Source organism: Rhizobium aouanii (assembly GCF_037002925.1).
GTDB classification, from domain to species: Bacteria; Pseudomonadota; Alphaproteobacteria; order Rhizobiales; family Rhizobiaceae; genus Rhizobium; species Rhizobium aouanii.
The window spans coordinates 1-113276 of sequence record NZ_JBAMYD010000007.1 but is presented as its reverse complement, the minus strand read 5'-3'; the positions used below and the strand labels follow the sequence as shown (position 1 = coordinate 113276).

Sequence of the window (113276 nt, the reverse complement as noted above, 5' to 3'; positions counted from 1 at the left end):
ACTGGTAATGCAGGATCGAAATGCTCTTCCAGTCCCAAAGCTCCGGCATGGTGAACCATACATATTGCAGCATGTTGAAATAAACCGGCAGGCCGTGCCAATCCGGGAAGAATGTCTCGAGAAAGGTCTGATCGGTGCGCCGCCAGAAGGCGTCCGGCCTGTCGAGCCTTTCGAGCATGTGCCGGAACATGTCATGCGAGGGCGTGGCGACGAAGACGCCGGAATTCATGCGGCGGAAATCGGCGAGGCTTTCATAGACATTGGGGGCGGCGGAAAATTCCGGATAGAGGAAGAGCCTGTCGACGTTCTTCAGCACAAGGGCATCGGCGTCGATGAAGACGCAGCGCTCGTATTCGACGAGCTGCCAGAGCCTGAGCTTGCAGAAATTGTCGAGCGGCGAATGGAAATCCGGCTTGTGGCCCTTTGTGAAAGGGGCGGCGGAATGGAGCTGACCGCGGGCGTGGCGCTCGTTGAAGGCCGCGGACAGCGGCAGGTGCTCGACCTCGACCAGGCGGCAGTCGAGCCCTTTCAGGGGCAGGAGGGCAGATGCATCGACGCCGCCGGTGTGGAGAATGACGATGTCGGCCCCAGTGCCGGTTCGGCGCAGGGAGCGGGCAAGCGCGGTCGCGCCCATGGCGTAATCGGCATTGGTGACGAGTGTGACATAAGCGAAGACGGACGAGCGGTTCATCGGGTTCGGTGGCCCCGATGCATCTTGTTCCGGCGAAGGAGAGACGGCAAGGCGTTGCTACACGTCTCTTCTCCCCAGCGGGGAGAAGGTGCCGGCAGGCGGTTGAGGGGGTGAGCGACGATGGGAGCGAATGCGCTGAGCGCAAGCGAAGGGCAATGAACGGCGTGCCGTGCGGCCCCCTCATCCGACCCTACGGGCCACCGACCGGGGTCGAGCCGCGGGTCTCGACCCGTCCTTCGGACCCCCTCTGGGGAGAAGAGGGAGCAAGCCGCGGCCTTCCTAGCCTTCGTCATCTCTCAGCGCTCACGACACCGACTTCAGCCGCTTGCCTTCCGGATCGTGATTGATCGTCGCGGCGATGTCCTTGGTCCAGGCGGAGACGGCCGGCACGCGCGAGCGGTCGACGCGATAGGCGAATTTCTTCGCGACGTCGACGATCTCGCCGAGCAGGCCCGCTTCCAGCGTGATCGGGTCGAGACCGAGATCGCGGAATTTTTCGTTCCGGACGATCAGCTCGTTCTCTGCGGCTTCCTTGCGCGGGTTGGGCAGCCAGGCAATCTTGGCGCCGCTCATCCTGGCGATCATCTCGGCGAGGTCGCGCACCCGGTGGGTTTCTGTCATCTGGTTGAAGATCTCGACGCGGGCGCCGCGGGCCGGCGGGTTTTTCAGCGCCAGCTCGATGCAGCGGACCGAATCCTGGATATGGATGAAGGCGCGGGTCTGGCCGCCGGTGCCGTGCACCGTCAGCGGATAGCCGATCGCCGCCTGGATGAGGAAGCGGTTCAGCACCGTGCCATAATCGCCGTCATAGTCGAAACGGTTGATCAGCTGCGTGTGGCGGCGTGTCTGCTCGGTATGCGTGCCCCAGACGATGCCCTGGTGCAGATCGGTGATCCTCAGGCCGTCGTTCCGCGCGTAGAACTGGAAGAGAAGCTGATCCAGGCACTTGGTCATGTGATAGATCGAGCCGGGATTGGAGGGATAGAGGATCTCCTGGCTGACCGTCTCGCCGCCGGCGGTTTCGATGCCGACGGGCAGGTAACCTTCGGGGATCGCCGCACCGACCGTCGAATAGCCGTAGACGCCCATGGTGCCGAGATGGATGAGATGGGTATCGAGATTGAGCTCCGTCAGCGCGTTCAGCAGGTTGTGCGTGGCGCTGACATTGTTGTTGACGGTGTAGTTCTTGTGGCGGTCGCTCTTCATCGAATAGGGCGCGGCCCGCTGCTCGGCGAAATGGATGACGGCATCCGGGCGATGTTCGGAAAGCCAGTTCTTCAGGAGTTCGTAATCCTTGGCGAGATCGATCAGATTGAAGTGGATGCGGCGTCCGGTTTCGGCATGCCAGATGCGGGTGCGCTCCTGGATCGAATCCATCGGGGTCAGCGACTGAACGCCAAGTTCGGTGTCGATCCAGCGGCGCGAGAGATTGTCGAGAATATGGATGTCGTGACCGGCATCGGAGAGATGCAGCGACGTTGGCCAACCAATAAAACCGTCTCCGCCCATAACCGCAATCTTCATCGCATCGTCTCCTGATTGGTCGCTCATTATCGGGAATAGTTAGGAATTGTGACAATCATTCAATGCTTGCCTGTCTGGAAGCGTTGCGCCAAACAGGGCACCTCAGTTTGGAGAAAATTATGACGGAACGCCCTTTTTCCATTTCGGGAGAGCTGACGGAGGCCGGACACCGGCTCGTGCAGCGGGTCTATTATGAAGATACGGACTTCTCCGGCCTGGTCTATCACGCCCGCTACCTGCATTTCCTGGAGCGTGGCCGCACCGATTATCTGCGCTGCCTCGGCGTCGAGCAGCGCGAACTCGTCAGCGCCGACGAGGAGGGGCTGGTTTTCGTCGTTCACCGCATGGAGATCGACTTCAGGAGCCCGGCGCGCATGGACGATGTGCTGACGATCCTGACGCATACGGAAAAAGCCGGCGGCGCCAAGATGGTGCTCAATCAGCAGATTCGCTCGGGCGAGACGCTGCTGATCGCCGCCAAGGTGATCATCGCCGTCATCAACGCCCGAGGGCGGCCGAGGCGGCTGCCGGAAACGCTGGCGGCGAAATTCCTGGAAGGCAGCACGCCGTTGTAGTCAGAATCGCTTTAAATTCAGGTCTTGTCAAAACTTGAACTTTATGTGAAGGAATTCCCGCGCCGCAGGATGAGCGCTCTTTCGGCAGCCGGACCTTGCTCCGGTCAAGTAATCCATGGAACGAAATCTTCCAAACACAGGCTTACTGTCACAGTCCGGCACTAACGATCTATTAACCATAATAGTGTCTTACTGGGAAAGTCGGAGTTTGTGCGGTGCACGCCTTCCTTTGACCAAATTTGACGGCAAGAAGGCGGAAGATGAGCTTGGAAGTTTGACCAGGGCTTTGGGCGGCGGCCGCCGGACACTTCTTGCGAGATCAGTTTGTGCCGCCCGGTCCAGCACCGGGCGTTTGGATTCGGGGATTTTGGACCAATGGAACAAGTAGGATTGGCAGCAGCAACGACGGACGTCAGCCTCTGGTCGCTTTTCATGCAGGCCGGCATCGTCGTCAAGCTCGTCATGCTCGGGCTCATCGCGGCCTCGGTGTGGACGTGGGCGATCGTCATCGACAAATACCTGGCCTATGGCCGCGCACGGCGCCAGTTCGACAAGTTCGAACAGGTGTTCTGGTCGGGCCAGTCGCTGGAAGAACTCTACCGCTCGCTGTCGGAGCGCAATAATACGGGGCTCGCGGCAATCTTCGTGGCCGCCATGCGCGAATGGAAGAAATCCTTCGAACGCGGCGCCCGCTCGCCGATCGGCCTGCAGATGCGTATCGACCGCGCGATGGACGTGACGCTCGCCCGTGAGACCGAATTTCTCGGCGCCCGCCTTGGATCGCTCGCGACCATCGGCTCGGCCGGTCCGTTCATCGGTCTCTTCGGTACGGTCGTCGGCATCATGACCTCGTTCCAGGCGATTGCCGGCTCGAAGTCGACCAACCTTGCGGTGGTTGCGCCCGGTATCGCCGAAGCGCTGCTTGCCACTGCGATCGGCCTCGTCGCCGCTATCCCGGCGGTCATCGCCTACAACAAGTTCTCTGCCGATGCCGGCAAGCTCTCGGGTCGCATGGAAGGTTTCGCGGATGAATTCTCCGCCATACTTTCGCGCCAGATCGACGAGAAACTGCAGCCGCGCGCTGCCGCTCAGTAACCAACGGAGTATTCTGACATGGGTATGGCTGTTGGAGGCAATGGCGGCGGAGGCGGCGGACGCCGCCGTCGCGGCGGTCGGAACAAGGCCGTGATTTCCGAAATCAACGTGACGCCGCTTGTCGACGTCATGCTGGTGCTTTTGATCATCTTCATGGTCGCGGCACCGATGATGACTGTCGGCGTGCCGATCGACCTGCCGGAAACGCAGGCCAAGGCGCTGAATTCCGAAACGCAGCCGATCACCATCTCCGTCAAGAACGACGGCGAGGTGTTTCTGCAGGAAACACCGATCCCGGCCGCGGAGATCGCCCCCAAGCTCGAGGCGATCGCGACCACCGGCTATAACGAACGTATCTTCGTGCGCGGCGACGCGACCGCGCCTTATGGCGTCATCGCCGATGTCATGGCCCGTATTCAGGGCGCAGGCTTCAAGAATATCGGCCTCGTGACGCAGCAGAAGAAGGACCAATAGCGCACAAAATGAAGGCCAGTGTCATCACATCTGCTGTTTTGCACGGCCTGGTGCTTACCTGGGCGATCGTGTCGCTCGGCGCCCCGGAATCCTTCAAGGTAGAGGATTTCGAGGCGATGCCGGTCGATCTGGTGCCGGTGGAATCCATTACCCAGATGCAGCAAGGCGACAAGAAGGCTCCGAAGAAGGAGACTTCCGCGCCCGTACCAACGACGCGGCCGCCGATCGCACAGCCCGCCGAGAATGCCGGCGACAACAATGTCGATCTGAAGACGCCGCCGGTTCCGAACGCCAAGCCCAGCAATAGCGAAGCGGCCGCAGCGAATTCGAGCGAAAAGCCGATGCCGAAGACCGATCCGAAGCCGAATGACGTCAAGGAGATCGTCAAGGAGGAAACGGAAGTCGAGCAGCCGAAAGAAGTGGCTTCCATTCCGCCGCCGAAGCCGATCGAGGTAACGCCGCCGAAGCCTGAGGAAAAACCGCTGGAAGAGCAGGCCAAGCCTGAGGAACCGCCGAAGCCGGATGCCGAGGCGCTGCCGGACAATGTGCCGACCCCTGTCGCCAAACCGCAGGTGAAGCCGCCGGAACCACAGAAACCCGCCGAAAAGCCGCCGGAAAAAACCCCGGACCAGCCGAAGACCGCCGAGAAGCCGACCGACAAGAAGAAGGCCGATCAGAAGCAGGAAATGGCGAAATCTGCCTCGTCGATGAAGAGCGATTTTAATGCCGACGAGGTCGCGGCGTTGCTGAACAAGACCGATCCTTCCGCCGGCGGTGCAAAGCGCTCGACGCAGGAGGCATCGCTGGGTGCGAAGAAAAGCAATAGCGGCTCGAAGCTCAGCCAAAGCGAAGAAGATGCGCTAAAGGGTTTGATCGAGGGCAACTGGCTTATCACTCCGGGAATGGAAGGCCTTTCCGGCATGGTCATTACCGTGCATTTCAAACTCGACAAAGATGGAAACATTATCGGCCAGCCTGAAATCGAGTCTTCCGGTGGAAGCAGCACCGATTCAACGCGTCGTGCGCTGGAAAGTGGCGCTTACCGTGCCGTGATGAAATCTGCTCCCTCGTTCCGCACGAATCTTCCGATGGACAAGTATGACGTGTGGAACGAGGTCGTTCTTAACTTTCATCCCAGCGATATGGGGATTTAAATGCAGAGGGATTCGGTCCATTTCGCGAAATCTTTCGGCATATGTGCGATGCTGGCAGGGTTGATCCTTGGCCTCGCATTTCCCCTCGATGCAAATGCGGAGACGGCTGATCGCCGAAACGGCGCAAACGCCCCGATCCTCAGCAAGGCTGAAATCACGGCGGTTGTGTACTCGATCGAACGTCAATTCATCGTCGACAGTCGCCTGAAAGACATCGGCAGCGTGCGTTTGACGATCCACATAAAGCTAGCCAGAGACGGGCAGATCGTAGGCAACCCTAATGTGCAGGTCATCGGTGGCAGTGAGCGTGCGCAGAAAAGTCTTGCCGATGCCGGCCTTCGCGCAGTTCGTCGCGCAGCTCCATTTACGATGCTTCCGAAAGATAAATACGATGTCTGGAAGGAAGTTGTTTTCAATTTCGACACCAGCGCTCTTACCCAATAAGATGCTGAAAGGCTTGTTTGATATGGTCAAGTGTTCCCTCATCCGCGCTCTGATGGTCATTGCAGGCCTGATTGGGGTCGCAGCCTTTACGACGCCGGCGAACGCGTTGGTCACCCTCGATCTCCGAAAAGGCAATGTCCAGCCGATGCCGATTGCGGTGACTGACTTCCAGGGCGACATGGGCGCGCAGGTCTCGCAAGTCATCGCCGCCGACTTGCAGCGGTCCGGTCTCTTCGCACCCATCAACAAAACCGCCTTCATCGAGAAGATTTCTAATCCCGACGCTTCGCCGCGCTTCGAGGACTGGAAGGTCATCAATGCACAGGCGCTGGTCACCGGCCGGGTTACCAAGGAAGCGGATGGCCGTCTTCGTGCCGAATTCCGCCTTTGGGACCCCTTTGCCGGCCAGCAGATGACCGGCCAGCAGTTTTACACGCAGCCGGAGAACTGGCGCCGTGTGGCGCACATCATCGCCGATGCGATCTACAAGCAGATCACCGGTGAGGAAGGTTATTTCGACACCCGTGTCGTCTTCGTCTCCGAATCCGGCACCAAGCAGCAGCGCAAGCGCCAGCTGGCGATCATGGATCAGGACGGCTTCAACGTGCGCATGCTGACGGATGGCAGCGATCTCGTGCTGACGCCGCGCTTCTCGCCGAGCCGGCAGGAAGTGACCTACATGTCCTTTGCCAACCAGCAGCCGCGGGTCTATCTGCTTCAGCTGGAAACCGGGCAGCGCGAGGTCGTCGGCAATTTCCCCGGCATGACATTCTCGCCGCGTTTTTCGCCGGATGGTCAGAAGGTGATCATGAGCCTGCAGCAGGATGCCAATTCCAACATCTATACGATGGACCTGCGCTCGCGCACGACCACGCGCCTGACCTCGACGGCGGCGATCGACACGTCGCCCTCCTATTCGCCTGACGGCGCACGCGTCAGTTTCGAAAGCGACCGCGGCGGAAAGCCGCAGATCTACGTGATGAACGCCGATGGCTCCGGCCAGACCCGTATTTCCTTCGGCGACGGCTCCTATTCGACGCCGGTCTGGTCGCCGCGCGGCGATCTCATCGCCTTCACCAAACAGGCCGGCGGCAAGTTCTCGATCGGCGTGATGAAGCCGGATGGTTCGGGCGAACGCATCCTGACGACCGGCTTCCACAATGAGGGCCCGACCTGGGCGCCGAACGGCCGCGTGCTGATGTTCTTCCGCCAGGCGGCGGGGTCGGGCGGTCCGCAGCTCTATTCGATCGATCTGACCGGTTACAACGAGCAGCTCGTGAAGACGCCGACCTACGGCTCCGACCCGGCCTGGTCGCCGCTGATGGAGTAGGCGATGCGCTGCTGCCTTCTTGTCGCCCCAAAGTCATGGAACCGAGCGACCAGGGGACAAATCAGTAAATCGTTAACCATAATCTTTGAGGGGCGGTTAACCGAGTGCGGTTACTGTCCGGAAACCCTGATGAAATCGCAAGGAGACCGGCCATGAGCCGAATTCATACCCCGGCAATGAGCCGCATGCAGAATTTCGCCCGCAACCCCGTCATGATCGCGCTTATCGCCGGCCTCGCGCTCGCAAGCTGCGCCAAGAAGCCGCCGAACAGCGCCGGCGACCTCGGCCTCGGTAGCGGTGCAGGTGCTGCGACGCCGGGCTCTGCCCAGGATTTCACGGTCAATGTCGGCGACCGCATCTTCTTCGACACCGACTCCTCGTCGATCCGCGCCGATGCCTCGCAGACGCTCGACCGTCAGGCCCAGTGGCTTGGCCGCTACCCGAACTACCAGATCACCGTCGAAGGCCATGCCGACGAACGCGGCACGCGCGAATACAACCTCGCGCTCGGCGCCCGCCGTGCGGCTGCCGCCAAGGACTATCTCGCTTCGCGCGGTGTCCCGGCGCAGCGCCTGAAGACGATTTCCTACGGCAAGGAACGTCCGGTCGCCGTCTGCGACGATATTTCCTGCTGGTCGCAGAACCGCCGCGCGGTTACCGTGCTTGGCGGCGCCGGCATGTAATTGCCGAGCAACAATTCGCTTTTCGAAAGGCGGTCCCCTCAGGGGCCGCCTTTTCTTTTTGACCACACTTTGGCCAGACTCCGTTGCTTTTTGAAAGCAATTGGAAAAATCTCCTGTTCGTGCCATCGAGGTGCGAAGAATCACTGGGACAGGACGATACATATGAAGAAATTTGTCGTGGCAGGCATGCTGTGCCTCGCGGCTGTGACCGGAAGCGAACGGGCGGCCTATTCGGCCTCGTTCTTCGGGCTACATATCGGCGGCCGATCCGCGGAAAACCAGGCGGCGCCACCCGTCGTCAAGGTGCAGAGCGGCGACGCAGAGGTCCGCGTGCAGCAGCTCGAAGAGCAGTTGCGGCAGCTGAACGGCCGCATCGAGGAGATGAGCTTTCAGCTCCTGCAGATGCAGGAGACGATCCGCAAGCAGCAGGAAGACAATGAGTTCCGCTTCCAGCAGCTCGAAAAGACCGGTGCCGGCGGTGGCGCCAAGGCTCCTGTCAAAAAGAGCGAGACGGATGCCGCTCCGGCAGCCTCCGGCGGCGACGACATTGCCAAGGTGATCCAAGCACCGGAGGGAGCCGAAACGGCTCCCTCCACCAGCGTGCCTGAGAATAGCGGCCTCGGCCAGCCGCCCAAGGAGCTCGGCTCGATCGATTTCGATCAAAACGGCAATCCGATCGGCGGAAGCGTCGACGAAAACGCCACCATCGGTTCCGGGCCGATTCCCGATGCCGGCCCCAAAACACCGCAGCAGACCGCCTCGCTCGGCAGCGAGGCCGACCAGTACAAGGCCGCCTATGGCCACGTGCTATCCGGGGATTACAATACGGCCGAACAGGAATTCACGCAGTATATCACCCGTTACCCGAGCAGCGCGCGGGCGGCGGACGCCAATTTCTGGCTCGGCGAAGCGCTCTATTCGCAGGGCAAGTACAATGAGGCGGCCAAAACCTTCCTCAATGCGCATCAGAAATACGGCACATCGGAAAAGGCGCCGGAAATGCTGCTCAAGCTCGGCATGTCGCTTGCGGCCCTCGACAATAACGAGACGGCCTGTGCGACGCTGCGCGAAGTGTCGAAGCGTTATCCGAAGGCTTCGCGTGCCGTCACAAGCAAGGTTGCGAGCGAACAGAAGCGCCTCTCCTGCTAAGGTCTTCCGGAATGTCTCCGGAAGCCGCATCGCCTCAACTGGCGATCCTCCAGTTTCTCACGTCGCTTCAAAGCCCCGCACGCATTCTCGTCGCGATATCAGGCGGCAGCGATTCCACCGGCTTGCTTCTTCTGCTCGATGAAGCCGTGAAGGCCGCGCCCCATCTCAAGATTTCCCTTTGCGCTGCGACCGTCGACCATGCGTTGCGCGCCGGCTCCGCAGACGAGGCGCGTGACGTCGGCGCCCTCTGCGCATCGCTCGGTATTTCCCACAGCATTATGACCTGGCAGGGCGACAAGCCGAAAACCGGCATCATGGCGGCTGCCCGCGAGGCACGCTACCGCTTGCTGGCCGAAGCGGCGGAAGCGCTTGACGCCAATCTCATCGTTACCGGGCATACGTTCGACGATCAGCGCGAAACGCTGCAGATGCGTGGTATGCGAACGGAGCAGGTTTCGACCGGTATTGCAGATGCGGTGCTCTTCGACCGGCGTTTCTGGATTTTACGGCCGCTTCTTTTTTCCACCCGGGCAGATATCCGCGCGTTCCTGAAGGAGCGGGGCGTGCCGTGGATCGACGATCCCAGCAACGAGGATACCAAGTACGAACGCGTGCGGATGCGCCGGCAGTTTTCTGCCGATGCAGGCATGGAGAAGGATATTGGCGCGGCCTGGGAGGAGCGGCTGGCCCTGTCGTCCAGAGGAGCCGAATGGCTGGATCGTCACTTCCAGCTTCACGGCAGCCTGCTCGGGCAGGTGATGCCTGATGGGTTGCGGCAGGATCGCGCAGTCCTCGACTATGTACTCGCCCGTCTGGCAGCTGTTTTCGGTGGACAGCCATTTGCGCCGGGGAGGGGGCAGATGGAGCGGGTTCTCACATTTGCCACCGGTAGCGGGCTTGGACGAATGACCGCTGGCAGGGTGGTGTTCGATCTCAGGCGCGACGGGCTTTATCTGGCGCGCGAGAGCCGGGGGATATTGCCCCTGGTTCTGCGGCCGAGAGAGGCTGGGGTTTGGGATGGCAGGTTTTATGCGCGCAATGGTTTGTCCACATCGATTGTGGTCGAGGCCGCCACTCCATACGCTTCCTCATTCCTGTGCTTGTCACAGGAATCCAGCGCGCCCAAGTCCTTGGGCGCGAAAGACACTTCACGCTTTATTGAGCCAATCACCGCGCAGACGCGCGGTGATTGGATTCCTGTGACAAGCACAGGAATGAGGGGGCATATGCATCACCTTCCCAAGGGGGCATGGAGGCGCGCCGTCGCCTCCGCGCCGGTTTTATCTGCCGAAGGAAACCTTTTATCTGAGGAATCCGCCCGCATGGTCGAACTGACACCCTATTTCGCACCCTTCGACCGCTTTTTGACACGATTTGACTTCATCTTTGCCGATAGGCTTTCGGCGGTTTTCGCGACGGCGCCCTATGCGAGGCTGCCTTTAAGAAGTATTGACGGAAAAACCATCTGACTTAGGGGATCGCCTTGGCAATCGCACGGCGCAACCCTATGTTAGAAACGAATAAGACGGTCGCCATGAGGCGGCTGTTCCATGCTGGGGAGTTCAATGAACCCTAACTTACGTAATTTCGCCTTGTGGGCGATCATAGCGCTTCTGCTGATCGCCCTTTTCAGTATGTTTCAGACGGCGCCGGCGCAAACGGGCTCCCGCGAAATCCCTTATTCGCAGTTTCTGCGTGAGGTCGATGCGGGCCGTGTGAAGGACGTCGTGGTCACGGGCAACCGTCTCTCCGGAAGCTATGTTGAAAATGGCACCACCTTCCAGACCTATTCGCCTGTGATCGACGACAGTCTGCTCGATCGCCTGCAGTCGAAGAATGTCCTGGTTTCCGCCCGTCCTGAAACGGACGGCTCTTCGGGTTTCCTCAGCTATCTCGGCACGCTTTTGCCGATGCTTCTCATTCTCGGCGTCTGGCTGTTCTTCATGCGGCAGATGCAGGGCGGCTCGCGCGGCGCGATGGGCTTCGGCAAGTCCAAGGCCAAGCTGCTCACCGAAGCGCATGGCCGAGTGACGTTCGAAGACGTCGCCGGTGTCGACGAGGCCAAGCAGGATCTCGAAGAAATCGTCGAATTCCTGCGTGATCCGCAGAAGTTCCAGCGTCTCGGCGGCAAGATCCCGCGCGGCGTGCTGCTCGTCGGCCCTCCGGGCACCGGCAAGACGCTGCTCGCCCGCTCGGTTGCCGGCGAAGCCAATGTGCCCTTCTTCACCATTTCGGGTTCCGACTTCGTCGAAATGTTCGTCGGCGTCGGTGCAAGCCGTGTGCGCGATATGTTCGAGCAGGCGAAGAAGAATGCGCCCTGCATCATCTTCATCGACGAAATCGATGCCGTCGGCCGTCATCGCGGCGCCGGTCTCGGCGGCGGTAATGACGAACGCGAGCAGACGCTGAACCAGCTGCTGGTCGAAATGGACGGCTTCGAGGCGAATGAAGGCGTGATCCTGATCGCCGCCACCAACCGTCCCGACGTTCTCGATCCGGCGCTGCTGCGTCCCGGCCGTTTCGACCGTCAGGTCGTGGTGCCCAACCCCGACATCGTCGGCCGCGAGCGCATTCTCAAGGTGCATGCCCGCAACGTTCCGCTGGCGCCGAATGTTGATCTCAAGATCCTCGCCCGCGGTACGCCCGGTTTCTCCGGCGCCGACCTGATGAACCTCGTCAACGAAGCCGCCCTGATGGCCGCCCGCCGCAACAAGCGCGTCGTCACCATGCAGGAATTCGAGGACGCCAAGGACAAGATCATGATGGGCGCCGAGCGCCGTTCCTCGGCCATGACCGAGGCGGAAAAGAAGCTCACCGCTTACCATGAGGCCGGACACGCCATCACCGCGCTCAATGTCGCCGTCGCCGATCCGCTGCACAAGGCGACGATCATTCCGCGCGGCCGTGCGCTCGGCATGGTCATGCAGCTTCCCGAGGGCGACCGCTACTCGATGAGCTACAAGTGGATGGTCTCGCGCCTCTGCATCATGATGGGCGGCCGCGTTGCCGAAGAGCTCACCTTCGGCAAGGAGAACATCACCTCGGGTGCCTCCTCCGACATCGAGCAGGCGACCAAACTTGCCCGCGCCATGGTCACGCAGTGGGGCTTTTCCGATCAGCTCGGTCAGGTCGCCTATGGCGAGAACCAGCAGGAAGTCTTCCTCGGCCACTCGGTTTCGCAGTCGAAGAATGTTTCGGAAGCAACCGCGCAGAAGATCGACAATGAAGTGCGTCGCCTGATCGACGAAGCCTATACGCAGGCCCGCACGATCCTGACGGAAAAGCACGACGAATTCGTCGCCCTTGCCGAAGGTCTGCTCGAATACGAGACCCTGACCGGCGAAGAGATCAAGGCACTGATCCGCGGCGAAAAGCCTTCCCGCGATCTCGGTGATGATTCGCCGCCAAGCCGCGGCTCAGCCGTTCCGAAGGCCGGCGCACGGCCTGCCACCAAGGGTGACGAGCCCGAAGGCGGCCTCGAACCGCAGCCGCATTGAACAGCGGCACTACCTTGAACAAGGCCGGATTTCCGAAGTGGGAGATCCGGCCTTTTCCATTGGTAACGGGATATAATCATTTTTCTTGCTAATTTACGTGCCGTTCGCCGCATTTTGTGGCATTCCGCTGAATTGAGGCAAGCATGAATCACGCTGCTGGATTGACGACAATCCACCGAAGCCGGATTCGCTTGGAACGGTGCGCTGCTTTGAATGGCGCGCGGAAAGCACAGGAGTGCAGATGAAAAGACGCTATTTCGGTACCGACGGCATTCGCGGCCAATCCAACGTCTTCCCGATGACGCCGGATCTCGCCATGCGGGTCGGCATTGCCGCCGGTACGATCTTTCGCCGCGGCAATCACCGCCACCGCGTCGTCATCGGCAAGGATACGCGCCTTTCCGGCTATATGCTGGAGAACGCCATGGTCGCGGGCTTCACGGCTGCGGGCCTCGACGCCTTTATTCTCGGCCCGATCCCGACGCCAGCTGTTGCCATGCTGACACGCTCGCTGCGTGCCGACCTCGGCGTGATGATCTCGGCTTCGCACAATCCTTACGAGGATAACGGCATCAAGCTCTTCGGCCCTGACGGCTACAAGCTGTCCGACGACATCGAGGCCGAGATCGAGGATCTGCTCGAAAAGGACCTGAATGCGCAACTTGCCAAATCCGACGATATTGGCCGCGCCAAGCGCGTCGACGGCGTGCATGACCGCTATATCGAACATGCCAAGCGCACGCTGCCGCGCGACGTAACACTGCAAGGCCTGAGGATCGCGATCGATTGCGCCAATGGCGCCGCCTACAAGGTGGCACCGGCCGTGCTCTGGGAACTCGGCGCCGAGGTCGTCACCATTGGTAACGAGCCGAACGGCACCAACATCAATCTGAATTGCGGCTCCACCAGCCCCGTCGCCCTACAGAAGAAGGTCGACGAGGTGCGCGCTGATATCGGTATCGCCCTCGATGGCGATGCGGACCGCGTCATCATCGTCGACGAGAACGGCTCGATCGTCGATGGCGACCAGCTGATGGCCGTCATCGCCGAGAGCTGGGCCGAGAGCCAGCAGCTGCGCGGCAATGGTATCGTTGCGACCGTCATGTCCAATCTCGGCCTCGAGCGTTTCCTCGATGACAAGGGTCTCGGCCTTGCCCGGACGAAGGTCGGCGACCGTTACGTCGTCGAGCATATGCGCCAGCATAATTACAATATCGGCGGCGAGCAGTCCGGCCACATCGTGCTTTCGGATTACGGCACGACCGGCGACGGTCTCGTCGCGGCGCTGCAGATCCTGGCCGCGGTCAAACGTACCGGAAGGACTGTCAGCGAGGTATGCCGCCGCTTCGAGCCGGTGCCGCAGCTCCTGCGCAATGTCCGCATCAGCGGCGGCAAGCCGCTGGAGGATATCCAGGTGCAGAAGGCGATCGCCGATGCCGAAGCCGAGCTTGCCAGGAACGGCCGCCTCGTCATCCGCCCTTCGGGCACCGAGCCGCTGATCCGCGTCATGGCCGAGGGTGACGACCGCGCCCAGATCGAACGCATCGTCAACGAGCTGATCGGTACGATCTCGAACGTCCGAACGGCCGCCTGATTTTTCGAGACGAAATGTCAACAGCCGGTACGCAAGTGCCGGCTTTTCGTTATTGGTGCCTTCGGTTCGAAGATCCACTCCGGATCGACTTCCCGGCGGAACCGTTTCCGCCCTTCCGAAGACAACATGTCAGTGACTTGCCAGCTTGGCTTCCGAGAGGGGCAAGCCTCGGCAGCCGCAGCATGTCGGGCAGCAGTGAGCGCTGAGACGGCATCCACGGAAATTTGCCGATGCCTTGGTGACAACGCTGTCAACCTCCACGCGCGGATGCTACACGGCGGCGTTTGCATTCAAAGGAAATATCATGAAAAAAGTGGTGCGCCTGCTGCTGACGATTACTGTCGCATTCGTCGTCTTTACCGGTTTCCGCTGGTACCGCTACATCACCAACACCGACAGCCCTTACGATGAAATCGGCATCACGCTCAACAATGCCATGCCGGGCCCGATCAATGCCTGGGGCTGTGCCAAGCTCAAAACGACCTTTGGCACCTCCTTGCCACCATACGGCTGCGCTGCCGAAAACGCGACCCAATGGAAGTAGCAGCAAGATTTGTCGATTGAGCAGCCGATGGATCTGACGGCGAAGGAACCGACCTGGCGATTTGACGGGGCGGGGTTCATGGCTTTGCAGTTGGCGGTCTTCGGTGAGTCCGGCAGCTGCCAGCCTGAACCTAACTCCCCGATATCGAGGAGCTTGCCGCCAATCTCTCTCTTAACGTTTCTTCCCATTTATAGTTAAGCAGCTTTTAACGTTTCCAATTCATTATCCATACGAAGCGTACCAGATTGGCGGCGATTGAGCCTGCCGACGCAACGAGATTTTGGAGTGGGATCCATGAAAAGAAGCTTGTCCGGCATCCTCGCCGCATTGTTGATCGCGACAAACGCCTATTCCGCGGACTTCGCCCCTGCCGAGCCTATCCCGGAGCAGCCGCCCGAGGTAACGGTCACCGAAGCGACCGGCTGGTACCTGCGCGGCGATGTCGGCTATGCCTTTACCGATCTGCGCGGCGCCCGCTATTTCCAGGGCAGCAACGCCACGGAAGTCGATTTCGACGACGCTGATCTCGATGACGCATGGACGATCGGCGGCGGTGTCGGTTATCAGATCAACAGCTATCTGCGCACCGATCTGACCTTCGACTATCTCACCCAGGCGGATTTCAAGGGCTCGACGGTTGGGCAGTGCGGCTTTCCGCTGGTGGATTGCACCTCAAGCGACCGCTCTTCGCTGACAGCCTATACGCTGCTCGCCAACGCCTATGTCGATCTCGGCACCTACGGCTACGTCACGCCTTATGTCGGCGCCGGTATCGGTGGTTCCTACGTGAAGTGGAAGAACCTGCGCAACGTTGCCTGTGCCGATGACGGCAGCTTCTGCGACGACCAGGTCACCCATGGCGGCAAGGGCAACTGGCGCTTCACTTACGCCCTCATGGCCGGCGCTTCGATCGACGTGACCTGCAATATCAAGGCCGATGTCGGCTACCGTTATCTGCATATCGATGGCGGCAACATGTTCGGCTATGCCGACAATGGCGGCCCGGGCCGCGACAAGGGTCTCACCGCTCACGAAGCCCGCGTCGGCGCTCGCTATCTCTTCGGCGGCTGCGCCCAGGCGAGCTACGAACCGCCGCCGGAAATCCCGCTGCAGCAGCCGATCTACAAGTAAGCCCGATCGCCTTACACCAGAAGCCGCCCCCAACCGGGCGGCTTTTCGTATTGCGGCCCTACCGCCCTGCGTCAAAATATGTTCCGCCCGCGACACTTCGATCTTGACTATGACGCGCCGGATCCATACACACGGCGGCGGGACACCCTTCCCCAACGAAGGGCTTTCTATCTGAGAGGATAGCATCATGGCGAAGACCGCAAAGCCGGACATCCGTCCGCACAATACCCATTTTTCTTCTGGCCCCTGCTCGAAGCGCCCCGGTTGGTCGCTCGAAGCCCTTTCCGACGCGGCCCTTGGCCGTTCGCACCGCGCGAAGGTCGGCAAGGCCAAGCTCAAGCAGGCCATCGACCTTACCCGTGAAATTCTCGAAGTGCCGGCGGATTACCGCATCGGCATCGTTCCGGCGTCCGATACCGGCGCCGTCGAAATGGCGCTTTGGTCGCTGCTCGGCGAACGCGGTGTCGATATGCTCGCCTGGGAAAGCTTCGGCGCCGGCTGGGTCACCGATGTCGTCAAGCAGCTGAAGCTCAAGGATGTGCGCAAGCTGGAAGCCGATTACGGCGAGCTTCCCGATCTCTCCGCCGTCGATTTCGACCGCGACGTCGTCTTCACCTGGAACGGCACCACCTCGGGCGTGCGCGTGCCGAACGCCGATTTCATCCCTGATAACCGCAAGGGCCTGACGATCTGCGACGCCACCTCGGCCGCTTTCGCGCAGACACTCGATTTCGCCAAGCTCGACGTCGTCACCTTCTCCTGGCAGAAGGTTCTGGGCGGCGAGGGCGCCCACGGTGTCATCATTCTTTCGCCGCGCGCCGTCGAGCGTCTGGTCACCTACACGCCGGCCTGGCCGCTGCCGAAGATCTTCCGCATGACCTCGGGCGGCAAGCTGACGGAGGGCATCTTTCAGGGCGAGACGATCAACACCCCGTCGATGCTCTGCGTCGAGGACTATATCGATGCGCTTGTCTGGGCCAAGGGCCTCGGCGGCCTCAAGGGGCTGATCGCGCGTGCCGACGCCAATGCCAAGGTCATCCACGATTTCGTCGCGGCAAACGATTGGATCGCCAATCTCGCCGTTAAGGCGGAAACGGCCTCTAACACTTCCGTCTGCCTGAAGATCGTCGACAAGGACATCGCAGCGCTTGATGACGACGGCCAGGCGAATTTCGCCAAGGGTCTGGTCGGCCTCCTGGAAAAGGAAGGTGTCGCCTATGACGTCGGCCACTACCGCGACGCGCCGTCGGGCCTGCGCATCTGGGCCGGCGCCACGATCGAGGCATCCGACATGCAGAAGCTGATGCCGTGGCTTTCCTGGGCCTTCGAAACACAGAAGGCGCAGTTCGCTCAGGCCGCCGCCTGAGGTGATCGCATCCGGCTCCGCCACAGGGCGGAGCCTATTCCTGATTCATTCACCGCTGAACACTTTTGAAGGAGGCCCTCATGGCACCTCGCGTTCTCGTATCCGACGAATTGTCGGAAACCGCCGTCCAGATTTTTCGCGACCGCGGCGTCGAAGTCGATTTCGAACCGCAACTCGGCAAGGACAAAGACCGTCTGCTCGAAGTCATCGGCAAGTATGATGGCCTGGCCATCCGCTCCGCCACCAAGGTGACGGAAAAGATCCTCGAGGGGGCGACGAACCTCAAGGTCGTCGGCCGTGCCGGCATCGGTGTCGACAATGTCGATATCCCGGCCGCTTCGCGCCGCGGCATCATCGTCATGAACACGCCCTTCGGCAACTCGATCACGACGGCCGAACACGCGATCGCACTGATGTTCGCCGTCGCCCGCCAGCTTCCGGCAGCCGATACCTCGACGCAGGCCGGCAAGTGGGAGAAGTCGAAGTTCATGGGCGTCGAGATCACCGGCAAGACGCTCGGCGTCATCGGTGCCGGCAATATCGGCTCGATCGTCTGCGCCCGGGCCATCGGCCTCAAAATGCACGTCGTCGCCTACGATCCGTTCCTTTCCAAGGAGCGTGCCGAAGAGATGGGCGTCACCAAGGTCGAGCTGGAAGAGCTTTTCGCCCGCGCCGACTTCATTACGCTGCATGTGCCGATGACCGACAAGACGCGCGGCATCCTCAACAAGGAAGCGCTGGCGAAGACCAAGCCCGGCGTGCGCATCATCAACTGCGCCCGCGGCGGCCTGGTCGATGAGGCCGCGCTTGCCGAGGCGATCAAGTCGGGCCATGTCGCCGGTGCCGCCTTCGACGTGTTCGAGGTCGAACCCGCCAAGGAAAGCCCGCTCTTCGGCCTGCCGAACGTCGTCTGCACGCCGCATCTCGGTGCCTCGACGACCGAGGCTCAGGAAAACGTCGCTTTGCAGGTCGCCGAACAGATGGCGGATTACCTTGTCAACGGTGCGGTCTCCAACGCCATCAACATGCCGTCGATCACGGCTGAGGAAGCGCCGATCCTGAAGCCCTTCATCCGTCTCGCCGACGTTCTCGGCGCCTTCGTCGGCCAGGTCACCGAAGAGCCGATCAAGGAAATTGAAATCCTCTATGACGGCATCACTGCCAACATGAATACGCGGGCGCTGACGAGTGCTGTGCTCGCCGGCCTCATCCGCCCGCAGGTCGCCGACGTCAACATGGTTTCGGCGCCGATCATGATCAAGGAAAAGGGCATCGTGCTCTCCGAGGTCAAGCGCGACAAAACCGGCGTCTTCGACGGCTATATCAAGCTGACGGTGACGACGGAAAGCATGACGCGCTCGGTCGCCGGCACGGTGTTTTCGGACGGTAAGCCGCGCTTCATCCAGATCAAGGGCATCAACCTCGATGCCGATGTCGGCTCGCACATGATCTACATCACCAATACCGACGTCCCTGGTATGATCGGCTTCATCGGCACGACGCTTGGTGCTGCCGGCGTCAACATCGCCAACTTCCAGCTCGGCCGTGACAAGCAGGGCGGCGACGCCATCGCACTGCTCTATGTCGACGGCAAGGTTGATGACGCCGTGCTTGCCGAGCTGACGGCCCACCAGGCGATCCGCCAGGCAAAGCCGCTGACCTTCAATATCGACTGAGTTTTTCTTCCCAAGGAAATGAAAAACCCGGCGCTGGAAACGGCGCCGGTTTTTTGCTGTTTCAGAAACAGATAAATTAATGGTGCCGGCGTTTCCGGCGGACGAGCCTGCCGAAACGGGCGACATCGTCTTCAGCCTTGGTGCGGTGAAGGAAGGCGAGCCTGCTGCCGTCGAGGCCCTGGAAGAATTCGTCCCAGGAAATCTCTTCCTGCGTTTCAGAGGAAAAATCGACGCGGACGGTTTCGCTATCGCTTGCGTCCTTGATGCGGGCGGGATGGCCGCCGCGCTCCTCGATCCAATGTCTGATCCTGCTGTAATCCGTCGTCGTGCCGAACCTGCCCATAAAACCCTCCTCAGCAACTGGCTTGCGACTTCGATGCCCAGGAATGCACGATCGAGAAAATTGTTCCATGGCGCCTCAATTATTTAATCGAGGCCCGAGATCGCGATGGCAGATCGCCGCTTTTGCACATTCTGAAGGCGGAAGCCTAAAGTTTAGCCCTGATTATGATTCTGATTTTATTTAACTTTTCCCGGTATAGAGCTGAGATCGGCATCAACCGCACGCGAATTTCCATGGCCCTCTTGCAGAAGACCGAGCAGACCGAAGCGTTAAACGACGACTTCCGGTCGTTGTTTACAACGCATCCATCGCCGATGTGGGTCTATGATCCTGTGTCGCTGCATTTTCTCATCGTCAACGAGGCGGCGACAGCACTTTACGGCTACGGCGCGGACGAGTATCGGCGCATGACGGTTCTGGATATCCGCCCCGAGCATGAACGGGAGCGGATGATCGACGCCGTCAGCGGCCGTACCGACATGGAGAAGGCGGAACGCTGGGTTCACCTCAAGGCGAACGGCGAGACCTTCGACGTGCTGACCTATGGTCGCGAAGTGCGTTTCGAGGGGCAGCCTGCGATCCTGGCGATTGTGCAGGATCGCAGCGAGATCAATGCCGCCAGACGCCAGGTCGGCGATACGCGCTCGCTGCTCGACAGCATCGTCGACAACCTGCCGGTCGGCGTCTTTGTCAAGGACATGGAAGCGGACGGGCTTTACGTCCTTTTCAACGAGGCCTGCGGCGACATCGTCGGCATGAAGGCGCAGGATGTGGTCGGCCGAACCGACCGGGCGCTGTTTCCCGCCAGCCAGACGGACGCCTTCCGCGAGCAGGATCGCCGTGCTTTCGAAGCCAATGCGACAATCAGCTTTGAGGAGACCATGCAGCGCGCCGATGGCGTGCCGCGCATCCTGCGCACCGTCAAGCGCGCTCTGCCGACGCCGGAGGGCCATGCGCCGCGCTATCTGCTCGGCATCTCGCAGGACGTGACGGAAGAGCGCGCCGTCGAGGCGAAGCTTGCCCATCTCGCCATGCATGATTCGCTCACCGGCCTGCCGAACCGGGCGGCATTTTCCAACCATATCAACCAGTGGGCGGTCGAAGCGACCGCCGACAGCCCGATCGCGCTGCTCTACATCGACGTCGATCATTTCAAGCATATCAACGACAGCAAGGGACATGCCGCCGGTGACGCGCTGCTTTGCCAGGTGTCGGAGCGGCTGCTTCAGCTGGCGGAAGAGGGCGATCTCGTTGCCCGTCTCGGCGGCGACGAATTCGCCGTCGTGCTGGAGCTCGACGAGCCGGAACGGGCCAGGCGTTTTGCGCAGCAACTGCTCAAGGCGCTGAGCCATGCCTTCGATCTCGACGGCGCCCGGGAGCATGTCACCTGCAGTATAGGCATCGCCTTGGCGCCCGATCATGCCGGCGACGCGGATGTGTTAATGCGGCATGCGGATCTGGCGCTCTATGCCGCCAAGGAGAGCGGACGCTCGACCTATCGTTTCTACGAGACGGAGATGCGGCTTGCCGCCCAACATCGGCACGTGATGACCGCAGAGCTGTGGGAAGCGCTTGAGAAGCGCCAGTTCGAGCTGCATTACCAGCCGATCGTGCAGCTCGACAATGACGGCATCGGCGGCTTCGAGGCGCTGATCCGCTGGCGCCACCCCAAGCGCGGGCTGGTGGCGCCGATGGAATTCATTCCGCTCGCCGAGGAAACCGGCCTCATCGTGCCGATCGGCGACTGGGTGATCCGGGAAGCTTGCCGCACGGCTGCCGGCTGGCCCGCCCATCTGAGGATCGCCGTCAATCTCTCCGTCAGCCAGTTTCGGCATGCGAGCCTGCTTTCGACCGTGGTCGCGGCGCTCGACGAGACGGGCCTTGATGCCGACCGGCTTGAAATCGAGATCACCGAGTCCGTATTCCTGACCGATGCCGATCAAAGCCTGCCGCGGCTGCGCGCATTGAAGGCGCTTGGCGTGCGTATCGCCATCGACGATTTCGGTACCGGCTATTCGTCGCTGAGCTATCTCAGGTCCTTCCCCTTCGACAAGATCAAGCTCGACCGCAGCTTCGTTTCGGGCATCGAGACGGATGCCGGTAATCTCGCTATCGTGCGCGCCGTCGTCGGCATCGGCTCCGGCTTCAACGCGACGACGCTGGCCGAAGGGATCGAGACGGAGGAGCAATTGCAGAGGCTGCGCGCCGAAGGCTTCAGTGAGGTGCAGGGCTATCTGCTCGGCCGGCCGATGCCGCAGCATGAGGCGGAGGCGTTGATCCACGGGCGCGCGCTGAAGGCCGCTTCGTCTCTGAGATAGGCGTGCTTGCGAGACAGCTGGGATTAGCCGCCCGGCGCATGCCCCCTGGCGCTATCAAGCATTCGTCATTTTGAGAAAGGTGGCAGACGCGGCATAATTGTCGTGGGCTGGAAAGGAGGATGTGTATGAAACGCTATTCATTCTCGATGATCGGACTGGCGCTCGTAACCGCCATCATCGCCAATCCGGGCATCGCATTCGCCTGTAATAAGCTGATCGGCACCTGAGCCGCACCCCTGCTTTTCATGAGGCGCAGCTTCGGCTGCGCCTTTCTTGTGTGAAGCCATTTTTTCGACTCGTCACTTTCCGATGTTGCATTGCACTCTAACTGCACCTGCATGACGGAATTTCTGGACGACATTCGCGCCGGGGGCATCTGGCTCCCCGACTGGCTTGCAAGCGCCGTCATCTTCGCGGCGGTCATCTCAGTGGGGCTCTTTGCGCATCGCATTCTCTTTCGCTTGCTGACGCGCTTCGTCGAGAGCAAGGATCTCTTCTGGCGCTCCCTCGTCTCCCGGTTAAAACGGGTGGTGAGACTTGCGATGCTGGCAGCCGCCCTTTCCTTCGGTGCGACGGTCTCGCCGCTGACGGAATATCAGTCGGCGACCGTGCGCCACTTCCTGCTGATCTTCTTCATCATCCTGGTCGCCTGGATGGCAAAGACCGCCAAGCATATCTGGATGACGGTCTATCTGCGCCAGTTCAAGCTCGACGCCGAGGACAACCTTCTGGCGCGCAAGCATGTGACGCAGACACGCATCATGGAGCGTGTCATCAACCTGCTGATCGTCGTCATCGCGATTTCAGCCTGCATGATGACCTTCGATGCGGTCCGGCAATATGGCGTCAGCCTGCTCGCATCTGCAGGCGTTGCCGGTATCGTCGTCGGCCTTGCGCTTCAGCCGGTGCTGAAGAACCTGTTTGCCGGCATCCAGCTTGCCATCACCCAGCCGATCCGGATCGACGATGCGTTGCTGGTGGAAGGCGAGTGGGGGCGAGTGGAGGAGATCACGTCGACCTATGTCGTCCTGCAATTGTGGGACTGGCGGCGTCTTATCTTGCCGCTGAGCTATTTCATCGAGAATCCGTTTCAAAACTGGACGCGCGAAAGTTCAGCGCTGATCGGCACGGTGATGATCTATCTGGACTACAGCGTGCCTGTCGATGTGGTGCGTGGAAAGGTCGAGGAGATCGCGAAGGCTTCGACGCTGTGGGACCGCCGCGTCGTGAATGTCGCCGTCACGGATTTTCGTGAGACGGTCATGGAGATCCGCGTCCTCGTATCGGCAGCGAATTCCAACCGCACCTTTGACCTTCGCTGCGAGGTACGGGAGAGACTGATCGATTTCATCCGCCGCGAATATCCCGAAGCACTTCCGCGCATGCGGGCAGTGATGAGCGAGCCGCCGGCGCGAGATCGCCGTCAAGCGGCGGAATAGGATCTATCTCGCAGGCGCCTTCGCATCACCTTCCATCGGCGTCATGGCCTATGACGCCGCCAAGTTCGGCCGAAAGCCGGCACTTGCGCGCGGGCGCAATAGTTTCTATATCCGTCGCCCATGAAAGCTGGCGGCCGATCCCGCCGGAAATGCAGGAAATCCGCCACATTCCGAAGTCAGAACGGCGGATCGAAACAACACAGAATTTGGCAGCACCGTTGAACACACTGGATTTTGACAAGAAGCCGGAAGAGACCCGTGTCGTCGTCGCCATGTCGGGCGGCGTCGATTCATCCGTCGTCGCCGGCCTTCTCAAACAGCAGGGTTACGATGTGCTCGGCATCACGCTGCAGCTTTACGATCATGGCGCCGCCGTTCACCGCGCCGGCTCCTGCTGCGCCGGCCAGGACATCGACGATGCGCGCCGCGTCTGCGAAACGCTCGGCATCCCGCATTACGTGCTCGATTACGAAAAGCGCTTTCGCGAGACGGTGATCAATCCTTTCGCCGAAAGCTATGTGGCGGGCGAAACGCCGATCCCTTGCGTTTCCTGCAACCAGACCGTCAAATTCGCCGATCTGCTGGCGACCGCCAAGGAGCTTGGCGCCGATGCGCTGGCGACAGGCCATTATATCCGCTCGGGACGGAATCCTTCGCCTGAGAATCCCGGCCGCCGCGCGCTTTTCCGCCCGGCCGATGCCGACCGCGACCAGAGCTATTTCCTCTTTGCCACGACGCAGGAACAGATCGACTATCTCCGCTTTCCCCTGGGCGGCCTGCCGAAGGCGGAGACCCGCAGGCTCGCCGAAGAAATGGGCCTCGTTGTCGCCAAGAAGGCCGACAGTCAGGACATCTGCTTCGTGCCGCAGGGCAAATATTCCGACGTCATCACCAAGCTGAAGCCGAATGCTGCGCTCGCCGGCGAGATCGTCCATCTCGACGGCCGCGTGCTCGGCACCCATGAAGGCATCCTGCACTTCACGATCGGCCAGCGCCGCGGCATCGGCATCGCCACCGGCGAGCCGCTCTACGTCGTCTTTCTCGACGCCCGTTCGCGCCGCGTCATCGTCGGGCCAAAAGAGGCGCTGGAAACGCACCGCGTCTACCTGCGTGACGTCAACTGGCTGGGCGACGAGACACTCCAGGAAGCCGCCTCCGGCAAAGGCTTCGCCTGTTACGCCAAGGTCCGCTCGACACGGGCGCCAGCGCCCGCCGAGCTGCATGTCGATGCAACCGGCATCTATGTCGACCTGACGGTCGGCGAGGCGGGCATCGCCCCCGGCCAGGCCTGCGCGCTTTATTCGGCGCCCGGCGACAACGCCCGCGTCTTCGGTGGCGGTTTCATCGAACGCTCCGAGCGCGAACCTGCGGCCGAAGCCTGCCTGAAGGCCCTTTTGGCCAGCCCCGTCGCCGCCTGAAACCCATAGGTAACGACGGCCGGCAAAGCCCACCGTTTTTCTCGATCATGCGCTTGACACAAAGCCGAAGCGCACCTTATAAGCCGCTCATCCCACGAACCGGCATCGCTTCGCGAGCGGGTATCGTTGACCAGTGGCGGAGTAGCTCAGTAGGTCAGAGCAGAGGAATCATAATCCTTGTGTCGGGGGTTCAAATCCCTCCTCCGCTACCACTACAACAGCCGACAATTCCGGTCCGGCTATTCCTGACAGCAAACCCTTGATTTCATATTCGTATGCTTCGCCAGGAGCGCGGGGATAAACGACAACCCCCGAAACGACCTCGCGGAAGGCTTTTGCCATCTCCGGCGTCGGCTCAGCCTGTCGATCCTTCAGGATCTCAGCCAGGCTTTCGATATCTTCCCTGAACTTGATGAATGCTTTCGGCTTGATCTCGATAACGTTCGTCGGCGGTTCATCGGCCGCCAGCTCCGCCTTCAGGCGTGCCCTTTCCGCTTTCAACCCGGGAAGGATCGCCAGGACATCATCGTCCTCAATCGTCCCTTTCGAGACCTGCTCGATTACCCTCGTGATCTGCCCCTGTACGTCCGCCAGTGCCGCTTCCTTCGCACCGCGGCTGCTGCGCCGCTCCATGGCGATGCGCTTGCTCTCGGTTCTGTATTCAGAGACGTAAGCATCGATGATCGATGTGTCGGCGAACATCGTCCGCAGCCGATCAATGACATCGCGCTCTATCTTTTCGACATAGTAGCGGGCGTTGTTCGAACAGCTTCCAGATTCCTTGTGGGTGCTGCAGACCACGCGCGGCCCGCTTCGATCGGCGCTGGAGATGACGAGACTGCCCCCGCATTCACTGCATTTTAAAATTCCGGATAGCAGGCGCGTGTTCTTCTGAACATGCTTGGCATGTGCGCCGCCTCGCGAATCCTTTCGATCCTTGACCGCCGCGAATAGCTCCTCGTCGATGATGCGGAGGTGTGGTGCATCGGTGGTCTCAACAGCGCCATCGGCGTTCACGCGTGAAATGCGGCGGCCGGTCGAGGGGTCTTTCACCATGTGGACGCGGTTCCAGACGATCTTGCCGGCATATAGCGGGTTCCGAAGAATGCCGTTCCCGCGCTGCCCGTTCCCGTTGATGGTCGATGCGTTCCATTGCTTTCCGCGCGGCGCCGGAATGCCGGCTGCGTTCAAAGTGGCGGCGATTGAGCGCGGGGAACTGCCGGAGGCATACATGTCGAAGATCCTGCGAATGGCTTCGGCCTCTTCCGCAACAATCTCCAACTCACCCTTCTGCCCGATAAGGGGCCGATATCCGTAAGCCTTGCCGCCCGGGTTGCGGCCGGAGCGCACCACGCCCGTCATCCCGCGCTTTACCTTCCTGGCGCCTTCCTCGCGCTGCATCTGCCCAACGATACCGTACATGCCGATCTGGACGGTATCCATGAGGCCGCCGTTGACGCATTGCATCTCGATGTTGCGGAACTTCAAAACCTTGTGGACGTGCGCCAGGTCGGCGATATCGCGCGACACACGGTCGGTGGATTCGGTGATGAGAGTATCGAATTCGCCGCGCTCTGCGGCAGTCATCAGATCTGCAAGTCCGGGCCGGCCGAACATCGACGCGCCTGATTTTGCCCGGTCTGAAAATTCCTTGCCGACGGTGGCGCCCAACCGCGCCGCGAAGTCGCGGCACAGGCTGAATTGATCCTCGACCGACTTGTCGTTTTGCAAGTCGGTCGAGTAGCGAGCGTAGATCACCGCGCGTTTCATTGCTTTGTGGCCTGCTTTTCCTCTGAGAGGTTCTCATTAGCGGGCTTTGGTGGGACTGCGTCAAGCCGCGCCCGCCTCCTGGCGAGCGCCTTGACCAGTTCGATGAGGGGGCTTTCTGCCGCCATCGGCTAGTTCCCCCCGCTATCCACAGGCTCCGGCTCTTCGCCGAGCAGCGACCGGAGGAAGACCCGCAAGGCGTGTTCGCTGCCGATCGTGCAGTTGGCGATGCTGTCGAAGACGTTTTCGTCGCGCAATGCGATCTCTGCTTTCGCTCGGATGTCGTCGAGTGAACGGCAAGGCTCTTTCAGCATTGCCGTCTCAGCGTCTTCCTTTGCTTGCCATAGTTCGTCGTGGTCGCTGCGAGCATTCTGCGTCAACTCGTTGCTAAACTTCGTGTCGGCATCGCGCCAAGCCTGGATGGCCTCTGTGATCGAAGGACTTGGCTGGACGCTTGAAGTCGTGCTGCCCGCGACTATGCGAGCAACGGTCATCGCATAGTCGTTGACCGCAGACATAAATCCGAGAACCAGACCCTTCGGTACCTGCTTCTGAATCATATCAACCGTGATGCAGCCAAGTAGGGTCGCATTCCCATTGGTGGGGTGCTTGCCTATGTATTTTAGAAATTCTTCAGCGACATGGCGGCCGGTTTCGTAGTCCTGCGTGTAATTGCCCGGTTCGGAATACGGGCCGGCTGCCGTCACGTTCCAATGATCTACGCCGCCCTCCGGTTTGGGTTTCAGCCGCATGAAAGAAAGGTCGATCGCATGGTGAGGAGACTTAAGCATCGGCCTGCTCCTTGCGGATGTCCGGGACGTAGGCACCGGGAATATCGAAATGACGGGTGGCACGCGCAATCCACGAAACGTGGGTGCGGGTGATGCGATGCAGGGCCGCAACGCGATCAAGCTCGACGTTCCGGCTGCCGTCGGCCTTGACGTACTCCATATTGCGGAGGACGTCGTAGATCGCATCCAGGATATGTTCGAGGTCGAGCAGTTCATAGACGAGTTCGTCCGGTTCGAGGGTTTCGGTCGGCTTCATCGAATCGTCTCCCCTTCACCGGCGGCGTAAAACGCATCTCGGATTCGTTGCGTCCGGAAGGAGACGTCATTCCAGGCAAAGCTCAGAGTTTCGAGCTGGTGTTTGGTCAGCATGATCATCAGCGCTTCGTTGCCCCTGGTTTCCATGGGGACCAGTTGATCGTCGAGAAGGTCGGCAAGGATGTCGGCCATATAGTTGACGCAGCAAATCTCGTGCTCGAGGTTTCTGAAGGCGCCGATGATCTCGGCGTCAGTCGGCGGTACTTTCGGCATAGCTTCGCCAGCGGCCGTTTTCGTGTTCGGCATGATGGTATCCCCAGTGATGTTTGGGAGATCGGCGCGAAATTGCGCCGGTCGCTGGTTAGTTGCAGTTCCGGAAGTTGCGGACGGCAGTCTTGAGGCGCCGGCGCGCGTTAGCCTCGTTCTTCTTGGCGTAGACGAGGTTCTGATAGGCGGCGTTTGTGTCGCTCATCATCGTTTTCCACTCGTCGCTATCACGCTCAACCCGGGCGAGCCCGTGCGTTGACTTCCAGTCGGCGTAAGCCTCGCGGAGCAGCTGCTTCTTCGTGCCGGCGTTCATCTCATAGGCGTCGAGTTCGATCGCGCTGTTCGCCACGGCCACCATCAGGTGGATTTTGCGGGCGGTAAGAGCGATTGAAGACGTCGCACTTTTTGTGCTATGACTTCCCATGTCCAAATCTCCTAAGGTGTGGACGTTGATTTCCGCTTGCAGGCGGCAGTCTTTTGGATTCGGCGATCAGCGAGGTTGCAGCCTCGTTAGGTCGCCGTTTCATTTTCCAGCCAGAAACCTGTTTCCTCGTCAGTCCTAACCATCCGCTCCCTGATGCAGCGCACAACTTCGCTGTTCATGGAACTGCCGTATTTTTCCGACTGACGTGCCAGAAACTCTTTTACGTCCTGCGGAAGCCGGCAGAGAAGTTTAGCTTCTTCTTTCACGTAACCCCTCCGTTAAGGTTAATATCGCTTCGATATCATTCGGTGTCAATTCCTTATATCGTTCCGATATCATTTATTTTATATCGCTTCGATATTAAAGGATTGAACATGGCGCAGACACCGAAAACCCCGAATGATGAGCTAGACAAGTTCCTGTTACGCATGCCTGACGGCTTGCGGAAGAGAATCAAGCGCGAGGCTGAGAAAAACAATCGATCAATGAACTCGGAGATTGTTGCCACGCTGGAAGAAGCGTATCCAGCCAGGGCTTTCGACCTTGCGCAGTTCATGGAGGAGTGGATGTTTCCAATCATCCAAGCACCGGTGTCAGATCGCTTGTCTCTGATAGAGAAAGCAAACGAGTATTTGCGGTCAGAGCGTAGCGAAATGACAGTGTCTACCGAGCAGAAGCCAAACGGGAAGATGGATGTCATCCTTACTATGGGTGGAGCGCGGCTACTCGTTGGTGAATCCGCCGCTGAGTTGATTGTTCTGTGATCGGAACTGACGCGCTCTATGTCACGGGGAGAGTGTCTATAACGCCGCTGCCCCGTCGGCTTGTGCTTTATGATTTCTACTTGGTCCATGACGGATTGCTCCGATCGATTAAGTCGGCCCAAGGTAATGGGCTATAGACCATAATGTCAATGGGCTATAGCCGCATTTCTGCAATTCGGCGCCTTACTTGCCGGAAGATTTTGGAATGGTTGCGAAAATTTCGCCTATCCATTCAAGACGGACACCCTCGATTGGTGCCGCATTCCAAGAAAACAGATTAACGGTGTCTGGGCCGCCTCTCATGATGGTCTTCAGAAACCTCCGGCCGTCTGAGGTCCGCACAGCCGCATCCTCCCCGTAGAAGCTCGCCAAGGGTTTGCGCTGGTGGCGATACACGATGATTGCCGTGCCATCTCGATAGACCGGAAGCATTGAACTTCCACGAACCTCAAGAGCGATCATCTCGTCTGGAAGCGCAAAGGGAACCTCGATCTGGTCGAGACCTTCCGGGGGCACCTGCTCAAAGTCCGGCATCACTTCGGCGCCGGCGCCGATCAGCCCCATGACCGGGATGATTGACTTCAGTTCGTCCGTCTCGCCTATCAGATAAGAGACCGGCTTGCCGACGACCTTTGCCAGGTTGATGAAATTCTCGATGGTCGGTTCCTTGTCGCGCTTCAGCAAATCGCGAACATAGGTGTCGCTTTTCCCCGCCATTCTCGACGCGGTCAGCATGTTGAGGCCCTTCTCTTCGAGGGCTTTAGCCAGTCGCTCTTTCCAAATCTGTGTCATTTGCGGTTTATAGCCCAAACAGAGCCTTGCCGTCATCTGGTTTATAGCCTAATGGTAAATGGGCTATAGACCAGAATGGAGCGGCATATGGGCAGAGATGAATTGCTGAAACTGATCAGCGAGTACCAAGCGCGCGTCCCGATCGCGGATACCACCATCGGCTTGCGAGCGCTGAACGACCCACACTTCGTACTCCGTCTGCGCGATGGCAGGCGATGCTGGCCTGAGACGGCCGCAAAGGTCCAGGCCTTCCTGGAGGAATACGAAGCCGAGGCGAATAGGCTGAATGTACTCTGTACCGAAGACGGCACGTGGATCGCACACGATCGGCGCAGCGGGCTCGCTCATAGTGGTCGAACTGCGAAGCTGGCAGAGGTGAGTCTTCGAAAGCTGCTGGACCAATCTCCAGAGCGGGCGCCAGCTTGATGGCGACGACCGAAGAGCAAATCGCTGCCTGGGAAGCTTACCGGCTGGCGAAGATCAGAGCCGATAGCTCCCATAGCTTCCAGGACGCGCGCGCCGCGGCTTTGGCTTGGCGCGCGTTCGTTGACGTTTTCACAAACGATCCGGCGCCCTCGCCAGTCGACCTTGATCGGAAGGTGGTGATCTTTCCAGCTCACAAGGCCCGCAGCTCAGGAGGATCACGCCACAATGAACGAAGATCTTGACGTGCAACGGCTGCCATATATGCCGCTGCAGATCGAGCGCCTTCGCAAGTCGAAGGCATGGCTGCGCTGCAAGCGAAATCCAGAAATCGCGTTTTACATGGTGAACCTCTGGATGCGCGCCTGGCACGAGATTCCGGCCGGCAGCATCGAGGACGACGACGACGTCTTGGCCGATGCCGCCATGTGCGCGCCGGACAGATGGGAAGAGCTGAAAGATGACATCCTCAAGGGCTGGGATCGACGCGACGGACGAGTTTGGCACAGCACTGTCATAGAGATTGCGACAGAAGCTGTCGGCAAACTTCGCATGAACAAATCGCGCACTGCGGCAGCTCGCGAGGCGCGCGAACTTCAACGTCAGTCTTCTGTGACAGACACTGTGACAGAGAATGTCACTGACTCTGTAACAGAGCACGAAGGGAAGGGAAGGGAAGAGAATGGAATAGAAGATAAAACAACATCTGACGATGTTGTTGCCGTCGCCCCTTCGATTTCTCAGGATTTTGCCTTCGAAGCTCAGTCGATCAGGTTGACTGCAGCAAATCTGGAGCAGTGGCGGAAGGCATTCCCGCATGTCGCGCTTGAGGCGGAGCTTTGGGCGCTGGACGAATGGGCTGGCACCAAGGGCAACAAGTGGTTCACTGCCGTCAGTGGGGCTTTGGCGAAAAAAGAACGAGCGGCAGTCGATCGCGTCAGTACTGCCGCAGCGGTTCGCGATCGAGGAGGCGGCCAACGGCGGGCTGATCCACGAATATGAAAACCGTAGATCAGATCCTTCGCGAAAACGGCATCCAGCTTAGGCGCATCTCTGCCGGCAACCAGAAAACAACCTGCCCGAAATGCTCGTCGAACCGGCGTAACAAGCGTGAGCCCTGTCTCTCCGTCCGGATCGATGCTGAAGGCGTCCAGTTCAACTGTCACCATTGCGGCTTCCATGGAGGCGATTTCTTTGACCAACATTCTCGGCCCGGCGGGCGCACTGGCATTCCAAAACCGGCAGATCGACCCTCAGGTCGCCGTTCTTTCCGGAGCCTATACGGGTAAGGCCATCATGGGCGCCGACGGTAGCACTACCGTCGAACCGGATGCTGCCGGCAACATCGTCGTCTTTCCGTTCATCGACGGCGGCCGGCCGGTCGGTGAGAAATACCGGGCGCCAGGGAAGAAGTTCTGGCAGCGTAAGGGCGGCCGGAAAACATTCTGGAACGCGGACTGCATGGATGATCCGGCGCTTGAGGAAGGGCACAAGGCGCTGATCATCACCGAGGGTGAGATCGACGGACTGACGGCGATCGACTGCGGATTCCACACGACGGTCAGCGTCCCGGACGGCGCGCCGCCGGTCAGAGACGGCGAAGATCCGGACCAGCTCGATGAAGCTGTTCCCGACGACGACAGCCGCGGGAAATTCGAGTTCGTCTACAACAACCGTCATCGGATCAAGCGCATCAAGCGGTTCATTCTGGCGGTCGACAACGATCCTCCTGGGCGCAGATTGGCCGCGGAGCTGGTGCGACGCCTCGGCGCGGCTCGATGCTCGTTCGTGACCTATCCCGAGGGCTGCAAAGACCTGAACGACGTGAAGATGATGCTTGGACCGGACGCGGTGGTCCGCGTCATCACGGAAGCCAAGCCATACCCCGTCAAGGGCATCTATCTGCTCTCGGATTACCCGGAGCTCGACGAGCCGGTGACCTATTCGACAGGATGGCCGGACCTTGACGATTACCTGCGCGTCTGGCTGGGCGAGCTGATGGTGGTCACCGGTATTCCGGGCCACGGCAAATCCACCTGGACCATGAACCTCTGCGTCAACCTAGCCCGCAAACACGGCTGGCGCGTCGGCGTTGCATCGTTCGAAATCCCGACAGTTCCGGCGCTGCGCTTCAAGCTCCGTCTGGCAGCGTCGGGGCTCGGCACCAAGCAATGGACCCGCGACGACGTGGCGGAGGCGGACGTGTTCATCCAGCAGCACTTCGTCTTCATCGATGCCGATCCGACTGGAGAGGCTGATGACGACATGACGCTGGAATGGCTGCTCGATCGCGCCGCGGACGCCGTCATGCGGCATTCGATCCGGGTGCTGGTCATCGATCCATGGAACGAGGTTGAGCATTACCGGCCGAAGGGTGAAAGCGAGACGCAATACATAAACCGGGCGCTGCGCCAGATCCGTAAGTTTGCGCTTAGGTACGGGGTGCTGGCGATCGTCGTCGCACATCCGACCAAGGAACTCGGCAAGGGCGGCGAATCCAGGACTCCGACCCTGTACGACATCGAGGGTTCGGCAGCCTGGTACAACAAACCCGACCACGGCGTCGTGATCGACGTTCCAGATCCCGATCAGCACGAGACTGTCGTATGGATCAAGAAGGCTCGCTTTTCATGGTCAGGCCGCAAGGGCGATGTGACCCTCGAGTACGTTCCCGAGATTGAGGGCTACCGATCCCTGAACGGTTTCGCACCGGTGTGGAAAGCCGGGGAGGCCGATCAGCGTCAGCAATATCGCCAGAGATCCACAGGTGACTTTTGACCAGCAGCGAGGCGCGCATGAACGTGAGAATTTCGAAATACCCCAACGCTGAAGCCGTTCCCGAAGCTGAGTTCCTGGAAGCAAGGAAAGGCGAGGGCAAGCGATATTCGCCGGTGGAGACATGGTTTGCCGTGAAGGCCGTCCCCGGCGCGCAACGGTGCCCATCGATGCGGGAAGGGCAGGACCGCACGGGCGACAGCGCCGTTGAACGCAACCTCCGCAACGAGGGCTTCGAAGCCTTCATGCCGAGCTATCGGATCGAGGTCCGCCATCATCGCCAGGGGCACTGGATCGAGCGGCGCTTCCCGACATTCACCGGATACCTGTTCGTCAACATAGGCCCGCACGACTACCGGGCCGTTGAAGCAGTCGACGGCGTGAGCAAGATCCTGCGCTTTACGAAGCGGTACGAACAACGACCAATGCCCTTTGAGTTCCCTCAGGAGACAATCGACCGGCTGCGCTACATCGCGTGGGAGCAGGAGCAAAACTTCCTGATTGCCCGAGCTCGCCGACGGCGAGAGGAAGAGATCGAGCAAGAGCAACGGAGCCGCGGGAAGCCGGCAAATGCCAGCAGCCGGAGGATTCGAAGGGCGCAGTTCACCGACCTGGGCGGCGGGCTGTCATCCAGTCTATCTTCGCCATCGTCGAGAGCGTTTATAACCGAAACGCTGCAAACGCTTGGAAATCTCGCCAATAAGCTTGATTAATCATAACTGTCTGGTAATGTTTGCGCACTGATTTGTGGATGTTCAGTGCGCAGAGCGCCGGTCCACGCGGATAAGCAGCAATCCGCACGATGGAAGAAATGCGCCCATATTGGAAGGTCCGCTCGGAAGCTCAGTGAGCGTGCCGAACGGTGAAGCCGCAATCGACCCTTTCGCCGCAATTTAGTGCCGGTTTCCGAAGTTGGACTCCGCGGCCGTCTCCCCGGCCGACATTGCTCTGGAAAACGGCACCAGTTGCCACAGGGCGGACAAGCCGACCAAGGCATAGACGATCCTTGAAAGAATCGCTCCTGGTCCGCCGAAGATGGCCGCCACGAGGTCGAATTGGAAAAGACCGACAAGAAGCCAGTTTAGTCCGCCGATGATGATCAGCAGGAGAGTTATTAAATTTAGCGCGCGCATGCCTGTACCTCCACGGTTCAGATGAGCAGCTAACCTCGGTTCAACCAGATTGTTCCTCGAATGCAATCAAAAGGCGCCCTTACCGGTCCTGTCGGACCGCGGGCAGCGATAACCTCCCCGATCTGACGCCAAACAATCAGGCCCGTTGCGCGTTTACCAGCTGATCGCTCACTCCCGGCATTCAAGGCGCCGGCATCGCAGTGGTCACCGGTAATGTGGTTAGGTCTGCTCGAATGGCTGGCACACACGACGATGGACGGCGCAAAGGTGAGGGGAAAGACGACTTTCGCCCAGGCCTCGGACATCTTCTGCAAAGCCCTCTGGCTCGCCTACCTCGTCTCGTTCGCAAAACTCTCGGATGGTGCGTCTATCTCGCTCTGGTGGCGCTGACGTTCGGTCTGGCATCTTTACCAGGATGGTGGCCGGTATGAGCGGGAAGATCGAGCGCGGCGCGCTGCTGGTCATGTGCATCTGCGTTGTAATCGCGTTGATCTGGACGTTCTGGCCATGACCAACCGCTCGTCGGCAACTCCTCAGAGCGGCGACCGCCCTGACCTGAGTCGTCGGCGGCGAGCATCTCCCTAATGTTCAGGGGTTCTTGGGCTTATCAAGCATCGGCCTCGACGAGCTGCTATGGCTCTTTCCATCTTTTCGGAGAGATCTGAGAAGGCTTCTTTGAACGGCCTTGCGGCTTCCATTTCCTCCCTGGACATGGGTGGGTTGTCGAAAACGCCATCCCAGTCGTCCTTGGAATATCCTCTACCCGGCTGATACTCGGGCATTTCCTGGACTTTGATAACCATCAGAGCATGCTCCTCTCGCAGAGTTAGAGCGGGTGTATGCGGGTTATGGGTCGTTTTGAGTGATCCTCAGCCATAATCAAAACTCCCGCATCAGCTTCGCTATATTATCACGGTCGAACGGTATGTCGCGACCGTGAGCGCGGATGTGGAGAACTATCCCACGCGGGGTAGGGTCGATTGCTTTCAGGTAATCGATTGCATCTTGCATTGCCGGGAACGTCTTTTCCTCGGTGACAAACTCATCCCGGACGAATGTGATCGTGGTTGCGCACTCGCCATAGATGGCAAAGGTCTCTCTGGCGCTGAAGTTCTCGCTCATCTCGCCTGCTCCAGTTGAAGGCAAAGCCATCTCGGCCGCGGTGCCAGAGCGATCTGCTGCAATTGTTGGCCGCTCCGTACGACCGGCGCACTTGGCCCGGCTCGGCCTAAGCCTGTCCCGGCGTGAAGAACGCCATATACGCCACCGCTATAATCATCGCGACAACGAAGATAGTCAGCACGAATTTGATCATGCCTTTCGTGGCTTTTTTCTCTGTGTTGCTCATGCGGGTAAAACATCGACGAGGTACAGAAGTTCCGGCCGCTCGGGCTCGAAGTCAGTAGCAGCCTAACGACTTCTTCAATCATCGTGTTCTTCCCATAATTCGTCTGGTGCTGGTCGCCTCGATCTCGTTGCCCTCCACGGCCTTGAAAAGGAGAACGTAAATGGACCCTTCGATTGCTCCGGCCTCGCGGGCCGCAGTGGTAACGCCGAATGATAGCGCCATAGTCGGTGCCCGTGCTCTGTATATCGGCACCGCTGGCGACGTTGCCATTGCGCCGCGTCGGGATATGGACCCTGTCATCTTCAAGAGCGTGCCGGCCGGGACGATCCTGCCGGTTCATGCCGCCATCGTGGCCCTTACAGGGACCACCGCCTCAAACATCATCGCATTGTTCTGATGGACAACGGCAAGAACGTCCCGCTGAACGAGATAGGGATACAGGGAAGCGCAGCCAAGGTTTCGCCGCCCATCTTCATCACCACCCATCCAGCCGATCAGAAGGCAGGGGATCATGACAGGCAGACCGACGAAGTACACCACCGCACTCGCTGACATCATCTGCGAGCGCATCGCTGATGGCGAAAGCCTTCGATCGATCTGCAGGGATGACGCCATGCCGGCGAAGACAACCGTCATGGAATGGCTGTGTGATGACGAGAAGGCCGCTTTCCGTACCAAGTACGCGCGCGCCCGCGAAATTCAGGCGGACGGCTATGTCGACGAGATGGCCGAAATCGCTGACGACGGCACGAATGATTGGATGGAGAAGAAGGGCGCCGACGGTGAAACGACCGGCTGGCAGGAGAATGGCGAGGCGATCCGGCGCTCTCAACTTCGCATCGCAACTCGTCAATGGATCGCTGAGAAGCTGAAGCCGAAGAAGTATGGCGCCAAGGTCGAGCTGGAACACGGCGTGACCGGCGAGGTGTCGCAGCTGCTGGAAGCTATCAATGGCAAGACCCGCGGACTTCCAAGCAGCAGTTGATCAGTTCTCGGACTGGCGCTGGCGTCTGAACAACCTCTACTGGATCACGGACAAGGAAGGCAAAAGGGTCAGGTTCGAAATGAACTGGGCTCAAATGACCTTCTTTGAGCAGATGCATTATCTGAACGTGCTGCTGAAGGCCCGTCAGCTTGGCCTCACGACGTTCATCCAGATCTTCATGCTCGATGCCTGCGTGTTCAATCGGGACATTCGTGCCGGCACCATCGCCCATACGCTCGGGGATGCGCAGACCATCTTTCGGGACAAGGTGAAATACCCTTACGACAACCTGCCCGAGGGGATCAGGGAAGCAGTGCCGATCGTCAGGGATAACCAGACGGAACTGCTGCTGGGGAATAACTCAAGCATCCGCGTCGGCACGTCGCTCCGATCGGGCACGCTCCAATACCTGCATATCTCCGAATATGGAAAGCTCTGCGCCAAGTATCCGGAGAAGGCGAGGGAAGTTCGAACCGGCGCCCTCAACACCGTCCAGGCTGGGCAGCTGGTGTTCATCGAAAGCACAGCCGAGGGGCAGGAGGGGCATTTCTACAATCTCTGCGAAGACGCCCAGGTAAAGCACCGCCAGGCATCCGCGCTGACGCCGCTCGATTTCAAGTTCCATTTCTTTCCGTGGTGGAAAGAGCCGCAATATTCGATCGATCCGGCCGGGGTGATTATCACGGACGCGTTCGCCAAGTACTTCCGCACCTTGGCCGATCAGGGCATCGAACTGACCGACGGTCAAAAGGCCTGGTACGTCAAAAAGGCGGAAACGCAGCTGGGCGACATGAAGCGGGAATATCCGTCGTCGCCGGCGGAAGCGTTCGAAGCCAGCGTAGAGGGCGCATACTATTCGGATCAGATGGCGGTTGCCGACGCCGAGGAGCGCATAGGCGTCTATCCGCATGTGCCGGGCTATCCGGTTCATACGATATCCGACATCGGCATGGACGACACGAACAGCGTCTGGCTCTTCCAGGTGCTCCCGAGCCGCGTTCGAATGATCGGCTACTTCGAACACACCGGCACCGGCATGGACGGCATGCTCGACGAACTGGAGCGGCGCGCCAACGAGTACGGCTATGTCTATGGCGTGCACAACATGCCTCACGACATCCGCGTCAGGGAATGGACGCGCGGCGGACTGACCCGCATCGAGGTGATGCTTGCGGAGGTCAAGGCGAGGAACCTGGGCACGGTCCGCAAGATCGAACGAGCTTATGTTCACGACCGCATCAACGGCACGCGGCGCATCCTGGCCAAGATCGAGTTCGACCAGGCCGGATGCACTCAGGGCATCAAGTGCCTGCGGAACTACCGAAAAGAATGGGATGAGGATCTGAGCGTTTTCCGCGACGTACCCCTGCACAACTGGGCATCCCACGGGGCCGACGCCTTTGGCGGGCTCGCGATCATCTTCACCGGATTGGCGGCCGAACCGCTCAAGCCTGAACCAAAGCCGCTGCCGACGTTCCAGACCATGACGTTCAACGATTTCGTCAATTCCACACCGACCCAGAGCGAGCACGTTTGATGGACGACGAAGCCACGACATTGCCGGGCGGTGAGAAGTACGACCTGGCAAAGGTTGGCGCGCACTGGCAGCAGGAGATCGAGCGCGCCCAGCGATACTTCAAATCCTGGGTCGATCGCTGCACCAAGATCGAGAAGATCTATCTGCAGCAGAACGATCAGCAGAGCGCCAAGCGACGGTTCCCGATGCTCTGGGCGAACATTTCGGTTCTGCAGCCGGCCGTATATGCCCGTGTCCCGCAGCCCGTCGTAGAGCGCCGGTTCAAGGACTCTCAGCCGGTAGCCCGCATGGCCTCGGAGTTGGTCGAGCGCAATCTTGCGTTCACGGCCGATGATGCCGATCTGGATTCGCTGATGCGCGCGGTGCGCGACGACTTCCTGCTCTGCGCCCGCGGCACGGTCTGGCTGCGGTATGAGGCGGATTTCGAGCCGCTCGACATAGGCGTTGAACCTTCGAATGCTCCGGCTCTGGACATGGAGGGGGACAACAGCGGCCCCACGCCTGAGCAGATCACCGATGAACGGGTCTGCATGGACTATGTCCACTGGTCGGACTTCCTGCACTCGCCGGCGCGCCGTTGGAAAGATGTAACGTGGGTGGCGCGCCGCGTCCCCATGACAGACGAGGAATTCGACAAGCGCTTTCCCGAGGGACGGGCAAGCCTGGCCGCAAATGGCGCCGGCTCCAATCATGGGACCAACCAGACCGAGCGCGCTCAGAACGAGGGAAAAACCAACGTCTGGGAAATCTGGTGCAAGACCGAGGACTACACAGTCTGGATTGCAGATGGCTGCCCGACCGCGCTTGAGGTATCCGAGCCACCGCTGAAGCTGAAAGGCTTCTGGCCTTGCCCGCGACCGGCGTTCGGCACCTTGTCTACGAGCTCGCTTATCCCGGTTCCGGACTACGTCTATTACCAGGGCCAATGCGATGAAATCGATTTGCTGACGAAGCGGATCAACAAGCTGACAGATCAGCTGCGGCTGAAAATCTTCTATCCATCGGGCGACGGCTCGGTATCGCCTGCGATCGAAAAGGCGATGCGGCCTGAGAACGACACGGTGATGGTGCCCATTCCAGAGTGGTCGGCCTTCACCGACAAGGGTGGATCGAACGCTATCGTGACGCTGCCGATCGACGATGTTCAAAAGGTTATCGTCGCCTGTATCGAGGCCCGCAAGCAGCTGATCGAGGATGTCTACCAGATCACCGGCATCTCCGACATCGTCCGCGGCGATACCCAGGCGTCGGAGACTGCGACGGCGCAGCGCATCAAGAGCCAGTGGGGCTCGATCCGGATCAGAGACCGCCAGTCGGAGTTGGCGCGGTTCGCGCGGGACACCGTCGCCCTGGCCGGCGAGATTATATGCGACCAATTCCAGCCGGAAACGCTGATGTTGGTGAGTGGCATTCAGCTTCCGACGATGCAGCAGAAGCAGATGGCCCAGATGCAGATGCAGCAGGCTCAGATGGGCGCGCAGCAAGCAGCGATGCGGGCGCAGCAGATGGGCCAACCAGCACCGCCGGCCCAGCATCCTCAGATGCCGCCCGAGGTCCAGAAGATGATGGAGCAGCCCACGATCGACGAGGTGACCCAGCTTCTCAGGAACGACAGCATTCGCGGCTTCCGCATCGACATTGAGACGGATTCGACGATCGAGCCCGACGAGGATGCCGAAAAGCAGCGCCGCATGGAATTCGTGCAAATGGTCGGCGGCTTCATGCAGCAGGCCGGCGCAATCGCGCAGCAGACGCCAATGCTTGTGCCTGTGATGGTCGAGACCCTGCTATTCGCCGCCCGCGGCTTCAGGGCCGGCCGTCAGCTGGAAAACACGCTTGAGCAGGTAGGCGCCCAGCTCGCCCAGACAGCAACGGCACCAAAGCCACCGCCTGAACCAACGCCGGAGCAGATGATTGACCTCAAGACGACGCAGGTGAAAGCGCAGGCGGAGGCGATGAAGGCACAGACAGGGCTGGCCCAGGCGCAGGTCGAGCAACGAACCACGATCGAGCAGGCGCGCAGCGATATGGCAGCGCGCGCCATGGAGCAGGCGAGGAACCAGCAGCAGCCAGGAGCAATGCAATGAGGGAACGCTTTTGCCGCGTCTGTGGTGGATGGCACCAGTTGGAGAAATGGCCGCACAACTGCATGCCGGTAAAGAGCCCGGCGCAGTCCGATCTGCCAGCGCCGCATTTCGTCAGCGACAGCATCGATATCCAGTCGATGCATGACGGCCAGCATTACACGTCGAAAGCAAAGCTGCGCTCCGCCTACCGATCTGCCGGGGTCGTCGAGATAGGTAATGAAAAGCCACAGCCGATCGAGACGCCGAAGACGGATCGAAATGAGATCCGCGACGAACTGCGGCGAGTTCACGCCGAATACAACGCCTGAACGGGCATCAATCCCCGAAATAGGAAACATCCGACATGGAAGACCTGATTAACGAGGCCGGCAACGGCAGCGAAGACCTCGGCACGTCCACCGAAAAGCCGATCAGCATCCGCGACAGCCTCAGGGCTGCGCTTGATAACTCTGACGGAAATGTCTCGGCATCGGGCAACGCCGATCGCCAGCGCGACGAGCACGGCCGATTTGCCCCGAAGGAGGCAGACAAGGGAACCCCGGCCGCAGCGGCTGTGCCGAAGCCTGTTGATGCACCAGCAGCAGCCAACGCCGCCGCAGCCGCCGCACAGACGCCAGCCGTGGCGCCCGAACAGCAGCCGGCCGCAACGACGCACCGTGTGCCCCCTGGCTGGTCGGCTGAGGCAAAGGCCCAGTTCGGTACTCTGCCGCCCGAGGTCCAGGCCGCCGTCGCCAAGCGAGAGCAGGAGGTCGACAACGGCTTCCGCGTTCTGCAGGACTACAAGGGCTTGGAAGAATTCACGCCTATTGTCAGGCAGGCCGGCACGACACACGCCGATGTCATGCGGAAGGCGATCGATTGGGAGCAGTCGCTTATTCGCGACCCGATCAACACAGTCATTCACGTCGCCAGGATGGCCGGCGTCAATCTTCAGGCCCTTGTCGCCGGGCAGCAGGATCAGATCCTGCAGCGCCGTCCGCAACAGGCTCAGCAACAGCCAGCGCCTCAGCCCGTCAACGTCGAGGCAACGGTTGAACAGGTACTTCGGAAACGAGACACTGAAACTCAGGTCAATGCCTTCATTTCCGACCCAGCAAATGTGCACGCCGAAGCAGTTCTCGATGACATGGTCGCCCTTATCAGCGCAGGGCGCGCATCGAACCTCAAGGAAGCTTACGACGCCGCCTGCTGGATGCGTCCCGATATTCGTCAGCAGCTGATCAGCCAGGCTGCGCCGGCGAACACAGTTCAAGACCAAACGTCCCAGAAGGCAGCAGCGGCAGATCAGGCTCGCCGCGCCTCGCGATCGATTTCCGGCTCTTCCGCGCCTGGACCAACCCAGGGCGCCGGCGCCGGCCAACCAACCTCAATCCGCGAATCCCTTCGCAGCGCATTGCATGCCGCGAACGGTCGCGTTTGATCTAAAAGGAAAGTGATCCATGCCCGTTTCCCCCAACCTTTCTGAAATCGTGACCACGACGCTGCGCAACCGCAGCGGCACGGTCGCCGACGACGTGACGAAGAACAACGGTCTTCTCACTCGTCTGAACAGCCGCGGCCGCAAGAAGCCAATCTCCGGCGGCCGCACCATCGTCCAGGAACTGCAATATGCCGAAAATTCGACCTTTCGCAGATATTCCGGATACGACATTTTGAATGTGCAGCCGTCCGATGTGATTACCGCTGCCGAATACGACCTCAAGCAGGCCGCGGTCGCCGTGTCCATGTCGGGCCTCGAACAGCTGCAGAATTCCGGCGAGGATGCGGTCCTCGATCTGCTTGAGCAGCGCATCGAAAACGCCGAAACGACGCTGAAGAACAATATCGCTCTCGACTGCTATTCCGATGGCACCGCCGATGGCGGCCGTCAGATCGGCGGGTTGCAGCTGTTGATCTCGACCTCGCCGACATCGGGCACCGTCGGCGGCATCTCGCGCGCCACCTGGGGCTTCTGGCGCAACCAGAAATTCTCGGCCTCGGCCGATGGTGGTGCCGCCGCCTCGAATGCCAACATCCAGAGCTACATGAACCGGCTCTACATGTCCTGCGTTCGCGGCTCCGACGCGCCTGACCTTGTCGTCGCCGACAACAACTTCTTCCGCCTCTACTGGGAATCGCTGCAGGCAATCCAGCGCATCACCTCGGCGGACAAGGGCATGGCCGGCTTCCAGTCGCTGCAATACATGGGCGCCGACGTGATCTTCGACGGCGGCTTCGGCGGCGGCGCGCCGCTCAATCAGATGTTCTTCCTGAACACCAAGTACCTGTTCTATCGCCCGCACCGCGACCGCGACATGGCCCCGATCGGCGACGAGCGCATGAACACCAACCAGGACGCCTTCGTGCAGCTCATGGGCTTCGCCGGCAACCTCACCATGAACAACGCCTTCCTGCAGGGCGTGCTGTTCGCCTGATCGAACGAAAGGATCAACTCCAATGACCATCGCAATTTCTCAGACCGATCGTCTTGGCGCGAACCCGTTCGTCGTCGAAGGCCCGATTGTTGCCGGCTCCGGTATTCCGGGTCCGAACTTCTCCCTCGGCACTGTCGCCGGCGGAGACCGCGAATCCGAATGGGTCTATTGCCAGCTGGTGCTGGCCTCGCAGACGACCCTTCAGCCCGGCCAATGGTTCCAGTGGACCCGGGATTATGTCGCCTCACTGCTGACCACGGCCGCCGCCGTCGTCGGCAATCGTTGCGGCGTCTTCGCTGGTGCAAGCCAGGCGCCGACCCAGTCTGGTGGACCTGCACAGGCCATCACGCTTGCACCAGGCACCTATTACATCTGGCTGCAGCGCAACGGGCAGGCTCCGGCACTGGTGACAACGGCTACGGCGGCTCTCGTCGTCGCCGAGACCACAGCGACCGCAGGCCTCGCCAATGCTCCGGCATCGGCCACGGCGACCACCAAAGCCATCGCGAATGTGAATTTCGCGGCGGCTAACCAGACCTTCACGGCAACCACGGTCAACGGCTCCAACCAGCTGACCGCACTCGGAAACGTCAGCCCCGCAGGAGGCCCGTTCATCGGCGCCGCCATCTCGGGCACCGGCATTCCGGGTGCCACCACCATCAGCGGGATCACCTACACCCCCTCGGGCACGATCCAGAGCATCACCATGTCCGCCAACGCCACGGCCAATGGCACCGCCATCACGGTCACAGCGACGGGCGTGCTCGAAGCTACGCTGATGCGCCCCTTCCTGTCGAAGGTGAACTAAGGAGGCTGAAATGTCCCTGATGAATGAACTTCACAAGAAAATCGCTGCCGACCGTGAGGCCGGCCGCGACATCTCACCGGTGATCGAGGAATTGCTTCTGATGATCGCCGAGAAGGTCGAGCAGCCGGCCGCCAGGAAGGCAGCCCCCGCAAAGTCGACCGACACCAGCAAGTGATCAACGGCGGGCGCTTCGGCGCCCGTTTCCTTTCCCCCGCCATCAACAGCGAGACAGCACCATGGCCGATAGCAACACCGGAATTTATGCCTCCTTCAGTCTCGAGCCGGTCGAACAGACCTTTCTGACGGAGAAGGAGGGCCGCCCGATCTTCGCCGACAAGGAATTCATCCGGATCTTCATCGCCGGCGACAAACACACCGAAGTCTATCGGGAGGTGACGGAGAACGACAAACAGCGCTTTTCCGACGCCTACAAGCGCTTCAAGGAAGGCGCCGAGGCCCGCGAGCAGCTTGTCGGCACGCCGCTGGCGCAGTGGCCTTATCTGAAGCCCAGCCAGATCAAGGAGCTGGAAGCGATCAACATCTATACCGTCGAGCAGCTCGCGGCACTCTCCGACACGGCCAAGCAGAAGATCGGCATGGGCGCGAACGAGCTCGTCGCTGCCGCGCAAGGCTATCTTGCGACCGCGCAGGACTCCCGGGCCGCTTCGGCCTTTGCCGCAGAGAACGAGCGTCTCAAGGACGAAGTCGGCCGCCTGCAGGAGCAGATGAAGGAAATGGCCTCGCGCTTCGAGGCAATGGAAAAAGAGCGCCAAGGTGGCCGCGGCCGCGCAGCAGCAGCAGCCTAAGCCGGAGATCCGCGCATGTCGATTTTGACGATAATCCAGAACGTATGCGCGGAAATCGATCTTGATCCGCCGACTGCCGTCGTGTCGTCGGCTGACCCGCAGATAAGGCAGTTGCAGATCTTGTCGTATCGTGCCGGCCGGGACCTGCTGAAGGACCATGATTGGTCGGTCTTGATGACGACGCGGAACTTCACGGCGACCGGGGTAATCCCGGAACCCGCTGAGCCACCATCGGACTTCGGTCGTTTCACCGCCAATTCTGTGATCTGGAACACGTCGCGCCTGTGGCAGCTTAACGGCCCCGTCGAGCCGCAGACATGGGAACGGAACACCATCCTTAACTCCAACCCGGTCCCGCAGATTTACCGCATGATGGGCGGCAAGCTGGCGTTCTTCCCGAACGATGTCGGCGAGACGCTTCGCTACGAGTACGTTTCGAAATATTGGATCGCGGTCATGGGCGGCCCGACCTATGCCGAAAATTGGGCGAACGACACCGACACGGCGCGTTTCCCGGAAGACCTTCTCGAGCTTTCGCTAATCTGGCGCTGGAAGCGGGCAAAGGGGCTGGACTACGGCGAAGAGCTCGAAAACTTCGAGCGGGCCAAGGAGGCTGCCGTCGGTGCTGACCGCGCCGCGCAGCCGATCAGTCTGTCGATGCCCAACCGCGGTGAAGTCCCCGAAAACTACTGGCCGGGCATTATCACAGTATGACCAGAAAACCCGTTCCCCCAAATGGGCGCACCGGCCGCGTGTCGCCGAGCAAAGACTGGATCGCGCCTATTGGTGGCTGGCGAACCGACGTCGAGATGGCGGACATGCCGAAGGACGCGGCGTTTCAACTCGACAACTTCTTTCCCGAGGCGAACCGCGTGCGGGCGCGCTATGGCAATGGCGCTTTCGCAACCGGTCTCGGGGCGCCTGTTCAGACGGTCATTCCCTACGTCGGCGTGAGCAACAGGCTTTTTGCCGCGGCAGGAGACAAGATTTTCGACGTGACCGCCGGCGGCGTAGTAGGGGCAGCAGCGGTATCGGGCTTGTCCAGCGCCCGCTGGTCGGTCCAGCAGTACACCAATCCGGCCGGCCAGGAATATCTGCGCCTCGTCAATGGCCTGGATCTGCCTCTGCTCTACAATGGAACGACCTGGACGAACAACATTCTGGTCGGCACCGCAACGCTCGCCACGCAGAACGTCGCCGTCAAGGCGGTCCAATATACCTTGAGCTTCTTCGGGACGGGCTCCGTGACCCTGTCTGGCGCGTTCGCAGGCGTCTTGAACGGAACCGGCGTCGGTAACCGCGTCACCCTGACATTCACGCCTGTCGCCGGCACGCTGACCCTGACGGTGGCCGGCTCTGTCACCAATGCCCAGTTGGAAACGGGCGCCGTCGCAACGCCTTATGTTTCGTCCACGATGATCACTGGAATTTCGGATTCATCGCTGCTGATCGCTGTGACAGCCTATCGCTCGAGGCTTTGGTTCATCGAGAAGAACTCGACCAACGTCTGGTATCTCGCGACCGACGCCGTCAGCGGCACGGCGACGGTTCTGCCGGTCGGCGGCAACATGAAATACGGCGGCACGCTTATCGCCATTGGTGTCTGGACGATCCCGGTTTCCACCGGGCTGCAGCAATGCCTGGTGCTCATGTCGTCTGAAGGCGAGGTGATCGTCTATCAGGGGTCCGATCCTTCCAGCGTGAGTAATTGGGGCCTGATCGGGACGTTCAAGCTCGGGCGACCGCTCGGAACCGAAAGATGCTTCCTTTCTGTCGGTGCGGATCTGGCGATCATGACGACGGACGGTATCGTGCCCATCACGAAAGCCGTGCAGCTCGATCGAGGGGCAACCAGCCTCGGCGCCATCACCGCCAAGATCGGCCCGACCTGGCGCGAGACTGTCGCGACCGCCGGCACGACCTCGGACGAATGGCAACTGGCGAGCTTTCCGGCACGGCAGATGGCAATCGTCAACCTGCCGTCATCGCTGGGGCCATATCAGTACGTGATGAACACCGAAACCGGCGCTTGGTGCCGCTTCGTCGGACTTGCTGCCTCCTGCTGGGGAAACTGGCAGGACAGGCTGTTTTTCGGCGCCGCGGACGGCACTGTCTACGAAGCGGAGATCGGGGCCAATGACAACGGCGCGGCGATCGATGCTCTCATGGTGGGAGCGTGGAACCGCTACGGCGAGGACATGGCATCCAAGTTCTCGAAGCTGATCGGTGTAACGGCGCAGATCGGTGTCTCGACGCTGATGTATGCCGGCATGTCGTTCGACTACCAGACCAAGATTCCGACAGCGCTCCTGTCGACAGTCGAGAACAATGCAGCGGCGACGTGGGGCTCGGCAATCTGGGGCGTCTCGAAATTCCCCGGTCTGTCGATCGTCCGAAAGTTTGCTTCAGCGGGCGGCTCCGGCTCAGCGCTGGCGCCGACGATCCGGGCGTTGATTTCCGGCGCGTCCGGTTCTGTGTCTGAAGCGGCTGTCATCGGCGGATCGGTTCTCTATGAAAAAGGTTCCCCGATTTGATCGTCTCCGAGCCTCGCGAGGATATCGCGGCATGGGTTGGGGGCAAGATCGGGGTTGCCTTCCATCCGCCGTTCACTGCCATGGCGCAGGTCCAGGGCGGCCGGATCATCGCCGCCTATGTCTTCAACGTCTGGACGGAACATGACGTCGAAGTCTCGCTTGCCGCTGATCGGCTTTCGGCAACCTTGATGCGGGCAGTCTTTCGATACGTCGTCGACCAGCTCGGCTGCCGCCGGGCGACATTCAGGACGCGCGCCGACAATATCGCTGCTCAGCAGGCGCTCGAAAGGCTCGGCGCGCGCCTGGAAGGCCGGCAGACGGCTTACTTCGGCGACTGTGACGCGCTGCTCTATGGAATCTTCAAAGAGGACTTCCCCTATGGTCTCCACGCCTAAGGCGCCGAAAGCGCCCGATCCGACACAGACCGCGGCGGCGCAGACAGCGACGAACGTGGACACCGCCATCGCCAACGCTGGGCTCAGCCATACGAACCAGTACACGCCCGACGGTTCGCTGGAATATAAGGTCACCGGCAATACGACGATGACCGACCAGAACGGTAAGACCTACCAGCTGCCGACCTATTCGGCCTATCAGACCTATTCGCCCGAGAACCAGGCGATCTACGATCAGACGCAGCAGACGCAGCTTGGTCTGGCGAAACTGGCCAATGACCAGACCGGCAAGATTTCGGGCGTTCTCGGCACCAATGTCGATCTCAGTGCCGGGAATGTTGACAAGTACGTCAACGACCATTGGCAGGGCGGGTTCAACAACCAGTGGGATCGCGATCAGAAGAGCCTTGACCAAAGCCTTGCCGACAAGGGCATCTCGATGGGTTCCGAGGCCTATAACAACGCGCTGCGTGATTTCACCACGCGCAAGCAGGCTGCATCCGACCAGTATCTCGGCGACATGTACTCGAATGCGCAGAACTCGATCCTCACAGAGCGAAACCAGCCGCTGAACGAGATTTCGGCGCTGATGTCCGGCTCTCAGGTCAATCAGCCCAACTACGTCAACTCACCGACGACACAGCTTCCCACGGTGGATCAGGCTGGCTTGATCAATGAGAACTATAATCAGCAGATGGGCGCCTACAATCAGCAAGTCGCGGCAAGCAATGCGGCTATGGGCGGCCTCTTTGGCCTTGGTTCCTCTCTGCTCGGCGGCTGGGCGATGAAATCCGATCGGCGGCTGAAGGAAGACATCAGACGCGTCGGCACATTGGACAACGGCCTGCCGGTCTACGCCTTCCGCTACAAGGAGGGCGGTCCCAGCCAGATCGGGCTGATGTCCGACGATGTGCGGGACGTCCATCCCGAAGCTGTAATCGAGGCCGCCGACGGCTTCGATCGTGTAGATTATGAAAAGGCGGTGGCATAATGTCGTTCATATTTGGCGGCGATACGGGCCGGAGCCAAGGTGATGTCACGGACGCCCGCAAGCGTCTCGCTGCGGCCATGCTTCAGCAGGGTACCGACACCAGCCCGATCAAATCTCCGTGGGAAGGCGCTGCGCGCATGGCGCAGGCGCTTATGGGCGGCCTTGCCATTCGCAATCAGGCGAACGAGCAGCGCGCGGCTGACGCTCAGGTTATCTCCGCCATCACTGGACAGCCTTACACACCTCCAGAGCAGCCCAAGGGCTTCCTGTCATCGCTGTTCGGTGGCGGCGACAAGCCTGCCAACCCCGGCGCTACCGGCTCCTCCATGCCGAAGGTGGACGCATCGGATAATATCGCCGCCACTCCAACCAATGGTGACCTCCCGTCGTCTTTCCTCGCCGCGGTGGACAGGACGGAAGGGGCGGGCGATTACGACACTCTTTTCGGACACGCTCAAAAGGATGGGCCATTTGCCGGCACGTCGGTTTCGAGCATGCCGATCAGAGACGTCTTGGCCTTCACCGATCCGAGCGGACCATATGCCCAGTATGTCAAAGGCAAGGTTGGCCGTGTCGCAACGCCCGTCGGGAAATATCAGACGGTTGGGACGACGCTGCGCAGCGCTGTGGGTGCGCTGGGTCTTGATCCGAACGCTCCCTATGATCGGGCCACCCAAGACCGCGTGGCGTCTTATCTCGCTCGCAATCGCATCGCCTCGGCAGACACGTTGCCAGGAAAGATCAGTGCGCTGCGGTCGGAATGGGAGGGGTTCAAGAACGTCCCGGATTCCGAAATGGCGCAGATCGTGGCCGATCTTCAATCAGGTGCTACGGCTGCCCCCGCTGGCGCTCAGGTGGCTAGCGCAGGGCCAGTCGTTGCGCCTCCAGCAGCGGCGATCCAGCCGCCCCCGGTCAATGCCCCGCCAGCGGCGCCGACGCCCGGCTATGTCGACCCTCGGGTAGCAAGCGCCGGCTCCGCCGCTGCCCCTCCCATGCCGCAAGCATCCGCCCCGGGTGAAGTTGCGAGCCTCGACCCTTCGATCGGCATTCCCATGCCTGGCGCTGCAGGGCAGATGCGAGCATCCGCACCGGCGCAGCCCATGCCGCCACAGGCAGGCCCACAGGCTGCGTTGCCGCCTCTGCCGCCTCTGCCGCCTTCCACGGTAGGCCCGACGCCGAATGTCGCCAGCGTGCCGTCTGTGGGGCAGGAGATCCCGCCAGAGTTCCAGAACAGCCCGCAGCTTGTGAATGCCGATCCGAACAAGGGCATTCTCCAAGCGATCCTTGGGGGCGGGTCTCCCGCATCTCCAGAGCAGGTTGCCCAGGCGCAGCAGTCAGGACAGGCACGTCTCGCCCAGGCGCTCGACAACGCGCCGCAGCAGGCACAGAACCCGATGGCGAACCCGCGCGTTCAGGCGCTGGTGCAGGCGATCACGAACCCGAACGCATCGCCGCAGGTGAAGGCGATGGCCGCGCAATCGCTGCAAACCCTGATGCGGCCACCGGAATACGGCTTTGAGACGGCGCCGGACGGTACCATACTGCGCACAGATCCGCGCACTGGCACCGTTCAGCCGATCTATCAGGCGCCTCCAAAACCGATCGAGGTCAACGGACGGCTGATCGATCCTTCAACCGGCCGCGTCATTGTCGATTTCGGAAACGGCGATTGGGAGAAGGGCGAAAACGGCGCACTCTTTAACAAAAAGACCGGTGATATACGTTCGCCCCAGGCGCAAGGTGGCGGCTTCCGGTTCAGTGGCACTTCGGTCGAGGCACAGGCTCTCAATGGCCTGATGGAAAGTGGGCAGATCACTCCAGAACAGGCGCAGCAGCTTGGCGCCGGCAAGACGATCAGCGGCCCGAATGGGGAGATCATCTTCCTGACGCCGCAAGGCATTTTCTCGAAGCCTGCCAACGCACCGGCGCAGCCAGTCGCACCGAATCCGCAAACGCCGTCGGCGCAACCCGGACCTGACCAGCCGGCAGAAGTGCCGCAGCCGGCGCCGGCGGACAACGGAAACATCCAGATCACGAAGCCAAAGGTGACACTCGACGAGAACAAGGCGGCAGGGTTCGCCGATCGTATGACTAACTCAGCTGCCTTGGTCGACAAATTCGGGGGTGCTGGGCTGAATAATTGGTCTCAAGGCGTCACCGACAACTCCTGGATTCCGGATATCATCGAAAACCAGATCGTTCCCGAGGACTTCCAGAAGTTTGCTCAGGCTCGTCGGGATTTCATCAATGCCCAACTCCGCCGAGAGTCGGGCGCGGTCATCTCGTCCGAGGAGTTCGCCAACGCAAATAAGCAGTATTTTCCCATGCCGGGCGACACCAAAGAAGTGCTTGAGCAGAAGAAGCAGAACCGCGAGACGGTCTTGAATGCGATGGTTCGCGAGGCTGGACCGACCTACAAGCGTCAGCAGATCGACGGCGACGAAGGTTGGACGGAAATCTCGCCAGGTGTCCGGATACGGAAGGTCAACTGATGCCGAAATATCAAATCCAGCTTAACGGTCAGTCCTTCGAGGTCGACGCGCCGGATGAGGAAGCCCTGAAGGGTGCGATCGGCAAGCTTCAGGTGCAGACCGCGCCGCCGCCCGAAAAGTCAACCTTCGACAAAGTGACCGGCAACATCAACTCGTTCGGTCAAGGCATCGTCGACATGGTCGGGATGGGCTATGCCGACGAGATCGGTGCCGGCATCGACTATGCCGGCTCCCATATCTTGCCGTGGCGCGATGCAAAGACCTACGATCAAGCTTTGGCGGATACTCGTGGGGAGCAGGAACAGGCCTACGAGGAGCATCCGGCAGCCAACATCGCAGGCAAGGCAACAGGCGCGCTATGGGGCGCCAGCCGCCTCGCCAAGGCTGGACTCTCTCCAACTGTCAACGCCATTAAGGCTGAGGCAGGTCTGGGGCGCGTAACTGGTGCTGCGATGAAGGAGGGGACGATCATGGGTGGCCTCTCCGGATTTGGATCCGGGGAAGGAGGGTTTCAAAATAGGCTGGAAAATGCCGGCTTAGGGGGGCTTTTGGGTCTCGGCATTGGAACAATAGCGCCTGCTGCTGTTGCCGGCGTCTCACAGGTCGTCAAATCCGCTGCTGCGCCGTTGATAGCGCCGTTTGCACCGAATGGATATGTGCGGGATGCGCTCGCTACGGCGCTGCGCCGCGCCGGGCAGACACCCGAGCAAATCGCCAATAACATGCGCGCTGCAGGCGCTGACGGTCAGGACATGTTCAATGTCGCCGACGCCATGGGCTATACAGGCGAACGGCTGATGTCGACGTCCGCTCGGGTTCCACATGATAACCGGCAGGCCCTTGCCGAGGCCATGATGGCGAGGCAGGCAGGACAGGGCGAGCGGCTGGCGAACAATCTCGCAGAAGGGTTTGACACCTTTGATACAGCCGGCCGTCGGGTCGCCGATCGTACGGCGCAGCGCACGGCTGAGGCAAACGAACTATATCCAGCCGCCCGTGCGAATGCCGGCCCGGTCAACGTCACGCCGGTCCTTGAAGAGATCGACAGAACAATTCGTCCGGGCGTCAACCAATTGGTCAACCCACGCGACCGGATTGCCAATGACTCGATCGAGGGCGCCTTAACGCGCGTTCGCTCCATGCTTTCGGACGGCAATTCCCAGGTAACCGACTTCGACACGCTGTTCAGGGCGAAGTTGGACTTGGACGACATGATCCAAAGAGCCGAGGCACAGGGAGCCGGCAATCGCGCGCACTACCTCTCACGTGTTCAGGGGCTGGTGGACCAGGCGCTTGCCGATGCCTCCGAGGGATATGTGGGCGCCCGGGATGCATTCGCCCGTGCGTCGCGCCGGATCGAGGCCGTTGAAGCGGGCAGTGCAGCAAGCCGTATCTCCCGCAGAGCTCAGGATACGATCCCCGAATTCGAGGCGATGCCAGCCGATCAACAGATGGACTTCCGCGCCGGTTACATCGATCCGATGATCGCTCGCTTGGAGGGGGCGTCTTCGTCGCCGACGACGAACAAGGCGCGGATGCTGCAGACGCCAAAGTACGATGCCGAACTTCCGGCGTTCGCCGCTCCGGAGCGCGGTGGACAGCTTGCAGACCGCATTGGCAGAGAACAGACTATGTTCCGGACAGCAAATGCGGCGCTCGGCGGATCTCGCTCGGCCGACAACCTCGCAGATGCCGCGGACCTGAACCAGTTCGACCCCTCGGTTATCGCACGTTTCGTGCGCGGCGACCGTATCGGAGCGATTACGACAGGTCTCTCGAAGGTCCTCGGTACTGTGACCGGGCAACCGCCGGCCGTGGTGGAGCAGCTTTCTCGCGTGCTAATGGAGACGAACCCAGACGTTGCGCTAGACGTATTGCAGGCAGGGACACAGCAGCTATCGCGGAACGATCAACTAAGGGCGCGGCTCGTGTCAGCGCTGGTGGAATCAGGAGCGGCCGGAGTTCCGAGACTTACTGCGCCATGAGTCGGGAATCTTGTTGCCAGTGATCTCGATTGCCCAGGCGACTATCCCGCCTCCAGTGCCAATGCCAAGAGCAATGGCAGGCCAGTCAAACGGCCTGAAATAGAGAAACCACGCCCACCCCAGAATGAGAATAACAAAGACCGACTTCCACGGCCCAGGTCCGCGGTCAACTTTCGGCTCTTCAGGGTCGTGATCGATCTGCATCGGCAACCAATACTACACCATTGATGGCCTCGCAATTCGCGGGGCCGCTTCTTTTTGGAGAAGGTGAATGCCCAGAAATCCATCAACTGGCGTCTATTCCAAGCCCGCCGGAACGACACCTTCCGTCGGCCAGGTCATCGACCCCGTGCCATGGAACGCGCTGACCACCGACCTCGGCAACGAAATCACCAACTCGCTGCCGCGTGACGGGTCGGCGCCGATGGTTGCGCCGCTGAAGGCCGCAAGCGGGACGGTGTCAGCGCCTGGGGTAGGGTTCGCCTCAGTTCCGCAGACCGGCCTTTATCTCAAGGGCGGTGGCCTTCTCGGGTTCACGCAGAATGGCGTCGACGTCGCATTCGATCACGCCATGGTCTATGCCGCCAAATCAGCGGATTACACCGCCGTTGCGTCGGACGATGCCGCTGTGCACCGCTTCACGGCAGTTGCAACCGTCACCCTGACCGCCGCCGCGACCTTGGGCGCGAACTGGCACTATACGGTGATCGCCGATGGCGCCGACGTAACTATCGATGCCAACGGGGCGGAGACAATCGACGGGGCCGCAACGCTGGTTGTCCCGAACGGCTATTCCGTCTTCATCATCTGCAGCGGGGCGGCGTTCTTCACGAACAAGGTTCTGACGCGGCTTTTGGCGAAAGCCGAAACCACGGCGGTCGGCAGCTTCATCGACGGCGTGCTCCTGTCCAACAACAGCGGCAGCCCAACAACCCATGTGGATTTCGCGGCCGGCTCGGTTCGCTCGGGCTCGAGCTTCGTTTCTAATGCTGCGTCGATCACCAAGCGGATCAACGGCACGTGGGCGGTAGGGACCGGCAATGGCGGGCTCGATACCGGCTCTGTCGGGGCAAGCGCGACTTACTTCGCCTATGCGCTGCGCAAGGACGACGATCTGAGCTTTGACGTGGTGTTCTCGACTTCGGCAACCATCGGCGGCGTCAACACGACGCTGCTCACGGGCTATACCATCGTCAAGCAGATCGGCGTCGTGCTGACGGATGCAACTTCGCTCATCCGGCTGTTCGTCATGTATCCGAGGGATGAATATACTTTCGTGACACCGGTCAAGGATGCGGTCGGCGTCAGTATATCGACAACATCGAACTTGACTACGCTTACCGTTCCGAACGGCGTTAAATCCAAGGCGAAACTTCGCTTCGAATTCACCTCGTCTGCGACTACCAACGCAGCTCTGCTATCCGACCCGGCGCAAGGCATCCTCGCGGCTGGCATTGGGGATGACGGCGGTAATATCGGCACTATTCAGGTGGCAAGTGGTTTCGCTATTGGCTCGCAAGAAATCTGGACCAATACAAGTCGGCAAATTCGCCGCGTCGCCGGCGCCTCCGGCAGCCTTTGGGTCTGGACCGACGGCTTCCATTTTCCATGCGGGAGGAACGCGTAATGCCTTTTGTTTCACGATCTGATGACGGCGCCATCGATGGCGTGTTCGAGCAGCTGCAGGAGGGCATGGCAGAGGAGTTCCTCTCTGACGACAATCCCGAACTCGTCGCGCGCCTGAACGCCCCGCCAAAAGTGTCATCGGTGTCCGCGCGGCAGTTCCGGCTGATGCTGCGGCGCTCTGGCCTGCTCGACCAGGTCAAGGCATGGGTGGCGCAGCAGGATGGCGAGATCCAGGACGCCTTCGAATATAGCGGCACCTTCGTCAAGGACAGCCCAACGATGATGGCAGGTTTCGCGGCGATGGGCTTCACGTCGCTGCAGATCGACGCGTTCTTTGAAGCGGCGGCGCAGCTATGATCAAGCCGATCCTGCGCTATCTCGCTTACTTCCCGGCCAATCTCGCCTTCGTGCTCCTGGCCTTTCTCCTGTCGCCGCTGCTGGCCGCTCTCTCGCTCCGGACCGGCCCAAGGCTTCCCGGCATCCTGCAATGGTTTTCCACTCTCGACGCCGATCTGGACGGTGGCATATCTCAGCGCGTGAAGGGATATAGGCCCGATCTCACCGGCTGGGCTCTCTGGTGGCAACGAACCTGCTGGATCTGCCGCAATCCCGCCCATGGCTGGCAATCGGAACTGCTGGGCATGCCGGCGGCCGGCAGCGTCATCGTCCGCCAGGTAATCAGCGATACCCCTAAAAATCAATGGTACGTCATGGAGACGGCCAAGGGCGTGCGCTTCTTCTGCTTTAAGCGCGATCAACCGCTGTTCGGTGGCTTTTATCTCAAGCTTTGGTTTGGCTGGGTGAACAAGCCCTACGACGGCCGGAACCATCACTACGCATTCCAAATCGGGCCTAAGCGGTCCTAACCACCCCACAACCTGGAGCCTCCCATGCTCGTCCATAACTGGCGGCGCGTTCTCGCGCGCTCCCTGTCGCTTTGGTGCGTCTACTTCGCGGGAGCCTTTGAACTCGCGCCGTACATCGTCCCGTATCTCGATGGCTACATCCCGCCGTGGCTGTCGATCGTCCTCCTGCTGCTTTCCGTCCCGGCTCGAATAATCGATCAGAGGCTTTCCAATGGCAAATAGAATGAAGAAGGGCAGCGCGGTGGCTGCAATGGCTGTTGCGCTCGTTGGTTCGCTTGAAGGGCTGAGGCAGAACGCCTATCCCGATCCGGCGACTCGAGGTCAGCCCTGGACGATCTGTTATGGCAGCACGAACGGGGTAAAGCCGGGGGACCGGAGGACCGTCGAGCAGTGCAAGGCGCTTCTATCGCTCGAGCTCCAAACCTATGCGGCCGGGATAGAGCGCTGCGTGCGCGTCACCCTGCCAGATGCCCGTTTCGTGGCGCTGACCTCCTTTGCCTATAATGTCGGCGTCAAGGCTGCTTGCGGCTCGAGCGCGATCAGGCTCATTAATGCCGGCAAGACCGCTGAAGGCTGCGAAGCTCTCCTGAAGTGGAACCGCGCCGCGGGCATCGTCTTCCCGGGCCTGACTCGCCGCCGGCAGAAGGAACGTCAGTTCTGCTTGGAAGGCCTGTGATGCTCTCCCTTATCCCCGACGTCATAAAGCTGCCGGTCGCCATCGCCCTCGGCGCCGTCCTTGCCTTTTACCCGGCACGCTGGCTTGGGCAGTCCGAAGGCAAGCAGATGGCCGCAACAGCTGCCCTCACGAAATCCGTTCAGGTTCTGCGCGAAAGGAACACGATCGATGATGAAGTTTCCACTTCTGATGCTGGCGCTCTGTGCGCTGATCTCGGGCTGTCAGACGACGACAAAGCAGAATGTGTGCGACGGGTTCTCACGCCTGACGCCGAGCCTGCAGACGTCGGTCACGATCCTGAAGACCGATCGGCCGTTCGCAAACCAGATTGCCAGCCATAATAAGTTCGGCGCCGCTCAAGGCTGCTGGGAGTAGACGCCGATGATGAATGCAATTTCGCTCGCCTTGACGAACCCGATGCTGAATGCCGGGGGCGGAAGCGGCGGTGATCCCGACCGTTTCATGTTCTTTGCCACGCGCAACCGCATGCCCTCAGGCAACATCGTCACTGCAGCGGCCGGCACCGAATATGTGTGCAGCAAGATTGTCGTCAACACGCCGCAATATAAGACGCGGACCTTTCGCTTCCATCTTTCAGGCTCCGCCTCGACGGAGGGGGGCAACTCTCCACAGGAAACAATCGTGACCGGCACGATCGGCACACCGGGAAACTCGGTTGTCGTAGACGCGATGTTCATGCGAGCGCTTGACGGTGTCTTCCGCCAATTGCAGTTCAATGCGTCAAACACCACGACCGTCGCCGACCAGACCAACGGCATATGGACTGATCCTCTAACCACCCCAGACATCGATCCTGAAAGCGCGATCGAACTATGGACCTTCTATCATACCGCCGTCAGCGAAAAGATTTGGCCGGTCTACCGCGTCCAGAAGCACCGGGGCGAACGCGTATGGGGCGCAAGTGACTTCGCAACCCTGCAAGCGTTCATGTCTACGCCGGATGCCGACAGCACAGCCTCTCTCGATACAAGCTATGGCACGCAGGCGCAGCCGCAGTATTACGGCCCTGACTTCATGGTTGCGAAGGGTGACTGGGACGGGCGGCCGATCGCCCTTGGCTTTGTCGACAGTCTGGGGGAAAGCCGGCAGGAATTCAGCTCAGCGGCCGATACTCGCGGCAATCTCGGATGGTTCCGGCGCTGGCTCGACAAGGACGGCGGTCCCGGACGCATCCCGCATTGTTTGATTGGTATGCCGGGCGCCGGATCGGTCCGCGAATATACTGGTAGCGGTTCGTCGATCGCGACCCGACGACGTGACGTCATCCGGGAAATCATCGCCTTCAACGGTGGCGAATGGCCCTTCACGGTTGTTGCGAACCAGTTGGGGCAGAACGACGTATCCACCTCGTACAACACGTGGTTCAACACCAACTACCGTTCGAACGTTACCCGCGTACGCGCTGAATATCCTGGCGTTCGCATCGTCGCGTTCCCGCCGCTGGGGCGCACCGATATCCAGAAGACCATCACCCTTACGTCGGTAGGGACCGTGGCAACGGGCACGATAGCCGCCGGAACCATGGGCCTCGTCAGCGGGCAGACTGTCAGCATCACCGGGGCAACGCCGACCGCTTACAACGGCAACGTCGTCATCACCGTCACAGGTCCGAACACCTTCACTTACGATTTCGCGGGCGGAACGTCGCCGGCGACTGGAACAATTCGCCTTGGCGACCTGGGATTACGGGTTGAGTTTCAGGCCTATTCGGCAAACAATGTCTGGCCGGCTGATGGAACGGACGCGTCTGGAAAGTGGCGGCTGCACGACGATATAATGGCGCAGACGTCGACCTGCTGCGACGCGGCAATCGATACTTACGCAGCTTGGGTGTCGCCGTCTAAAGGCGGTGCGTGGCCGAGCATGCTGGAGCTTCCCAGCACCACGCTCACGGTCCAGGCCGGCACGGATGGTATTGCGACCTACAACTCTATCACCGTGGCGGACGCGAGCTTCCTTCGACCAGAGCAAACGATAAACCTCTATTCCGGACCTGACGGCGTTGCGCGCCTGAGCACCCAGATCATTGCCAGCATTGTTGGAAACGTGATCACTTACCAGGGCACAAGTGCGGTTGTGATGCCGATTGGAACGGTGGTGCGTCCGGCTGCGGCGATCGGGGAAAGCACGCCGGCGTCCATGGTGCACCCCCAGCCCGTCATGATTGACCGCATCGCCAACGGGGTTTCCCAATCCGAAAAGCTGAAGTTCAATCCATAGACAGGCAGGCGTCGATATAATGGCATCCAATGACGACATCCTTCGCGCGCTCGGTCGGGTCGAAGGCAGATTGACTGGTATCGAGGACAGCGTTTCTCACCTTCGCGACGAGCTGAGTGACGAGAAGGATAATGCTCACGAAAGCCGGTCCGTAATTCACCGGCGCCTTGATGAGCAGGCAAAGCAGATCTACCGCTTTGACACGACGGTCGCCATCAGCGCCGGGGTAGACGCGCAGATCCGAGAGGAAATCAAAACCCTCAAGGAGACCGTCGAGAAGAACCACGAAGCGGTCGCTCCTACCCTTGAAGAGTGGAAAAAAATGAAAACCCTCGGCTACGGCATCTCAGGGCTCATTGCCTTTGCCGGCCTAACCGTCGGCGGGGTTGTCGCCTATGTGAGCGACGGCGCCGTGGCGGCGCTTCGTCACTGGTTGAAGATCAACTAAGTATGCTGCTCTACTATTCGCTTGGTACGTCTCCACATCACTATTGGGAGAGAGACGGCGCCGATCTGTCTGTTCTTACGCCAAATCAGCTTTCGGAGCTGAAGTAATTGGGAACACATAAGCATCGCGCAAGTTACGATCGTGTAGAAGAGGCGAGGACTGGAGTCGAAAAATAGCCACAATTGTCGCAGGGCCAAAATCGGGTCTAGACCGGACCACAATCGTAGGGTATCGTCGTATTCAAGAATATGGGAGAGTTGACAAGCGGAAATTTTATGCTAAGGCGCGCTGAACGCCTTTAATTTGCCGCGTACACCTCACATATTAACGAATTCTTAAAACCTTTGAACAATGGTGAATCAGAGGTTTTCTGCAGAGAGGCCACTAAATGGAGAGCATGTCTATGACCAGCATTGAGGATTGCCTGCATCCTGAACGCCCAGGCATGAAGCTCGTCAACGTAAAGTTTTTCAGGGGTGATAACCGCTATATCACGCCAGAGGAATTCCGTGCGAAGCTTTGTGCCGCCGCCGAATTCCAGCGCGCAAACCCACATATTCGCAGGGGTGAAGCTCCGCGTAGTACAAAACCTAAGGTAAATGTACGAGAGCGTGTTGCAAATTTGTAATCCTTGCTTCAAATAAAGAATCAATGGAAGGGCTCTTTCATAAGAGCCCTTTTTCGTATCTAGAGCAGGCACATGGACGTCAGAGATCTCATAGCGCATTTTTCGGTTGCCGAAATTGTACCAATTGACGTCCAGGATGACGTTGTGGTTCTCCTGCAACAACATACCAACTTTGACGTGTTCTTCTGGCCGATGCCCGATGACGTCATCGATGTAGGCATCTACCGGGGTATGATGGTCCAATGGGAAGACATACCCTTCGGCGATGAGCAGATCCGGACACATATAAGTGTCCAATATGCTGACAGCCTGCCTACTTCTTGGCAGAGACTCATATGCTGCAAGGAATTAATCCATATTTTGGATGCGATCGAACATCGCGTGAGCAATGAACTCGCGTTAAACCGCTTAATTGAAAAAATTGTGCTTCCACCCGACATGGTTGATGTTGCCGATGGTGCGCGGGTCTGGAGCGATCGTCTTGCGATTTGGAAGGCCCTTGCAATCCTTTTCCCTTGGGCAACCAGAGAACTGTATCTCGCGCCATACCAAGATGACAAAATCTCGCTCGCAGAAATTGCAGATGAAGTCGATTTGCCAATTGAATATGTTGCCCTAGTAATGGACGATAGTTGGGCCGAAGCTTATCACAATATAAGTAAATTCTAGATGCAAGTGAGTATTGGTTGATAGACGGGACGCGTTCGGACGATTGATGTTCAGGTGCACCAGTCGTTCCGCTTCTTCGGGCTCCATGTCCTTGCAAAACCTTCGCCGAGCAACTTCTTGCCGATCTCTTCTCCATTCGTTCGATAGATGTTGACGAGCGGTCGGTGCGACGGCGTCTTGTCGACTGCGCCGCTCATTACGACACGCAATCCTTTTTCCGCCAAAAGCTCTTTCAGACGGCCCTTGGCGATCAGCGCCATTTTCCGTTCCTTGATGCACTTCGCGTGCGATCCGATCTCCGGTGTATCGATGCCTGAGACGAACGGAACACCTTCCCCCAGCAGTCGCATGTTCTGCCCATCGCATTTCACCGTGTCGCCGTCGACGACGGTCAACGATGTGCAGATAATCAATCCTGCAATCATCGCAGTATCTATTCGTTCGTCGCCATGATTGGCTCGCCCCTCGGAATGCTTCGCATCATCGCGAGCAGCTCTTCCATATATTCCCTTGCCTGCTCACAGCCTCCTATGAGCGCGCTTCGTTGGTCTCGATCGTCGATTGCGTGGGCCGCCATCTCAATCAAGCGGAGCTGGTCTCTGAGACTATTGCCCTTATCGATTAGGTCTATTCGCTGATGCATAAAATCTCCCGAAAACTGCCTCAACCGCTGAGGCTTTAGAGCGCCGATCGAGCTATCGGCAGCGCCTCCGCATATAAGGCCTTCTCGCTACTTCGAGCCGCGAGCTTCATCCAGGAGCGTATTAGCCACGATACCGGTGATCTCCTTGTGGTAGATGCCAAAATGCTGAAGGCTGAAGAGACCATCTTCCTTTCCGTCGGAAAGACCGGCCCGCTTCAAATGTAAAAGAAGGTCGCTCCGAGAAACATAACAGCCCAGCGTCTTGGTCCATATGTATAGTTCGTTGAAGGCCCCAAGACCCACCAACTCATTGGCCGATCGAAATAAATCAACACAGAGCGTTGACGTCTCCGAAAGCTCCCACAGTGCATACTCAGATGTGGCAGTGATCCGATGGATACGAACGCTATCGGTAGTGTTCATCTCCTTTTTCAGCCAATCCATTACTGTCGGAGAGTTCCGTGGGATTCGGCTATCAAAGCTCTCCCAATACGCAAGTCCGGCCTGGGCGAGTGCTCTGCGATCAGCAACATCCATTGGCGTCATCCCAAAGTGGGTAGCGGACATTACTGCCTTGTCGAGTTCAAGCGTACTCGCTGCTGCGGGTACAGCAAAGCAGAATGCCAGCACAACTATCAGGATTCTCATTTCCAGACCTCGCGACGGGCTCATGCTGACCCATCCACATCGCCGTCTTCGTCCAGCTGGTGCACCGGCAGATAGGTATTCTTCTCCATCCACTCCCGGACGATGAACCTGATCATGTCGTTACGCGTCTTGCCGAGCTCGCCGGCTAGGTCGCGCAAGGCGTCCTCGACGTCATCCTCCATCGAGACGGCGCCGGCGTTGCGCAGCCGTAGCGCGGCCCGACGAAGCATGATCTGCAGATCCGCTCGCGAAATATCTGCGATGCGGTCGGCGGCGTCCTCGAGGAGGGCGGCGGTGTCGGGCGAGGTCATCAGTGGGTTCACTTCATATGAAACAGGCCAGAAAACATTGGTCTGAGCTAGCCTCAAGGGCTGATGGTTGAGCATTTTCCGCCAGTGATCGAAGGGGTGTTCTGCCCAGAACGGTCATCATCTATGTAGCCTAAGCTATACACTTCAACATATCGCAGTTTGGCAAAATTTATTATCATTCCCCAGCCCAATCCCCCGCAAGAAATCTGGTCGCTAAGCATGCCGTTATCAAACTTTAAGCGGCTGCAGGTGAATTGAACGTCATCCTTACCGATCTGCTTCACCTGATAAATTAAAGGGTCGCTGGCCGGAGCTGTAATTGCGTATTGCGTCGCGCCTGTTTTGAACTTCACGCCCTGCCATTGTCCGTCAACGAATCTGAGACCTCCAGCAACATCCTCAACACATAACAGAGTTTCCGCGTGGGCAGGAACTGCCCCTGCCAAACCTAAGCTGATTGCCACGGCGATCAGTCTACGCCAGTTAAACAGGCTTGATTTCACGGATGACCCTCAGTTTGCCCGCTACTAACATTGCAGAATTCGGTTCGACGTCAAATTGCATGTTAATGTATCGTTAACGCAGCTTTAGAGTGCATGCCTCTTCAGGCCGTAGCCAAACCCTTTTCCACCGTTTGCTCCATGCTCGCACAGGGGCCTGTGGATGTTATGGCTTCCGAAAGCCTCACGTGAACTCCTCTGAACGAGACAGACCCGGCCACCTGTATCAAGTCCTCATCTCGATAACTGACCTGAGGAACAGACGATGCAGGAAAACATTCGGCCACTAGCCCCCGTTGGAATCTCAGGGTTAGAGCCCCAGGCCCCGCCGACAGGTATGCCAATATTCGAACTGATAAAGCCGACAGACCTTTATGTGGACCCCGCCTATCAGCGGAACATCAGCGAGAAGGGCGCTCGCCAGATCAGGCGCATCATCGAAGGCTTCGATTGGGTAAAATTCAAACCTCCAATTTGCGCATACTCGCAGTGCGACGGGCAGACGATCCTCAAGGTTCTGGACGGGCAGCACACGGCGATCGCCGCGGCGTCGAACCCGCACATCGACAAGATCCCGGTCATGATCGTTGAGGCAGAAAGCACCGTAGCTCAGGCGAGGGCCTTTATCGGCCAGAATACAGACCGTCTCGGTGTGACAACGCTGCAGCTTCACCAGGCAGCATTGGCGGCTGCAGACGAGGACGCCCAGACATTGGAACTCGTCTGCACCAGAGCTGGCGTGAAGGTTTTGAAGACCACCAACGCGTATACTGGAACCGGTAGCCGTCAGACGATTGCGATCAAGCAGATTGAGGCGCTAGTCAGCCGGCGCGGCCCGAAGCTCGCGCGTGAAATATTGGAGGTCTTGGCAAGTGCTGAACGAGGTCCGTTGACAGCCCCGCAAATTAAGGCTGTCGAGCTGCTCCTCACCGACGAGGAATACTGCGACAAGATCACGCCAGAAGACCTGACCGATGCCATCATCGACCTGCTATTTACGGCAGAGGATGAGGCGAAGCTCTTTGCCGCCACTCACAAGGTGCCATTTTGGAGGGCCCTCGGGATCACGTGGTTCAGGAAATGCAAAAAGCGAAGGGCCATCGTCAAGCAGGCTGCCTAACGACCGTTTCGTTCACCCTTACTTGCCGCGGCGTCGTCGTTGTCTGCCGCGGCAGCTTTCCGAGTTTTTTCAAGATATTGCTTGATGGCCCGTTTCAATTCGATCTGCCACGTTCCCAGGCTGATCTCCGTCCGTTCATGCTGTCGGCTGTTGTGACCAGAACGGACCTCCGCTACCATCTGTTTTCATTGCATAAAATGCAATTTTTAGGGCTCTGAGAAGAGCCTTTTTTATGGGCGTGGTAGCACATTGGTAGCAGCGGCAAACGTGGTAGCGAGGGCCGAAAACTGTCCGCTCTGATCTGCAGGATTCGCGCCAACGGCGAGGACAGGCCTATCTGTAGAGCGTCAATAGCAATAGAGGCATCTTCGTCGCCCAAAAGTGAGATGCGACAGCGATAATAATAGCCCATACGGCGAGCGAGAACATGACCGCCGCTAACCTGATCCCGACTGGCTGCATCATTTCCTCCATCCCAGCATAACCGTGCCTCCTCGCACGATCCTATGCTAGCAAGATGCAGGCCTGTCAGCTATCGCAAGAAATTGGTACCCAGACAGGCGCCGCAGAGCGCAGTCGGTGAAGGTGCACAGATTTCGGTGATGCGGCGCCCTTTCCCTATCAATCAAACGATGAAATGAAAGTTGTCGTATTGCGCGCCGTAATAATCCGGGCCGCTCGTTTCGTTGATGACGGGTTCGGTGTCGAGCACGAGAGAGTCGATTTCGCCGTAGGCGCTGAGATCGATCACTTGCGGGTCATGAATGCTGTCGGCGGTGACGTTGACCGTGACCAAGAATACGGTATCGCCGTCCAGCTTACCTTCGATCGTCAGAACATTGTCATAGTCCGACGTGCCGTTTGCGACACTGAATTGCTCGATCTGAAAGTTGCCGCCATCGGCGGCTTGGATGGGTGTCCAGAACACGCCTCCTCCCAGATAGTGGTTGCCATCCGCTTCCTCCCGCACAGTCGCGTCGTCACCATCGTACCAAGCGCCCCAATCGAAGCCTTTGTAGCCCGTCGGGAAGTCGTGGTTGCCGACATCCTCGAAATTGACGAAGACGTCGCCGCGTTCCGGCAGGTCGACCGCGATGTTGAGCAAGCCGAAGTCGGTGGCGCCCTTGCCATCCGAGATCTTGAAATTGAACTGGTCGACGAGTTGGTCTCCCGGGCCGAGCGCTGCTACCACCGGGTTGGTGTGATCGAGCTCATATGTGTAGTTTCCGTTGGAATAGACGGTCAGAGTGCCGTATTTTCCCTCGACTGTGGTGGTCGTGGCAGGCCCGTACGGATCGGCCGGTTGCGGAATTCGCTGTCCATTGACGAAGTTGAGACGTACCTGATCTCCGTCGGCATCCGTGGAACTGGTATTGTCCAGGATGTTGCCGTCGATCGGATTGTCGATGTTGAAAATAGGCTGGTATACGTCACCTGCGACCGGCTTGTGGTTTGCCATTTCTACCTCCCGTGTGATGTTTTGTTCGACTATGCAACCCTATAGGGTGTCTGGCAACCGAAATTGATGGAGCGTCAGAGCAATTCCACCGGTCAGCGTCACAGATTCCGGTCGATTACAGCTCAACTATGCAAGTAAAGGGAGCGGCATAAACGTCGATCCTGTTTATGAACCAGGATTTACCTCTGGTCTTACGTTGCTGCCGCTTCATCGATCATGGTGTTTCTCGCCTTTTCAGGCGATCCATCAACTCGGCCAGCGGAAAACTTTCGGGCAAGATAATAATGACCGGTCAATCACGACGTCGTCATGACGATATACTGCATGAATTGCTCGGCGCGCCAAGAGCAATCTTGAAGGCGAAAGGGGGCAATCAGCAGAGCCTGAGCTTCTGCCGATCATCCCATCAATGCAGGCCGCCGACCCCGAGCAGGCCCTCGACAGCCTCGTGATCCCTGGTGAGATTTTCCGGCGTTCCGGTCCAGGCCAGTCTGCCGCGTTCGAGAATGACGACCTGATCGGCGAAATCGAGCGCGCTCTGGATGCGCTGCTCGACCAGCAGGATGGTCATGTCTCCCGTCTTGGCGAGGTCGGCGAAGGCCGCCATCAGTTCCTCGCAGATAACGGGTGCCAGGCCCTCCAGCGGTTCGTCGAGCAGCAGGACGGAGGGGCGGCCGAGAATGGTGCGGGCCGTGGAGAGCATCTGCTGCTCGCCGCCGGAAAGCTGGCTGCCGAGGTTGCGGCGCCGCTCCTTGAGGCGCGGGAACATCGCATAGGCTTCCTCCAGCGCCGTTTTCGGCCGCGCCTTCAAGCCGACGAAAAGGTTTTCTTCGACCGTCAGCGTCGGGAAGACGCAGCGTGTCTGCGGCACATATCCGAGGCCCTTATGCGCACGTGCAGCGCTCGGTGCCGTCGTGACATCCGAATCGCCGAGGCGGATGTTGCCCTCGTATCGCCGGGTCTGGCCGGCAAGCGTTGCGAGCAGCGTGGTCTTGCCCATGCCGTTGCGGCCGAGCACGGCAAGCCGGGCACCTGCCGGCACGGAGAAGGAAATGCCTTCGAGCACTCTCGTCGGCCCATATCCGGCCGACAGGTTCTCTACCTCAAGCGACAGGGCTGGCATTGGCATAGCTCCCGAGATAGGCCTCGCGCACACGCGCATCCTTGGTGACGTCTTCCGGCAGGCCATCGAAGATGATCGCGCCTGATGCAAGAACGATGACGCGTTTGGCAAAACGGAAGACGAGATCCATGTCGTGTTCGATCATCAGCACGGCGAGATCGGCAGGCAGATCGGCGAGCGCCTGCTCGATGCGGCCGGTGTCGCTCTGCGGCACGCCGGCAGCCGGCTCGTCGAGCAGCAGGACTTTCGGCTTCAATGCCAGCGCCACGGCGATCTCGAGAAGCCGCTGCTGGCCATAGGCGATCTCGCTGACCTTGCGATGCATCAGGAAAGCCAGTCCGAGCTTGCCGAGGAGATCATCGACCTCGGCCATGACGTCGGGCATACGCAGGAAATTGCCGAACATGTGCCCGGTCTTTCCGTCGCGCTGAAGGACGGCAAGTCCCACATGTTCGGCCGGCGTCATGTCCTGGAAGAGCCGCGTCACCTGAAAGGAGCGGACAAGGCCGCGCCTGACCCTGCCGATCGCATTGACCTTCGTCACCACCTCGCCGCCGAGGCGAACCTCGCCGGAATCGGGCGGGAGATTACCGGTCACGAGGTTGACGAAAGTGGTCTTGCCGGCGCCATTCGGGCCGATCAGCGCGATGCGATCGCCAGGCGACATCGTGAGCGAAACATTATTGGTGACGGCAAGGCCGCCGAAGGCTTTCTTGAGATTGGCGACTTCGAAGACCGGGCTCATGAGCGCTGCTCCCTGCGGCGGCCAACGAAGGCTGCGGCCGTGCCATAGAGACCTTTCGGCGCAAAGAGCACGACGGCGATCAGCAGCGCGCCGACCATGGTCAGCCAATGGAAGGGATTGGCGGCGGAGACATAGTCCTCGAAGAGCATGAAGATGACAGTGCCGGAAAGTGCTCCGAAGAGAGAACCGGTGCCGCCGAGGACCAGCATGACAAGCGCTTCGGCCGACTGCGTGAAAGACAGGCTGTCGAGGCCGACGACCTGTGTCGAAATCGCGTTCAAGGCGCCGCCGACACCGGCAACGGCGCCTGATATTGCGTACATCCTGATGAGAGCTGCCTTCGGCGAAGCGCCCATGGCGCGGATGCGCAGCGGATCCTGCTTGATGGCGCGGCAGAGCATGCCGAAGGGCGAGCGGACCAGAAACCGTAGCAGCACGAAGACGATCAGCAGCAGCGCCATTCCGAAGAAGAAGGCGGTGTGACCGTAGAGATCGAATTCGAAGAGGCCGAAGACCGGGTCCGGCGCAATGCCGGAAAGTCCGTCGCTGCCGCCTGTCCATGACGAAGCCTTGTTGGCGAATTCATGGAAGAGGTTGATCAGCGCAATCGACAGCACCAGCTGCGGCAGTCCATGCGCACGCAGGATGATGGCGCCACAGAGCAGCCCGGCAATCGCGCCGCCGACGATGCCGGCCAGCATCATCAGCAGCGGATCATTGATGCCGTAATGCGCCGACAGGATCCCGGCGGCATAGGCGCCGGAGCCGAAAAGCGCTGCATGGCCGAGCGTTGCGACGCCGCAATAACCGGTCACGAGATCGAGCGACAGGACGAGCAGCGCGATCGTGATCATCCGGGTCAGAAGGGCGAGATTATCGGGGAAGGCGAAATAGCCGATCGCGGCAATGGCTATGATGACCGCTAGTCCGATAAGATCGTGGCCGATAAACCCGCGGCGATGCTGTAGACCTTCGTTTTCGTTGTTCATGACAAGCGCCATCTTATTTCGCCCTTCCGGCAAGGCCGCGCGGGAAGATGCAGATGATTGCGATCACGGCGAGATAGAAGAAGAATTCGCCGAATTCCGGCATCAGATACCGTCCTGTCGTATCGATCGCGCCCAACAGCAAACAGGCGATCAGTGCACCTGGAATGGAGCCCGCCCCGCCGACGGAGACGACGACCAGGAAGGTCACCATGTAGCGCAGCGCGTAATAGGGTTCGACGGGCAGGAGTTCGGCCCCGACCACGCCGCCGAAGGCGGCAAGTCCGACGGCAACGGCAAAACTCACCGCATAGATGATCTCGGTGCGCACGCCGAGTGCTGCAGCCATTGCCGCATCATCGACGGAGGCGCGCAGCTTGACGCCGAAGCTGGTCCTGTCGATCGTAAACCAGAGGGCGAGCGCCACGGCGAGGCCGCAGAGGATGACGAAAAGCCGGTGAACGGGAACGGTGCGGAAGCCGAGATCGGCCGATCCCTGCAGCGCACCGGCAAGCGGAATGGTCTTCAGCGTCGGCCCCATTGTATAATTGGCGATGCCGATGACGCAGAAGGTGATGCCGATCGTCATCAGCACCTGGGTCAGTTCCGGCGCGCCGTAAATCCGCCGGTAAAGAAAACGCTCGATCGGAATGGCGACGACGATCGTGACGACAACGGCGGCGAGAACCGCCACGGCATAACCGAGGCCGAGGTCGCGTGCGACATAGGAGGCGATATAGCCGCCGATCATCGCGAAGGCGCCATGGGCGAGGTTGACGACACGCATCAGCCCCATGGTTACCGAAAGGCCGATCGATATAACGAAGAGCACCATGCCATAGGCAAGCGCGTCGACGGCTATGCTGAAGACTGTCTGCATGGAAATACCTTGCTTCCAAGCGACGGGCTCGGCCTGATCGTACGCCAAACCCGTCGCATGTCTTGACGCTCGATGTTACTTGACGGCCGCCAGACCCGGATCGCCCTGCTTCTCGAAAGTCTGGACCTCCTTGTTGATGTAGGTCCCATCATCGGCCTTGACGACTTCGCGCAGATAGATGTTCTGCGTGATGTGACGGCTTTCCGGATCGATCGAAACCGGGCCGCGCGGGCTTGTCCAGGCAAGGCCCTTGACCGCATCGACGGCCTTCTCGGCATCCTGTTTGCCGCCCGTCGCCTCGATCATCTTGTAGATGACGTACATGCCATCATAGGCGCTGACTGAGGGGAAGGAGAGTTCGGCCTTGTTGCCGATCGCTTTGGTTGCCGCCTCGACAAAAGCCTTGTTCTCGGGAGAATCGTGCGACACGGCGTAGTGGAAGGTCGTCTGGATCCCGAGTGCGGCATCGCCGAGCGCCGGCAGATCGGATTCCTGCGTGAGGTCACCCGGCGCGAAGAACTTGATGCCTGCAGCCTTCAGGCCATTGTCGTTGTAAGCCTTGACGAAGCCGAGCGTCGTCGGACCGGAGGGCAGGAAGGCGAACACGCCCTCAGCGCCGGAATCCTTGATGCGCTGCATGATGGGGCTGAAGTCGTTGGTCGCAAGCGGCATTCGGATCGCCTCGACCACCTGGCCGCCGGCCTTTTCGAAGCCGGCCTTGAAAGCGTTCTCGGCATCGATGCCGGGGCCGTAATCGCTGACGACCGAAATCACCTTCTTGACACCGGCTTCGACGGCGACCTTGGCGATCGGCGTCGAGGTCTGCCAGGTGGTGAACGAGGTGCGGACGACCAGCGGGCTCTTGGTGACGATCGCCGAGGTGGCGGCGTTCATGATGACCATCGGCACATTGCCCTGCTTCAGGATCGGCGTCACCGCCATGGCATCGGGGGTGAAATAAAAGCCGGCGAGATACTGGACCTTTTCCTTGACGATCAGTTCCTGCGCCAACGCCTTGGATTGGGCGGGATCGGCCTGCGGCACGTCGCGATAGACGATCTCAACCGTGTCGTTGCCGACCTTGTTGCCGTTGACCGCCATATAGGCGTCGATGCCGGCCTTGAAGTTCTTGCCTTGCAGCGCGAACGGACCGGAGAACGGACCGATGACCCCGACTTTGATGGTGTCGGCAGAGGCGCTCGTGCCAATGGCGACTGCCGCAATGGCGGCCAGAAATAGTTTCTTCATTCTCTCTCTCCCTTTTTGGCGCGCTCCAGCGCCGTATTCGCTAGCCGCTAAAAATTTAGCGCTAACCTGTCATGCGAAATGGTGATGTAAAATGAAATAAATACCGTAATCCATAACTGTACAATTATGATTGTATGTCGAGGAGTGGAACTATCGGCGGCCGGTTCTACGGTCGAATTCTGGTCCATGGCCCACCTCAGACACTCCTATCAGAATGGCAGTCCCACATAGTTCTCCGCAAGCGCCGTCGAGGCGGCGCGGGAATGGGTGAGATAGTCGAGCTCCGCCTCCTGGATCTTCTGGTCGAAATCCCCGGTATCCGGAAAACGATGCATCATCGTCGTCATCCACCAGGAAAACCGCACGGCTTTCCACACGCGGGCGAGCGCCTTTTGCGAGTAGGAGTCGATGCCGCCATCCGATCCCTCGCGGTAATGCTCGATCAGCCCGGAGAAAAGATAATGAACGTCGCTGGCCGCAAGGTTCAGTCCCTTGGCGCCGGTCGGCGGAACGATATGGGCGGCGTCGCCGACCAGGAAAAGCCGGCCGAAACGCATCGGCTCAGTGACGAAGGAGCGCAGCGGCGCGATCGATTTCTCGAAGGACGGCGCGGTCGCCAAGGCCTCGGCGTGATGCACCGGCAGACGCCGTCTCAACTCGTCCCAGAAGCGATCGTCGCTCCAGTCCTCGATCTTCTCGTCGAGCGCGCATTGGATGTAGTAGCGACTGCGGGTGGCCGAGCGCATCGAACAGAGCGCAAAGCCCCTTGGATGGTTGGCGTAGATCAGCTCATGACTGACAGGCGCCACATCGGCAAGGACCCCCAGCCAGCCGAAGGGATAGACCTTCTCGAAACTCCTGATCGCCCGTTCCGGGACGGCCTTGCGGCTGGCGCCGTGAAACCCGTCGCAGCCGGCGATGAAGTCGCAATCGATGCGCTTGGCAACACCGTCTTTCACATAGGTGACGAAGGGAGAATGGTCGTCGAAATCTTGCGGCGCGACATCGACGGCATCGTAGATCGACAGGGAGCCGCTTTCTTCACGCCGCTCCATGAGATCGCGTGTCACCTCGGTCTGTCCATAAACCGTCACGCGCCTGCCGCCGGTCAATTCGTGGAGGTCGATGCGATGGCCGCGTCCGTCGAAGGCCAATGAGAAACCGTCATGCGGCAGGCCTTCGGCGTGCAGCCGCGTCCCGGCTTTTGCCTGATCCAGCAGCCCGACGGTGCCTTCCTCCAGAACGCCGGCACGAACCCGGCCGAGGATGTAGTCCTTGTTCACACGATCGAGAATGACATTGTCGATGCCGGCTTCGGTCAGAAGCTGGCCGAGCAGCAGGCCGGATGGGCCCGAACCGATGATGGCGACCTGAGTTCGCAAATGCTTCCTCCCTGCATTTTTGCGTTTTGCCAGATTCTGCCGTGTCGTCCCTGCCACAGCAATGGACATCCCGACCTAAAAATTGCACTAATCGAACATTAGTGCGGGAGGAGCCTCCGGAGAGCCCTATGAGCAGACATGTCCCTACCTACGAACTCTACGGTGAGAATACCGGGCGAAAGCCCGATTTTTGGTTACATTGCGAAACAATTCGCTCCCGTAGCAGCTTGCATCAGTGGGAGATCCGCCCGCATCGTCACGAGAGTTTCTTTCAGATATTGTACATTGAAGGCGGTTCGGGCGATGCGATCTTCGGCGAAAGGAGCCATGCCATCCGTCCGCCGGCAATCATCACCGTGCCGCCCGGGCTCAAACACGGCTTTCGTTTTTCACGCGATATCGACGGCTTGGTGATCACCCTGTTGAGATCCCATCTCAGCCACCCGCCCGGTGACCGAAGCCACCTCGGCGAATGGCTGGCGACGCCGCATCTGACGTCGCTCGATCCCGATAATGCCGAGGCTGCCTATGTCATGCAGACGTTGAGACGGCTGGGCGACGAATTCGAAAACCGCCGCAGCGGCCGCAACGAGGCCTTGGCCGCCTATGTCGCCTTGGCGCTGCGGCTGACGGCGAGGATTTCCCATGAGGGGAATGCGCAAGAGCTTCCGGCAAACGAGAACGAGCGGCGGATGGAAACGCTGAGCGAACTCATCCAGCAACATTTTCGGTCACACAAGCCCGCGTCCTTCTACGCCAGGGAGCTTGGGCTTTCGCCGACACATCTCACCCGTATCGTCCGGTCGATGACCGGCAACACCCCGCATGAATTGATCGCCGGCAAACTCGTCGAAGAGGCGAAACGCCAGCTGGTTTTTACGCTGGGCAGCGTTCAGGAGATCGGATTTCGGCTCGGCTTTGCCGACCCCGCCTATTTCTCGCGCTTCTTCGTTAAATACACCGGAGAAACGCCGCGGGTCTGGCGCATGAAGGAGAAGGTTCGACTTGAGGGTGTATAGGAAACACGCAATGGTTGCGGGGCGCAACTACCCTACCAGGCTTCGACGCCCTCTTCCGTGTCGCGGGCGCGTTCGCCGGCGCGGGTCTCGTATGCGTCTCGTTGCTCAGCTGACTTGACGGCATCGTCTGAGCCATCGCGCTGGGCTTCGGGCGTCATGTAGAAGGCGAGCGCCTTTTCCAGCCGGGCGGCGGTAAGCGTGGCAGCGAAACTTTTCATGTCGTTTCCTCGGTCGACGGCCTTGAAGCTTGCCTCGAGACACATAGCTTACGATGCGGTCTTGCAGGAACAGTGCGCCGAGGGTTTTCACCAACTTTAGACTTTGCTTGACGATTGTTTCCGCCGGATGATCTCCGCCGACCAGTTCCGTGCGATTCCGTCTGGTTTTCGCTTCACGCCATCGGCCATGTCCAGTTTAGCACCTCCGGCATGTCCTCGCCATATTCACGGACATAGTCGTGATGCTCCGCAAGCTTGCCGCGGAAGGCGGCGAGCGCTTCGCCTGCCTTTTCCTTCAGGCCCGGCACACGCTCGATCGCTTCGATGGCGAGGTGGAAGCGGTCGAGTTCGTTGAGGACGGTCATGTCGAAGGGGGTCGTCGTCGTGCCTTCCTCGATAAAGCCGCGGACGTGGATGTTGCGGTGGTTGGTGCGTTTATAGGTCAGGCGGTGGATGAGATAGGGATAGCCGTGATAGGCGAAAATGACAGGCTTGTCTGATGTGAAGATCGCGTCGAAGGCCTCGTCGGAGAGGCCGTGCGGATGCTGATCCCTGGATTGCAGTGCCAGGAGATCGACGACGTTGACGGTGCGGATTTTCAGTTCCGGAATGGCCTTTCGCAGCAGGTCGACGGCGGCAAGCGTCTCCATGGTCGGCACGTCGCCGGCGCAGGCCATGACGAGGTCGGGCAGAATGGTATCTTCTTCGTTGCTCGCCCAGTGCCAGATGCCGATGCCGGCTTCGCAATGTTTCACCGCCTCGTCCATCGACAGCCATTGCGGCTCCGGCTGCTTGCCGGCGACGATGACGTTGATGCGGTCATAGGTGCGCAGGCAATGGTCGCCGACCCAGAGCAGGGTGTTGGCATCCGGCGGCAGGTAGATGCGGACGATATCGGCTTTCTTGTTGGCGACGAGGTCGACGAAGCCGGGATCCTGATGGCTGAAGCCGTTGTGGTCCTGGCGCCAGACATGCGAGGTCAGCAGGTAATTCAGCGACGAGATCGGCTTTCGCCAGGCGAGTTCCCGCGTCACCTTCAGCCACTTGGCATGCTGGTTGAACATGGAATCGATGATGTGGATGAAGGCCTCGTAGCAGGAGAAGAGGCCGTGCCGGCCAGTCAGCAGATAGCCTTCCAGCCAGCCCTGGCAGAGATGTTCGCTCAGCACTTCCATGACGCGGCCGTCGCGGGAGAGGTGGACATCGTAAGGCTCGATACCCTCCATCCAGACACGGTCGGTGACTTCGAAGACGCTGCCGAGACGGTTCGATTCCGTCTCGTCGGGGCCGAAGATACGGAAGTTGGCGGCCTCCGCGTTGCGCTTCATCGTGTCGCGCAGGTAGTGGCCGAGGATCTCGGTCGACTGCGCCATGGCGCCGCCGCGCTTGCCGATATCGACCGCATAATTGCGGATATCGGGAACGTCGAGCTCCCGGCGCAGCAAGCCGCCATTGGCATGCGGATTGGCTCCCATGCGGCGTTCGCCGACAGGGGCGAGCTCGCGGAGCTCGGGTTTCAGCCGGCCGTCGGGGGTAAACAGGTCTTCCGGATCATAACCGCGCATCCAGTGCTCGAGGATCTTGCGATGGCCGTCATTCTCGCGGCAATTGGAGACCGGCACTTGATGGGCGCGCCAGAAGCCTTCGACTTTCTTGCCGTCGACCTCCTTCGGGCCCGTCCAGCCCTTCGGGCTGCGCAGCAGGATCATTGGCCAGCGCGGGCAGCCGTCCGCGGCCTCGCCATCCCGGGCTTGCCTCTGGATGTCGCGGATGCGGTCGAAGATCCGGTCCAGGGTTGCTGCCATCTGCTGATGCATGTCGCGCGGCTCATGGCCCTCGACGAAGAAGGGTTCGTAGCCATAGCCTTCGAAGAGACGCCTGAGGTCATCATCACTGGTACGGCCGAGAATGGTCGGATTGGCGATCTTGTAGCCGTTCAGATGCAGGATCGGCAGCACGGTACCGTCGCGGGCGGGATTGAGGAACTTGTTGGAATGCCAGCTTGCGGCGAGCGGCCCGGTTTCGGCCTCGCCGTCGCCGACGACACAGGCGACGATCAGGCCGGGATTGTCGAAGGCAGCGCCATAGGCATGGACCAGGGCGTAGCCGAGTTCGCCGCCCTCATGGATCGAGCCCGGTGTTTCCGGTGCCGCATGGCTCGGAATGCCGCCGGGAAAGGAAAATTGCCGAAAGAGCTTGCGCATGCCCTCGGCACTTTCGGAGATATCGGGATAGATCTCGCTGTAGGTGCCTTCGAGATAGGTGTTGGCGACCATGCCAGGTCCGCCATGGCCGGGGCCGCACATATAGATGATGTCGAGGTCGCGGGCGCGGATGAGACGGTTCAGATGCGCATAGATGAAGTTGAGGCCGGGCGTCGTGCCCCAATGGCCGAGCAGACGGGGCTTGATGTGCTCGGCTTTCAGCGGCTCACGCAAAAGGGGATTGGAAAGCAGATAGATCTGGCCGACCGAGAGATAGTTGGCGGCGCGCCAGTAGCGGTCGATGAGCGCGAGTTCGGTGTCGGTCAGGGCGGCGGTCGAGACATGCTTTTCCATGGGTTTCTCCCGTTCGAAAACGTCTTCAACGTCAATTCTACCGGCTGATGCCGGCAAGCTGTTGATCTGGATCAGCCACTGCGAAGAACGGACAGCGCCTCCTCGGCGATGATCTGCTCCTCATCGGTGGCAATGACATGGGCGGCGATGCGGCTTTCCCTGGTGCTGATGGTGAAATCATTGGCGGCATTGGTCTTTTCGTCGATCGCAAGGCCAAGCCAGGACAGCCGCTTGGCCACGCCTGCGCGGATCTCCGGCTGATGCTCGCCGATGCCGGCGGTGAAGACGATGGCGTCAAGGCCGTTCAGCGTCGCCGCCATGCGGCCGATTTCGCCGGCAATGCGCAGCGTGAAGAGGTCGATCGCCTGGCGCGCCTCCAGGCGCCCATCCTTCACCAGGTCGCGCGTGTCGGCGCTGATGCCGGAGACGCCGAGCAGGCCGGAGCGGTGATAAAGCAGATCCTCGATCTCCTCGAAGGATTGTTTCCTCTCACCGGCCAGATGCAGGATGACGCCGGGATCGAGCGAGCCCGGGCGCGTCGCCATCGGGATGCCGTCGAGCGTCGAAAAGCCCATGCTGCAATCGCGGCTGACGCCGTCATCCAGCGCGCAGAGGCTGGCGCCGCTGCCGAGATGGGCGACGACCACTTTTGCCACGCGCGGCGCCTTGCGGCGGAGCTCGCCGGCGATGAATTTATAGGAGAGGCCGTGGAAGCCGTAGCGCTTGATGCCCTCGCCATGCAGCGCCCGGGGAACGGCGAAGCGGCGAACGAGATCGTCCTGCGTGGCGTGGAAGGCAGTGTCGAAGGAGGCCGTCTGGGTGAGATGCGGTTTCAGATGCCGAAGGGCGCGGATGAAACGCAGCGCCTGCGGCTGGTGCAGGGGCGCAAGCGGGGTCAGCGCATCGACGGCATCGATTGCGGCGGCGTCGAGGGCGATCGGCGCGGTGAAGCGGTCGCCGCCATGGACGACACGGTGGCCGGCAGCACGTGTCGCGGTCATGTCGAAGTGATCGGCGAGACGCGCGAAAGTCTCATCGATGACGCCGTGCAGGTCTTCCGTCACCTCGGCCTGCAACGGCATCTTGACTACCTGCTGTCCTTTCGTCAGGCCGAGCGAGAGTGGCTCGGCGCGGAAATCGATGACGCCCTTGCCGATGCGTCGCGCCTCGGCGCCGTCTATCGCGAAGATGCCGATCTTGATCGTGGAGGAGCCGGCGTTGAAGGTCAGCAGGAGGTCGGTCGATGACATGTCCTCTCAGACTCCGTGTGGCGGTGACGATGGCCGAACTTAGTGCCGGGGCCTTGGACGGAAAGGCATCTCATCGCCTTTCCCGTATTTTTGTCGCTGCCCGGCCTATCCTCTTGTGCCGCCGGGATCGTGCCGGGCATCCTGGATGAATGTGCCGGGATGGAGGCATGTGACAGGAATATCGCCCGATGTCAGTGACTTACGGGGCGGGCCGGGCAAGGCGTCATGAGAGCTTCACGCTGCGGAATTATTAATAAAAGGCAAATTTGCAAAGCGGGATAAGGACCTATGCCATGGCCCCCAGCCAGGTTCATAGCGACGCTTCCCGCCCGCTCCACAGTTCCGCTTAGAAGTATACCGTCAGGCCGTCGAGGCCAGCTTGGCATTGCGATCGCTGATGAAGGTGCTCGCCTCGGAGGCGGGCATTGCCTTGCCGAAAAGATAGCCCTGGCCGACGTCGCAGCCGAGCTGCAGCAGGAAGGCGAGCTGGCCGTGCTCTTCGATACCTTCCGCAGTCGTCTTGATGTTGAGGCTCCTGCCGAGACCGAGCATGGCGCGGACGATCTTTTCCTGCCGCTCGTCGTCGCGATAGGTGGCGATGAAGCTTTTGTCGATCTTAATCTTGTCGAAACGATAGCGGGCGAGCTGGGCGAGGCTCGAGTAACCCGTGCCGAAATCGTCGAGCGCGATCTGGATGCCTGCTGCATGCAGTTCATCGAGAATGGCTGCGGCGACGGCGGGATCCTGGATCAGCGCATTTTCGGTGATCTCCACTTCCAGGCGCTGCGGCGGCAGCCGGCTTGCCGAAAGGACCTTGAGGATGCGCGACGTCAACAATTTGTCTTCCATCTGCACCGGCGAGACGTTGAAGGACAACATCACATGCTCCGGCCAGGTGAGGGCGTCGCTGCAGGCCTGGGTGAGAAGGTCCTCGAACAATGCGGTGATCATGCCGGTCTCCTCGGCGATATCGATGAAGACCGGCGGTGGAATATTGACGCCGTCATCGCCGATCCAACGCGCCAGCGCCTCGAAACCGCAGAGCTGGCCGGTCTTGAGGTCGATCAGCGGCTGATAGAAGGGCTTGATCGCCTTGTTGGAGATTGCGGCGCGGAGCCTTGTTTCCAGCGCGGCGCGCGCCGTTACCTTGTCCTGCATCGAAGGCTCGAAGACCAAATAGTGGTTCGGCCCGCGTGATTTCGCCTCGTACATGGCGAGGTCGGCACGGTGGGCGGCATCTTCCAGCGGCTCGGCTCCCTCGGCCCAGCGGTCATAGCCGACGCTGGCGCCGACTTCGACGGCAAAGCCATCAATATGGATCGGTCGGGTGACGGCCTGGATCAGCAATTTGGCAAAACGCTCCTCGCGCTGCGCCGTCAGGGCGAAGGCGACGATGATGAATTCGTCGCCGCCGAAGCGATAGACACAATCGGCATTGCCGAGCGCGCAGATGCGCCTGGCAACCTCGATCAACAGGATGTCGCCGCCCTTGTGCCCGACAAGATCGTTGACCTTCTTGAAGCCGTCGAGGTCAACGGAGAAGATCGTGACGTTGCGGTCCCATTCTTCGATCTCGGCCTCGTCGTCCTTGATCGGCCGTGAGAGGATCTTGCGCTCGAAGGCGTAGCGGTTCGGCAGCTTGGTCAGATGGTCGTGGGTTGCGGTCCAATCGGCCTTTGCCTGGGCGGCGGCGCGCAGGTCCATTTCCTTGCGCAGGTCGGCGATGCGCAGCACCGAATAGATGAAGCTCATGGCGCCGGCGATGCCGAGCCCCAGAACGAGCCTGTCGGCGCCGTATTCGCCGAAACCGGTCATGAAGGAGACCAGGCTGTCGTCGAGCTGTAGCAACGTGCCGAGAAGCCAGAGGGTCACTCCAGACACCACGATCGACACGCATTGCCGTCCGGCCCTGCTTTGGAAAAACACCGGCATTATGCCTTCTCCATCTCCACCTTCGCGGAAATATCACGAAAGTCTGAAATGTTTGTTGAAACCAGAAGGCGAATTATCGGAGGCGGCAGCCTGTTGCTGTGCCGCAGAGAGACCCGACAGGTTTGTGGGGAATCAGGGCGTCCCCTTCGTGGTTCGGGAGACCGGCTGATGCGGGTAAGAACGAAGGCGAGCGTGCTCATCACATCGCTCGCCCTTTCTCGTGCTTCAGGCGGTGACGATCAGCAGCGGGACGCTGACGATGAGACCGACCAGAACCGTGACTGTTGCGACACGCATCAAACGCAAGCGACGCGTGCGCTCGCCACTCCAATCATATGTCATTCTTCCATCTCCTCGGGATAAGGAAGTAGTCCCCGCAAAACCGGGTTCAACAGAGATGACGCGATTTGCTTGTGCAAAGCTGGATAAGATCAGCAGTCTCTAATGCTGGAAACGCAGAGACCAGCGCTGTCCGTTGCTGGTCATGCGGATGACGGAAAGCGGCTCGACGTCGCTCAGCCAGAAGGAGGAGAGCGGCGCCTGCAGCACATGCGCGATCGCTGCCCGGATGACGGCCGCATGGCTGATGGCAATGACGTGGCCGTCGAGGACGGTCTGGCCATCCATCCAGCCGGCGATGCGCGTGCGTAGATCAAGAAGGCTCTCGCCGCCATGCGGGGCCGCTTCCGGATCGCTCATCCACGCCATGAGGTTCTCCGGCTCTTCGGTCCCGATCGCCGCGATCGACCTGCCGGCCCAGCGGCCATGGTCGCAGTCGCAAAGCGCCTGATCTATTTGGGCTTCGAGGCGGAGCGCGTCAGCAGTCTGGCGGGCGCGCAAGGCGGGGCTCGTGGCAATACGGTCGGCGCGGGACGGGGCGATCATCCTGCCGGCCTCCTCCACTGCCTTGTCCTCCAGCGGTTCGTCGAGCGGGAACAGGGCCTTGCGGCTTGCTGCCGTCGCACCATGGCAGATCCAGGTGAGGCGCGTGTTCACGGTCGTTCTTGTCTCCCGGAATGCGGCGACAGCGTCCTTCGCCGGCTTGTGAAGTTTCGTTGACAGTCTCTTCGGCGTGCAGATATAACCGTGCTGTTGCGGGTTTGGAAGCCGGTGTAAGTCCGGCGCGGTCGCGCCACTGTGACCAGCGTGTCGAAAGCTCTTCGCGCTGGAAGTCAGACCCTACTGCACAAGCACTCTTTCGACTGAACGCGTCATTCCCGGAGGAATACATGTCTGACACCACTTTCGCGCCCGTAGCAGTACCGGCGCCGATCCCTGTAGGAGAGATCCTGCCCTGGGCGATCTTCGGCGGCCTGCTGATGCTCATCGTCCTCTATTTCGTCGGCACCGAGGAAGGCGCGATGGCGCTGTTCAACGGCATGTATGTGCACGAATTCGTGCATGACGGCCGCCATCTCCTCGGCTTTCCCTGCCACTAATCGCGTCGCGATCGGAGTTCCTGACATGGTTGGAAACCTTTTGCTTCGCGGCATGCTCGCGGGCCTGATTGCCGGCATTCTCGTTTTCGCTTTCGCCCATACATTCGGCGAGCCGCTAGTGGATGCGGCGATCGCCTTCGAGGAGGCGAGCGCCCAGGCGGCCGGCGAAGCTGCCGAACCTGAAATCGTCAGCCGCGCCACGCAGGCCGGTCTCGGCCTTTTCACCGGCGTCATGGCCTACAGCGTGGCCGTCGGCGGGCTCTTCGCGCTCGCCTTCGCCTTCGTACACGGCCGTTTCAGCAGCCTTTCGGCGCGTGGCACCTCTGCCGTCATCGCCATTGCCGCCTTCGTGGCGGTCGTGCTTGTTCCCAGCATCAGATATCCCGCCACTCCGCCGGCGGTTGGCAATCCCGACACGATCGGCGTCAGGACCGAACTGTTCTTCCTGATGATCGTCGTTTCGCTTGCCGCACTCATTGCCGCGGTGGCGCTTTCACGTCGTCTCTCCGAGCGCTTCGGTGTCTGGAACGGCGCGACCATCGCCGGCATTGCCTATCTCGTCTTCATCGGCCTCGTGCTCTATCTGCTGCCGCCGATCAACGAGGTGCCGGAGAACTTTTCGGCGATGGTGCTCTGGGGCTTCCGCACGACCTCGCTCGGCATGCATGCGATCCTCTGGGCAACGCTCGGCCTCGCCTTCGGGGCGCTGGCGGAAAAGCGGCTTGCCGTTAAGGGCGGGCTGCGGCCGGCGTTTCGGTGATCGGGCGTATCGAGGTTGCGGCTTGCTACACCTTCTCCCCAGCGGGGAGAAGGTGGCCCGAAGGGTCGGATGAGGGGGCCGCACGGCACGCCCTATATGTTGCCCTTCGCTTGTGCTCAGTGCATTCGCAGCTTTGCTGCACACCCCTTCATCTGCCTTCCGGCACCGACCGGGGTCGAGCCACGGGTCTCGCCCTGTCCTTCGGACCCCCGCTGGGGAGAAGGGATATGTGGCGGCGCCGTATTCCTCTCTCATCCGTCAGGAGTCCGAGGAAAGGAAGGCAATTTGGAGGGATGGCACGCGATCTCTATCGACGGCTTGCCTTTCTCGGTCTCAGCGCAAGCTTGCTTCTATTCATTGCCGGAAGTGCTTTTGCCCATAGCCGCAGTGACGGCGGCAGCCATGCTGGGCTGGATATCCCGGAGATTTCCCATGGCGAGATGGCTGTCATGTCTGACTATCGCGGCCGGATCATCGATCTTGCATCCCGCGCCGTCGATACGAACGAGCCGTTCCGGCGCGTGCTGAACTATGCCGAGATCCAGTATTCCTACTGTCTGTGGGGCCGGATGCCGGGCAGCGTGACGGATGAGGAAAGCCCGTTCAACGAATGCGCCCATGCCTATCTCGCCGCGACCAAGGCGGTCGTGCTTTCGATGCGCGAGATGCCGCGAGAGGCTGCTGCGGCGGGTGAAATCATTTCCGCCGTCGATGCCGACATGGTGCGGCGCGGGCTTGCGCTGATCACCTGCCGGTTCAGCGGCGAAGCCTTCAACACCGCCGACATCGTCAAGCCGCGCTGGAGCGGGATCCCATTCCATGCCGCCAGCATGGCGTCGCTGACGGGGCTTGCCTCTTTGTTCGGCCTTGGCGTGTTTGCGCTTCGCCGTTTCTCCCGGCCGAAAGTTCAGTCGTCGGAATAGCGCTGCTCGCGCCACGGATCGCCATAGATGTGGTAGCCGTTCTTTTCCCAGAAGCCGGCCTGATCGGCAGGCATCAGCTCGATGCGGCGCAGCCATTTGGCGCTTTTCCAGAAATAGAGATGCGGCACGACGAGGCGCATCGGGCCGCCATGCTCCGGCGTCAGCGGCAGGCCTTCCCAGGCTGTGGCGAGGATCGCATCCTCGGCGGCGAAATCGGCGAGCGGCAGGTTCGTGGTATAGCCGTCATAACTCGTCAGCATGACGTAAGCTGCTTCCGGCTTTGGCATGGCGAGGTCGAGCAGATCGCGCGTCGAAACGCCCTTCCATTTGTTGTCGTAGCGCGACCAGGTGGTGACGCAGTGGATATCGCTCACCCCCGTGCTCTGTTCGATCGCCTGGAAGTCGGCCCAGGTGAGGGTGCGCGTCGTTTCGACGAGGCCGCGCACCTCGAGCCGCCAGGTCTCGGTCGAGATGACCGGCTGCTGGCCGAGGTCGAGTACAGGCCAGTTCTTGACAAGGTGCTGGCCGGGCGGCAGGCGCTCGGCTTCGGGACGGCTGATACGGCCGGTCAGGAACTTGCCCTCTGCCGCCCAGCGGCGCTTGGATGTGGTGAGTTTGCTGTCGGCGGGCGTCTGGTCGTCGCTCATGGGCGGGGTCTCCTTGCGGTGCAGCAATAGGACATCCGCCCCTGCCGGGTGTCAAGTTTCGGCGGCCCCTTGGAAATCCCTATCCACCCCTCTAAACTCGGTGCGTTGGGCATGCCTCGCTGGGGAGTGGAGGCAGAAAAGGGAGGAGCCGGTTCTGTCTTCGAGATATCGTGCGATAGCGGCGTTGCTGGTGGTGCCGCTGATCATCTTCGCCTTTTTCACTTATGGGAGCGCGATTGCGACGCGCGCCTATATGGAGGAAGGCTCGGCGCAGGCGGGAACGGCGCTGCGTCTTGCCGTTTCGGCACTCAGCGGCCATCTCAACCGCTACGAGGCGCTGCCGGCGCTGATCGCCGATCATGACGACATCAAGGAACTGGTGAGCGCGCCAGAAGATGCGGCGCTGCGCGATGCGGCCAATCTCTATCTCAAGGAGATCAACGGGCTGCTGAAATCCTCCGATATCTATGTGGTCAAGCCGGACGGAGAGACGATCGCGGCCAGCAATTACGATGGGCCTGCAAGCTTCGTCGGACAGAATTTCAGCTACAGGCCCTACTTCCAGGATGCAGTCGAAGGCCGGCAGGCGCGGTTTTACGCACTCGGCACCACCTCGCTGAAGCGCGGCTATTATTTTGCCGCTCCGATCCGAACCGGCGCGGATATTCGTGGCGTCATCGTCTTCAAGGTCGATATCGACATGATCGAATCCTCCTGGGGCGGCGGCGAATACAAGATCTTCGTCTCCGATCCGGAGGGCATCATCTTCATGTCCGGCAGCCCGGAATGGCTCTATGGCGCGATCCTGCCGCTGACGGCCGACCGCGTCGCGCGCACGGAGGCGTCGCGGCGTTATGCCAATGCCAGGCTGGCGGCGCTGCCGGTGACGCGTGACCGCTTCGAGCAGCATGAGCTGATGACGCTGGCCGGCGAGCGCCGTTCGAGCGAATATCTGGTGCTCTCGCATTACATGCCGGCCGAGGACTGGACGGTGAACGTGCTGATGGAGACGAGTTCCATCCGTGCCCAGGCACGCACGGCGCTTGCGGCAGTCTTTCTCTTCCTCTGCATCGCCGGGCTCGCGGTCGCGGTTCTGCGCCAGAGGCGGGCGCGGCTTGCCGAGCGCATGCAAATGCAAGCCGAAGCCCACAACGAGCTGGAACGGCGCGTCGAAGAGCGCACAGCCGATCTTGCCCGCGTCAACAGCCGCATCGAAGAAGAAATCGCCGAACGGCGTCTGACCGAGCAGCAGCTCCGACAGACGCAGGCCGATCTGATCCAGGCGGGCAAACTTGCCGGGCTGGGACAGATGTCGGCTGCCCTTTCGCACGAATTCAACCAGCCGCTTGCCGCCGCCAAGACCTATACGGACAGCGCCTCCGTTCTCATCGACCGTGGGCGGACGGAGGAGGCGCGGGACAATATCCGGCGTATCGGCGGGCTGATCGACCGTATGGCTGCGATCAGCCGGCACCTGCGCAACTTCGCCCGCAAGCCGAACGAGAAGCTCGGTCCCGTTTCCCTCGACGAGGCGATGCGCGATACGCTCGAGATCATTGCCTGGCGGCTGAAGGCGGCAGATGCCGAATTGCTGCTTGATCTCGGGCCGCGTCCGCCGGTGGTGCGCGCCGGTTCGGTGCGCCTGCAGCAGGTGCTGGTGAACGTGATCTCCAATGCGGCCGATGCGGTGGAAGGGCTGGATGATCGGCGCATCGAGGTTTCGGCCTTCGAGGAGGCCGGCAAGGTGGTGCTGGCTGTGCGGGACCACGGACCTGGCGTGCCGGCGGCGATTGCCGAGCGTATCTTCGATCCCTTCTTCACGACGAAGGGCGTCGGCAAGGGGCTCGGCCTCGGGCTTTCGATCTCCTATAACATCATCAAGGATTTCGGCGGTAGCCTTACTGCTGCCAATCATCCCGAAGGGGGCGCGGTGTTTCGCATCGAGCTGCAATCGGCGGCAGGACTGATGCCGGAGGCAGCGGAATGAACGACGCGAAGATCCTGCTGGTTGACGACGAGGAGGAACTGCGCCGTTCGACGGCGCAGGCGCTGGAGCTCTCCGGCTTCAGTGTCGAGACCTATTCGAACGGCGACCACGTGCTGGAGCTGATCGGCTACAGCTTCCCCGGCGTCGTCGTCAGCGATATCCGCATGCCCGGCATCGACGGCATGACGCTGATGCAAAAGATCCGAGAGCTCGACCCGGAGGTGCCGGTCATTCTCGTCACCGGCCACGGCGACGTTCAGCTTGCGGTGAAGGCGATGCGTGAAGGTGCCTATGATTTCATCGAGAAACCGTTCACGCCGGAGATGCTCGCCGGCGTCATCCGCCGGGCGATGGAGCGGCGCGGGCTCGTGCTCGAAAACCGGCTGCTGAAGGCGGTTGCCGGCAAGCGCGACGATATCGAGGCGCGGCTGCCGGGGCGCACGCAGGTGATGGTGGATCTGCGCTACCGCATCCGGGCGATCGGGGCGAGCGATGCCGATACGCTGATCGTCGGCGAGACCGGGGCCGGCAAGGAGGTGGTGGCGCGGGCGCTCCACGACATCAGCGCCCGGGCGAGCCGGCCGTTCATCGCGATCAATTGTGCTGCATTGCCGGCGAACCTGATCGAGAGCGAGCTCTTCGGCCATGAGGCGGGTGCCTTTCCGGGTGCGGTGAGGCCGCGCTACGGAAAGTTCGAGCATGGGCGCGGCGGCACGATCCTGCTCGACGAGATCGGCTCCATGCCGTTCGACCTGCAGGCCAAGTTCCTGCGGGTGCTGCAGGAGCGGGTGATCTCGCGGCTTGGATCGAACGAGGTGGTGGCGCTCGACGTGCGCTTCATCGCGACAAGCAAGGTCGATCTGGAGGTGGAGGTGGCGGCGGGGCGCTTTCGCGCCGACCTCTTCTATCGGCTGAATGTCGCGACGTTGCACGTGCCGTCGCTGTCGCAGCGGCGGGCGGATGTTCCGCTGCTTTTCCTGCAGCTGGTGCGGGAGGCGGCGGCCCGCTACGGCCGCGACGAGATGGCCGTGCCGCCGGACGTGATTTCCGACATTGCCCAGCGCGACTGGCCTGGCAATGTGCGTGAGTTGAGGAACGCCGCCGACCGCCTGGTCCTCGGTCTCGACAATGGCGGGCGGCAAGCCGAGGAGGCAACCGGGCTTGCGGAGCGCGTCGCCGAATTCGAACGCGGGGTCATTGCCAGCGCGCTGGTGGCGCATGGCGGCAGCCTCAGGCCGGTCTATGAGTCGCTCGGCATTTCCCGGAAGACCCTCTACGAAAAGATGCAGAAATATGGTCTCGACAAGCGGATGCTGACCACCGAAAGCTAGCCGGGTGCTGGGGCGGAGCTCCAATCTCGCGGTGCGATGGGTGGATTTCCACCCACCCTCAGAGCCGTTTGTTTCCAAATCGACCCATGCTGCATCGCACTGTCGCAAAATCGTCTTTCGAAAGCGGCGGCAACGATTGCGGGTCGATTTTTCCAGGCGGCAAATAGGTGATCCGAACCGGCGCGGAGGATGTGTCGGCGGGTTCGCTTATTTCATCAGGGAGGAAACGATGAAAATTCTGAAGGCCATGCTCGGCCTGACCGCGGCTGCCGCGGTCTCTCTTCTCGCCGGCGCCGCTTCGGCGCAGACCTATCCCGAGCGCACCATCACCATGGTTGTGCCCTTTGCGGCCGGCGGCCCGACCGATACCGTCGCGCGCCTCGTCGCCGAATCCATGTCGAAGGATCTCGGCCAGCAGATCGTCGTCGAAAATGTCGGCGGCGCCGGCGGCACGCTCGGTGCCGGCCGCGTGGCGAATGCCGATCCCGACGGTTACACCATCCTGCTGCACCATATCGGCATGGCGACCAGCGCCACGCTCTATCGCAAGCTCGCTTACGACACGCTCGGCGCCTTCGACTATGTCGGCCTCGTCACCGAGGTGCCGATGACGATCGTCGCGCGCAAGGACATGGAGCCGGCCGACCTCAAGGGGCTGATCGATTATATCAAGGCAAACAAGGACAAAGTGACCGTCGCCAATGCCGGCATCGGTGCGGCATCGCATCTCTGCGGCATGATGTTCATGAGCGCCATCCAGACGCCGCTGACGACCGTTCCCTATAAGGGCACCGGCCCTGCCATGACCGATCTGCTCGGCGGTCAGGTCGATGTCATGTGCGACCAGACGACCAACACGACGAAGCAGATTCAAGGCGGCACGATTAAGGCCTATGCCGTGACCTCGCCCAAGCGCCTCGACGTGATGAAGGACATTCCGACGGCCGTCGAAGCCGGCCTGCCGGGGTTTGAAGTCGGCATCTGGCACGGCATCTATACGCCGAAGGGCACGCCTGCCGAAATCAACGAACGTCTGTCGAAGTCGCTGCAGGTGGCGTTGAAGGATCCGAATGTCGGCGCCCGCTTCGCCGAGCTCGGCACGGCGCCATCCTCCGACGCCGATGCGACGCCGGCTGCGCTGAAGGCCAAGCTCGAAAGCGAGATCGCCCGCTGGAAAACGGTGATCGAGGCCGCTGGCGAATATGCCGACTGAGGATTATCCTCGTCAGGACATGCCGGATGAGCCCCTCACCCTAACCCTCTCCCCGTGAACGGGGAGAGGGGACTTGCGTCGCTCAACGGCGGCAAGGGGCGAAGGGCTTGCAGCTATTTCCCTTCTCCCCGCATGCGGCGAGAAGGTGCCGGCAGGCGGATGAGGGCAATCGCAGCAGCAGTGCGTCACGAACCATCTCCCCAGGAGACACCATGAAATCCATCAGTTTCGATACCACCAATGCGATTTGCGGCGCGCTTTTCGTCGCGACCGGCGCTTTCTTCGCCATCCAGTCGCTGGGGCTCGACCTCGGCACGACGGTGCGCATGGGGCCTGGTTATTTCCCCCTGGTGCTTGCCGCCGTGCTCGTGCTTCTCGGTGCGATCATCTTCATTCAGGCGCTGCGGGTCGAGGGCGAGCCGATCGACCCGTTTGCCTGGCGCGGCATGGTCTTCATCCTGCCGGCACCGGTGTTCTTCGGGCTGACGGTGCGCGGGCTCGGATTTGCACCGTCACTGTTCCTCACCGCCTTCATCGCCTGCTTCGCATCGCAAAAGATGAACGTGTTCTTGGCGATCGTGCTGTCGCTGCTGCTGACGATCTTTTCGGTTGCGGTCTTCAGCTACGGGCTCGGCCTGCCGTTCGAGCGCTTCGGCCCCTGGGTCCGGTTCTAGGAGGCGATGATGGATCTTTTCAGCAATCTAGCGCTCGGCTTTGCAACAGCCGGCACTCCGGAAAACCTGCTCTTCTGCCTGATCGGCGTGCTGCTCGGCACGCTGATCGGCGTGCTGCCCGGCATCGGCGCCACGGCGACGATCGCCATGCTCTTGCCGATCACCTTCCAACTTGAACCGGTTTCGTCGCTGATCATGCTTGCCGGCATCTATTACGGCGCGCAGTACGGCGGCTCGACGACGGCGATCCTGATTAACATGCCGGGTGAATCCTCCTCGGCCGTGACCGCGATCGACGGCTACCAGATGGCCCGCAAGGGCCGGGCCGGCGCAGCGCTTGCGATCGCGGCACTCGGCTCGTTCTTTGCCGGCTCGGTCTCGACCTTCCTCGTCGCGATCTTCGCACCGCCGCTGACAGCGATCGCCCTCCAGTTCGGCTCGGCGGAATATTTCTCGCTGATGATCGTCGGCCTCGTCTCCTCGATCGCTCTTGCGCACGGCTCGGTCGTCAAGGCGCTGGCCATGGTGGCGCTCGGGCTGCTGCTCGGCCTCGTCGGCACCGACATCTACACCGGCACGCCACGCTTCACGCTCGGCATCCGTGAATATGCGGACGGGCTGAACTTCGTGGCGCTTGCCGTCGGCGTCTTCGGCGTGGCGGAAATCCTGCGCAACCTCGAGGGCGAGTCGACACGCACGGTGCTGATGGCCAAAGTCACCGGCCTTTTGCCGTCCCGCCAGGAATTCAAGGAGATGATCGCGCCGGTCATTCGCGGTACAGCGATCGGCTCGGCGCTCGGCATCCTGCCGGGTGGTGGTGCCATTCTCGCGGCCTTTGCCTCCTATACGGTGGAAAAACGGATGTCGAAAACGCCGGAGGAATTCGGCAAAGGCGCGGTCGCTGGCGTTGCGGGACCGGAATCGGCAAACAATGCCGGCGCGCAGACCTCGTTCATTCCGCTGCTGACGCTCGGCATTCCGGCCAATCCCGTCATGGCGCTGATGGTCGGGGCGATGATCATCCAGGGCATCGTACCCGGTCCGAACGTCGCCACCGAGCAGCCGGCGCTGTTCTGGGGCATCATCGCCTCGATGTGGATCGGCAACCTGATGCTGGTCATCCTCAACCTGCCGCTGATCGGGCTCTGGGTGAAGCTCTTGACCGTGCCTTACTACGTGCTCTTCCCCATCATCATGGCCTTCTGCTCGATCGGGGTCTACAGCGTCAACGCCAACGTCTACGATCTCTACGCCGTCGCCTTCTTCGGGCTCATCGGCTATGTGCTGGCGAAGCTTCGCTGTGAGCCGGCGCCGCTTCTGCTCGGCTTCGTGCTCGGGCCATTGCTCGAAGAAAACCTCCGGCGCGCCATGATCCTGTCGCGCGGCGACCCGACCACCTTCGTTACGCGGCCGATCAGTGCCATTCTTCTGGCCATTGCGGTCGCCGTGCTGATCGTCGTCTTCCTGCCGAGCGTCAAGAAGAAGCGCGAGGAGGTGTTCGTCGAGGAGGGCTAGAGCATGATGCCGAAAAGTGTGAGCGGTTTTCGGACGACATTACGTTCTAACTATATAATGTAGAACAGGATTCAGATTTTGGGCAGGCCTATATCATCCTGTTCCGGGGTTGAACTTGTGGCCCGTTTGATGAACAAGGAATGATCTGACGCGGGCGCCGGTTGGGCGCCCGTTTCGCATGACAGGATATCCAGGCCCAAGGAGCATTGCCCGATGAGCATTCCCGCCCGGATCAAAGACGATCTGCCGTTTCTGACCGCCTTGCGCCGCGACCTGCACGCCCATCCCGAACTCGGTTTCGAGGAGGAGCGTACCGCCGGCATCGTCGTGAGGCTTCTCGAAGAGGCTGGCATCACGGTGTATCGCGGACTCGGCGGTACCGGCGTGGTCGGCACGCTGCAGGTCGGCAATGGTACACGCAGGATCGGTTTGCGCGCCGACATGGATGCGCTCTCCATGCCTGAAATGGCGGAGCGGCCCTATAAATCGACCGCGCCCGGAAAGATGCATGCTTGCGGCCATGACGGTCATACGGCGATGCTCCTCGGTGCGGCGCGGCATCTAGCGGCAACGCAGGATTTTTCCGGCACGGTGCATTTCATCTTCCAGCCGGCCGAGGAAGGGCGAGGCGGAGCAAAGCGCATGGTCGAGGAGGGGCTGTTCAAGCTTTTCCCCTGCGATGCCGTTTATGGGCTGCATAACATGCCTGGGCTTGCAGTCGATGAGATCGCCGTGGTCGAGGGGCCGCAGCTTGCCTCCTCCGACAGTTGGCGCATGACCTTCCGTGGGACCGGCACGCACGGCGCCAAGCCGCATCTCGGCCGCGATCCGATCACGGCTGCCGGCACCTTTCTGTCATCGCTGCAGACGATCGTCGGACGGGTGGTCGATCCGCTGCAGCCGGCCGTCGTCAGCGCCTGCTTCCTGCAGGCGGGCGACTCGAAGGCGCTGAACGTCATTCCTGATATCGTCGAGATCGGCGGGACGGCGCGGGCCTATTCGCCCGATGTGCGCGACCAGCTGGAGACCGAGATCGGACGATTGGCGCATGGTACTGCGGCCATGTACGGCATTGCTGTGGACTATGCATTCGAACGGCGGATTCCGCCTGTCATCAATGACGCGGATGCGACCGCACGGGCGCTGGCGGCGGCCGGCTCGGTCTTCGGCGGGAAGGTGCAGACAAGCTTTCCGCCGTCGACGGCAGGCGACGATTTCGCCTTCTTCGCCCAGAACGCGCCGGGCTGCTATGTCTGGCTCGGCAACGGTCCGGCGCTGGATGGGGCGCTGCATCACAACACGGCCTATGATTTCAACGATGAAGCGCTGGGATATGGGGCGGCCTATTGGGTGGCATTGGTCGAGCGAGAATTGAAGGTTTGATTATCTGCTGCAGCGACTTCGTCAATGTCCATCAGTCGATCGGCGATTCCTCAACCCGGGCCGTCCCGCGCGTGGCATGGATGAAGGCGAGCACGAAGCCGATCGCCAGCACAAGCACGATGGTCGGCGCCGGCGCGCTGTCGATGAAGAAGGACAGGTAGACGCCGACAAAGGAACCGATCACCGCAATGGCGACGGAGAGGAGCAGCATCGTGCTGAACTTGCGGGTGAGCAGGAAGGCGATAGCTCCCGGCGCAATCAGCATGGCGATCGAAAGGATGATGCCGACCGCCTGCAAGGCACCGACGATCGTCAGCGAGATGAGGGCGAGAAGGCCGTAATGCAGCAGGTTGATCCTGAGGCCCACCGCCCTTGCCTGGGCAGGGTCGAAGGCATGCAGCAGGAAGTCCTTCCACTTCACACCAAGAATGACAGCCGTGATCGCGGCAATGACGGCCGATTGCCCGATGTCGCGCCAGGAGACACCGAGCATGTCGCCGAACAGGATGTGATCGAGATGCACGTCGGACTGGATCTTGACATAAAGGACCAGGCCGAGCCCGAACATGCCGGAGAAAACGATGCCCATCACCGTATCCTGTTTGATACGGCTGTTATCTTTCAGGAAACCGGTGGCGATAGCGCAAAACATGCCGGCCACGAAGGCGCCGACCGCAAACGGTATGCCGACGATATAGGCGATGACAACGCCGGGAAAGACGGCGTGGCTGATGGCGTCTCCCATCAGAGACCAGCCTTTCAGAACCAGGAAGCAGGACAACAGCGCCATCGGGATTGCGACCAGCACCGAGATCACCAGCGCATTGACCATGAAGCCGAACTGGAAGGGCGAAAGAAGCGTCTCGACCATATTCATGGTGCTGCCTCCAACGCCTGCGCAGCGCGTCTGCGCGCCGCCAGCATGCCATGCTTGGGTGCGAAGAAGAACGCGATCAGGAAGATTGCCGTCTGCAGCACGACGATGATGCCGCCTGTCGCGCCATCGAGGAAGTAACTCGCATAAGCGCCGACGAAACTGGTCATCGATCCGATGATGACCGCGATCACAAGCAGCCGCGGGAAGCGGTCGGTCAGCAGATAGGCGGTCGCGCCGGGCGTCACCACCATGCAGATGACGAGGAATGCACCGACTGTCTGCAGCGCGGCGACGGTGGAGGCAGACAGCAGCGTGAAGAAAATGACCTTGAGAGCGGTCGGATTGAGACCGATCGATCGGGCATGGCTCTCGTCGAAGAAAGTGACCATCAGGTCCTTCCATTTGACGAGCAGGACAGCGAGTGACACGAAGCCGATGATGGCGAGTTGCAGCGTATCCTCGGGCGTGATGGCGAGAATGTTGCCGAGCACGATCGTCTGGATGTTGACGGCCATCGGCTGGAGCGAAACCATGAACAGGCCCAGCCCGAAGAAAGAGGAGAAGATCAGGCCGATGATGGCATCTTCCTTCAGCTTGGTGCGCTGGTTGAGGAAAAGCATCGCTGCGGCAGCGAGCCCTCCGGAAAAGAAGGCTCCGATCGAAAAGGGAAGTCCGAGCATATAGGCGCCGGCAACGCCGGGAACGATCGCGTGCGAGAGTGCGTCGCCGATCAGCGACCAGCCTTTCAGCATCAGATAACAGGAGAGGAAAGCGCAGACGCCGCCGACAAGGGCGGACACCCACATGGCATTGAGCATGTATTCATAGGTGAAGGGCTGCAGGAGGTCGGCGATCATTCCCGCCCCCCATTGCCACTATCGGGGCCCCGGGCAGTCGCTTTGCCACCCTGCAGAATCAAGGGGCGCTCATCATCGCTTATGACGCCGATCGACGTTGCCCTGCCGTTCTGCGCTCCGCTCAACACGAAATGACGCAGCACGCCGCCAAAGGTCTTTTCCAGATTTTCCTGCGTAAAAGTCTCGACGGTCGGGCCGTAGGCGAGCACCGTGCCCTTGATCAGGATGGTCCGGTCGCAGAACTCCGGCACGGAGCCGAGATTGTGGGTGGAGACCAGCATGACGCGGCCTTCATCCCGCAGTTCGCGCAGGAGCTTGGTGATCTGGTCCTCGGTCTTTACGTCGACGCCGGTAAAGGGTTCATCGAGCAGAATGACCCGGCCGTCCTGCGCCAGGGCTCGCGCCAAAAAGACCCGCTTTCTCTGACCGCCGGAAAGTTCGCCAATCTGGCGCTTGCGGAACTCGCTCATGGCGACGCGGGCGAGCGCGGCCGCCACTGCCTCGTGGTCCGCGGCCTTCGGGATGCGCATCATGCCCATGTGGCCGTAGCGGCCCATCATTACGACATCCTCGACCAGCACCGGGAAATTCCAGTCGACTTCTTCCGATTGCGGCACATAAGCGACAAGGTTCTTGCGTAGCGCCTCTTCGACCGGCATGCCAAGCACGCGAATGTGGCCCCTGGCGAGACGCACGAATCCCATGATCGACTTGAAGAGCGTCGACTTGCCGGAACCGTTGACACCGACCAGCGCGGCGATCGTGCCCGTGGGGATCTGGAAACTCGCGTCCCTCAGGGCCGTATGTCCGTTGCGGTAAGTGACGGTCGCATCCTTTACCGTGATCCCCGATCCCGCATCCGAGGATGCGGGACGGACAAGATTGCCAAGCAGCACGGTCATTGCGACAACCCATCGGCAAGACCCTTCGCGACGGTATCGGAGGTCACGCGCAGAAGATCGATATAGGTTGGCACCGGGCCGTCGGCTTCGCTCAGCGAGTCGACATAAAGCACGCCGCCATAATGCGCGCCGGTTTCGCGCGCCACCTGCCGGGCCGGTTTGTCGGAAACGGTGCTTTCGCTGAAGACGGTTGGAATCTGGTTTGCCTTCACCGCATCGATCACCTTGCGAACCTGCTGGGGCGTGCCCTGCTGATCGGCGTTGATTGGCCAGAGATAGAGTTCCTTCAGCCCGAAATCGCGTGCGAGATAGGAAAAGGCGCCCTCGCTGGAAACCAGCCAGCGCTTGTCCTCGGGAATTTTTTCGAGGGTGGCGCGGATCGGCGTGATCGTCGCTTCGATCTTCTGCTTGTAGGCCTCGGCGTTGGCCTTGTATGTCTCCGCATTCGCCGGATCATACTTTGCGAAAGCATCACGGATATTGTCGACGTAGATCAGGGCGTTCTTCGGCGACATCCAGGCGTGGGGATTGGGCTTGCCTTCGTAGGGGCCTTCCGAGATGCCCATCGGCTCGATGCCATCGGAGACGACGGCACCGGGGACGTCGTGCAGATTCTGGAAGAACTTTTCGAACCAGCGCTCCAGATTGAGCCCGTTCCACAGAATGAGCTGCGCACCTTGTGCCCGCTGTATGTCACCCGGCGTCGGCGCATAGTTGTGGATCTCCGCGCCTGGCTTGGTGATCGATTCCACGATCGCGGCATCACCGGCCACGTTTTTTGCCATGTCGGCAATCACCGTGAAGGTCGTCACCACCTTGAACTTCGAATTGGTTGCCTGTTGGGCAGCGGCGGGAAAGGCAACCAGCACGGCTGCGAATGCCACCCCTATCAGTCCGGCCAAAACCGACCGTCTTTCCCCATAGAGCATATGTTTCTCCTCTTGCTGCTATTGCGACCGAATTGCAAAAGCCGCGGAGAGTCGAACAAGTTGCGCTTCGGAATGATTTGCAAAAAATACTTGACGACCCTTGCTTCGACTATTGTGCAATTAAGAATGAATTGCAACAATGATCCGAACGAGAGGCCGAAAAATCATCACAGGAGGGACCCGACGGGCTGGCTGCCGTCAACCTCATCGAACAACGCATGCCGGGATGCCGTAACGGCGCATGGTTCGATCGGTTAGGCGTTTGAAGGGCACACGGCACGCCTTCTGGCGGAGCTGCGCTTTCCTCGATCTACCAAACAGCCAGTACCGGGTTTTCCAACACCTTGCCCGTCACCACATCGGCAATCCCCCGATCAGTCTGATGCGGGCCGACATTGCAAGCGAGCGTGGCGCCGAAGCAGGCCTTGAAGACCAGATAGGGCGGCTTCCACGTGACGATCTTTTCCATCGCCTTGCGGATGCTGGTAAAGGCCAGCGCCGTGTCCTTCAGCGACGCATCCGTCACCAGGCCGGAGAGCGGCAGCGGCAGCATCGCCTCGATCCTGCCGTCCTTGGCGACCGCCATGCCGCCGCCGGCGGATATGACGGCGTTGGCGGCGAGCGCCATGTCGCCGGCATTGCCGCCGAAGACGGTGAGGTTGTGGCTGTCATGCGAAACGGTCGTGCAGAAGGCGCCGCGCCATTCACCCCAGCCGGTGAGGAAACCGATGCGTGGGGCAGCGTCGGTCTTGCCGTGGCGATGGACGACTGAAATCATGGCGCTGCCGGCCGGCGGCACGATGAAACCGTCCCTGACCTCGGTTTCGGCCTCGCCCCATTGCGTGAAGCGCGGGCGGTCGATGGTGGCGACGCGGACGCGCTCGCCCTGCGCCGGAATGCGAAAATCATTCTCGGTCAGCGGCGGCAGCTTCACCGAATTGACAAGCGGCGCCGTATCGATCTGCTGGACGGCAACCCGCATGCGGCCGTTGCGGGCAATTATGCGGCCGCCTGATATGACGAGCCGAGCCCGGAATTCCGCAAGGTCTTCGAAAAGCACGATGTCGGCGCGGCGGCCGGCGGCGACGAGGCCGAGATCGGAGCGGCTCAGACGTTGTGCGGCATTGAAGGTCGCGGCACGGATGGCCCATTCCGGCTTCATGCCGTAGCGCACCAGGCGCCTGATGACGTCGTCGAGGCCGCCGCCTTCCTGGAGTTCGTCGGGAAAGACGTCGTCGGTGCAGAGCGTGACGGTCGGGGGCAGGTGGCCGAGACCGTTCAGCACCTCGACGAACTCCTGCAGCAGATGGTCGTGAGAGCCGCGAAGCTCGATCGTCAGGCCGGCGGAAAGCTTGGCGAGGAGATCGGCGCCGGAGGTAAGTTCGTGGTCGGAGGTGATGCCCGATGCCATGAAGGCGTTGAGATCGGCGCCTTCGAGGCCACGTGCATGGCCGCAGACTAGCTTGCCGGCGGCAAGGCCGGCATTGACGATATCAGTCATGCGCGGGTCGCCGTCGATGACGCCACGCATATTCATCACTTCGGCCACGCCGCCGATGGCCGAGGAGTGCAGCATCTCGGCGACGACCGCAGCATCGAAATCGGCGCCGGCAAGTTCCAGGGCCGGCGCCGAGGGCACGCAGGAGGGCGCGAGAAGGATCATACGCAGCGGCAGGCTGCGCGCCGCCTCCATCGCCCAGCGCACGCCGTCGAGTCCATGGACGTTGCCGAATTCATGCGGATCCCAGACGATCGTGGTGACGCCGCGCGGCAAGACGGCGCTCGCATATTCGGCCGGTGTCACCATCGAACTTTCGACATGCATGTGCGTGTCGATCAGGCCGGGCGTCAGGATACAGCCCGCCGCATCGACGATCTCGACAGCATCCGTGCGGCTTGCCGGGGCATGGACGCTTGATATCAGCGCGCCGACGAGGCCGATATCGGCTTGCCGGATCAGGCCCGTCACCGCATCGAGCAGCCGGCCGCCGGTGATCAGCATGTCGAAGGGGGCATCGCCGCGCGCAGCAGCGACGGCGCGGGCTCGCAAGGCAGGATCGTTGAGATCGGCGGGTTCTTGGCGGGCAGTGGCGTTCATTTGCGGGCCTCGTTGACCAGGGCAGCGAGAATGATGACACGCGCCATGTCGGCATCAATGTCGGCGGCGAATTGAGCATTGAAGGTCGCATGCGTGGCGCGGGTCTCGACGACGGTACGGCCGCGGGTCAAGGCGCCCTGCAGCTCGACGTCGATACGGGCAGGGCGGAAGCTGACAATATCCGGAGCGACGAAGGCGACGGCGGCGGAAGGATCGTAAATTGCCATGGCCGGGCGGCCGCGGCTGGTGCCGATGCGGATATAACCCGAAAACATATCGGCGATGAGTTCGGCATTGGCGCCGCCGGCGTTGCGCACCGGCTCGGCGTCTTCGGGCCTGGCCAGCACTTTGCGGCAGAGGTCGAGATCGACCATGCGCAGCGGCAGGCCATGGGCGATGACGATCGAGAGGGCCTCGGGATCGGCGAGCGCGTTGAACTCGGCGGAGGCCGTATGGTTGCCTGACGTGACGCCGCCGCCCATCCAGACGAGCTCGGTGATGCGGCCGGCAAGATCGGGCCGGGCGAGCGCCACGGCGGCGATGTTGGTGAGCGGGCCAAGCGCCAGGATGCGGTGCTGGCCTTTGCACTCCAGCCAGCGGCAGAGTGCTGTGAAGGCATCGCTTTCGGCAAGGTCAGCCGCCTGCGGCAGACTCCTGCCTGATGTCGGGATGCCGGTTTCGCCGAGGATCGCCTGAGCGGTTTCCAATTTGCCGAGCACGGGCATGGCGCGGCCGGTGTGGATGGGAAACGTCCAGCCGAAGGCACTGGCGGCGCCGGCGGCGTTTATCCTCACCTGCGGCAGCGGCGTATTGCCGAAGACCAGTGATATTCCGTCGATTTCGAATTCCGACTGTCCCACCACCAGAATGGCGGCGATATCGTCGAACCCCATGTCCGTATCGATCCAGACGCCCATGATTTCACCCGAACCGTTTGAGGTTTGCCGCGCCGGCAACCGGCAGATCGAAGGCAAGCGGACTGCCGATCTCGTGCGGCGGTAGGCCCGCATCGATTTCGGCCTTGATCGGGCCGAGCGGAGTGTCGAGCAGGTATTCGCGGGTGTTGCCGGCGAAAGACGTGCCGCGCACGGTGCCCTGGAAAGCACCGGAGCCAAGCTTCACCATGCCCGGACGCCAGGCGAGGCCCGCTGTCGCTTCCGGAGCCGGGCCGGAAAGTCCGACCGGCCCATTCGGCGTCGCAAGCTTTCCATCCTTCAGCGCGAAGACATTCTCGAAGCCGACGAAATCGGCGACGAAGGCCGAGGCCGGATTGTTGTAGATCTCCTCCGGCGTACCGATCTGTTCGATGCCGCCGTTCAACATCACGACGATGCGGTCGGCGAGCGCCAAGGCTTCCACCTGGTCGTGGGTGACGAAGATCATGGTGACGCCGGTCTCCTTCTGCACGCGCTGCAATTCGGCGCGCATTTCGAGGCGAAGGCGGGCATCGAGATTGGAGAGCGGCTCGTCGAGCAACAGCACCTTCGGCTCCATCACCATCGAGCGAGCGAGCGCCACCCGCTGCTGCTGGCCGCCGGAGAGTTCTGCGGGCTTGCGGCCGGCGAAAGCCGAGAGCCCGACGGATTTCAAGCCGGCGCCGACGCGGGCGTCGAGATCCGCACCTGAGATACGCTTGAGACGCAAGCCGAAGGCGACGTTTTCATAGACCGTCAGATGCGGGAAGAGGGCATAGGACTGGAAAACGAGGCCGACGGCACGTTTGTTGGCGGAGACGCGGGTGATATCGGCGCCGTCGAGGCGGATGCGGCCAGCGGCGGGCGTCAGCAGGCCGGCGATGGCGCGCATCGTCGTCGTCTTGCCGCAGCCGGAGGGGCCGAGAAGCGCCACCAACTCGCCCTTGCCGATCGCGAGATCGAGGTCCCGCACCGCGACCGTGTCGCCATAGGCAAGGGTCAGCTTGTCGAGTTGAAGATAGGCATCAGACATAGCGCGAGAATCCCAGGAAGCGTTCGGCGAGGAATACGATGCCGATCGAGAGAAAGGCGAGAAGGGCGGAGAGCGCCGCGATGGAAGGATCGTAGGTGGTTTCCATGTAGCCCAGCATGTCGATCGGCAGCGTGCGGACGCCGGGACCGGAGAGGAAGAGCGAGACGGGCACCTGATTGAAGCTGGTGACGAAACCGAGGATGAAGGCGGCAAGGATGCCGCCGCGGATATTCGGCATCACCACGCGGAAGAAGGCGCCGAGCCGCGAGGAACCGAGCAGGACGGCGGCCTCCTCGATGTCCGAGCGCAGATTGTCGAGGCTCGCCGAGACGACGCGCACGGCATAGGGCAGCACCAGGGCCGTATGGGCGAAGAAGAGCGCGAGCGTGATGTTGAAGCCGAAGGGCACGACGAGATAACGCAGCAGCGCCAGGCCGACGATGATGCCGGGCACGATGATCGGCAGCGACACGATGGTGCGGACGGTCTCGGCCGCGGGCAGCTTGTAGCGGGAGAGGGCGTAGGCGGCCGGGATACCGAGGAGAAGGGCTGCGAGCGTTCCGAAGACGGCGAGGAACATCGACATGGCGAAGCTGTCGCGGAAGCTCTCGATAGTGAACACCTTCATCACCCAACGCAGCGACAGGCCCTGCGGCGGGAAGGCCAGCGTATCGCCTGACGATAGCGAAGCGGCTATGATGATCAGGAACGGCCCGATCAGGAAAACCAGCAGCAGGAAAAGCACGATGGGCGAAAACAGGCGCAGCGTCATCGGCGGTTCCTCGCCGTCGCAAGGCGTTTCAGCAGGATGTTGGCGGCAAAGCTCATAACGATCAGGATGAAGGCGATGACGCTTGCCGAAACGAAATCATTGGCGACGGAAACCTGCTGATACATCAGCGTTTCCAGCATCAGCACCTTGGAGCCGCCAAGCACGGCGGGGGTGATATAGGCGGTCAGCGATCCGGTGAAGACCAGCGTGCCGCCGACGACAAGGCCTTCCCTGGTGAGCGGCAGGATGACTTTCCAGAAGACCTGGAACCAGTTGGCGCCAAGCACGCGAGCTGCCGGAATTGCATCCTTCGGCATGTTTTCGAGCGCGCTGATCAGCGATAGGATCATCAGCGGCAGGAAGAGCTGCAGGAGGCCGATGAAGACGGCGGTCTCGGTGAACAGCAGCCGCAGCGGCTCGGCGCTGAAACCCAGGCCTGTTATCGCCTGGTTGACGATGCCGGTGCGGCCGAGAATGACGATCCAGGCATAGGTGCGGGCCACTGGCGAGATCATCAGCGGCAGGGTCACGAGGCCGATCATCCGGCCCTTGCCATTCGCCGGCAGGTTGACGATGGCAAAGGCTGCGGCATAACCGATGACCGCGGAAACGGCGGTGACTTCGAGGCCGAGCCGGAACGTGCGCAGGAAAACGGTGCGGTTCAACGTCCCGGAGAAGAAATCGGCATAGGCCGACAGGCTCCAGCTGCTGCCGGCGCGGAAGCCCTCCGACAAGAGGATCGCAACGGGCAACAGAAAGACCAGGGTCGCAAAGATGGCTGCCGGCAAGGCAAGCGCCAGGGCTTCTGCGCGGTTCTGGAACATGAGGCGCCTTTCGAGCGGAGAAGAGGGAGGCCCGGCAGAGGCCGGGGCCAGTTTTCACGCGGGCCTTACTGGCCGACCTTCTCGTTCCACGTCTTCAGCCAGCCGGCGCGATTGTCGAGGGCGACGGCCGATGGGATTAGCTTGAGGCTCTTGGCCGTTTCCTCGCCGTAGGTCAGGTTGTTGGCGGTGGCTTCGGAAAGCTTGACCTCGCTGTTTGCCGGGCTGTCGATCAGCTTTTCGGCGAGTTTGGTCTGGATGTCGGTCGAGAGCCAGAAATCCATGAACTGCAAGGCGAGATCCTGGTTCTTCGAGCCCTTGGTCAGGACCAGAACGTTCATGCCGCCGGTCTGGCCCTCCTTCGGCGTTGCCCAGGCGACCGGGACGTCGAGCTTGGTGAAGCCGGCCCAGGAGAAACGGCCGATCGGCGCTGCCCAGATCTCCTCCTGCTGCATCAGTTGCACCAGCTGCGAGGACTTTTCGTAGAAGGTGACGATGTCGTCCTTCTTCTCGCCCAGCGCTTCGATCGGTCCCTTCAGATCCGGCGTGTCCTTGCCGAGCGCCAGGCCGAGCATATAGAGCGCCGGCGGGCCTTGGTTGGTGGTCACGTTCGGAAAGGCGACGTGGCCGACATATTCCGGTTTCAAGAGATCGGCCCAGGAGTCGATCTTCATCTTGTCGGAGCGATAGGCAATCGAAGTGGCGTAGAAGGTGTAACCGACGCTCATGCCGTCGCCGTTCGGATCCTTGGCGACATCATAGAGCTTGGCGAAATCGGTGAGTTTCGCGGTATCGATCTTGTCGATCAGACCGGCGCGGGACGCGGCCAGCGCATCGGCCATGGAAACGGCGGCGAGATCGACGACGGGGTTGGCCTTGTTCGCCTCCATCTTGGCCAGACGCTCGACGCTGTTGCCGGTCTCGACCACCAGCTTGCAGCCGCATTTGGCTTCGAACGGATCGTAGACCAGCGTCTTGAAATCATCCTGCGCAAAGGCATAGACGGAAATCGTCAGGGTTCGTTCTGCTGCGGATGCGGCGAGCGGCGAAAGGGCGGCGAACGCTGCCGAGGCAAAAAGAGCTTTTTTCATCTTACATGTTCTCCATCTCTGAGGTTCTTGGTGCCGGGTTCGCAGGCCCGGATGATTGGCGGACGATCAACTGCATGGCGACGCGTTCGATCTCCGCGGTAACGAGCATGCCCTCCCGGATGCTGCTTGTTCTTATGGTATCCACGAGCGCCGACACGGCGATCCCGGCAATCCTATCCATGTCCATCCGGACCGTCGTCAGCGACGGTGTGACAACAGGCGACCAGATGAGGTCGTCGAAACCGGTGACGCTGACGTCGGTGGGAATGGTAATACCTGCCTGCTGCAACTCCGTCAGCGCCCGCAGCGCCTGCAGGTCGGAGAGGGCTGCGAAGGCGGTGAAACCCTGCCTGACTTTTTCGGGGAGGCCGAGCGGGCAGTCGCCGCCGTTCTCCTGCTCCAGCCTGTCGATCCACAGCGTTTCCGAATGCATGCCCGGGCGCATGCCGGAGCGGATGCCGCCGGCGCGGTCGTTCTGGACGTTGGATTCCTGATTGTTGCCGATGATGAGGATACGGCGATGGCCGAGGCCTGCGAGATGGCCGGCGATTTCATGGCCGCCCTGCCAATGGTCGGCGGCGACGGTGTTGCCGGGCGTCGAGGGAGTGTCGATGACGGCGACCGGACAGGCGGCGGATGAAATGCGGGTGGCGCGGCGGGGAATGACGACCATGCCGTCGACGCCGCGCTCGACCAGCCGGTTGATCGCCTCGGTCTGGGCGGCGACATCACCGCGGGAATCGGCGATCAGCACGCCGTAACCTGCGGCGGAGGCCGCGAATTGGATTGCCTGCGCGATCTTCGGGAACAGCGGATTGGCGATATCGGGCAGCACCAGGCCGAGAACGCCACTGCGGCCGGTCCGCAGCGCCCGCCCGGCCTGGCTCGGGACGTAGCCGAGCTCGGCTGCATGCTCACGGATTCTTTCGACCAGTTGGCCGGAAACCCGGCCCTTGCCGGAAAGCGCATTGGAGACCGTGGCGACGGAGACGCCGAGCGACGTTGCTATCCTGCTGAGGTTCGGTCCCGGGCGAGGTGTTGCCATGATTGACGATCACTCTGATTAATCGTTTAATCAGAGTGATAGCTCAGCTTATCCCGCCTGTCGAATCCGAATTCATCTTATGCGCAATTATTCGGTTACGGCACGCGGCAGATAAGAAAAAGCCCCGCGAGACGATCGCGAGGCTTTGTACTTTCAGGTCGATTGAAGCAGCTGTCAGCCCTTGACAGCCACAACCTTCACCGCCGGTGCGGTGGTCTTGCCGCCGGGGGCGAAACCGCCGCCGATTGCGATGTTCAGCGAGACATAGTCCTTGGCCATCTGCTGGACGGCTGCGGCAAGGCTTGCCTGAGCGAGCGAAACCTGCCGCTGGGCGTCGAGAACGTCGAGCAGCGAAGAGGCGCCGTCCTTGTACGATGCTGTGGAAAGCTCGAGCGTTTCCTGCGTAGTCTTCACTTGAGCCTGAAGTGCTGCGACCGTGCGGGCGTCACGCCGGACGGCGGCAAGCGCATTTTCGACCTGTTCGACGGCGGACAGCACCGTCGACTTCCAGTTGAGATAGGCACTGGCGGCATTGGACTGTGCCGTCTTGACGTTGGCGCGCAGGGCGCCGCCGTCGAAAATCGGCAGATTGAGGGTCGGGCCGAAGGACCAGCCGGTCAGGCCGCCATGGACGCCGCGCTGGTTGATGTAGGACGGCGAGATCGAGCCGCTGAGCGAGATGCTCGGATAAAGCTGCGCCTGGGCAACGCCGATATTGGCCGTTGCGGCGGCGAGATCACGCTCCGCTACGCGAATGTCGGGACGGTTGCGGATCAGATCTGCCGGAATGCCGGAGGTGATGCCGCCGCGGAATACCGGCTGGCCACGGCCCTTCAGCAATTCATCGACGAGAGCCGAGGCCGGCAAGCCGAGCAGCGTGGCGATGTGATGGGCCGATATGCGGATGTTGGTTTCGAGGCCGGGAATTTCGGCGAGCGTCGACTGCACCAGGCCTTCGGCCTGAACGACGTCGAGACGCGAGGCGGCGCCGGCTTCAAGCTGGAACTTGGTCAGTTCGTAGGTTTCCTGACGAGACTTCAGGTTGGCCCTCGAAAGCGCCAGGCGCTGCTGATAATAGCGAACGTCGATATAGCTCGAGACGAGATCCTGCACGAGGGTCAGCTTGGCGACATCAGCGGATGCGTATGCTGAATCGAGCGACGCAAGCGCGCTCTCGGTGCTGCGCTTGTAGAGGCCGAAGAGGTCGAGCAGCCAGCTCAGCTGGACGTCGCCGGCACTGGTGTTGCGCGTGTCGAACTGTGTGCGCAGCTCGCCCTTCTGGCCGCTGATCGTGTGCGAAGCGCCGACGTTCAGGTTCGGCAGGCCGCCGGCGCCGGCGGCGATGACGTTGGCGGAAGCCGAATTGATGCGTTCGATCGCCTGCTGGACGGTCAGGTTCTGATCGAGTCCGGCCTGGACATAGCCATTCAGTTTGGGATCGCTGAAGGCGGTCCACCAGGCTGCGGTTGCAACGTCGCCTACACTCTTCGCTCCGCCTTCTCCGAATTTGGCGGGCAGCGGCATTTCAGGAGGAGCATGATCCGGGCCTACGACGCAGCCCGACAACAATAACAATAATGCCGGTGTGGCAAAACGAAGAGATACCATTCATTTCATCCTGTACTCGAGCAAGTCAATTCTTGTCCGAAGCTTCATGCTTCACTATCGCCGCCGCGCCTCGTCATACCAAAAAACACACCGAAGCAGTCGGGCGCAATGTAGCAACGGGAACTGCATTATCACAGTGCATTTATATCACAGTCCTGCCGCATTTTTGGCGCGTGTGGCAAAGATGCGTCGAATGACGACGAAAAACGACGGCACGAAGAAAATTCCGAGCATTGTGGCCGCCAGCATGCCGCCGAGAACGCCGATACCGATGGCATTCTGCGCCGCCGAGCCCGCGCCTGTCGCGATCGCCAGCGGCACGACGCCGAGAATGAAGGCAAGCGAGGTCATGATGATCGGCCGCAGCCGCAACCTTGCCGCTTCCAATGTCGCCTCGTAGAGCCCCATGCCGCTTTCCATACGATCCTTGGCGAATTCGACGATCAGGATGGCGTTCTTCGCCGCCAGCCCGATGGTTGTGAGCAAGCCGACCTTGAAATAGACGTCGTTCGCCTGTCCGAAGACCGTTGCCGCCGTCAGCGCCCCGAGGATGCCGACAGGCACCGCCATGATCACCGAGAACGGGATCGACCAGCTTTCGTAAAGCGCAGCCAGGCAGAGGAAGACGACCAGCACCGAGATCGCATAAAGCATCGGCGCCTGCGAACCGGACAGCCGCTCCTGATAGGAGATGCCCTGCCAGGCGACCGTATAACCACCGCCGAGCTGATTGGTCAGTGCTTCCATTTCGTTCATCGCATCGCCGGAGGAAACTCCGGGTGCAGACGCTCCGTCGAGCGGAATGGCGCTGACGGCGTTGAAGCGGGCAAGCGAAGGCGCCCCCTTCACCCACTCCGTGCGGGTAAAGGCGGAGAAGGGCACCATTTCGCCGTCATTGTTGCGGGCGTACCAGTGGTTCAGATCGCTCGGCTGCATGCGGAAGGGCGCATCGCCCTCGACGTAGACCGGCTTGATCTCGCCGTTCAGCGTGAAGTCGTTGACGTCGCGGCCGGTGAAGATGATCGACAGCATCGAATTGACCGAGGTAATGTCGACGCCCATGGCGCCGATCTTTTCCTGATCGAGCACGATGCGCATCTGCGGCTCGACTTCCTTGTTGCTGCTGCGCAGCGCCACGATCTTGCCCGAGCTATTGCCCATCTGGATCAGCCGCTTGGAGGCGGCCGTCAGGGCGTCGTTGCCGTGGCCGCCGGTATCGACGAGATACATGGAGAAGCCGCTCGACACCCCAAGACCCTGGATCGCTGGCGGCAGCAGCGCGAAGACCTGCGCCTCGCGGATCGCAAAGAAATTGCCAAGCGCCCGGTTGACGACCGATTGAGCGCTCAGCGTCGGATCGGTGCGCAGCGAGAAATCCTTGAGCTTGGTGAAGACGATGGCGCTGTTCTGGCCGGAACCGCTGAAGCCGAAACCGAGCGCGCCGAATACGGAATCGACGGCGTCCTTCTCGTTTTCACGATAGTATTTCTCGACCTTTTCGACGACTGCCTGGGTCTGCTGCGTAGTCGAGCCCGGCGGTGTGGTGACGATGGTCAGCAGCACGCCCTGGTCTTCCTGCGGCAGGAAAGAGCTCGGCAGGCGGGTGAAGAGATAGGCGCAGCCGGCGCCGACCAGAAGGAAGACCAGCATGACCCGGATCGGCCGCTTCAGCAGATAGCCGATGGCGCTGATATAGCCGTTGGTCGAGCGCGTGAAGTTGCGGTTGAACCAGTCGCCGACGCGGTGCTTCCTGTGCTCGCCGACCGGCTTCAGCATCGTGGCGCAAAGTGCGGGCGTCAGCACGAGGGCGACGAGCGCCGACAGCAGCATGGCCGAGACGATGGTGATCGAGAACTGGCGATAGATGATGCCGGTCGAGCCGCCGAAGAAGGCCATCGGAATGAAGACGGCGGTGAGGACGAGCGCGATGCCGACGATGGCGCCGGTGATCTCGCCCATCGATTTTTCCGTCGCCTCGAGCGGCGAAAGCTTTTCTTCGGACATGATGCGTTCGACGTTTTCGACGACGACGATGGCGTCGTCGACGAGAAGGCCGATCGCCAGCACCATGGCGAACATCGTCAAGGTATTGATCGAATAGCCGGTGACCGCCAGCACCCCGAAGGTGCCGAGCAGCACCACGGGAACGGCAATCGTCGGGATCAGCGTCGCACGGAGATTCTGCAGGAAGACAAGCAGCACCACGAAGACGAGCACGATCGCCTCGATCAGCGTGTGCACGACCTTCTCGATCGACAGTTCCACGAAGGGCGTGGTGTCGTAGGGATAGGTGATCTCGACACCTGCCGGCAGACCGCGGCCGATAACCTCGAGTGCGGAGCGCACGCGGGCTGCGGTATCGATGGCGTTGGCGCCGATTGCAAGGTTGACGGCGAAACCGGTCGACGGCTGACCGTTGTAGCGCGAACTGCCGCCGTAGCTTTCCTGACCGATCTCGATGCGCGAGACGTCGCTCAAGCGAACCGTCGCGCCGTCCTTTTCGACCTTCAGGATGATGTGCTCGAAATCGGCGACGGTGGTCAGCTGGCTTTGGGCGGTGATGGTGACGTTGATCTGCTGGCCGGGGATCGTCGGCTGGGCACCGAGTGAACCGACGGAAACCTGGGTGTTCTGCGCCTGGATGGCAGATGTCACGTCGCTCGGCGTCAACTGGTATTTCAAGAGCTTGAACGGATCGAGCCAGACGCGCATGGCGTATCCCGAGCCGAAGACATTGATGCTGCCGACGCCTTCCAGGCGCTGGATCTGATCCTCGATCGAGGTCGACATGATATTGCCGAGGTCGACGGAGTTGCGCTTGCCGTCGGTCGAAACGAGCGAGCCGACGAGAAGGATGCTCGAGGTCGAGCGGGTGACGCTGATGCCTGCATCGATGACGTCACTTGGAAGCTGCGACTGAACCAGCTGCAGTTTGTTCTGCACCTGCACCTGGGCGATATCGGGATCGGCGCTCGTCCCGAAGGTCAGCTGGATGCTGGCCGAACCCGTCGAGGAGGTCGAGGTCATATAGGTGAGGTCGTCGAGGCCGGTCATGCCGTCCTCGATGATCGTCGTCACCGATTTCTCGACAGTCTCGGCGCTGGCGCCGCGATAGGTGGCGTTGATGCGAACCGTCGTCGGGGCGATGTCGGGATATTGCGAGATCGACAGCGTGAAGATCGCCAGCAGGCCGGCGAGCATGATGGTGATCGCAATGACCCAGGCGAAAATCGGACGTCGGATGAAAAACTTGGCCATCGGTTGTTCCTGTGCGGCTGAGACGGTGACGATGCGGGCCTGCGGCGATTATTTCGCTGCGGGCTTTTGCGCGTCACCGGCCGCGGGCTGCTCGGCAGCCACGACCACGCCGGCGTCGTTGATCTTCATCGGGACCGGCTTCACCGGCATGCCTGAGGTGATCGATTGCAGGCCGCTGACGATCAGCTGATCGCCGTCCTTGATGCCTTCGGTCACGAGCCAGGAATTGTTGGAGGGCGAGCTGTTCTCGAAGGCGCGGGTTTCGACCTTGCCGTCGGCGGAAACGAACTGTGCCGTCAGCCGGCCGTTGGCGTCACGGCTCGTCGCCAGCTGCGGCAGCGAATAACCGGCCTCGGCGCCGAGCTCGACGGTTGCGCGGACATACATGCCGGGCAGCACGATGCGGTCGGGATTGGGAAAGAGGACGCGGATGATGAAGGTGCCCGTGGTCTCACTGACCACCTGCTTCGACATGTCGAGCTTGCCCTGCTGGTTGTATTCCTTGCCGTTTTCCAGGATCAAGTGGAAGACGACGTTGTCTGCGCCCTTGATGTCGCCGGCGGCCATCGCGTCGCGCAGTTTCAAGAGGTTGGTGCTCGATTCCGTCAGCGAGATGTAGATCGGATCGAGTTGGCGGATCGTCGTCAGCGCCGTCGTCTGGTTGGCAGAGACGACGTTGCCGACATTAACGGCCGTCTGGTCGATGATGCCATCGAAAGGGGCGACGATCCTGGTGTGGTCGAGGTCGATCTGTGCAGCGGAAAGTGCAGCCTTCGCCGACTCGACTTCGGCCTTGGCCTGGAGCAGCGTCGTCTTGGCCGTTTCGAATTCGATCTGGGTGGCGCCGCTGCCGACGAGGCGCTGGTAGCGGTCGAGATTGCTTTCAGCGCTCGGCACGCTGGCCTCAGCCTTGGAGATCGCTGCCTTGGCCTGCTCGACGGCAGCGATATAAGGTGCATCCTCGATCTGATAGAGAAGGTCGCCCTTCTTGATCTCGGCGCCGTCCTTAAAGGCGACCTCGCGGATCAGGCCGCTGACCTGCGGCCGGATATCGGCGGTCTGAAATGTCTCGGCGCGGCCGGGAAGGATCGTGGTGATCGGGAAAATGCCCTTCGTCAGCGTGATCACACCGACCGGGGCAGCCTGCTGTGCCGCGCCTGCGCCGGCATTGCCGGCGGGTTTCGAACCGCTGTCGCTGCAGGCGGCGAGAAGGGCTGCGAATGCCAGGGCCGAGGAGACGAGGAGGGCACGCCGTATCATGCTGAATTCCTGTGCGGTGGCAATCGCCGTTCAATCCACGAACTCGGGCTTGCGGGCTCGGTTTGATCGAGCGCAGGCTTATATAGGCGTCAGGATTGGGTTGGCTTCAAATGCCGTTATCCGAATTTAAGAAAAGCTTTACGAAGTGACGTAATTCAGCAATCATCACTTAGCAAGCGCTATTTTGCAGTGCGGCATCGACAAAACAGACGATTTTTTCGGCGCGGTGCACGAGTGTCTCCTTGTCGTCGCGAGCGATCAGGACAGGGTGCAGCACGCAGGCCAGGACATCTGCGACGGTGCGCGCCGCACTCTCGGGATCGCGGCAATGATAACTTCCCTCCGCCATGCCTTCGCGGATGATCTCGCCGAGCTTCGCCTCAATGCGGGCGCGATAGCGATTGCCGGCCTCGAGTTTGGCTTCGATCGTCGAAAGCACCATTTCGAAGATATAAGGGTTCTTCTGGATGTCCTGCAGGTGGCTTTCCAGCAGGCGCAGGATGAAGCGGAGTAGTTGTTCCTTCGGCGGCAGCTTCTCATCGAAGGCGGCGAAGCGCTCGGCGGCATCGTCGAGATGACGTCCGGCGATCGCATCGACCAGCGCGACCTTGGAGCGGAAATGCTTGAAGACATTGGCGGGCGACATGTGGAGCGCGCCGGCGATATCGGCGATCGACACCGCGACGAAGCCCCGCTCGCGAAACAGCATCTCCGCCATGGAAAGAATGTCTTCCCGCGTTTCCTCGGCCTTGCGTCTTGGCCTTCTTGTCATTTGTTCCCCGCCGGGCTGAGCCCGATACTCCTTTTTGCCGATGCTAGCGCATAACCCCGAAAATCGGAATCGATTTTCGGAAAGGATTATGCGCCAATTCAAAGTGATAGAGCGTCCTTAGCGCGTCCTGTTGGACGCGCGGCGCTCTAGCGCGATTGGAAGGAATGCCGCAAGCTGATGATCGGGCCGGCGGTTTTCGTCTGTCGCCATTTCAAGGGAAATAGGGAGCGAGGTTGTTTCGGACACGGGCAAGCGGCGTCTCGCCGCTATCATCTGGCACAAAGCGTTCGCCGGTGATCGCCTCGTAGGCTTTGATGTAGACGGCCGAGGTCTGCTTGATCAGTTCTGCGGGGATTTCCGGGATCTCGTCCTTATAGGGGTCGCAGCGCTCCGCCACCCAGGCGCGGACGAAATCCTTGTCGAAACTTTCCGGGCGTTTGCCGGCGGCAAAGCTTGCAGGGTAGCTTTCGGCAAGCCAATAGCGGCTGCTGTCCGGCGTGTGGATCTCGTCGGCGAGGATAATGTTTCCGTCACCATCGGTGCCGAACTCGTATTTGGTATCGACCAGGATCAGTCCGTTTTTCGCCGCCATCTCCTGGCCACGGGCAAAGAGGGCGAGCGCATATGTCGACAGCGTCTGCCATTGTTCATTCGTGAGAAGGCCACGCGTGACGATTTCGGCCGGTGTCAGCGGCTCATCGTGGCCGCCGTCGAATTCCTTGCTGGTCGGCGTGATGACGGGTTCCGGCAGGATCTGATTGTCGCGCATGCCGTCGGGCAGGCGCATGCCGTACATCTCGCGTTCGCCCTTCTTATAAAGCGTCAGGATCGAGGTGCCGGTGGTACCGGCGAGATAACCGCGCACAACGATCTCGACCGGCAGGATGTCGAGCCGCTTGCCGATGACGACATTCGGATCGGGATAGTCGAGAACGTGGTTCGGGCAGATGTCCTTCGTCGCCTCGAACCAGTAGCGCGCCGTCTGCGTCAGTATCTCGCCCTTATAGGGGATGCAGGTGAGGATGCGGTCGAAAGCGCTCAGCCGGTCGGTGCTGATAATAACGCGGCGTCCGTCCGGAAGATCGTAATTCTCGCGCACCTTGCCGCGATAATAGTTCGGCAATTCCGGGAAATGGGCTTCGGAAAGAATTCGCACGGCGCTCGACTGTCCTTCATTATTGGGTGAAGACTTCCTGCTCTAGTTTCATTGCCGGGGAAGTCAAGCCGATCGAGTATCGCATCAAAGCCAGAACAGGGCGATAAGGAGCAGGGCGAGGCCATAACATGTGACGGCAAGCGGCCAGCCGGCGCGCAGGAAATCGCCGAAGCGGTAACCGCCGATACCCATTGCCAGCGTGTTGTTGTGATGGCCGAAGGGCGTCAGGAAATCGAGCGACGCCCCAGCGGCGACCGCAATCAGATAGGCGTCCGGCGCATGCCTGCCGGCTCTTGCGAATTCCAGTGCGATCGGGGTCAGGACGATTGCGACCGTCGCGTTGTTGACAAAAGGCGTCAATGCCATGGCGAGGAAGAGGATGAGGGCGATGCCGAAGAGCGGATGGGTGATCGGCACGACGAGGCTCAACCAGCCGGCAATGGTTTCGGCCGCTCCGGTGCTTGCCACCGCCTGGCCGATCGGAATCATCGCCGCCAGCATGATGATGATCGGCCAATTGAGATCGGCCATCGCCTGACGGATGTTCAGATGATCGAGCAGAGCGAGCACGAGCACAACGCCGGCAAAAGCGACATCGGGACGCAGGCCGGCCGCCGAGGCGGCGACGCCGCAGGCAAAGAGCGCGAAGGGCCGCCAGGATAGGAGCGCCGGTTCGCTCGGTGCTGTCGAGGCGAGCGGCAGGCACTCGCTTTCCTCCAACGCTTCGCCGATTGCAATGCGCGGCCCCTCCAGCGTCAATATATCGCCGATCGACAATTGCAGGTCGAGGAAGCGGCCCTCGATGCGTGGCGCGCGCATGGAAAGGGCGGTGACAGCAACGCCGCGAGAATGGAAGACTTCAAGCGAGCGGACGCGCGAACCGACCAGCGTGCTTTCTGGCATGACCACGGCTTCGATACGGGTGAAATCCGGCTGCAGACCAAGCGCGTGGGCGTCGGCCATCAGCGCCCGTGTGGCGGCAAGATCGGCAAAGGTCGCATCGGCGCCCTCGACAAGCAGTACGTCGCCGGGTTCGATCACCAACTGGTCGAGCGGACCGAACGCAAAGTTGCCGTCACGGATCAGCGCGTACGGCTTGATGGCGAACTGTGCCGGGCAATCGGAAAGCCTTACGCCGATCAGCGGTGAGACGTCAGGGATGCGACGCTCGACGACGATGCGCCGCGCCGTCGGGGAGACCGTTGCGGGTGTTTCGTCGGGTTCCGGAAACAGGTGCTGCACGCGAAAGGTGATGAGCAGAATTCCGGCGATGGCCACCGGCAGGCCGACATGGGCGAAATCGAAGAAGTGAAAGCCGGTTCCGGTCGCCTTGGCGAGTGCATCGCTGACGAGCAGGTTGGCCGGCGTGCCGATCAGCGAAACGAGGCCGCCGAGCAGAGCCGCGAACGAGACCGGCATGACGAGTTGGCGGCGGGGGATCGTCAGGACCGTGCCGAGACGTAGCGCGACCGGCAAGGTCATCGCAAAGGCGCCGATATTGTTCATGAAGATGGACATGAAGCCGGCGAGCGCGGAAGTGCCTGATATGACCTTGAAGCCCGAAGGTCTTGCGGCCGCGAAACGGGCGGCGAGACTGTCGAAGAGCCTGGCGCGCGCCAGCACCTGGACGATCAGCAGGATCTCGACGACGGTGATGACGACGGGACTGGCGAAACCCGTGAAGATCTGCTCGGCGGGATAAAGGCCGAGCGCATAGCCGCCAAGCAGGCCGGCGATCGAGACCACCTCGATGCGGAAGCGATCGAGCGAGAAGAGAATGAGCATCGCCAGCAAAAGGATCAGCAGGGATGCTCCCTCGAACGACATGGGCGGGTCCGTTGTTTCATCGATCAGGCGGGACTGTAGTCGTTCCTCATGCGCTGTACAGAGGTGACTTCAGCCAAAGATTGAACAATCTTCATATGGCGCGCCAGGCTGGTGGTGCCTGCCACCGGCCTCTGGCGTTCCGCTCCAGAATGGGGGTTGTGAAGACGCCGACGGTTCGCGCGCTCCATTGCGGCCCGGCGGCTGCGAGGCTTTCGCGCCAGCGCTCCGATTGCAGCATGGCCGCACCGATGACGAAGGGTTCGATGCCGCAGCCTGTCAGCAGATGAAGACCTGCGACGATCGAGGCGCCGCTGGAAATGACGTCATCAATGAGTGCGACGCGTCGTCCCTGCAGCAGCGGCAGCATGCGCGGATCGATATAGAGACGTTTCTGCTGTGTCGGCGTGGTGATCGAAGACAGGGCGACGGAGAGCTCGTCGCGATACCAGAATTTGCGCGAGGTGCCGAGCGGAACGTATCGGCTATGGCCGAGCTTCTGCGCCACGGCAGCGGCCAACGTCAGCCCGAGCGTCGGCAGGCCGGCGACGACGTCGATGCGCATGGGCCTGATCTTTTCGGCGAGGCTTTCGGCGAGCGCATCGAGCACGGCGAAGCTTGCCTGGTTGACGATCAGCGAGGCGAGGGCGTGGTCGCCATCCACCAGCTCACGGATCGGCAGGCGAAGCTGGCGGCCATCTTCCAGCACGGCGACATAGAAGGAGGTAAATTCCCCATCGGCGGCGAAGGTGCCGGGCGGGTGAAGCTCCTGCCAGAAATCGTGCGGCGCCATCTCTGTCACAGAACTCAATTGCGTCTCGTCCTTTCCATGCCGGTTTTCCGGCGCAGTGCCTGCAATTCCGGTTCGGTCAGCGCACGCACGGCGCCTTTCGGCAGTTCGCCGAGTTCGAGCCCGCCGATTGCGACGCGCACGAGGCGCAGGCATTCGGTGCCGAGCGCCTCCAGCATGCGGCGGATCTGGCGGTTGCGGCCCTCGTCGAGCTCGACCTCGATCCATGAATTCCTGTCGCCCTGGCGCAGGCGCCGCGCGGCGGTCGCCGTCAGCAACTCGCCGTCGTGGCGGATGCCCGATGTCATGGCGACAATGTCCTCGTCATCCATGATGCGGTCGATCTGGACATGATAGGTCTTCGTCACATGCGTGACCGGGTCGAGCAGGATCTGGGCGAATTCGGTGTCGTTGGTGAAAAGCAGCAGGCCCTCGCTTGCCTTGTCGAGCCGGCCGACCGGAGAGAGATGTGGGATGTCGAAATCCCTCAGGCAATCATAGACCGTCGGCCGGCCTTCGGGATCGTGGCGGGTGGTGACAAGACCGCGAGGCTTGTTGAGCATCAGATAGATTTTCGCTTCGGCCGCGATGACAAGGCCGTCGATGCTGATGCTTGCCGTGGCAAGATCGACCCATGCGGAGGTATCGTTGACGATACGACCGTCAACCGCAACACGATTTTCGGCTATCAGGCGTTCGGCCTGCGTGCGGGAGCAATAACCGAGCTTGGAAAGGGCACGGGGAAGGGTAACCCTTTTGGCCGCGGCGTTGTCGGCGGGCTTTGTCCGTTCACGCGTCTTGTGCGGTGGGCGCCGCTCCCTCATTTGCCATCCTTATCCTGCTTTTGATGCCGTTTTCTTGGCATGAACGACAGAAGGATGCCAGCAGCGTGAATAAAAAACGAGGGGAATAACAGGCGCTACAAAAGGGCTCAGCGCTTTGGATAAAGCGCCGTCGCGGCTTTGTTAGGGTGGCGCTGCCTCAGCGGCAAGCCATGAAGCCGGCCAGTTCCTTGCGGCTGACGACGATACCGGCGGCGGCCTTGACCGGGTCCGGATGGGTGTAGGACAGACTAGGCATTTCCGGCAGATCGAGTGCCTGGCGCATATTCATGATGCCGACCGCATAGCGGCCATCGGCGCTGTCGACACTGACTTCGATAATGCAGTTGGCCCTCTTGTTTTCCATGGTAGTCCTCCCTTCGTTTTTTATGTTCCCATAGCTGGCATTAAAAATTGGTTTTTCTAAGACATAAGCATTTACGCACCCTGCCGAAAAACGGATCGGCGGGTGCGCAAAAAGCTGGTTTATGAGTGATATGGCGTGTTCAGCGCCACCAATGGCGAGGCTGCGGCTGCGGACTGCCGGAAAGCAGGTATCCGGCAAGAAAGCCAATGGCGCCTGCAAGCACCAGAGCCGTGGTTGTTGCGGTCGGATGCTCGCGGGCTGCGTCGGCGGCAGCCACACCTTCGGCCCGGATCTGGGCGACGGCGTTTTTTGCCCGGGGCAGGGCTTCGTCATAAGCCTTGCCGGCGCGGCCGCGCACCTCGTAATAGGCTTCGGCGCCTTGAGCGGAAATCATCTTCTGCAGGCGCGAGACTTCCTGCTGGAGTGCGGCGATGTCCTTGCTGACAGATGCTCTGATATCATCGGTATTGGCAGCCATGTCGGTCTCCTTCCTTCAATGGGAAAGACAACACCCAACTCGGTGATAGGTTCCGAAATCTCAGCCGCTGATTTGTGACGGAAATTTAAAGTTTGCCGGTCGGAGGCGCTTTAATCCTCCGTTAACCATAATTTCGCGCAAGATCCTGTTTTATCGCTATATTTTGGTCGTTGAGAACAGCGTTCCGATGGATTTTTGACCAGCTGGTAAAGGAATTTTCGGGAATTCGTCCCGAAAGGGCGCCCTGTGGATAATAGCGACCGACAAAAATGCCAGCCGAATCAACCTGTTACAAAAATGTCAAAAAACTTTGGTTGGGTGTGTTGACTGTTTATGA

Annotated in this window: 110 protein-coding genes, 1 tRNA gene and 1 pseudogene (1 of these 112 running past the window's edge); 61 read left to right on the top strand and 51 right to left on the bottom strand. The window is 60.7% G+C overall.

Going from position 1 to position 113276, the window contains the following annotated elements; genetic code table 11:
• Positions 1–691, bottom strand: partial view of a glycosyltransferase gene (locus V8P77_RS14180; protein ID WP_335913045.1) — the 5' portion only. It extends 134 nt beyond the left edge of the window; the window shows 691 of its 825 coding nt (coding positions 1–691); it begins with the start codon at positions 689–691; the stop codon falls past the left edge of the window.
• A gap of 303 nt (positions 692–994) precedes the next feature.
• Complete coding sequence (locus V8P77_RS14175) at positions 995–2215, bottom strand: NAD-dependent epimerase/dehydratase family protein (protein WP_164055458.1); 1221 nt, start codon at positions 2213–2215, stop codon at positions 995–997.
• Between the two features lie 119 nt (positions 2216–2334).
• Here V8P77_RS14175 and ybgC point away from each other — a divergent pair, with 119 nt between their 5' ends.
• The 15 genes from ybgC (at position 2335) to serA (ending at position 18927) form a co-directional block, all read left to right on the top strand.
• Positions 2335–2790 (top strand): tol-pal system-associated acyl-CoA thioesterase, encoded by a 456-nt coding sequence (gene ybgC, locus V8P77_RS14170; protein WP_335913044.1) that lies wholly within the window; start codon positions 2335–2337, stop codon positions 2788–2790.
• A 375-nt stretch (positions 2791–3165) separates the two neighbouring features.
• On the top strand, positions 3166–3885 hold the full coding sequence (tolQ, locus tag V8P77_RS14165; RefSeq protein ID WP_003542733.1) for a protein TolQ: 720 nt from the start codon (positions 3166–3168) through the stop codon (positions 3883–3885).
• Positions 3886–3903: 18 nt separating this feature from the next.
• The gene (gene tolR / locus V8P77_RS14160) at positions 3904–4359 is read left to right on the top strand and encodes a protein TolR (protein WP_335913043.1); all 456 of its coding nucleotides are present in this window, start codon (positions 3904–3906) and stop codon (positions 4357–4359) included.
• 8 nt (positions 4360–4367) lie between these two features.
• Positions 4368–5513 carry a cell envelope integrity protein TolA gene (gene tolA / locus V8P77_RS14155; RefSeq protein ID WP_335913042.1) on the top strand — a complete coding sequence of 382 codons (1146 nt, stop codon included), beginning with the start codon at positions 4368–4370 and terminating at the stop codon, positions 5511–5513.
• Positions 5514–5957 (top strand): cell envelope integrity protein TolA, encoded by a 444-nt coding sequence (gene tolA, locus V8P77_RS14150; protein ID WP_335913041.1) that lies wholly within the window; start codon positions 5514–5516, stop codon positions 5955–5957.
• A 22-nt stretch (positions 5958–5979) separates the two neighbouring features.
• The gene (tolB, locus tag V8P77_RS14145; RefSeq protein ID WP_335913040.1) at positions 5980–7287 is read left to right on the top strand and encodes a Tol-Pal system beta propeller repeat protein TolB; all 1308 of its coding nucleotides are present in this window, start codon (positions 5980–5982) and stop codon (positions 7285–7287) included.
• Between the two features lie 152 nt (positions 7288–7439).
• Positions 7440–7970, top strand: a complete 531-nt coding sequence (pal, locus tag V8P77_RS14140) for a peptidoglycan-associated lipoprotein Pal (protein ID WP_020051519.1) — start codon at positions 7440–7442, stop codon at positions 7968–7970.
• 162 nt (positions 7971–8132) lie between these two features.
• A complete protein-coding gene (gene ybgF, locus V8P77_RS14135; protein WP_335913039.1) occupies positions 8133–9119 on the top strand; it encodes a tol-pal system protein YbgF in 987 nt (328 codons plus the stop codon).
• Positions 9120–9130: 11 nt separating this feature from the next.
• A complete protein-coding gene (gene tilS / locus V8P77_RS14130; RefSeq protein WP_335913038.1) occupies positions 9131–10588 on the top strand; it encodes a tRNA lysidine(34) synthetase TilS in 1458 nt (485 codons plus the stop codon).
• A gap of 96 nt (positions 10589–10684) precedes the next feature.
• Positions 10685–12616, top strand: coding sequence for an ATP-dependent zinc metalloprotease FtsH (ftsH, locus tag V8P77_RS14125; RefSeq protein ID WP_017989342.1), 1932 nt, complete (start codon positions 10685–10687; stop codon positions 12614–12616).
• Between the two features lie 241 nt (positions 12617–12857).
• A complete protein-coding gene (gene glmM / locus V8P77_RS14120; protein ID WP_335913037.1) occupies positions 12858–14210 on the top strand; it encodes a phosphoglucosamine mutase in 1353 nt (450 codons plus the stop codon).
• Positions 14211–14514: 304 nt separating this feature from the next.
• Entirely contained in the window at positions 14515–14754 is a 240-nt protein-coding gene (locus tag V8P77_RS14115) for a hypothetical protein (RefSeq protein ID WP_335913036.1), read from the top strand.
• A gap of 294 nt (positions 14755–15048) precedes the next feature.
• Positions 15049–15885, top strand: a complete 837-nt coding sequence (locus V8P77_RS14110; protein ID WP_335913035.1) for an outer membrane protein — start codon at positions 15049–15051, stop codon at positions 15883–15885.
• A 187-nt stretch (positions 15886–16072) separates the two neighbouring features.
• Positions 16073–17251 (top strand): phosphoserine transaminase, encoded by a 1179-nt coding sequence (locus V8P77_RS14105; protein ID WP_335913034.1) that lies wholly within the window; start codon positions 16073–16075, stop codon positions 17249–17251.
• Positions 17252–17331: 80 nt separating this feature from the next.
• On the top strand, positions 17332–18927 hold the full coding sequence (gene serA, locus V8P77_RS14100) for a phosphoglycerate dehydrogenase (RefSeq protein ID WP_335913033.1): 1596 nt from the start codon (positions 17332–17334) through the stop codon (positions 18925–18927).
• 76 nt (positions 18928–19003) lie between these two features.
• On the opposite strand, the gene V8P77_RS14095 is transcribed toward serA, so the two are convergent.
• On the bottom strand, positions 19004–19270 hold the full coding sequence (locus tag V8P77_RS14095; protein WP_017961973.1) for a hypothetical protein: 267 nt from the start codon (positions 19268–19270) through the stop codon (positions 19004–19006).
• Between the two features lie 164 nt (positions 19271–19434).
• Here V8P77_RS14095 and V8P77_RS14090 point away from each other — a divergent pair, with 164 nt between their 5' ends.
• The 4 genes from V8P77_RS14090 (at position 19435) to V8P77_RS14075 (ending at position 24657) form a co-directional block, all read left to right on the top strand.
• Positions 19435–21588 (top strand): putative bifunctional diguanylate cyclase/phosphodiesterase, encoded by a 2154-nt coding sequence (locus V8P77_RS14090; protein ID WP_335913032.1) that lies wholly within the window; start codon positions 19435–19437, stop codon positions 21586–21588.
• Between the two features lie 338 nt (positions 21589–21926).
• Positions 21927–23027 carry a mechanosensitive ion channel family protein gene (locus tag V8P77_RS14085; protein ID WP_335913031.1) on the top strand — a complete coding sequence of 367 codons (1101 nt, stop codon included), beginning with the start codon at positions 21927–21929 and terminating at the stop codon, positions 23025–23027.
• 218 nt (positions 23028–23245) lie between these two features.
• On the top strand, positions 23246–24445 hold the full coding sequence (gene mnmA / locus V8P77_RS14080; RefSeq protein ID WP_335913030.1) for a tRNA 2-thiouridine(34) synthase MnmA: 1200 nt from the start codon (positions 23246–23248) through the stop codon (positions 24443–24445).
• A 135-nt stretch (positions 24446–24580) separates the two neighbouring features.
• Positions 24581–24657: transfer RNA gene (locus tag V8P77_RS14075), tRNA-Met, on the top strand.
• On the opposite strand, the gene V8P77_RS14070 is transcribed toward V8P77_RS14075, so the two are convergent.
• From V8P77_RS14070 to V8P77_RS14045, 6 genes are all read right to left on the bottom strand, one after another.
• The gene (locus V8P77_RS14070) at positions 24614–26215 is read right to left on the bottom strand and encodes a recombinase family protein (protein ID WP_335913174.1); all 1602 of its coding nucleotides are present in this window, start codon (positions 26213–26215) and stop codon (positions 24614–24616) included. The genes V8P77_RS14075 and V8P77_RS14070 overlap by 44 nt on opposite strands.
• Positions 26216–26343: 128 nt before the next feature.
• Positions 26344–27003: a hypothetical protein gene (locus V8P77_RS14065; RefSeq protein ID WP_335913029.1), complete on the bottom strand. Its 660-nt coding sequence runs from the start codon at positions 27001–27003 to the stop codon at positions 26344–26346.
• The gene (locus tag V8P77_RS14060; protein WP_335913028.1) at positions 26996–27259 is read right to left on the bottom strand and encodes a hypothetical protein; all 264 of its coding nucleotides are present in this window, start codon (positions 27257–27259) and stop codon (positions 26996–26998) included. The genes V8P77_RS14065 and V8P77_RS14060 overlap by 8 nt, the downstream gene beginning before the upstream one ends.
• Entirely contained in the window at positions 27256–27564 is a 309-nt protein-coding gene (locus V8P77_RS14055; protein WP_335913027.1) for a hypothetical protein, read from the bottom strand. The genes V8P77_RS14060 and V8P77_RS14055 overlap by 4 nt, the downstream gene beginning before the upstream one ends.
• Before the next feature lie 55 nt (positions 27565–27619).
• The gene (locus V8P77_RS14050) at positions 27620–27949 is read right to left on the bottom strand and encodes a hypothetical protein (protein WP_335913026.1); all 330 of its coding nucleotides are present in this window, start codon (positions 27947–27949) and stop codon (positions 27620–27622) included.
• Between the two features lie 86 nt (positions 27950–28035).
• Positions 28036–28215, bottom strand: coding sequence for an Arc family DNA-binding protein (locus V8P77_RS14045; RefSeq protein ID WP_335913025.1), 180 nt, complete (start codon positions 28213–28215; stop codon positions 28036–28038).
• 108 nt (positions 28216–28323) lie between these two features.
• On the opposite strand from V8P77_RS14045, the gene V8P77_RS14040 reads away from it, so the two are divergent.
• A complete protein-coding gene (locus tag V8P77_RS14040) occupies positions 28324–28713 on the top strand; it encodes an Arc family DNA-binding protein (RefSeq protein ID WP_335913024.1) in 390 nt (129 codons plus the stop codon).
• Between the two features lie 183 nt (positions 28714–28896).
• Here V8P77_RS14040 and V8P77_RS14035 read toward each other — a convergent pair whose 3' ends face one another.
• Entirely contained in the window at positions 28897–29541 is a 645-nt protein-coding gene (locus V8P77_RS14035) for a S24 family peptidase (protein ID WP_335913023.1), read from the bottom strand.
• A 615-nt stretch (positions 29542–30156) separates the two neighbouring features.
• Between V8P77_RS14035 and V8P77_RS14030 the strand changes: the two genes are divergently transcribed.
• From V8P77_RS14030 to V8P77_RS14020, 3 genes are all read left to right on the top strand, one after another.
• On the top strand, positions 30157–30930 hold the full coding sequence (locus tag V8P77_RS14030; protein ID WP_335913022.1) for a DUF1376 domain-containing protein: 774 nt from the start codon (positions 30157–30159) through the stop codon (positions 30928–30930).
• 192 nt (positions 30931–31122) lie between these two features.
• On the top strand, positions 31123–32706 hold the full coding sequence (locus tag V8P77_RS14025; protein ID WP_335913021.1) for an AAA family ATPase: 1584 nt from the start codon (positions 31123–31125) through the stop codon (positions 32704–32706).
• Between the two features lie 17 nt (positions 32707–32723).
• Entirely contained in the window at positions 32724–33416 is a 693-nt protein-coding gene (locus V8P77_RS14020; RefSeq protein ID WP_335913020.1) for a transcription termination/antitermination NusG family protein, read from the top strand.
• A 180-nt stretch (positions 33417–33596) separates the two neighbouring features.
• On the opposite strand, the gene V8P77_RS14015 is transcribed toward V8P77_RS14020, so the two are convergent.
• The gene (locus tag V8P77_RS14015) at positions 33597–33836 is read right to left on the bottom strand and encodes a DUF378 domain-containing protein (protein ID WP_335913019.1); all 240 of its coding nucleotides are present in this window, start codon (positions 33834–33836) and stop codon (positions 33597–33599) included.
• A 213-nt stretch (positions 33837–34049) separates the two neighbouring features.
• Here V8P77_RS14015 and V8P77_RS14010 point away from each other — a divergent pair, with 213 nt between their 5' ends.
• Positions 34050–34226 (top strand): hypothetical protein, encoded by a 177-nt coding sequence (locus V8P77_RS14010; protein WP_335913018.1) that lies wholly within the window; start codon positions 34050–34052, stop codon positions 34224–34226.
• A 191-nt stretch (positions 34227–34417) separates the two neighbouring features.
• Here the strand turns inward: V8P77_RS14010 and V8P77_RS14005 are convergent, their stop codons facing one another.
• Both V8P77_RS14005 and V8P77_RS14000 read right to left on the bottom strand, forming a co-directional pair.
• The gene (locus V8P77_RS14005) at positions 34418–34639 is read right to left on the bottom strand and encodes a hypothetical protein (RefSeq protein ID WP_335913017.1); all 222 of its coding nucleotides are present in this window, start codon (positions 34637–34639) and stop codon (positions 34418–34420) included.
• Between the two features lie 76 nt (positions 34640–34715).
• Complete coding sequence (locus V8P77_RS14000; RefSeq protein WP_335913016.1) at positions 34716–34958, bottom strand: hypothetical protein; 243 nt, start codon at positions 34956–34958, stop codon at positions 34716–34718.
• A 386-nt stretch (positions 34959–35344) separates the two neighbouring features.
• On the opposite strand from V8P77_RS14000, the gene V8P77_RS13995 reads away from it, so the two are divergent.
• The 26 genes from V8P77_RS13995 to V8P77_RS13870 all read left to right on the top strand — a co-directional run bounded on the left by V8P77_RS13995 (position 35345) and on the right by V8P77_RS13870 (position 59372).
• On the top strand, positions 35345–35581 hold the full coding sequence (locus V8P77_RS13995) for a spike base protein, RCAP_Rcc01079 family (RefSeq protein WP_222000176.1): 237 nt from the start codon (positions 35345–35347) through the stop codon (positions 35579–35581).
• A 114-nt stretch (positions 35582–35695) separates the two neighbouring features.
• Entirely contained in the window at positions 35696–36169 is a 474-nt protein-coding gene (locus V8P77_RS13990) for a terminase small subunit-like protein (protein ID WP_335913015.1), read from the top strand.
• Positions 36135–37706 (top strand): terminase large subunit, encoded by a 1572-nt coding sequence (locus V8P77_RS13985; protein WP_335913014.1) that lies wholly within the window; start codon positions 36135–36137, stop codon positions 37704–37706. Before V8P77_RS13990 ends, V8P77_RS13985 begins: the two co-directional genes overlap by 35 nt.
• Positions 37706–39793, top strand: a complete 2088-nt coding sequence (locus tag V8P77_RS13980; RefSeq protein WP_335913013.1) for a hypothetical protein — start codon at positions 37706–37708, stop codon at positions 39791–39793. The genes V8P77_RS13985 and V8P77_RS13980 overlap by 1 nt, the downstream gene beginning before the upstream one ends.
• On the top strand, positions 39790–40101 hold the full coding sequence (locus V8P77_RS13975) for a hypothetical protein (RefSeq protein ID WP_335913012.1): 312 nt from the start codon (positions 39790–39792) through the stop codon (positions 40099–40101). Before V8P77_RS13980 ends, V8P77_RS13975 begins: the two co-directional genes overlap by 4 nt.
• A gap of 35 nt (positions 40102–40136) precedes the next feature.
• Positions 40137–41213: a hypothetical protein gene (locus V8P77_RS13970; RefSeq protein WP_335913011.1), complete on the top strand. Its 1077-nt coding sequence runs from the start codon at positions 40137–40139 to the stop codon at positions 41211–41213.
• Positions 41214–41232: 19 nt separating this feature from the next.
• Positions 41233–42207 carry a phage major capsid protein gene (locus V8P77_RS13965; protein WP_130707575.1) on the top strand — a complete coding sequence of 325 codons (975 nt, stop codon included), beginning with the start codon at positions 41233–41235 and terminating at the stop codon, positions 42205–42207.
• Positions 42208–42229: 22 nt separating this feature from the next.
• Positions 42230–43015, top strand: coding sequence for a hypothetical protein (locus tag V8P77_RS13960; RefSeq protein ID WP_335913010.1), 786 nt, complete (start codon positions 42230–42232; stop codon positions 43013–43015).
• A gap of 10 nt (positions 43016–43025) precedes the next feature.
• Positions 43026–43190: a hypothetical protein gene (locus V8P77_RS13955; protein WP_335913009.1), complete on the top strand. Its 165-nt coding sequence runs from the start codon at positions 43026–43028 to the stop codon at positions 43188–43190.
• Positions 43191–43251: 61 nt separating this feature from the next.
• Entirely contained in the window at positions 43252–43821 is a 570-nt protein-coding gene (locus tag V8P77_RS13950) for a hypothetical protein (protein WP_335913008.1), read from the top strand.
• Positions 43822–43836: 15 nt separating this feature from the next.
• Entirely contained in the window at positions 43837–44535 is a 699-nt protein-coding gene (locus V8P77_RS13945) for a phage adaptor protein (protein ID WP_335913007.1), read from the top strand.
• Positions 44532–46355: a hypothetical protein gene (locus V8P77_RS13940; RefSeq protein WP_335913006.1), complete on the top strand. Its 1824-nt coding sequence runs from the start codon at positions 44532–44534 to the stop codon at positions 46353–46355. The genes V8P77_RS13945 and V8P77_RS13940 overlap by 4 nt, the downstream gene beginning before the upstream one ends.
• Entirely contained in the window at positions 46352–46750 is a 399-nt protein-coding gene (locus V8P77_RS13935) for a GNAT family N-acetyltransferase (protein ID WP_335913005.1), read from the top strand. Before V8P77_RS13940 ends, V8P77_RS13935 begins: the two co-directional genes overlap by 4 nt.
• Complete coding sequence (locus tag V8P77_RS13930) at positions 46734–47741, top strand: tail fiber domain-containing protein (RefSeq protein ID WP_335913004.1); 1008 nt, start codon at positions 46734–46736, stop codon at positions 47739–47741. The genes V8P77_RS13935 and V8P77_RS13930 overlap by 17 nt, the downstream gene beginning before the upstream one ends.
• Before the next feature lie 152 nt (positions 47742–47893).
• A complete protein-coding gene (locus tag V8P77_RS13925; RefSeq protein ID WP_335913003.1) occupies positions 47894–50233 on the top strand; it encodes a hypothetical protein in 2340 nt (779 codons plus the stop codon).
• A complete protein-coding gene (locus V8P77_RS13920; RefSeq protein WP_335913002.1) occupies positions 50233–52218 on the top strand; it encodes a hypothetical protein in 1986 nt (661 codons plus the stop codon). The genes V8P77_RS13925 and V8P77_RS13920 overlap by 1 nt, the downstream gene beginning before the upstream one ends.
• A gap of 271 nt (positions 52219–52489) precedes the next feature.
• Positions 52490–53845, top strand: a complete 1356-nt coding sequence (locus V8P77_RS13915) for a hypothetical protein (protein WP_335913001.1) — start codon at positions 52490–52492, stop codon at positions 53843–53845.
• Positions 53845–54201 carry a hypothetical protein gene (locus tag V8P77_RS13910; protein ID WP_335913173.1) on the top strand — a complete coding sequence of 119 codons (357 nt, stop codon included), beginning with the start codon at positions 53845–53847 and terminating at the stop codon, positions 54199–54201. Before V8P77_RS13915 ends, V8P77_RS13910 begins: the two co-directional genes overlap by 1 nt.
• Positions 54198–54710, top strand: a complete 513-nt coding sequence (locus V8P77_RS13905) for a DUF7338 family protein (protein ID WP_335913000.1) — start codon at positions 54198–54200, stop codon at positions 54708–54710. Before V8P77_RS13910 ends, V8P77_RS13905 begins: the two co-directional genes overlap by 4 nt.
• A gap of 24 nt (positions 54711–54734) precedes the next feature.
• On the top strand, positions 54735–54932 hold the full coding sequence (locus V8P77_RS13900) for a DUF7940 domain-containing protein (RefSeq protein ID WP_335912999.1): 198 nt from the start codon (positions 54735–54737) through the stop codon (positions 54930–54932).
• The gene (locus tag V8P77_RS13895; protein WP_335912998.1) at positions 54922–55386 is read left to right on the top strand and encodes a lysozyme; all 465 of its coding nucleotides are present in this window, start codon (positions 54922–54924) and stop codon (positions 55384–55386) included. The genes V8P77_RS13900 and V8P77_RS13895 overlap by 11 nt, the downstream gene beginning before the upstream one ends.
• A gap of 168 nt (positions 55387–55554) precedes the next feature.
• A complete protein-coding gene (locus tag V8P77_RS13890) occupies positions 55555–55761 on the top strand; it encodes a hypothetical protein (protein WP_335912997.1) in 207 nt (68 codons plus the stop codon).
• Positions 55762–55767: 6 nt separating this feature from the next.
• On the top strand, positions 55768–57627 hold the full coding sequence (locus tag V8P77_RS13885; protein ID WP_335912996.1) for a hypothetical protein: 1860 nt from the start codon (positions 55768–55770) through the stop codon (positions 57625–57627).
• 19 nt (positions 57628–57646) lie between these two features.
• Positions 57647–58075, top strand: a complete 429-nt coding sequence (locus V8P77_RS13880) for a DUF1515 domain-containing protein (protein WP_335912995.1) — start codon at positions 57647–57649, stop codon at positions 58073–58075.
• 403 nt (positions 58076–58478) lie between these two features.
• Positions 58479–58703 (top strand): hypothetical protein, encoded by a 225-nt coding sequence (locus V8P77_RS13875; RefSeq protein ID WP_221966337.1) that lies wholly within the window; start codon positions 58479–58481, stop codon positions 58701–58703.
• A 72-nt stretch (positions 58704–58775) separates the two neighbouring features.
• Positions 58776–59372 carry a hypothetical protein gene (locus tag V8P77_RS13870; RefSeq protein WP_335912994.1) on the top strand — a complete coding sequence of 199 codons (597 nt, stop codon included), beginning with the start codon at positions 58776–58778 and terminating at the stop codon, positions 59370–59372.
• A gap of 50 nt (positions 59373–59422) precedes the next feature.
• Here the strand turns inward: V8P77_RS13870 and V8P77_RS13865 are convergent, their stop codons facing one another.
• The 4 genes from V8P77_RS13865 to V8P77_RS13850 all read right to left on the bottom strand — a co-directional run bounded on the left by V8P77_RS13865 (position 59423) and on the right by V8P77_RS13850 (position 61477).
• Entirely contained in the window at positions 59423–59797 is a 375-nt protein-coding gene (locus tag V8P77_RS13865) for a thermonuclease family protein (RefSeq protein WP_335912993.1), read from the bottom strand.
• Positions 59798–60102: 305 nt separating this feature from the next.
• Positions 60103–60687, bottom strand: coding sequence for a hypothetical protein (locus V8P77_RS13860; protein WP_335912992.1), 585 nt, complete (start codon positions 60685–60687; stop codon positions 60103–60105).
• Positions 60684–60974, bottom strand: coding sequence for a CopG family transcriptional regulator (locus tag V8P77_RS13855; RefSeq protein WP_335912991.1), 291 nt, complete (start codon positions 60972–60974; stop codon positions 60684–60686). The genes V8P77_RS13860 and V8P77_RS13855 overlap by 4 nt, the downstream gene beginning before the upstream one ends.
• A 53-nt stretch (positions 60975–61027) precedes the next feature.
• The gene (locus V8P77_RS13850; RefSeq protein ID WP_335912990.1) at positions 61028–61477 is read right to left on the bottom strand and encodes a hypothetical protein; all 450 of its coding nucleotides are present in this window, start codon (positions 61475–61477) and stop codon (positions 61028–61030) included.
• Between the two features lie 262 nt (positions 61478–61739).
• Here V8P77_RS13850 and V8P77_RS13845 point away from each other — a divergent pair, with 262 nt between their 5' ends.
• A complete protein-coding gene (locus tag V8P77_RS13845) occupies positions 61740–62594 on the top strand; it encodes a ParB N-terminal domain-containing protein (RefSeq protein ID WP_335912989.1) in 855 nt (284 codons plus the stop codon).
• A gap of 625 nt (positions 62595–63219) precedes the next feature.
• Here the strand turns inward: V8P77_RS13845 and V8P77_RS13840 are convergent.
• The 7 genes from V8P77_RS13840 to pobA form a co-directional block, all read right to left on the bottom strand.
• Positions 63220–64053: a cadherin-like domain-containing protein gene (locus V8P77_RS13840; RefSeq protein ID WP_373694595.1), complete on the bottom strand. Its 834-nt coding sequence runs from the start codon at positions 64051–64053 to the stop codon at positions 63220–63222.
• Between the two features lie 406 nt (positions 64054–64459).
• Positions 64460–65176, bottom strand: coding sequence for an ABC transporter ATP-binding protein (locus V8P77_RS13835; RefSeq protein WP_335912988.1), 717 nt, complete (start codon positions 65174–65176; stop codon positions 64460–64462).
• Positions 65157–65921, bottom strand: coding sequence for an ABC transporter ATP-binding protein (locus tag V8P77_RS13830; protein ID WP_335912987.1), 765 nt, complete (start codon positions 65919–65921; stop codon positions 65157–65159). The genes V8P77_RS13835 and V8P77_RS13830 overlap by 20 nt, the downstream gene beginning before the upstream one ends.
• Positions 65918–66922: a branched-chain amino acid ABC transporter permease gene (locus tag V8P77_RS13825; RefSeq protein WP_335912986.1), complete on the bottom strand. Its 1005-nt coding sequence runs from the start codon at positions 66920–66922 to the stop codon at positions 65918–65920. The genes V8P77_RS13830 and V8P77_RS13825 overlap by 4 nt, the downstream gene beginning before the upstream one ends.
• A 1-nt stretch (position 66923) precedes the next feature.
• Entirely contained in the window at positions 66924–67787 is an 864-nt protein-coding gene (locus V8P77_RS13820; protein ID WP_335912985.1) for a branched-chain amino acid ABC transporter permease, read from the bottom strand.
• A 75-nt stretch (positions 67788–67862) separates the two neighbouring features.
• On the bottom strand, positions 67863–69035 hold the full coding sequence (locus V8P77_RS13815; RefSeq protein ID WP_335912984.1) for an ABC transporter substrate-binding protein: 1173 nt from the start codon (positions 69033–69035) through the stop codon (positions 67863–67865).
• A gap of 209 nt (positions 69036–69244) precedes the next feature.
• Positions 69245–70417 carry a 4-hydroxybenzoate 3-monooxygenase gene (pobA, locus tag V8P77_RS13810; protein WP_335912983.1) on the bottom strand — a complete coding sequence of 391 codons (1173 nt, stop codon included), beginning with the start codon at positions 70415–70417 and terminating at the stop codon, positions 69245–69247.
• 128 nt (positions 70418–70545) lie between these two features.
• On the opposite strand from pobA, the gene V8P77_RS13805 reads away from it, so the two are divergent.
• The gene (locus V8P77_RS13805) at positions 70546–71436 is read left to right on the top strand and encodes a helix-turn-helix domain-containing protein (protein ID WP_335912982.1); all 891 of its coding nucleotides are present in this window, start codon (positions 70546–70548) and stop codon (positions 71434–71436) included.
• A gap of 32 nt (positions 71437–71468) precedes the next feature.
• On the opposite strand, the pseudogene V8P77_RS13800 reads toward V8P77_RS13805, so the two are convergent.
• The 5 genes and pseudogenes from V8P77_RS13800 to V8P77_RS13780 all read right to left on the bottom strand — a co-directional run bounded on the left by V8P77_RS13800 (position 71469) and on the right by V8P77_RS13780 (position 78390).
• Positions 71469–71748: pseudogene (locus V8P77_RS13800) on the bottom strand (hypothetical protein).
• 79 nt (positions 71749–71827) lie between these two features.
• A complete protein-coding gene (locus tag V8P77_RS13795) occupies positions 71828–74212 on the bottom strand; it encodes a phosphoketolase family protein (protein ID WP_335912981.1) in 2385 nt (794 codons plus the stop codon).
• Positions 74213–74283: 71 nt separating this feature from the next.
• Positions 74284–75462: an acetate/propionate family kinase gene (locus V8P77_RS13790; RefSeq protein WP_335912980.1), complete on the bottom strand. Its 1179-nt coding sequence runs from the start codon at positions 75460–75462 to the stop codon at positions 74284–74286.
• 360 nt (positions 75463–75822) lie between these two features.
• Complete coding sequence (locus V8P77_RS13785) at positions 75823–77394, bottom strand: putative bifunctional diguanylate cyclase/phosphodiesterase (RefSeq protein ID WP_335912979.1); 1572 nt, start codon at positions 77392–77394, stop codon at positions 75823–75825.
• A 441-nt stretch (positions 77395–77835) separates the two neighbouring features.
• Positions 77836–78390 (bottom strand): histidine phosphatase family protein, encoded by a 555-nt coding sequence (locus tag V8P77_RS13780; protein ID WP_335912978.1) that lies wholly within the window; start codon positions 78388–78390, stop codon positions 77836–77838.
• Positions 78391–78623: 233 nt separating this feature from the next.
• Between V8P77_RS13780 and V8P77_RS13775 the strand changes: the two genes are divergently transcribed.
• The 3 genes from V8P77_RS13775 to V8P77_RS13765 all read left to right on the top strand — a co-directional run bounded on the left by V8P77_RS13775 (position 78624) and on the right by V8P77_RS13765 (position 80516).
• Positions 78624–78833, top strand: a complete 210-nt coding sequence (locus V8P77_RS13775) for a CbtB domain-containing protein (protein WP_003542661.1) — start codon at positions 78624–78626, stop codon at positions 78831–78833.
• A gap of 25 nt (positions 78834–78858) precedes the next feature.
• Positions 78859–79593, top strand: a complete 735-nt coding sequence (locus V8P77_RS13770; RefSeq protein WP_335912977.1) for a CbtA family protein — start codon at positions 78859–78861, stop codon at positions 79591–79593.
• A 293-nt stretch (positions 79594–79886) separates the two neighbouring features.
• Positions 79887–80516 carry a hypothetical protein gene (locus V8P77_RS13765; protein ID WP_335912976.1) on the top strand — a complete coding sequence of 210 codons (630 nt, stop codon included), beginning with the start codon at positions 79887–79889 and terminating at the stop codon, positions 80514–80516.
• Here the strand turns inward: V8P77_RS13765 and V8P77_RS13760 are convergent.
• A complete protein-coding gene (locus V8P77_RS13760) occupies positions 80501–81163 on the bottom strand; it encodes a sulfite oxidase-like oxidoreductase (protein WP_130784516.1) in 663 nt (220 codons plus the stop codon). The genes V8P77_RS13765 and V8P77_RS13760 overlap by 16 nt on opposite strands.
• Here V8P77_RS13760 and V8P77_RS13755 point away from each other — a divergent pair.
• The 6 genes from V8P77_RS13755 (at position 81162) to V8P77_RS13730 (ending at position 89266) form a co-directional block, all read left to right on the top strand.
• On the top strand, positions 81162–83150 hold the full coding sequence (locus V8P77_RS13755; protein WP_335913171.1) for a sensor histidine kinase: 1989 nt from the start codon (positions 81162–81164) through the stop codon (positions 83148–83150). The two genes, V8P77_RS13760 and V8P77_RS13755, sit on opposite strands and share 2 nt — an antisense overlap.
• On the top strand, positions 83147–84481 hold the full coding sequence (locus tag V8P77_RS13750; protein WP_335912975.1) for a sigma-54-dependent transcriptional regulator: 1335 nt from the start codon (positions 83147–83149) through the stop codon (positions 84479–84481). Before V8P77_RS13755 ends, V8P77_RS13750 begins: the two co-directional genes overlap by 4 nt.
• Positions 84482–84710: 229 nt before the next feature.
• A complete protein-coding gene (locus V8P77_RS13745; protein ID WP_077979636.1) occupies positions 84711–85694 on the top strand; it encodes a tripartite tricarboxylate transporter substrate-binding protein in 984 nt (327 codons plus the stop codon).
• A gap of 212 nt (positions 85695–85906) precedes the next feature.
• Positions 85907–86368 (top strand): tripartite tricarboxylate transporter TctB family protein, encoded by a 462-nt coding sequence (locus V8P77_RS13740; protein WP_335912974.1) that lies wholly within the window; start codon positions 85907–85909, stop codon positions 86366–86368.
• 9 nt (positions 86369–86377) lie between these two features.
• Positions 86378–87883 carry a tripartite tricarboxylate transporter permease gene (locus V8P77_RS13735; protein WP_335912973.1) on the top strand — a complete coding sequence of 502 codons (1506 nt, stop codon included), beginning with the start codon at positions 86378–86380 and terminating at the stop codon, positions 87881–87883.
• A gap of 213 nt (positions 87884–88096) precedes the next feature.
• Positions 88097–89266: a M20 aminoacylase family protein gene (locus V8P77_RS13730; RefSeq protein ID WP_335912972.1), complete on the top strand. Its 1170-nt coding sequence runs from the start codon at positions 88097–88099 to the stop codon at positions 89264–89266.
• Positions 89267–89297: 31 nt separating this feature from the next.
• Here the strand turns inward: V8P77_RS13730 and V8P77_RS13725 are convergent, their stop codons facing one another.
• The 21 genes from V8P77_RS13725 to V8P77_RS13625 all read right to left on the bottom strand — a co-directional run bounded on the left by V8P77_RS13725 (position 89298) and on the right by V8P77_RS13625 (position 112939).
• Positions 89298–90143 (bottom strand): metal ABC transporter permease, encoded by an 846-nt coding sequence (locus V8P77_RS13725; protein WP_335912971.1) that lies wholly within the window; start codon positions 90141–90143, stop codon positions 89298–89300.
• Positions 90140–91000, bottom strand: coding sequence for an iron/manganese ABC transporter permease subunit SitC (gene sitC, locus V8P77_RS13720; protein ID WP_003542639.1), 861 nt, complete (start codon positions 90998–91000; stop codon positions 90140–90142). Before sitC ends, V8P77_RS13725 begins: the two co-directional genes overlap by 4 nt.
• Complete coding sequence (locus V8P77_RS13715; RefSeq protein ID WP_335912970.1) at positions 90997–91902, bottom strand: manganese/iron ABC transporter ATP-binding protein; 906 nt, start codon at positions 91900–91902, stop codon at positions 90997–90999. The genes sitC and V8P77_RS13715 overlap by 4 nt, the downstream gene beginning before the upstream one ends.
• On the bottom strand, positions 91899–92831 hold the full coding sequence (locus tag V8P77_RS13710; RefSeq protein WP_335912969.1) for a metal ABC transporter substrate-binding protein: 933 nt from the start codon (positions 92829–92831) through the stop codon (positions 91899–91901). Before V8P77_RS13710 ends, V8P77_RS13715 begins: the two co-directional genes overlap by 4 nt.
• Positions 92832–93141: 310 nt before the next feature.
• The gene (locus V8P77_RS13705) at positions 93142–94929 is read right to left on the bottom strand and encodes an adenine deaminase (RefSeq protein WP_335912968.1); all 1788 of its coding nucleotides are present in this window, start codon (positions 94927–94929) and stop codon (positions 93142–93144) included.
• The gene (locus tag V8P77_RS13700) at positions 94926–95846 is read right to left on the bottom strand and encodes a nucleoside hydrolase (protein WP_335912967.1); all 921 of its coding nucleotides are present in this window, start codon (positions 95844–95846) and stop codon (positions 94926–94928) included. Before V8P77_RS13700 ends, V8P77_RS13705 begins: the two co-directional genes overlap by 4 nt.
• Before the next feature lie 4 nt (positions 95847–95850).
• Complete coding sequence (locus V8P77_RS13695) at positions 95851–96876, bottom strand: ABC transporter ATP-binding protein (protein WP_335912966.1); 1026 nt, start codon at positions 96874–96876, stop codon at positions 95851–95853.
• The gene (locus V8P77_RS13690; RefSeq protein ID WP_029872014.1) at positions 96869–97648 is read right to left on the bottom strand and encodes an ABC transporter permease; all 780 of its coding nucleotides are present in this window, start codon (positions 97646–97648) and stop codon (positions 96869–96871) included. The genes V8P77_RS13695 and V8P77_RS13690 overlap by 8 nt, the downstream gene beginning before the upstream one ends.
• A complete protein-coding gene (locus tag V8P77_RS13685) occupies positions 97645–98472 on the bottom strand; it encodes an ABC transporter permease (protein WP_335912965.1) in 828 nt (275 codons plus the stop codon). The genes V8P77_RS13690 and V8P77_RS13685 overlap by 4 nt, the downstream gene beginning before the upstream one ends.
• A gap of 65 nt (positions 98473–98537) precedes the next feature.
• The gene (locus V8P77_RS13680; RefSeq protein ID WP_335912964.1) at positions 98538–99560 is read right to left on the bottom strand and encodes an ABC transporter substrate-binding protein; all 1023 of its coding nucleotides are present in this window, start codon (positions 99558–99560) and stop codon (positions 98538–98540) included.
• 1 nt (position 99561) lies between these two features.
• Positions 99562–100605: a LacI family DNA-binding transcriptional regulator gene (locus V8P77_RS13675; RefSeq protein ID WP_335912963.1), complete on the bottom strand. Its 1044-nt coding sequence runs from the start codon at positions 100603–100605 to the stop codon at positions 99562–99564.
• A 174-nt stretch (positions 100606–100779) separates the two neighbouring features.
• A complete protein-coding gene (locus V8P77_RS13670; RefSeq protein WP_335912962.1) occupies positions 100780–102213 on the bottom strand; it encodes an efflux transporter outer membrane subunit in 1434 nt (477 codons plus the stop codon).
• 147 nt (positions 102214–102360) lie between these two features.
• Entirely contained in the window at positions 102361–105471 is a 3111-nt protein-coding gene (locus tag V8P77_RS13665; RefSeq protein WP_335912961.1) for an efflux RND transporter permease subunit, read from the bottom strand.
• Between the two features lie 48 nt (positions 105472–105519).
• Complete coding sequence (locus V8P77_RS13660) at positions 105520–106731, bottom strand: efflux RND transporter periplasmic adaptor subunit (protein ID WP_335912960.1); 1212 nt, start codon at positions 106729–106731, stop codon at positions 105520–105522.
• Positions 106732–106900: 169 nt separating this feature from the next.
• Entirely contained in the window at positions 106901–107503 is a 603-nt protein-coding gene (locus tag V8P77_RS13655; RefSeq protein ID WP_335912959.1) for a TetR/AcrR family transcriptional regulator, read from the bottom strand.
• 211 nt (positions 107504–107714) lie between these two features.
• Positions 107715–108659 carry a phosphoribosylaminoimidazolesuccinocarboxamide synthase gene (locus tag V8P77_RS13650; protein ID WP_335912958.1) on the bottom strand — a complete coding sequence of 315 codons (945 nt, stop codon included), beginning with the start codon at positions 108657–108659 and terminating at the stop codon, positions 107715–107717.
• 84 nt (positions 108660–108743) lie between these two features.
• Positions 108744–110486: an SLC13 family permease gene (locus tag V8P77_RS13645; protein ID WP_335912957.1), complete on the bottom strand. Its 1743-nt coding sequence runs from the start codon at positions 110484–110486 to the stop codon at positions 108744–108746.
• 91 nt (positions 110487–110577) lie between these two features.
• Positions 110578–111276 carry a phosphoribosyltransferase gene (locus tag V8P77_RS13640; protein WP_335913170.1) on the bottom strand — a complete coding sequence of 233 codons (699 nt, stop codon included), beginning with the start codon at positions 111274–111276 and terminating at the stop codon, positions 110578–110580.
• 14 nt (positions 111277–111290) lie between these two features.
• Complete coding sequence (locus V8P77_RS13635; protein ID WP_132612186.1) at positions 111291–112097, bottom strand: pseudouridine synthase; 807 nt, start codon at positions 112095–112097, stop codon at positions 111291–111293.
• A gap of 157 nt (positions 112098–112254) precedes the next feature.
• Positions 112255–112461, bottom strand: a complete 207-nt coding sequence (locus tag V8P77_RS13630) for a hypothetical protein (protein WP_011653303.1) — start codon at positions 112459–112461, stop codon at positions 112255–112257.
• 139 nt (positions 112462–112600) lie between these two features.
• On the bottom strand, positions 112601–112939 hold the full coding sequence (locus V8P77_RS13625) for a hypothetical protein (protein WP_020051470.1): 339 nt from the start codon (positions 112937–112939) through the stop codon (positions 112601–112603).
• Between the last annotated feature and the right edge of the window lie 337 nt (positions 112940–113276).

What these genes read in the sequence shown, in the direction of transcription:
- V8P77_RS14175 (WP_164055458.1), bottom strand. Translation starts at nt 2,215, where the DNA reads ATGAAGATTGCGGTTATGGGCGGAGACGGTTTTATTGGTTGGCCAACG.
- ybgC (WP_335913044.1), top strand. Translation starts at nt 2,335, where the DNA reads ATGACGGAACGCCCTTTTTCCATTTCGGGAGAGCTGACGGAGGCCGGA.
- tolQ (WP_003542733.1), top strand. Translation starts at nt 3,166, where the DNA reads ATGGAACAAGTAGGATTGGCAGCAGCAACGACGGACGTCAGCCTCTGG.
- tolR (WP_335913043.1), top strand. Translation starts at nt 3,904, where the DNA reads ATGGGTATGGCTGTTGGAGGCAATGGCGGCGGAGGCGGCGGACGCCGC.
- tolA (WP_335913042.1), top strand. Translation starts at nt 4,368, where the DNA reads ATGAAGGCCAGTGTCATCACATCTGCTGTTTTGCACGGCCTGGTGCTT.
- tolA (WP_335913041.1), top strand. Translation starts at nt 5,514, where the DNA reads ATGCAGAGGGATTCGGTCCATTTCGCGAAATCTTTCGGCATATGTGCG.
- tolB (WP_335913040.1), top strand. Translation starts at nt 5,980, where the DNA reads ATGGTCAAGTGTTCCCTCATCCGCGCTCTGATGGTCATTGCAGGCCTG.
- pal (WP_020051519.1), top strand. Translation starts at nt 7,440, where the DNA reads ATGAGCCGAATTCATACCCCGGCAATGAGCCGCATGCAGAATTTCGCC.
- ybgF (WP_335913039.1), top strand. Translation starts at nt 8,133, where the DNA reads ATGAAGAAATTTGTCGTGGCAGGCATGCTGTGCCTCGCGGCTGTGACC.
- tilS (WP_335913038.1), top strand. Translation starts at nt 9,131, where the DNA reads ATGTCTCCGGAAGCCGCATCGCCTCAACTGGCGATCCTCCAGTTTCTC.
- ftsH (WP_017989342.1), top strand. Translation starts at nt 10,685, where the DNA reads ATGAACCCTAACTTACGTAATTTCGCCTTGTGGGCGATCATAGCGCTT.
- glmM (WP_335913037.1), top strand. Translation starts at nt 12,858, where the DNA reads ATGAAAAGACGCTATTTCGGTACCGACGGCATTCGCGGCCAATCCAAC.
- V8P77_RS14115 (WP_335913036.1), top strand. Translation starts at nt 14,515, where the DNA reads ATGAAAAAAGTGGTGCGCCTGCTGCTGACGATTACTGTCGCATTCGTC.
- V8P77_RS14110 (WP_335913035.1), top strand. Translation starts at nt 15,049, where the DNA reads ATGAAAAGAAGCTTGTCCGGCATCCTCGCCGCATTGTTGATCGCGACA.
- V8P77_RS14105 (WP_335913034.1), top strand. Translation starts at nt 16,073, where the DNA reads ATGGCGAAGACCGCAAAGCCGGACATCCGTCCGCACAATACCCATTTT.
- serA (WP_335913033.1), top strand. Translation starts at nt 17,332, where the DNA reads ATGGCACCTCGCGTTCTCGTATCCGACGAATTGTCGGAAACCGCCGTC.
- V8P77_RS14095 (WP_017961973.1), bottom strand. Translation starts at nt 19,270, where the DNA reads ATGGGCAGGTTCGGCACGACGACGGATTACAGCAGGATCAGACATTGG.
- V8P77_RS14090 (WP_335913032.1), top strand. Translation starts at nt 19,435, where the DNA reads ATGATTCTGATTTTATTTAACTTTTCCCGGTATAGAGCTGAGATCGGC.
- V8P77_RS14085 (WP_335913031.1), top strand. Translation starts at nt 21,927, where the DNA reads ATGACGGAATTTCTGGACGACATTCGCGCCGGGGGCATCTGGCTCCCC.
- V8P77_RS14070 (WP_335913174.1), bottom strand. Translation starts at nt 26,215, where the DNA reads ATGAAACGCGCGGTGATCTACGCTCGCTACTCGACCGACTTGCAAAAC.
- V8P77_RS14065 (WP_335913029.1), bottom strand. Translation starts at nt 27,003, where the DNA reads ATGCTTAAGTCTCCTCACCATGCGATCGACCTTTCTTTCATGCGGCTG.
- V8P77_RS14060 (WP_335913028.1), bottom strand. Translation starts at nt 27,259, where the DNA reads ATGAAGCCGACCGAAACCCTCGAACCGGACGAACTCGTCTATGAACTG.
- V8P77_RS14055 (WP_335913027.1), bottom strand. Translation starts at nt 27,564, where the DNA reads ATGCCGAACACGAAAACGGCCGCTGGCGAAGCTATGCCGAAAGTACCG.
- V8P77_RS14050 (WP_335913026.1), bottom strand. Translation starts at nt 27,949, where the DNA reads ATGGGAAGTCATAGCACAAAAAGTGCGACGTCTTCAATCGCTCTTACC.
- V8P77_RS14040 (WP_335913024.1), top strand. Translation starts at nt 28,324, where the DNA reads ATGGCGCAGACACCGAAAACCCCGAATGATGAGCTAGACAAGTTCCTG.
- V8P77_RS14035 (WP_335913023.1), bottom strand. Translation starts at nt 29,541, where the DNA reads ATGACGGCAAGGCTCTGTTTGGGCTATAAACCGCAAATGACACAGATT.
- V8P77_RS14030 (WP_335913022.1), top strand. Translation starts at nt 30,157, where the DNA reads ATGAACGAAGATCTTGACGTGCAACGGCTGCCATATATGCCGCTGCAG.
- V8P77_RS14020 (WP_335913020.1), top strand. Translation starts at nt 32,724, where the DNA reads ATGAACGTGAGAATTTCGAAATACCCCAACGCTGAAGCCGTTCCCGAA.
- V8P77_RS14015 (WP_335913019.1), bottom strand. Translation starts at nt 33,836, where the DNA reads ATGCGCGCGCTAAATTTAATAACTCTCCTGCTGATCATCATCGGCGGA.
- V8P77_RS14010 (WP_335913018.1), top strand. Translation starts at nt 34,050, where the DNA reads ATGTGGTTAGGTCTGCTCGAATGGCTGGCACACACGACGATGGACGGC.
- V8P77_RS14005 (WP_335913017.1), bottom strand. Translation starts at nt 34,639, where the DNA reads ATGGTTATCAAAGTCCAGGAAATGCCCGAGTATCAGCCGGGTAGAGGA.
- V8P77_RS14000 (WP_335913016.1), bottom strand. Translation starts at nt 34,958, where the DNA reads ATGAGCGAGAACTTCAGCGCCAGAGAGACCTTTGCCATCTATGGCGAG.
- V8P77_RS13995 (WP_222000176.1), top strand. Translation starts at nt 35,345, where the DNA reads ATGGACCCTTCGATTGCTCCGGCCTCGCGGGCCGCAGTGGTAACGCCG.
- V8P77_RS13990 (WP_335913015.1), top strand. Translation starts at nt 35,696, where the DNA reads ATGACAGGCAGACCGACGAAGTACACCACCGCACTCGCTGACATCATC.
- V8P77_RS13985 (WP_335913014.1), top strand. Translation starts at nt 36,135, where the DNA reads ATGGCAAGACCCGCGGACTTCCAAGCAGCAGTTGATCAGTTCTCGGAC.
- V8P77_RS13980 (WP_335913013.1), top strand. Translation starts at nt 37,706, where the DNA reads ATGGACGACGAAGCCACGACATTGCCGGGCGGTGAGAAGTACGACCTG.
- V8P77_RS13975 (WP_335913012.1), top strand. Translation starts at nt 39,790, where the DNA reads ATGAGGGAACGCTTTTGCCGCGTCTGTGGTGGATGGCACCAGTTGGAG.
- V8P77_RS13970 (WP_335913011.1), top strand. Translation starts at nt 40,137, where the DNA reads ATGGAAGACCTGATTAACGAGGCCGGCAACGGCAGCGAAGACCTCGGC.
- V8P77_RS13965 (WP_130707575.1), top strand. Translation starts at nt 41,233, where the DNA reads ATGCCCGTTTCCCCCAACCTTTCTGAAATCGTGACCACGACGCTGCGC.
- V8P77_RS13960 (WP_335913010.1), top strand. Translation starts at nt 42,230, where the DNA reads ATGACCATCGCAATTTCTCAGACCGATCGTCTTGGCGCGAACCCGTTC.
- V8P77_RS13955 (WP_335913009.1), top strand. Translation starts at nt 43,026, where the DNA reads ATGTCCCTGATGAATGAACTTCACAAGAAAATCGCTGCCGACCGTGAG.
- V8P77_RS13950 (WP_335913008.1), top strand. Translation starts at nt 43,252, where the DNA reads ATGGCCGATAGCAACACCGGAATTTATGCCTCCTTCAGTCTCGAGCCG.
- V8P77_RS13945 (WP_335913007.1), top strand. Translation starts at nt 43,837, where the DNA reads ATGTCGATTTTGACGATAATCCAGAACGTATGCGCGGAAATCGATCTT.
- V8P77_RS13940 (WP_335913006.1), top strand. Translation starts at nt 44,532, where the DNA reads ATGACCAGAAAACCCGTTCCCCCAAATGGGCGCACCGGCCGCGTGTCG.
- V8P77_RS13930 (WP_335913004.1), top strand. Translation starts at nt 46,734, where the DNA reads ATGGTCTCCACGCCTAAGGCGCCGAAAGCGCCCGATCCGACACAGACC.
- V8P77_RS13925 (WP_335913003.1), top strand. Translation starts at nt 47,894, where the DNA reads ATGGGCGGCCTTGCCATTCGCAATCAGGCGAACGAGCAGCGCGCGGCT.
- V8P77_RS13920 (WP_335913002.1), top strand. Translation starts at nt 50,233, where the DNA reads ATGCCGAAATATCAAATCCAGCTTAACGGTCAGTCCTTCGAGGTCGAC.
- V8P77_RS13915 (WP_335913001.1), top strand. Translation starts at nt 52,490, where the DNA reads ATGCCCAGAAATCCATCAACTGGCGTCTATTCCAAGCCCGCCGGAACG.
- V8P77_RS13910 (WP_335913173.1), top strand. Translation starts at nt 53,845, where the DNA reads ATGCCTTTTGTTTCACGATCTGATGACGGCGCCATCGATGGCGTGTTC.
- V8P77_RS13905 (WP_335913000.1), top strand. Translation starts at nt 54,198, where the DNA reads ATGATCAAGCCGATCCTGCGCTATCTCGCTTACTTCCCGGCCAATCTC.
- V8P77_RS13900 (WP_335912999.1), top strand. Translation starts at nt 54,735, where the DNA reads ATGCTCGTCCATAACTGGCGGCGCGTTCTCGCGCGCTCCCTGTCGCTT.
- V8P77_RS13895 (WP_335912998.1), top strand. Translation starts at nt 54,922, where the DNA reads ATGGCAAATAGAATGAAGAAGGGCAGCGCGGTGGCTGCAATGGCTGTT.
- V8P77_RS13890 (WP_335912997.1), top strand. Translation starts at nt 55,555, where the DNA reads ATGATGAAGTTTCCACTTCTGATGCTGGCGCTCTGTGCGCTGATCTCG.
- V8P77_RS13885 (WP_335912996.1), top strand. Translation starts at nt 55,768, where the DNA reads ATGATGAATGCAATTTCGCTCGCCTTGACGAACCCGATGCTGAATGCC.
- V8P77_RS13880 (WP_335912995.1), top strand. Translation starts at nt 57,647, where the DNA reads ATGGCATCCAATGACGACATCCTTCGCGCGCTCGGTCGGGTCGAAGGC.
- V8P77_RS13875 (WP_221966337.1), top strand. Translation starts at nt 58,479, where the DNA reads ATGACCAGCATTGAGGATTGCCTGCATCCTGAACGCCCAGGCATGAAG.
- V8P77_RS13870 (WP_335912994.1), top strand. Translation starts at nt 58,776, where the DNA reads ATGGACGTCAGAGATCTCATAGCGCATTTTTCGGTTGCCGAAATTGTA.
- V8P77_RS13865 (WP_335912993.1), bottom strand. Translation starts at nt 59,797, where the DNA reads ATGATTGCAGGATTGATTATCTGCACATCGTTGACCGTCGTCGACGGC.
- V8P77_RS13860 (WP_335912992.1), bottom strand. Translation starts at nt 60,687, where the DNA reads ATGAGCCCGTCGCGAGGTCTGGAAATGAGAATCCTGATAGTTGTGCTG.
- V8P77_RS13855 (WP_335912991.1), bottom strand. Translation starts at nt 60,974, where the DNA reads ATGACCTCGCCCGACACCGCCGCCCTCCTCGAGGACGCCGCCGACCGC.
- V8P77_RS13845 (WP_335912989.1), top strand. Translation starts at nt 61,740, where the DNA reads ATGCAGGAAAACATTCGGCCACTAGCCCCCGTTGGAATCTCAGGGTTA.
- V8P77_RS13840 (WP_373694595.1), bottom strand. Translation starts at nt 64,053, where the DNA reads ATGGCAAACCACAAGCCGGTCGCAGGTGACGTATACCAGCCTATTTTC.
- V8P77_RS13835 (WP_335912988.1), bottom strand. Translation starts at nt 65,176, where the DNA reads ATGCCAGCCCTGTCGCTTGAGGTAGAGAACCTGTCGGCCGGATATGGG.
- V8P77_RS13830 (WP_335912987.1), bottom strand. Translation starts at nt 65,921, where the DNA reads ATGAGCCCGGTCTTCGAAGTCGCCAATCTCAAGAAAGCCTTCGGCGGC.
- V8P77_RS13825 (WP_335912986.1), bottom strand. Translation starts at nt 66,922, where the DNA reads ATGGCGCTTGTCATGAACAACGAAAACGAAGGTCTACAGCATCGCCGC.
- V8P77_RS13820 (WP_335912985.1), bottom strand. Translation starts at nt 67,787, where the DNA reads ATGCAGACAGTCTTCAGCATAGCCGTCGACGCGCTTGCCTATGGCATG.
- V8P77_RS13815 (WP_335912984.1), bottom strand. Translation starts at nt 69,035, where the DNA reads ATGAAGAAACTATTTCTGGCCGCCATTGCGGCAGTCGCCATTGGCACG.
- V8P77_RS13805 (WP_335912982.1), top strand. Translation starts at nt 70,546, where the DNA reads ATGAGCAGACATGTCCCTACCTACGAACTCTACGGTGAGAATACCGGG.
- V8P77_RS13795 (WP_335912981.1), bottom strand. Translation starts at nt 74,212, where the DNA reads ATGGAAAAGCATGTCTCGACCGCCGCCCTGACCGACACCGAACTCGCG.
- V8P77_RS13790 (WP_335912980.1), bottom strand. Translation starts at nt 75,462, where the DNA reads ATGTCATCGACCGACCTCCTGCTGACCTTCAACGCCGGCTCCTCCACG.
- V8P77_RS13785 (WP_335912979.1), bottom strand. Translation starts at nt 77,394, where the DNA reads ATGCCGGTGTTTTTCCAAAGCAGGGCCGGACGGCAATGCGTGTCGATC.
- V8P77_RS13775 (WP_003542661.1), top strand. Translation starts at nt 78,624, where the DNA reads ATGTCTGACACCACTTTCGCGCCCGTAGCAGTACCGGCGCCGATCCCT.
- V8P77_RS13770 (WP_335912977.1), top strand. Translation starts at nt 78,859, where the DNA reads ATGGTTGGAAACCTTTTGCTTCGCGGCATGCTCGCGGGCCTGATTGCC.
- V8P77_RS13765 (WP_335912976.1), top strand. Translation starts at nt 79,887, where the DNA reads ATGGCACGCGATCTCTATCGACGGCTTGCCTTTCTCGGTCTCAGCGCA.
- V8P77_RS13755 (WP_335913171.1), top strand. Translation starts at nt 81,162, where the DNA reads ATGGGCGGGGTCTCCTTGCGGTGCAGCAATAGGACATCCGCCCCTGCC.
- V8P77_RS13760 (WP_130784516.1), bottom strand. Translation starts at nt 81,163, where the DNA reads ATGAGCGACGACCAGACGCCCGCCGACAGCAAACTCACCACATCCAAG.
- V8P77_RS13750 (WP_335912975.1), top strand. Translation starts at nt 83,147, where the DNA reads ATGAACGACGCGAAGATCCTGCTGGTTGACGACGAGGAGGAACTGCGC.
- V8P77_RS13745 (WP_077979636.1), top strand. Translation starts at nt 84,711, where the DNA reads ATGAAAATTCTGAAGGCCATGCTCGGCCTGACCGCGGCTGCCGCGGTC.
- V8P77_RS13740 (WP_335912974.1), top strand. Translation starts at nt 85,907, where the DNA reads ATGAAATCCATCAGTTTCGATACCACCAATGCGATTTGCGGCGCGCTT.
- V8P77_RS13735 (WP_335912973.1), top strand. Translation starts at nt 86,378, where the DNA reads ATGGATCTTTTCAGCAATCTAGCGCTCGGCTTTGCAACAGCCGGCACT.
- V8P77_RS13730 (WP_335912972.1), top strand. Translation starts at nt 88,097, where the DNA reads ATGAGCATTCCCGCCCGGATCAAAGACGATCTGCCGTTTCTGACCGCC.
- V8P77_RS13725 (WP_335912971.1), bottom strand. Translation starts at nt 90,143, where the DNA reads ATGAATATGGTCGAGACGCTTCTTTCGCCCTTCCAGTTCGGCTTCATG.
- sitC (WP_003542639.1), bottom strand. Translation starts at nt 91,000, where the DNA reads ATGATCGCCGACCTCCTGCAGCCCTTCACCTATGAATACATGCTCAAT.
- V8P77_RS13715 (WP_335912970.1), bottom strand. Translation starts at nt 91,902, where the DNA reads ATGACCGTGCTGCTTGGCAATCTTGTCCGTCCCGCATCCTCGGATGCG.
- V8P77_RS13710 (WP_335912969.1), bottom strand. Translation starts at nt 92,831, where the DNA reads ATGCTCTATGGGGAAAGACGGTCGGTTTTGGCCGGACTGATAGGGGTG.
- V8P77_RS13705 (WP_335912968.1), bottom strand. Translation starts at nt 94,929, where the DNA reads ATGAACGCCACTGCCCGCCAAGAACCCGCCGATCTCAACGATCCTGCC.
- V8P77_RS13700 (WP_335912967.1), bottom strand. Translation starts at nt 95,846, where the DNA reads ATGGGCGTCTGGATCGATACGGACATGGGGTTCGACGATATCGCCGCC.
- V8P77_RS13695 (WP_335912966.1), bottom strand. Translation starts at nt 96,876, where the DNA reads ATGTCTGATGCCTATCTTCAACTCGACAAGCTGACCCTTGCCTATGGC.
- V8P77_RS13690 (WP_029872014.1), bottom strand. Translation starts at nt 97,648, where the DNA reads ATGACGCTGCGCCTGTTTTCGCCCATCGTGCTTTTCCTGCTGCTGGTT.
- V8P77_RS13685 (WP_335912965.1), bottom strand. Translation starts at nt 98,472, where the DNA reads ATGTTCCAGAACCGCGCAGAAGCCCTGGCGCTTGCCTTGCCGGCAGCC.
- V8P77_RS13680 (WP_335912964.1), bottom strand. Translation starts at nt 99,560, where the DNA reads ATGAAAAAAGCTCTTTTTGCCTCGGCAGCGTTCGCCGCCCTTTCGCCG.
- V8P77_RS13675 (WP_335912963.1), bottom strand. Translation starts at nt 100,605, where the DNA reads ATGGCAACACCTCGCCCGGGACCGAACCTCAGCAGGATAGCAACGTCG.
- V8P77_RS13670 (WP_335912962.1), bottom strand. Translation starts at nt 102,213, where the DNA reads ATGGTATCTCTTCGTTTTGCCACACCGGCATTATTGTTATTGTTGTCG.
- V8P77_RS13665 (WP_335912961.1), bottom strand. Translation starts at nt 105,471, where the DNA reads ATGGCCAAGTTTTTCATCCGACGTCCGATTTTCGCCTGGGTCATTGCG.
- V8P77_RS13660 (WP_335912960.1), bottom strand. Translation starts at nt 106,731, where the DNA reads ATGATACGGCGTGCCCTCCTCGTCTCCTCGGCCCTGGCATTCGCAGCC.
- V8P77_RS13655 (WP_335912959.1), bottom strand. Translation starts at nt 107,503, where the DNA reads ATGACAAGAAGGCCAAGACGCAAGGCCGAGGAAACGCGGGAAGACATT.
- V8P77_RS13645 (WP_335912957.1), bottom strand. Translation starts at nt 110,486, where the DNA reads ATGTCGTTCGAGGGAGCATCCCTGCTGATCCTTTTGCTGGCGATGCTC.
- V8P77_RS13640 (WP_335913170.1), bottom strand. Translation starts at nt 111,276, where the DNA reads ATGGCGCCGCACGATTTCTGGCAGGAGCTTCACCCGCCCGGCACCTTC.
- V8P77_RS13635 (WP_132612186.1), bottom strand. Translation starts at nt 112,097, where the DNA reads ATGAGGGAGCGGCGCCCACCGCACAAGACGCGTGAACGGACAAAGCCC.
- V8P77_RS13630 (WP_011653303.1), bottom strand. Translation starts at nt 112,461, where the DNA reads ATGGAAAACAAGAGGGCCAACTGCATTATCGAAGTCAGTGTCGACAGC.
- V8P77_RS13625 (WP_020051470.1), bottom strand. Translation starts at nt 112,939, where the DNA reads ATGGCTGCCAATACCGATGATATCAGAGCATCTGTCAGCAAGGACATC.